This is a genomic window from Phocaeicola faecalis, assembly GCF_021730445.1.
Classification (GTDB): domain Bacteria; phylum Bacteroidota; class Bacteroidia; order Bacteroidales; family Bacteroidaceae; genus Phocaeicola; species Phocaeicola faecalis.
This window is the reverse complement of the sequence record NZ_JADNRM010000004.1, coordinates 115344-223099: the sequence shown is the minus strand read 5'-3', so window position 1 is coordinate 223099 and position 107756 is coordinate 115344. Positions and strand designations below refer to the sequence as shown.

The 107756-nt window shown below is 42.6% G+C and carries 93 protein-coding genes, 4 tRNA genes and 2 pseudogenes (1 of these 99 only partly in view); 51 read left to right on the top strand and 48 right to left on the bottom strand.

Going from position 1 to position 107756, the window contains the following annotated elements:
• A partial coding sequence (locus IR173_RS07350) for a hypothetical protein (protein WP_237039006.1) occupies positions 1-185 on the top strand: 185 nt, incomplete at its 5' end.
• Between the two features lie 679 nt (positions 186-864).
• On the opposite strand, the pseudogene IR173_RS07345 reads toward IR173_RS07350, so the two are convergent.
• The 8 genes and pseudogenes from IR173_RS07345 to IR173_RS07310 all read right to left on the bottom strand — a co-directional run.
• A pseudogene (locus IR173_RS07345) lies at positions 865-1071 on the bottom strand (hypothetical protein); the annotation flags it as partial.
• Positions 1072-1553: 482 nt separating this feature from the next.
• Positions 1554-1673 (bottom strand): annotated as a pseudogene (locus IR173_RS07340) (helix-turn-helix domain-containing protein); the annotation flags it as partial.
• 179 nt (positions 1674-1852) lie between these two features.
• Positions 1853-4510, bottom strand: a complete 2658-nt coding sequence (locus tag IR173_RS07335; RefSeq protein WP_237039005.1) for a DUF262 domain-containing protein — start codon at positions 4508-4510, stop codon at positions 1853-1855.
• A gap of 2 nt (positions 4511-4512) precedes the next feature.
• Positions 4513-6435 carry a DUF262 domain-containing protein gene (locus IR173_RS07330; RefSeq protein WP_237039004.1) on the bottom strand — a complete coding sequence of 641 codons (1923 nt, stop codon included), beginning with the start codon at positions 6433-6435 and terminating at the stop codon, positions 4513-4515.
• Between the two features lie 14 nt (positions 6436-6449).
• Positions 6450-6938 (bottom strand): 3'-5' exonuclease, encoded by a 489-nt coding sequence (locus IR173_RS07325; protein ID WP_237039003.1) that lies wholly within the window; start codon positions 6936-6938, stop codon positions 6450-6452.
• 2 nt (positions 6939-6940) lie between these two features.
• Entirely contained in the window at positions 6941-7846 is a 906-nt protein-coding gene (locus IR173_RS07320) for a helix-turn-helix transcriptional regulator (protein WP_237039002.1), read from the bottom strand.
• 98 nt (positions 7847-7944) lie between these two features.
• Positions 7945-8511, bottom strand: a complete 567-nt coding sequence (locus tag IR173_RS07315) for an RtcB family protein (RefSeq protein WP_237039001.1) — start codon at positions 8509-8511, stop codon at positions 7945-7947.
• A 150-nt stretch (positions 8512-8661) separates the two neighbouring features.
• Positions 8662-9528 carry a DnaB-like helicase C-terminal domain-containing protein gene (locus IR173_RS07310; RefSeq protein ID WP_237039000.1) on the bottom strand — a complete coding sequence of 289 codons (867 nt, stop codon included), beginning with the start codon at positions 9526-9528 and terminating at the stop codon, positions 8662-8664.
• A gap of 141 nt (positions 9529-9669) precedes the next feature.
• Here IR173_RS07310 and IR173_RS07305 point away from each other — a divergent pair, with 141 nt between their 5' ends.
• The 3 genes from IR173_RS07305 to eno all read left to right on the top strand — a co-directional run bounded on the left by IR173_RS07305 (position 9670) and on the right by eno (position 12286).
• Positions 9670-10263: a metallophosphatase domain-containing protein gene (locus tag IR173_RS07305; protein ID WP_237038999.1), complete on the top strand. Its 594-nt coding sequence runs from the start codon at positions 9670-9672 to the stop codon at positions 10261-10263.
• Between the two features lie 300 nt (positions 10264-10563).
• Positions 10564-10929 carry a fluoride efflux transporter CrcB gene (gene crcB / locus IR173_RS07300; protein WP_237038998.1) on the top strand — a complete coding sequence of 122 codons (366 nt, stop codon included), beginning with the start codon at positions 10564-10566 and terminating at the stop codon, positions 10927-10929.
• Between the two features lie 61 nt (positions 10930-10990).
• Positions 10991-12286: a phosphopyruvate hydratase gene (gene eno / locus IR173_RS07295; protein WP_237038997.1), complete on the top strand. Its 1296-nt coding sequence runs from the start codon at positions 10991-10993 to the stop codon at positions 12284-12286.
• Positions 12287-12482: 196 nt separating this feature from the next.
• Here eno and IR173_RS07290 read toward each other — a convergent pair whose 3' ends face one another.
• On the bottom strand, positions 12483-14897 hold the full coding sequence (locus IR173_RS07290) for a DEAD/DEAH box helicase (protein WP_237038996.1): 2415 nt from the start codon (positions 14895-14897) through the stop codon (positions 12483-12485).
• Between the two features lie 74 nt (positions 14898-14971).
• Positions 14972-15045: transfer RNA gene (locus IR173_RS07285), tRNA-Thr, on the bottom strand.
• A 273-nt stretch (positions 15046-15318) separates the two neighbouring features.
• Between IR173_RS07285 and IR173_RS07280 the strand changes: the two genes are divergently transcribed.
• The 6 genes from IR173_RS07280 to IR173_RS07255 are packed head-to-tail and all read left to right on the top strand — an operon-like array spanning position 15319 to position 19624.
• Positions 15319-15852, top strand: coding sequence for a DUF4199 domain-containing protein (locus IR173_RS07280; RefSeq protein ID WP_237038995.1), 534 nt, complete (start codon positions 15319-15321; stop codon positions 15850-15852).
• A gap of 3 nt (positions 15853-15855) precedes the next feature.
• Complete coding sequence (locus IR173_RS07275) at positions 15856-16809, top strand: glycosyltransferase family 2 protein (protein ID WP_237038994.1); 954 nt, start codon at positions 15856-15858, stop codon at positions 16807-16809.
• Positions 16810-16811: 2 nt separating this feature from the next.
• Positions 16812-17360, top strand: a complete 549-nt coding sequence (locus IR173_RS07270) for a DUF6452 family protein (protein ID WP_237038993.1) — start codon at positions 16812-16814, stop codon at positions 17358-17360.
• Positions 17314-18018 carry a DUF6048 family protein gene (locus IR173_RS07265; protein ID WP_237038992.1) on the top strand — a complete coding sequence of 235 codons (705 nt, stop codon included), beginning with the start codon at positions 17314-17316 and terminating at the stop codon, positions 18016-18018. The genes IR173_RS07270 and IR173_RS07265 overlap by 47 nt, the downstream gene beginning before the upstream one ends.
• 3 nt (positions 18019-18021) lie before the next feature.
• Positions 18022-18594, top strand: coding sequence for a manganese efflux pump MntP (locus IR173_RS07260; protein WP_237038991.1), 573 nt, complete (start codon positions 18022-18024; stop codon positions 18592-18594).
• A gap of 10 nt (positions 18595-18604) precedes the next feature.
• A complete protein-coding gene (locus tag IR173_RS07255) occupies positions 18605-19624 on the top strand; it encodes an FAD:protein FMN transferase (protein WP_237038990.1) in 1020 nt (339 codons plus the stop codon).
• Between the two features lie 106 nt (positions 19625-19730).
• On the opposite strand, the gene IR173_RS07250 is transcribed toward IR173_RS07255, so the two are convergent.
• Positions 19731-20333 carry a MarC family protein gene (locus tag IR173_RS07250; RefSeq protein WP_237038989.1) on the bottom strand — a complete coding sequence of 201 codons (603 nt, stop codon included), beginning with the start codon at positions 20331-20333 and terminating at the stop codon, positions 19731-19733.
• Between the two features lie 185 nt (positions 20334-20518).
• Here IR173_RS07250 and IR173_RS07245 point away from each other — a divergent pair, with 185 nt between their 5' ends.
• The 6 genes from IR173_RS07245 (at position 20519) to IR173_RS07220 (ending at position 26571) form a co-directional block, all read left to right on the top strand.
• Complete coding sequence (locus tag IR173_RS07245) at positions 20519-21187, top strand: Crp/Fnr family transcriptional regulator (protein ID WP_237038988.1); 669 nt, start codon at positions 20519-20521, stop codon at positions 21185-21187.
• Positions 21188-21401: 214 nt separating this feature from the next.
• Entirely contained in the window at positions 21402-23444 is a 2043-nt protein-coding gene (locus IR173_RS07240; RefSeq protein WP_237038987.1) for a M3 family metallopeptidase, read from the top strand.
• Between the two features lie 14 nt (positions 23445-23458).
• Positions 23459-23905: a DUF4847 family protein gene (locus tag IR173_RS07235; RefSeq protein WP_237038986.1), complete on the top strand. Its 447-nt coding sequence runs from the start codon at positions 23459-23461 to the stop codon at positions 23903-23905.
• Between the two features lie 5 nt (positions 23906-23910).
• Entirely contained in the window at positions 23911-24345 is a 435-nt protein-coding gene (locus IR173_RS07230) for a deoxycytidylate deaminase (RefSeq protein ID WP_237038985.1), read from the top strand.
• Positions 24346-24359: 14 nt separating this feature from the next.
• Positions 24360-26108, top strand: a complete 1749-nt coding sequence (locus IR173_RS07225) for a S41 family peptidase (protein WP_237038984.1) — start codon at positions 24360-24362, stop codon at positions 26106-26108.
• Positions 26011-26571 carry a 5-formyltetrahydrofolate cyclo-ligase gene (locus IR173_RS07220; protein ID WP_237038983.1) on the top strand — a complete coding sequence of 187 codons (561 nt, stop codon included), beginning with the start codon at positions 26011-26013 and terminating at the stop codon, positions 26569-26571. The genes IR173_RS07225 and IR173_RS07220 overlap by 98 nt, the downstream gene beginning before the upstream one ends.
• Here the strand turns inward: IR173_RS07220 and IR173_RS07215 are convergent, their stop codons facing one another.
• Together IR173_RS07215 and recF are read right to left on the bottom strand one after the other, a co-directional pair.
• A complete protein-coding gene (locus tag IR173_RS07215; protein WP_237038982.1) occupies positions 26572-26862 on the bottom strand; it encodes a DUF721 domain-containing protein in 291 nt (96 codons plus the stop codon). It lies immediately after the preceding gene.
• Positions 26859-27974: a DNA replication/repair protein RecF gene (gene recF, locus IR173_RS07210; RefSeq protein WP_237038981.1), complete on the bottom strand. Its 1116-nt coding sequence runs from the start codon at positions 27972-27974 to the stop codon at positions 26859-26861. The genes IR173_RS07215 and recF overlap by 4 nt, the downstream gene beginning before the upstream one ends.
• Positions 27975-28124: 150 nt before the next feature.
• On the opposite strand from recF, the gene IR173_RS07205 reads away from it, so the two are divergent.
• The 5 genes from IR173_RS07205 to IR173_RS07185 all read left to right on the top strand — a co-directional run bounded on the left by IR173_RS07205 (position 28125) and on the right by IR173_RS07185 (position 30542).
• Positions 28125-28802 carry a tetratricopeptide repeat protein gene (locus IR173_RS07205; protein WP_237038980.1) on the top strand — a complete coding sequence of 226 codons (678 nt, stop codon included), beginning with the start codon at positions 28125-28127 and terminating at the stop codon, positions 28800-28802.
• Positions 28803-28921: 119 nt separating this feature from the next.
• Positions 28922-29419 (top strand): 6,7-dimethyl-8-ribityllumazine synthase, encoded by a 498-nt coding sequence (ribH, locus tag IR173_RS07200; protein WP_237038979.1) that lies wholly within the window; start codon positions 28922-28924, stop codon positions 29417-29419.
• 110 nt (positions 29420-29529) lie between these two features.
• Positions 29530-29612, top strand: a tRNA-Tyr gene (locus IR173_RS07195).
• A 9-nt stretch (positions 29613-29621) separates the two neighbouring features.
• A tRNA-Gly gene (locus IR173_RS07190) sits at positions 29622-29694 on the top strand.
• Positions 29695-29837: 143 nt separating this feature from the next.
• Positions 29838-30542, top strand: coding sequence for a pirin family protein (locus tag IR173_RS07185; RefSeq protein WP_237038978.1), 705 nt, complete (start codon positions 29838-29840; stop codon positions 30540-30542).
• A 1-nt stretch (position 30543) separates the two neighbouring features.
• Here the strand turns inward: IR173_RS07185 and IR173_RS07180 are convergent, their stop codons facing one another.
• From IR173_RS07180 to IR173_RS07105, 16 genes are all read right to left on the bottom strand, one after another.
• Positions 30544-32286 carry a hypothetical protein gene (locus tag IR173_RS07180; protein ID WP_237038977.1) on the bottom strand — a complete coding sequence of 581 codons (1743 nt, stop codon included), beginning with the start codon at positions 32284-32286 and terminating at the stop codon, positions 30544-30546.
• Positions 32287-32305: 19 nt separating this feature from the next.
• A complete protein-coding gene (locus tag IR173_RS07175; RefSeq protein ID WP_237038976.1) occupies positions 32306-33505 on the bottom strand; it encodes a 6-bladed beta-propeller in 1200 nt (399 codons plus the stop codon).
• Between the two features lie 8 nt (positions 33506-33513).
• A complete protein-coding gene (locus tag IR173_RS07170) occupies positions 33514-34728 on the bottom strand; it encodes a 6-bladed beta-propeller (RefSeq protein WP_237038975.1) in 1215 nt (404 codons plus the stop codon).
• 320 nt (positions 34729-35048) lie between these two features.
• Positions 35049-35807 carry an exodeoxyribonuclease III gene (locus IR173_RS07165; protein ID WP_237038974.1) on the bottom strand — a complete coding sequence of 253 codons (759 nt, stop codon included), beginning with the start codon at positions 35805-35807 and terminating at the stop codon, positions 35049-35051.
• Positions 35808-35870: 63 nt separating this feature from the next.
• The gene (locus IR173_RS07160) at positions 35871-36317 is read right to left on the bottom strand and encodes a S24/S26 family peptidase (RefSeq protein ID WP_237038973.1); all 447 of its coding nucleotides are present in this window, start codon (positions 36315-36317) and stop codon (positions 35871-35873) included.
• Positions 36295-37179: a phosphoenolpyruvate carboxykinase (ATP) gene (locus IR173_RS07155; protein ID WP_237039010.1), complete on the bottom strand. Its 885-nt coding sequence runs from the start codon at positions 37177-37179 to the stop codon at positions 36295-36297. The genes IR173_RS07160 and IR173_RS07155 overlap by 23 nt, the downstream gene beginning before the upstream one ends.
• 8 nt (positions 37180-37187) lie before the next feature.
• Positions 37188-38810, bottom strand: coding sequence for an ABC transporter ATP-binding protein (locus tag IR173_RS07150; RefSeq protein ID WP_317207929.1), 1623 nt, complete (start codon positions 38808-38810; stop codon positions 37188-37190).
• Positions 38811-38813: 3 nt separating this feature from the next.
• The gene (locus tag IR173_RS07145; RefSeq protein ID WP_237038971.1) at positions 38814-39923 is read right to left on the bottom strand and encodes a nucleotidyltransferase domain-containing protein; all 1110 of its coding nucleotides are present in this window, start codon (positions 39921-39923) and stop codon (positions 38814-38816) included.
• A gap of 28 nt (positions 39924-39951) precedes the next feature.
• A complete protein-coding gene (locus IR173_RS07140) occupies positions 39952-40224 on the bottom strand; it encodes a PqqD family protein (protein WP_237038970.1) in 273 nt (90 codons plus the stop codon).
• A 103-nt stretch (positions 40225-40327) separates the two neighbouring features.
• On the bottom strand, positions 40328-43564 hold the full coding sequence (locus IR173_RS07135; RefSeq protein WP_237038969.1) for a fimbrillin family protein: 3237 nt from the start codon (positions 43562-43564) through the stop codon (positions 40328-40330).
• Between the two features lie 1363 nt (positions 43565-44927).
• The gene (locus IR173_RS07130) at positions 44928-46400 is read right to left on the bottom strand and encodes a S41 family peptidase (RefSeq protein ID WP_237038968.1); all 1473 of its coding nucleotides are present in this window, start codon (positions 46398-46400) and stop codon (positions 44928-44930) included.
• Between the two features lie 177 nt (positions 46401-46577).
• On the bottom strand, positions 46578-46940 hold the full coding sequence (gene secG, locus IR173_RS07125; protein ID WP_237038967.1) for a preprotein translocase subunit SecG: 363 nt from the start codon (positions 46938-46940) through the stop codon (positions 46578-46580).
• A gap of 5 nt (positions 46941-46945) precedes the next feature.
• Positions 46946-47680, bottom strand: a complete 735-nt coding sequence (locus IR173_RS07120) for a tetratricopeptide repeat protein (protein WP_237038966.1) — start codon at positions 47678-47680, stop codon at positions 46946-46948.
• Between the two features lie 14 nt (positions 47681-47694).
• Positions 47695-48222, bottom strand: coding sequence for an LptE family protein (locus IR173_RS07115; RefSeq protein WP_237038965.1), 528 nt, complete (start codon positions 48220-48222; stop codon positions 47695-47697).
• Positions 48209-49474: a sigma-54 interaction domain-containing protein gene (locus tag IR173_RS07110; protein ID WP_237038964.1), complete on the bottom strand. Its 1266-nt coding sequence runs from the start codon at positions 49472-49474 to the stop codon at positions 48209-48211. The genes IR173_RS07115 and IR173_RS07110 overlap by 14 nt, the downstream gene beginning before the upstream one ends.
• 165 nt (positions 49475-49639) lie before the next feature.
• The gene (locus IR173_RS07105) at positions 49640-50947 is read right to left on the bottom strand and encodes an inositol-3-phosphate synthase (RefSeq protein WP_237038963.1); all 1308 of its coding nucleotides are present in this window, start codon (positions 50945-50947) and stop codon (positions 49640-49642) included.
• Between the two features lie 133 nt (positions 50948-51080).
• On the opposite strand from IR173_RS07105, the gene IR173_RS07100 reads away from it, so the two are divergent.
• Positions 51081-51956, top strand: coding sequence for a PfkB family carbohydrate kinase (locus IR173_RS07100; RefSeq protein ID WP_237038962.1), 876 nt, complete (start codon positions 51081-51083; stop codon positions 51954-51956).
• Between the two features lie 9 nt (positions 51957-51965).
• Here the strand turns inward: IR173_RS07100 and IR173_RS07095 are convergent, their stop codons facing one another.
• Genes IR173_RS07095 through rlmN form a run of 9 tightly spaced genes read right to left on the bottom strand, consistent with a single transcriptional unit; the run spans position 51966 to position 60713 of the window.
• The gene (locus IR173_RS07095; protein WP_237038961.1) at positions 51966-53171 is read right to left on the bottom strand and encodes a sugar MFS transporter; all 1206 of its coding nucleotides are present in this window, start codon (positions 53169-53171) and stop codon (positions 51966-51968) included.
• Between the two features lie 5 nt (positions 53172-53176).
• Entirely contained in the window at positions 53177-53899 is a 723-nt protein-coding gene (locus IR173_RS07090; protein ID WP_237038960.1) for an HAD family hydrolase, read from the bottom strand.
• A 2-nt stretch (positions 53900-53901) separates the two neighbouring features.
• Positions 53902-54903 carry a lysylphosphatidylglycerol synthase transmembrane domain-containing protein gene (locus tag IR173_RS07085; RefSeq protein WP_237038959.1) on the bottom strand — a complete coding sequence of 334 codons (1002 nt, stop codon included), beginning with the start codon at positions 54901-54903 and terminating at the stop codon, positions 53902-53904.
• Complete coding sequence (locus IR173_RS07080; RefSeq protein WP_237038958.1) at positions 54903-55850, bottom strand: CDP-alcohol phosphatidyltransferase family protein; 948 nt, start codon at positions 55848-55850, stop codon at positions 54903-54905. The genes IR173_RS07085 and IR173_RS07080 overlap by 1 nt, the downstream gene beginning before the upstream one ends.
• A gap of 4 nt (positions 55851-55854) precedes the next feature.
• Positions 55855-56712, bottom strand: a complete 858-nt coding sequence (locus tag IR173_RS07075) for an ATP-grasp domain-containing protein (protein ID WP_237038957.1) — start codon at positions 56710-56712, stop codon at positions 55855-55857.
• Positions 56713-56735: 23 nt separating this feature from the next.
• Positions 56736-57443, bottom strand: coding sequence for a nucleotidyltransferase family protein (locus IR173_RS07070; protein ID WP_237038956.1), 708 nt, complete (start codon positions 57441-57443; stop codon positions 56736-56738).
• Between the two features lie 5 nt (positions 57444-57448).
• Entirely contained in the window at positions 57449-58549 is a 1101-nt protein-coding gene (pdxA, locus tag IR173_RS07065; protein ID WP_237038955.1) for a 4-hydroxythreonine-4-phosphate dehydrogenase PdxA, read from the bottom strand.
• A 25-nt stretch (positions 58550-58574) separates the two neighbouring features.
• Positions 58575-59639, bottom strand: coding sequence for a DUF4837 family protein (locus IR173_RS07060; RefSeq protein WP_237038954.1), 1065 nt, complete (start codon positions 59637-59639; stop codon positions 58575-58577).
• 27 nt (positions 59640-59666) lie between these two features.
• The gene (rlmN, locus tag IR173_RS07055; protein ID WP_237038953.1) at positions 59667-60713 is read right to left on the bottom strand and encodes a 23S rRNA (adenine(2503)-C(2))-methyltransferase RlmN; all 1047 of its coding nucleotides are present in this window, start codon (positions 60711-60713) and stop codon (positions 59667-59669) included.
• 84 nt (positions 60714-60797) lie between these two features.
• On the opposite strand from rlmN, the gene IR173_RS07050 reads away from it, so the two are divergent.
• The 7 genes from IR173_RS07050 to IR173_RS07020 all read left to right on the top strand — a co-directional run bounded on the left by IR173_RS07050 (position 60798) and on the right by IR173_RS07020 (position 69058).
• On the top strand, positions 60798-63290 hold the full coding sequence (locus tag IR173_RS07050) for a DUF4922 domain-containing protein (RefSeq protein ID WP_237038952.1): 2493 nt from the start codon (positions 60798-60800) through the stop codon (positions 63288-63290).
• Complete coding sequence (locus IR173_RS07045) at positions 63287-64603, top strand: SpoIID/LytB domain-containing protein (protein WP_237038951.1); 1317 nt, start codon at positions 63287-63289, stop codon at positions 64601-64603. The genes IR173_RS07050 and IR173_RS07045 overlap by 4 nt, the downstream gene beginning before the upstream one ends.
• Before the next feature lie 19 nt (positions 64604-64622).
• Positions 64623-65897, top strand: a complete 1275-nt coding sequence (locus tag IR173_RS07040) for an MFS transporter (protein ID WP_237038950.1) — start codon at positions 64623-64625, stop codon at positions 65895-65897.
• Between the two features lie 70 nt (positions 65898-65967).
• Positions 65968-66525: a DUF4251 domain-containing protein gene (locus tag IR173_RS07035; RefSeq protein ID WP_237038949.1), complete on the top strand. Its 558-nt coding sequence runs from the start codon at positions 65968-65970 to the stop codon at positions 66523-66525.
• A 153-nt stretch (positions 66526-66678) separates the two neighbouring features.
• Positions 66679-67518 (top strand): ATPase, encoded by an 840-nt coding sequence (locus tag IR173_RS07030; RefSeq protein ID WP_237038948.1) that lies wholly within the window; start codon positions 66679-66681, stop codon positions 67516-67518.
• Positions 67515-68330, top strand: coding sequence for an N-acetylmuramic acid 6-phosphate etherase (gene murQ, locus IR173_RS07025; RefSeq protein ID WP_237038947.1), 816 nt, complete (start codon positions 67515-67517; stop codon positions 68328-68330). Before IR173_RS07030 ends, murQ begins: the two co-directional genes overlap by 4 nt.
• A gap of 26 nt (positions 68331-68356) precedes the next feature.
• Positions 68357-69058 carry an SIMPL domain-containing protein gene (locus IR173_RS07020; protein WP_237038946.1) on the top strand — a complete coding sequence of 234 codons (702 nt, stop codon included), beginning with the start codon at positions 68357-68359 and terminating at the stop codon, positions 69056-69058.
• Between the two features lie 4 nt (positions 69059-69062).
• Here the strand turns inward: IR173_RS07020 and IR173_RS07015 are convergent, their stop codons facing one another.
• On the bottom strand, positions 69063-70739 hold the full coding sequence (locus IR173_RS07015; protein ID WP_237038945.1) for an ATP-binding response regulator: 1677 nt from the start codon (positions 70737-70739) through the stop codon (positions 69063-69065).
• A gap of 200 nt (positions 70740-70939) precedes the next feature.
• Here IR173_RS07015 and rpsA point away from each other — a divergent pair, with 200 nt between their 5' ends.
• From rpsA to IR173_RS06985, 6 genes are all read left to right on the top strand, one after another.
• Entirely contained in the window at positions 70940-72736 is a 1797-nt protein-coding gene (gene rpsA / locus IR173_RS07010; protein ID WP_237038944.1) for a 30S ribosomal protein S1, read from the top strand.
• A 250-nt stretch (positions 72737-72986) separates the two neighbouring features.
• The gene (locus IR173_RS07005) at positions 72987-73433 is read left to right on the top strand and encodes a cold-shock protein (RefSeq protein WP_237038943.1); all 447 of its coding nucleotides are present in this window, start codon (positions 72987-72989) and stop codon (positions 73431-73433) included.
• Positions 73434-73503: 70 nt separating this feature from the next.
• Complete coding sequence (locus IR173_RS07000; RefSeq protein ID WP_237038942.1) at positions 73504-74418, top strand: ribonuclease Z; 915 nt, start codon at positions 73504-73506, stop codon at positions 74416-74418.
• A 20-nt stretch (positions 74419-74438) separates the two neighbouring features.
• Positions 74439-74990 carry an RNA polymerase sigma factor gene (locus IR173_RS06995; protein WP_237038941.1) on the top strand — a complete coding sequence of 184 codons (552 nt, stop codon included), beginning with the start codon at positions 74439-74441 and terminating at the stop codon, positions 74988-74990.
• A gap of 47 nt (positions 74991-75037) precedes the next feature.
• The gene (locus IR173_RS06990; protein ID WP_237038940.1) at positions 75038-75412 is read left to right on the top strand and encodes a hypothetical protein; all 375 of its coding nucleotides are present in this window, start codon (positions 75038-75040) and stop codon (positions 75410-75412) included.
• 13 nt (positions 75413-75425) lie between these two features.
• Complete coding sequence (locus IR173_RS06985) at positions 75426-75881, top strand: hypothetical protein (protein WP_237038939.1); 456 nt, start codon at positions 75426-75428, stop codon at positions 75879-75881.
• An 83-nt stretch (positions 75882-75964) separates the two neighbouring features.
• Here the strand turns inward: IR173_RS06985 and IR173_RS06980 are convergent, their stop codons facing one another.
• Positions 75965-77119: an acyltransferase family protein gene (locus tag IR173_RS06980; RefSeq protein WP_177798233.1), complete on the bottom strand. Its 1155-nt coding sequence runs from the start codon at positions 77117-77119 to the stop codon at positions 75965-75967.
• A 1487-nt stretch (positions 77120-78606) separates the two neighbouring features.
• On the opposite strand from IR173_RS06980, the gene IR173_RS06975 reads away from it, so the two are divergent.
• The 8 genes from IR173_RS06975 to IR173_RS06940 all read left to right on the top strand — a co-directional run bounded on the left by IR173_RS06975 (position 78607) and on the right by IR173_RS06940 (position 87151).
• Positions 78607-79890, top strand: a complete 1284-nt coding sequence (locus IR173_RS06975) for a site-specific integrase (protein WP_004308773.1) — start codon at positions 78607-78609, stop codon at positions 79888-79890.
• A gap of 63 nt (positions 79891-79953) precedes the next feature.
• Positions 79954-81249, top strand: a complete 1296-nt coding sequence (locus IR173_RS06970; protein ID WP_032582750.1) for a PDDEXK nuclease domain-containing protein — start codon at positions 79954-79956, stop codon at positions 81247-81249.
• An 8-nt stretch (positions 81250-81257) separates the two neighbouring features.
• A complete protein-coding gene (locus IR173_RS06965; RefSeq protein WP_004308775.1) occupies positions 81258-82301 on the top strand; it encodes a hypothetical protein in 1044 nt (347 codons plus the stop codon).
• Positions 82302-82525: 224 nt separating this feature from the next.
• On the top strand, positions 82526-82834 hold the full coding sequence (locus tag IR173_RS06960; RefSeq protein WP_004308776.1) for a DUF3853 family protein: 309 nt from the start codon (positions 82526-82528) through the stop codon (positions 82832-82834).
• A 14-nt stretch (positions 82835-82848) separates the two neighbouring features.
• Complete coding sequence (locus IR173_RS06955) at positions 82849-83925, top strand: AAA family ATPase (protein ID WP_008766855.1); 1077 nt, start codon at positions 82849-82851, stop codon at positions 83923-83925.
• 212 nt (positions 83926-84137) lie between these two features.
• Positions 84138-85094: a toprim domain-containing protein gene (locus tag IR173_RS06950; protein ID WP_025077123.1), complete on the top strand. Its 957-nt coding sequence runs from the start codon at positions 84138-84140 to the stop codon at positions 85092-85094.
• 211 nt (positions 85095-85305) lie between these two features.
• Entirely contained in the window at positions 85306-86709 is a 1404-nt protein-coding gene (locus IR173_RS06945; RefSeq protein ID WP_004308779.1) for a hypothetical protein, read from the top strand.
• Positions 86710-86797: 88 nt separating this feature from the next.
• Positions 86798-87151 (top strand): nuclear transport factor 2 family protein, encoded by a 354-nt coding sequence (locus tag IR173_RS06940; protein WP_004308780.1) that lies wholly within the window; start codon positions 86798-86800, stop codon positions 87149-87151.
• A gap of 445 nt (positions 87152-87596) precedes the next feature.
• On the opposite strand, the gene lnu(AN2) is transcribed toward IR173_RS06940, so the two are convergent.
• The 3 genes from lnu(AN2) to IR173_RS06925 all read right to left on the bottom strand — a co-directional run bounded on the left by lnu(AN2) (position 87597) and on the right by IR173_RS06925 (position 89900).
• On the bottom strand, positions 87597-88109 hold the full coding sequence (lnu(AN2), locus tag IR173_RS06935; protein WP_009038171.1) for a lincosamide nucleotidyltransferase Lnu(AN2): 513 nt from the start codon (positions 88107-88109) through the stop codon (positions 87597-87599).
• Between the two features lie 24 nt (positions 88110-88133).
• Complete coding sequence (mef(En2), locus tag IR173_RS06930; RefSeq protein ID WP_005786079.1) at positions 88134-89339, bottom strand: macrolide efflux MFS transporter Mef(En2); 1206 nt, start codon at positions 89337-89339, stop codon at positions 88134-88136.
• A gap of 476 nt (positions 89340-89815) precedes the next feature.
• Positions 89816-89900, bottom strand: a tRNA-Ser gene (locus tag IR173_RS06925).
• A 154-nt stretch (positions 89901-90054) separates the two neighbouring features.
• Here IR173_RS06925 and IR173_RS06920 point away from each other — a divergent pair.
• From IR173_RS06920 to IR173_RS06890, 7 genes are all read left to right on the top strand, one after another.
• Positions 90055-92577, top strand: coding sequence for an endonuclease MutS2 (locus tag IR173_RS06920; RefSeq protein ID WP_237038938.1), 2523 nt, complete (start codon positions 90055-90057; stop codon positions 92575-92577).
• A 76-nt stretch (positions 92578-92653) separates the two neighbouring features.
• Positions 92654-93205, top strand: coding sequence for an RNA polymerase sigma-70 factor (locus IR173_RS06915; RefSeq protein ID WP_237038937.1), 552 nt, complete (start codon positions 92654-92656; stop codon positions 93203-93205).
• 229 nt (positions 93206-93434) lie between these two features.
• Positions 93435-94607, top strand: a complete 1173-nt coding sequence (locus IR173_RS06910; RefSeq protein WP_237038936.1) for a FecR family protein — start codon at positions 93435-93437, stop codon at positions 94605-94607.
• 16 nt (positions 94608-94623) lie between these two features.
• Positions 94624-98016: a TonB-dependent receptor gene (locus tag IR173_RS06905; protein ID WP_237038935.1), complete on the top strand. Its 3393-nt coding sequence runs from the start codon at positions 94624-94626 to the stop codon at positions 98014-98016.
• A gap of 19 nt (positions 98017-98035) precedes the next feature.
• A complete protein-coding gene (locus tag IR173_RS06900; RefSeq protein ID WP_237038934.1) occupies positions 98036-99502 on the top strand; it encodes a RagB/SusD family nutrient uptake outer membrane protein in 1467 nt (488 codons plus the stop codon).
• A 22-nt stretch (positions 99503-99524) separates the two neighbouring features.
• Complete coding sequence (locus IR173_RS06895) at positions 99525-100685, top strand: metallophosphoesterase (protein ID WP_237038933.1); 1161 nt, start codon at positions 99525-99527, stop codon at positions 100683-100685.
• Between the two features lie 125 nt (positions 100686-100810).
• A complete protein-coding gene (locus IR173_RS06890; RefSeq protein WP_237038932.1) occupies positions 100811-102019 on the top strand; it encodes an L-serine ammonia-lyase in 1209 nt (402 codons plus the stop codon).
• Between the two features lie 254 nt (positions 102020-102273).
• Here IR173_RS06890 and IR173_RS18060 read toward each other — a convergent pair whose 3' ends face one another.
• The 5 genes from IR173_RS18060 to IR173_RS06870 all read right to left on the bottom strand — a co-directional run bounded on the left by IR173_RS18060 (position 102274) and on the right by IR173_RS06870 (position 106264).
• A complete protein-coding gene (locus IR173_RS18060) occupies positions 102274-102399 on the bottom strand; it encodes a hypothetical protein (protein ID WP_262914276.1) in 126 nt (41 codons plus the stop codon).
• A gap of 29 nt (positions 102400-102428) precedes the next feature.
• On the bottom strand, positions 102429-102869 hold the full coding sequence (locus tag IR173_RS06885) for a PepSY-like domain-containing protein (RefSeq protein ID WP_237038931.1): 441 nt from the start codon (positions 102867-102869) through the stop codon (positions 102429-102431).
• A gap of 94 nt (positions 102870-102963) precedes the next feature.
• Positions 102964-103533, bottom strand: a complete 570-nt coding sequence (locus tag IR173_RS06880; RefSeq protein WP_237038930.1) for a DUF4738 domain-containing protein — start codon at positions 103531-103533, stop codon at positions 102964-102966.
• 210 nt (positions 103534-103743) lie between these two features.
• On the bottom strand, positions 103744-104430 hold the full coding sequence (locus IR173_RS06875; RefSeq protein WP_237038929.1) for a potassium channel family protein: 687 nt from the start codon (positions 104428-104430) through the stop codon (positions 103744-103746).
• A 4-nt stretch (positions 104431-104434) separates the two neighbouring features.
• Complete coding sequence (locus IR173_RS06870) at positions 104435-106264, bottom strand: TrkH family potassium uptake protein (protein ID WP_237038928.1); 1830 nt, start codon at positions 106262-106264, stop codon at positions 104435-104437.
• A gap of 206 nt (positions 106265-106470) precedes the next feature.
• Here IR173_RS06870 and IR173_RS06865 point away from each other — a divergent pair, with 206 nt between their 5' ends.
• Positions 106471-107756 carry the 5' portion of a TrpB-like pyridoxal phosphate-dependent enzyme gene (locus IR173_RS06865; RefSeq protein ID WP_237038927.1) on the top strand. Its footprint extends 79 nt past the window's final position, so the window shows 1286 of its 1365 coding nt (coding positions 1-1286); the start codon lies at positions 106471-106473; the stop codon falls past the right edge of the window.

Here is a 107756-nt window from a genome sequence, read left to right as displayed (position 1 = left end):
GTAGGGGCGAGGTTTGCTCGCCCGAAAACAGTTTGTTTTGTGTCTTCGGGCAGGCGAACCCTGCCCCTACAACTGACGATGGGATAGCCCGGTTTAGTTTTGACACACTACCATGCTGCAAAAAAGACCTTGATGCTTTCCAAAAAGACCTTGATGTTTTAAAAAAAACTCAAAGTCTTTTTTAAAAAGCTCGTTGTGTTTTCAGAAAAGCTCGGTATGTTTTTCATGTAGGGGCAGATTGCATCATCCCCTCATTAAGCCGATTATCCTTCTTTTCCGTTCATCCTTACATTTTAATCAAAACACTCACATAATCAGTCGGTTAAGAATGACAGCACATCCCCTCATCCTCCCTTCAGCCGCGCTTCCCGAGTCCCTTCACAAACTNTTACATTTTAATCAAAACACTCACATAATCAGTCGGTTAAGAATGACAGCACATCCCCTCATCCTCCCTTCAGCCGCGCTTCCCGAGTCCCTTCACAAACTGCCTTCAGCAATTCCCTTGTGTACTTTCTACACCTCTTTTCAGCCTGCCGTTTTCTGTAGGGGCAGACCCATGTGTCTGCCCGAGAACAGTTCACTTTAAGTTATTGGGGTCATTGGGCGGACCCATGTGTCCGCCCCTGCCGTAAAGTATTATCGAAAAAGTTCAAAAGCCGGAAGGAGTTTTACAAATGAAAGGAGGCTGAAAGGGCGGTGACGGAATGTCCATTCACTACCGGAAGCCCCATCAACAGGGCGTTTCAACGACTAATGAAAGGAGGAAGGAAGAGAAAGCTTTTCCGTTTGTAGAGCGAAATAACACAGTTGTTTTTTGTGGATTCAGTCATTGCACGGCAAGCCACTTTAGGTACTTTACGGTTACTGTTTATTTTCTTCACCCTCTTGCGGTGAATTAAGAGCAATTCCTGTCTTGGCATTCATCGGACTGATGACCGCCTTGCCTGTTTTTGCCTCCAATTCCATACGAGTGTTACGAGCTATTTCTCCACCCTCTTCCGCCACCTCCATGTATTCTTTAAAAGTCTCGGGATTTTTACTTTCCGAGATTTCTTTGGTGGAAAGTTCTTTAAAAGGTTCTGCTTTGGGCGATGGAATAGATTGAATGAGGCGGATAAGTTATTGTGTGTCAGCTACATCAGTCAGACGCATTTTGCTGTCAGCCGCAAGCATTTTCAAGAGGTTGTGTCAAAATGCTGGCACAACCTTTTTTTATGCGTAATAGGGTGTCAAAACAAAAATGACCCTTCCGAAAAGTTGCAGATTGTAACTACCAAATTTAAAAGAGCCGTATCAAACTCTGTTTCGAGTAATGATACGGCTCCTTCTCTTGCTTTTTAGGATGCTCAAGTTTCAGTTTAAAAGTTCTTCTTTGGTTTAATCCAGTTTTGACACACCCTCATAAAATATAATTATAGACGATTTAGGCTATAATTATAAAATATGCATCAAAGAGGCTATATCTGATAGAGTTGCTTTTAGTGCGTCAATCTATACTACAGATATAGGTTGTTCAACTAAAAGCAACTTATAATATCTTGGAAGGCCGTCTATTTCAACCTATACGCTTCCTTGTACCCTTTCATCAAGGTGCGTTCGATGTCGGATGTGCGGTACAGAATCTTTCCGCCCACCTGCGTGTATGGCAATATGCCATTGTTACGGTAGTTCAATCTCTGCATTCCATATTTGATAGAACAAATCATGATAACAGTTCAATCGTAAAAGGTATTCCTCCTATGATTGAACTGTTAGATTTATATACAATCAGGTATTTCCCTAAATTGCATTATTCTAATACTATTCAGTTTGATTTACAACAAAATAAAACCATCAATTTGCATATTGACTAAAAAGACAATATTACATTCAATTTTTTTAATTCAATTTCCACTAAACTGATTTCGATATTTTTATATAATAATCTCATATCATCAGATCCTGATGATTGTAAACCGATGTTATATAAATTATTCTCGCCTAACGATAATCTGACAATATCACCATTAGGCTTAGTGAAATCAACATGTGCGCCAAAATCATCTACAGTATGAGCAGGATCAGTAGATTTAACACCCTCTACCAATAGGCCTGTTTCATAACTAAGATAGGTGGTCAACAGTTCGTAACGATAGTATGTTCTGAACGTGTTAGATCGGAAATAATAGGTATGTCCGTTAGAATCGCTATAGACATAACGGCCATAAGTTCGAATATGTCCGAATAAGTTTAACAGTGATTGAGGGTCACTTATGTTCACAATATAATATTGCCAATCAGCTTTTTTATACTTGCTTTTATTTAAAGTGATTTCCCGTTTTAGTAAGTCTTCAAAAGAAAGAGAAATATTAGTCGGAAGCAACCATTTATCAATTAATGTTTTGAATAAAGAGCCATAATAACCGGTTGCAGAATCTTGCTTTCTCAAATACTGCTTCCAACTGTAGTCTCTGTTGTTGTTTAATCGCCCTAAGCTTCCAAGACCTCTGTTTAAGTTGTGACGATAGTCTTGATAGCAAAGCATAGCCTGAATTAGCAAGGCATCGATAGGTTTGTCTTCGGGTAAAGGGTTATGGAAGATTCTGTCGAGACACAGAATGTATGAATCGAACAAAGTCTTGTCATAAAATGTTCCATTATATGCCCATGATAGAGGTGCGATGATTTGTCCCCAAAGATAATAGTTGTTCTCTGCCTTTAGTATGCTGCTCTCCCAATCAATGGCAGCGACACCATTGGAACCATTGATTCTTAAATCAGCTTTAATGGATTCTTCATCAAGTCTTGCTTGTTCTTGACTATATGCATTATTTTTTATATGATAGAATATGAGTCTTAGAATATCCTGGCTATTGTTGGTTCTATAACTATTCTTGTATTTGTCCAACCAGTGGTCAATGGCTTTTATTGCAGCTTTCACATCTGCAAAATTATCCAATCCTGAGTTTTTGTTGTCCGAATTATATACATTCCGAATAAACCGCATCCAGTCAATGAAATTGTTTTTCTCTATGAGATTGGCCGCAATGTTTTTTGCCGGAACAATACGAAGATACCCAAACATGGCGTATACCATGACACGTGTATTATGCGTAGGACTGTCACTTGTGAATTCATCCAACAGGGTTAAGTCATTATTTTGATTGAGTTGTGGAAGCATATAAGATGCGTCACGCCAACCTGCTGAGTCTTTATAAATCAGGCTCTGAATATCGTTATATATACTCTGAAAATCCAAAACTGCAAATCCGGTATTGCCTATCGTGCGTTCGTGTCGGGCATATTCTATGTAACAATCAATTACATCATTCACATATTCTCTTTTTGAGATGGAGGCAACCAATCGAGCGGCATAGTCTATGGCATCATCGTTACGTTTAGGGGTACCTGTAATTTCGGTAGTGAAGAAACTCTTTCCTGCCATACGCACGAGAAGTCTTTCGAGTTTCCTTTCCACATCTCGCACAGTTTTAAGCTGCGGATTGTTTCCAATATTTGAATTGTTCCAGCAATAGTCTATCCAGTTTCCATCAATAGCCTCACGCCAAGAGTTTGCTAAGTTCATGGGTAATCCTTGTCGTTCCATTTCCTCTTCAAGCGAAGATTTGAGAATTTCAAAACATGTCAGAGCCTTGCCACGTGCGTTCATCTTCTCAAACAATTGGTCACCGTCACATACCAAATTATCAAGAAGCATAAATGTTATGTTGTCAAGATTGGCTTTTCGATTAATTCCGTCCTGATAATCCAATCCTCTTTCTTGTAGATACTTTACAGTAGACTCCAAGACTTTAATCATGGAATAAATATTCGGGTCATTATGCCAATCCCACTTAAAAGAGTCAATGGATTGCATATAATTAAAAAGGGAAGGAACTGGAATCAAAGGGAAACGCAACCTGTTACTAACGGGGTCGACAATTCCACTTGCGTTCTTTTCTGTCTTCCATCTTGATTTGTTTATTTTATTCTGCTCTTCAGTATTGGAAACTTCTTTTTGCCAACTTCTTATAATACAGCTGGCCTTTTGCCGAACCAGCCAATGGCAAAACTCCTCACTGGTATCTCTTGTTTCATAAATAAAGAGTGAGTGTTCGGTTGCTTCTGTGCGTAATTCTTCACCTCGGTTGAATAACCAATATAGAAGAAACAAGGTAGTAAGACGCTGTTGACCGTCAAGTGGCTCAAAAGCAATATTAGGGTACTTGCCTGCATCTTGCCAACCTTCAGATATGGTTTCCCCATTATTTATCATATAGCCATATATGAAATCGAAAGACAATGCTTTTCTGTAGCCATAAATGACATCAAGCATATCGTTGAGGAGGTTGTGCCTTTTACGCTCAATCATTTCCGTGTTGCGGCCCTCTGCATAATCCCGTTGAATTTTGGGTATGCGGACTGGAATCTCACGTACCTCTACCCCGCTCTGTACAATGCCATTGGGTAATGTAACAGTCCACGAATAAGTTCTGTGTAGAAGAGTATATAAATTGTATTTTGCCATGTTTAAAATATTTTGTTGATTGTCTCTTTTATAGCATTGGTGTATTCTATTTGGTCTTCGGGTCTCCATCTCATCATGCTGAAAGCAGAAACATTTCCCTGTGGGTTGGAATAATACTTGAGAAACATATATTTTGTACAGACAGGTATATATGCGCCCTCTTGATCGCTCCGTTTTAAAATGCGCAATTTTTTCGGAAATAAAGCGTTCTTATACTCTCTGTTTATAGATGAATTTAACAAAGTCAGATTTCCTATGGCATCCTTATTTGTCATTGATATTGAACTGTCCCCACATGCGTAGTAATTCTCAACTTTGGCCCTATATGGTTTGAACTTATTACCGACATCTTTGTTTTCTTTTTTAAACTCTTTGAGTAAATCGATACCCTCTATAATAAGGTCACGTGCCTCTATTGCGGCTTGAGTGATTTTTTTTGTGCTGTCAGTCTCCTTCCTGTCGATTAATAGACAAGACAATGCATGTTCTTTTATCCACTCTTCTTTTTCATCTACTTTCTCAATCGGATTGTCGGTTTGGGAGTTTACATGTTCCACATCATAGGAATTGTCTCGATAAAGGTTGAAAGGAAACTTTTGGCCGAACTTATCATTAGTCAAAACATTGAACAGAAGCAGTGTCTTACGTATCTTTATAAAACCGTCAGTATCTTGGTACGAGAAGTCATCAATGTCGTTTACATCAGCGTAACCAAGACATTCCTTAACGATGGATTTAAGTTCTTCTCCCTGAGATATTTTGCGGTAAATCTTCGAGAGTTCATAGTTGTTCTCCACAAGATAGCCTATGAAATTGTGTTTGTGGACGTCTTCGTGCCACTTGCACAAAGTGTCGAAGAATAGTTTTATCTCATTCCATAGCAACTCTATCTGTTGAGTATCAGGAGTTGTTGTCAGATTATGCATCTTATCGTAATAGTAACGATATGAATTTCTATTATTGCCGTCTTTGCAATCTTTGATAAAATCAAAGAGCAAATCCATGCGGTTGCTGTACTCCTTGTTTTTGGGCGAAAGCATCTTCCAAAATTCGTTGTCCTGAAACATTTTGCCCATCTCATCCCATTTTCTCACAAGGGTATCCGAAGTCATTAGTGAACTTCCTGAAGTAGGCGACAATTTGATACAGAGCAAAAACAAAGCCTTGATAAGTTCAGAATCTGTCAAGCCGATTTTCCCTCGATTAAGACGGTTGAAAACCTCTATATCGTGTATTCTGTCTCCATTGGGTACGGTGGCAGTGACAGGCTCAATATTATACCAAATAAATTTGGCTCGCAATGAGGGTGGTGTTGATGAACCGCGTGAAGCATCGGGATAGAACAAAAGTTCTTTGATTTTGTCTTGTAACGACGGATTACCGGACAGTTCTTGATCATACCACTTTTCGATTTTATCCTTAGCCTTTCGGACAAAATAGCTATCCAAATTATCGGTCGGTAATGGATAATCATAATTTGGAGATGTCGGAGTATATGTGATTTTTGCAAAATCAAGCTGCTTTCGGTTTTCATATTTCAGGGTGTAAAGTTTGAGTGGCGAATTAGTGTAAAGTTTTTCATTTATACACGTTAATACCAAAAGCATTGTTGTTAAGCGTTGTTGCCCATCCAGCACATCCCACACATATTCGCCGTCTACTTGTTTCGGTTTAACCATTAAGGGTTGAAGATAGTAGTTGGCTTTTCTTCCGACATTGGTCTTGGCAAAAGTTGTAAGGTCATCAAGAAGATCGTCAACTTGTTTAACATCATTGTCTTCCACTCCTTCCTCAGATGACTCCCACCTGTAACCACGTTGATATGAAGGTATTGTAAATATGAAACTACCAGTCAATAATTCACTGACAGGCATTTCGATAGGATTGGAGTAACCGATGATATTAGCAATATTCGTTAGGTCCATAATGATATATCTGTTTATAATAATTTCATTGCTATCCATGCACAAGCCTCTGCATCAGCAAGAGCATTGTGATGGTTTTCCATGTTGTAGCCACAAGCCGCTGCAGATAGGTGAAGTTGGTGACTTGGAACATCAAGACATCTACGTGATGCGGCAAGGGTACAATGGAACTCATAGTTAGGATATTCCAGTCCATATTCCTCAAATGCCGCTTTCAGGCAACTTTCATCAAAAGGTCGGTTGTGAGCCACGAGAGGAAGTCCTGCTATGCGATTTTCTATCTGTCCCCACACTTCCGGAAATATTGATTGTCCGTCCGTGTCTTGACGAGTAAGCCCGTGAACTCCAGTTGTCCAATATGTATAATAATTGGGAGACGGCTGGATAAGACTATAAAATTTATCGACAATGTAACCATCCCTGACAATCACTACACCGACACTGCATACACTGGAGCGTCGTCCATTGGCAGTTTCAAAATCTATTGCTGCAAAATCTTTCATGCTCAATCATTTTTGTATAAGTTATACATATCCGAAATCCACCCTTTCATTGTCTTTCGGAGAGAAACCGGTGAAACAACTTCTATCATTGCCCCCACGTGAAGCAGCCTCATGACAAAATCGTATGTAGGTACAAGATATAATTCAAAATCGGCATATTCACCATTGTCTTCCAACAGCTTTTGGCTGTGATGTAACGGCAGTGAATTAATATAAGGGATATGATCTTTATATGCCCTGATAACAATACGTTCCGGATTTATATTCATATTCGTAACAATCCCATAATATGAAGAGAAAAAATCAGATGCCGAAAAATCTTTTGGTAGTTTGAAAGTTCTATCTTCTACTTTTAAATCCTCTATACGGTCAAGTCCGTAAATTCTGATGTCATCGTATTGGACATTGTGTGCCAACACATACCAACGGTTTTCAAACAGTTTTACACAATACGGTTCGATGCAAAATGTGTAACTTTTTGTCTTGCCAAAAGCGCAATAGGTGATTGTTACCGTACGGTTTTCTTTCATTGCTTCAAGCAATGCGGCAAGATAATCACGGGCGGATGGAACCTGATTGACGAGAATCCTGTCTTTCAATGAAAGATTCTCTCCGATAAGGTTGCCGACAGCAAATGAATCAAGCATCCATTTTTTCAAATTATCTTCGTCAATATCCTCCGGATTTTCTATGTAATACAAATATCCCCCTGCCCGTTGACAAGAGATTATTATCCCGAACTGGCTGAAAATGGCATCTTTCCAACGATTGAATGTCGCACGGCTCAAAGGCCTGTAGTCACTCAAATCCTTGTTGCGCTCCCAGCGTTCCGAAATTTCTTCAAACGATATTTTCCCGGCTCGCCGGATAGTATCTATCAGCCAAGTGTATTTTTGCAGTTGAATCATTGTCGTAATATATTAACCAATACAAAGTTAACAAAAACTTATAACATATAATGATACATCCAATAAAATCATCACGACTATCTGGTTGTTGCTTTTTATCACATCGCTTTGAAATTGAAAATAGGACGAATAATATTGGCAATAATCACAGTTTCGCTAATATTGTTGATAATTTCCGAAGCCGGTTTGTAAACCATTGGAGATTCATCGCGAGTGGAATCTACAATGCTTTCGGAATAAATCCCATGCATAGACGTTTTGAAATCTTCCATAGAAATGACTTCGTATGCCTGACTGCGGCTCAATATACGTCCCGCACCGTGTGGGGCGGAACGATTCCAATCGGTATTGCCCTTACCTATGCACAACAGTGAACCGTCGCGCATATTGAGTGGGATGATGCACTGCTCGTCTTTGGCGGCAGAAATAGCACCTTTCCGTATGACATTATCATCCGATATGTAATTGTGGACTGATTCAAACTCATTTTCAAACTTTATATCCGGGAAGAATTTGAGTAACAGTATTGATATGAGTTTGCGGTTGAGAACTGCCCGTTGTTGGCAGATACGCATATCGTGAAGATATTGTTCACGAACTTCTCCCTCCACATAGCAAAGCTCGGCAGGAATAGAAGGCTCTGCCTTCAGTTGTTCCTTACGCATTTTCTTTATAACTTCTTGAAATTCAGATTTGCGTCCCATCGCTCCAATGCTTTCTGGTCGATATTATCTGTGAAAATTTTCACATCATACCCTTCTATTGTTTTCATAACCGAATTATTATATATTGATAGTAGTATTCATGAAGACCGCTTATTCGTATAGAGCTTCAAAACCTCTACATCCACAATCAAATTTCAAGCGGATGTCTCCTGTTTTTCCATTTCTATTCTTGGCAACAATAATTTCAGCAATGCCACGTAAGTCATTGCCATTTTCATCGGTATAAATGCGATAGTATTCAGGACGATGGATAAAGCAGACCACATCTGCATCCTGTTCAATAGTTTGGAATTCACCAAAATCATTCAACTGTGGCCGTTTTTCATTGATATCCCCACGATTTTCAATACCACGATTTAATTGACTGAACGCTACAATAGGGACATTCAAATTTTTAGCCAATGTTTTTAAGCCACGTACAATACAAGCTGCTGCTTCTTGTCTGTTTGAGTATGATAACCCAGAGCCACTCATCAGCTGAAGATAATCAACAACAATCAGTTTCACTTGAAAATCGCTTATCAGACGGATTGTCTTTTTATATAACTCTTGCATGGTCAATGCAGGTGTGTCGTCAAAGTAGATAGGTGCTATATCTATTTGTTTTTTAGCATCTTCAATCTGCAATAGTTCTTCTTTGCTTAAAGCGGAAGCGTCACCCTCTTGATAATCGTATGTTTTACCACATTCAACTCGACTTAGTATATTGCAGAATCTGTCGATAAGTTGTTTGGTGGAATATTCAAGAGAAAAAAAAGCGGTAGGTATCCTGTTTCTAATGGAGATGTTTCTGAGCATAGACATCCCAAAAGCGGTTTTCCCCATAGCAGGGCGACCACCAACAACAATCAAATCGCCATTATTCCAGCCACCGGTTATTTTATCCAATTCTGTAAACCCTGATTTTACACTTGATTTTTGAGTACAATTAAAACCATTTCTTCCAATACATTTCATAATTTTCTATCTTTACTTGGTTAATTTCCTGCAAAATTAGATGATAGCTGTCCCAATTTGTGATACAACACTGAGTTTTTCTCATGTTGTTACAATAATTGACACACCTGTATATTACCTTTGCGGGCGGATAATAAAAAAATGAAAATACTACATCTTTCTGATACTCATGGTTGCCATAGGCGGCAGACTGATTTTCCTGAAGCTGATATAGCTATTCATTCGGGCGATTTCACTATGAATGGAAGCAAACAAGAAGCTATCGATTTTTTGAATTGGTTTTGTGACCTTGATTATCCGCACAAGATTTTTATCTGTGGCAATCATGATGAATATCTGTATGGAGCAAGTATAGATGGATTGGATGCCAATGTCCACTATTTGTGTAACTCCGGTATTGAACTGTACGGTATCAGATTTTATGGAATTCCGATGTTTGTGGGTGATTGCATTACAGAACGGCAAAGCCTAAACCACTCACGAATTCCAATCGACACCGATGTGCTAATTACACATACACCTCCATTTGGTTTTTTGGATTTTGATGACAGCATCAATTATGGGTCGGAAAAATTACTTTCTCGTATATCGGTAGTTGCACCCCATTTGCATCTTTTCGGGCACATACATGCCCAGCATGGGATAAAGGTTCATAGTGGTACAACATTTTCCAATGGTGCTGTGATGAATGGTGACTATACAAATCTTGTATCCCCCAATCTTATAAAAATCTAATCTTAAAGAAATTTTCGTACCTTTGCAATCAGCTAATCATACCACTTCCATTTGATGCAAGATGAAGAAGATAACACGTTACAAATCCATTACCTATTTCCATAAGATGGATTTATATTTTTTTGAGAGACAGTGATATACCATTAAATAAAAGCATTGTTGCTAAATCATTACCTCACAATTGGGCATCTATCCCAAAGCCCTTATTCTAAGCCGATAAGAAAAACTTTCCATAATTACTGAGAAAATTTCTCTTCGAATGAATAATCCTTGCTATTTTTGCATCAAAATGTAGCAGTTATGAAATCATTATTATATATCTTTATCGGAGGAGGAACAGGAAGCGTACTTCGTTACTTACTGACCATTGCCATTCACCGCCAGACAGGGACGGCTTTCCCATGGGGGACTTTTGCCGTCAACTTTCTGGGGTGCATACTGATAGGCGTTTTTTATACGCTCGCCTCACGCATCCATGTCACCAATGAGTTACGCCTGTTGCTCACCATCGGACTTTGCGGCGGGTTCACCACTTTCTCTACTTTCGGCAATGAAAGCCTTCAATTATTAAAATCAGGTTTTTACCCGACCTTCTTTGCTTATGTGATTGGTAGCGTGGTTCTGGGAATTTTCGGAGTCATGCTCGGAGTTTGGATGAGTGAATAGAACAAAATCCTTTCCTTCTTTGTTATTACATAAAACCATCCAATTAAATTTTAGAATCAATATGAAAATAGCAAAGATTAAAGGAAGAGAGATTCTTGACTCACGTGGTAACCCCACTGTGGAAGTAGACGTGACATTAGAATCCGGTATTATGGGACGCGCATCTGTTCCGTCGGGTGCATCCACCGGTGAACATGAGGCTCTGGAATTACGCGACGGAGACAAGACCCGTTACGGAGGAAAGGGAGTTTTAAAAGCTGTAGACAACATCAATAATATCATAGCTCCGGCATTGACCGGTATGGAGTCACTAGACCAACGCGGCATTGACATGGCTATGTTGGCTTTAGACGGTACCCCCACTAAATCCAAACTCGGAGCCAATGCCATTCTGGGCGTATCACTGGCTGTGGCAAAGGCAGCGGCAAATTATCTGGACATACCTTTATATAGATATATAGGAGGAACAAACACTTATGTACTGCCCGTGCCCATGATGAATATCATCAACGGAGGTTCGCATTCCGATTCTCCCATCGCTTTTCAGGAATTTATGATTCGTCCTGTCGGTGCCAAGTCATTTCACGAGGCATTGCGCATGGGAGCAGAAGTGTTCCACGCGCTGAAAACCGTATTAAAGAAACGCGGGCTGAGCACTGCTGTAGGTGACGAGGGAGGATTCGCTCCTGTTCTGGATGGAACTGAAGATGCATTGAATTGCATTTTGGCAGCCATCGAAGCTGCCGGTTATGAACCTTTCAAACACATCACTATCGGTTTGGACTGCGCTTCATCAGAGTTCTACCATGACGGCATCTATGATTATACGAAATTTGAAGGAGCAAAAGGTGAAAAGCGTACCGCATCGGAACAGGTGGCGTATCTGGAGAAACTGTGCTGGGATTATCCTATCGATTCCATCGAAGACGGCATGGCAGAGAATGACTGGGAAGGCTGGCGTATGCTGACCGAACGCCTCGGAAATCGCTGTCAATTGGTAGGTGACGACCTGTTCGTAACGAATGTGAAGTTCCTGGAGAAAGGAATCAGCGAAGGTTGTGCCAATTCTATCCTGATTAAAGTAAACCAAATCGGTTCGCTGACCGAAACGTTGGATGCCATCGAAATGGCTCAACGCAATGGTTACACCACTGTCACCAGCCACCGTTCGGGTGAGACGGAAGATGCGACTATTGCCGACATCGCGGTAGCAACCAACAGCGGACAAATCAAGACCGGTTCATTAAGCCGTAGTGACCGTATGGCAAAATACAACCAGCTGCTCCGCATAGAAGAAGAATTGGGAAACCGTGCCGTTTACGGATATAAAAAGATTGCACATGACTTCAAAGTATAAGAAGGCATGTAAAGTCACCGCCTGACATATCATTTCGGAAGTGTGTCAAAACGTGGATAATGCTGTCGTTTCGTTCGTAGGGGCGAGGTTCGCTCGCCCGAAAACAGTTTGCTTTGTGTCTTCGGACAGGCAAACCCTGCCCCTACAGCTGACGATGGGATAGCCCGGTTTAGTTTTGACACACTACCTTTTAGTCCTATCCCAAGGGGCTATATTTCTTCTTCATCTCATCCACACTCATTCCCGTGAAATAGTCTTCTATAAACTCCCATCTGCGCTCATCATCCAAGGAAGTATTACCGAAAAACAATTGGAACAGCTCAATCTGCTCAAGGAATATCTTTTCATTGTTCTCAAGCACGAAATTTTTATAGGCTCCCGATGCCACTTCTCTTTCTATCACTTCGGGCATATTGACAGTTACCTCTACCGAAGGCACACCACCTTCGACAGTAAAATCGACCACATTGAGCATTGACAAAAGATTGAGAAGCATATTAAGGTCTGAAAAAGGCGTGATGTAGAACAACAACAAATCTCCTTTCACTCCTGTAATACGCTGAGAACAGAGCTTCTGATAGCGTGAAAGCAATAAATCAAAACCTCGGGTAACAGTAAAAATCAACTTGTCTTCATCCTTTTTCTTTGTACTGCTGATATAACTGACACTTCTTCCCTCCTCCACTCTCGATTCCAACAAAGAGGAAAGGAAACGTTTGGCCGAAGGAACATCCATATCGTATTCGGCAAAGATACTGCGCAAATCATCTTCTTCAAACTTACCCTTATTACCATATAGGCTGACAGTCAGTAAGTCTTTCAAGCGTTTCAACAGACCGGCCAGTTTTGTACTTATATCTCCCGCATCTTCTTTCAACAACACTTCATGTTTGCCGACAGCCGCCGCACGGACGCCCTCAAACAAATTGCCATTATATAAATCGCGTTTGAACTCCCGATAACCCATTTCCGAGAAACAACTCTCCCACAATGCTTCAAAAGATACCTTATAAATACCTTCCGCACCGACAACGGGAGTCATAAACTTTTTGTACGTTTCCTTGAAAGCAACATCCCCCGTCTTTTCCTGTACATATCCATCTGTAAAAAGCGTCCGGGAGTTTATCTCAACAGGATGTCTTCCAAAACGGCTGGATAAATCTTCCTCTATCCATAACAAGGCTGTTTTTATCACTTGCCCCAAATCCGATTCGTACTCCAACTTGTTCTGCTTGCGAGGCAGTTTCACTGCAAACTCAAAGTCCGACAAGGACACTTGCATCTCCCGGTTTTTTCCCTTCATTAAATAGATTTCCCAAAGCTTCTTCAAAATCATCCCCAACTGATTCTGTGTGATGGCTCCGGCAGAATGTAAACGCTTCATAAAATAGAAATCCCGTTCGTGAAAGTCGGTAGCCGCAACGCCTTTAATCTTCTTGTCACGCGCCGCACGTCCTATCTCCTGGATATAGTCGACAAATGTACTCGAAGGAGCCACATGATACACCCGGTCAATATCGCTAATATCAATACCCATACCGAATGCTTTTGTCGCAATAATCATGCGTTTGTCACCTTCCTTAAAGGCCTCGACAATCGCTGCCTTCTGAGCCTTGTCCTTCTTTCCGTAGTAAGAAGAAACCAATCGCCAGTTGGTAGACCGCACCCACATTTTAAGTCGGGTATCTATACTACCGGCAAAAGGATAATACATGATGGTTTTATGTTCTTCCAAAAAATCATCGGTACGTCCGATAATGACACGTTGTTTTGCCCTATCATAATTTTCGTCTTCCCCGATAGTAAGCAAGCGAATATCAAAGCCGATATTTTCGCGCTTCACCGTTCCCACAAACAGTCTGCAGGGGTCGATGCGCAAGGAACGGATGGTTTCAAAAACCATATCATTCCCCCCGCGAGGATTCCAGACGGCAGTTGCAGTCAGTGCAAAAACCGGGAAAGTATATCCTTGATTCTTTTTCAGATTCTCCAGATGACGTCCCAAAAACCAGTAATCCACACGGAATTCCTTACCCCATGTAGTTACCGTATGCGCCTCATCCACCACAATCAACCCAATCCGCCGGTCACCTATAAAATGTTTAATGTCATAAGCCAATAATAACTCAGGAGAAAGATAAAATAAATCAGTCTCCCCCTCGCGGACCTGACGGTATGCCTCATTCTTTTCTTCCGGCGAAAGATCGGAAGATGCATAAGACACTCTTTCATATCCCAAATCACGCAAATTTTCCACTTGATCGACAATCAAAGCCTTCAGCGGAGAAATCACTATCGTAAGCAACTGATAGGCTTGCCCCAGATAAATGGCTGGAAGCTGGAACAGTAAAGATTTACCGGCTCCCGTGGGCGCCGTCAACAAGAAATTGTAAACAGAGTCGTCTGTCTTCATTGATTTTTCAGACTCTTCAATAACCTCTTCTATCAACTGTCCTTGGGAGATTTTCAATTTACCTTTGCCGGAAGACAAATCATTATAGACTTCAAAATCACGGAAATCGGTATAACCATATATTTCCTTTAAAAGTTCTTTTACGGCCGGGCGACATTGCTGCGGTAAAGATGCAGTCGCAATATTTGTTTCCTTCATGAAGAAAAAATTAGCTGGATAATATATAAATAGAAAAAGGAATGAAGACCTGCTCCATTCCTTTTGTCTTTCTGAGCCTCTTGTCGGATTCGAACCAACGACCCCGAGATTACAAATCACGTGCTCTGGCCAACTGAGCTAAAGAGGCGGGGGTGGGTAAGCTTACTATATCGCGCCGCTACAACCAACTACCTTTGCTGCGATCAAGCCCTGGAGGATTCATCAGGAGCTGGCCGTATAGGACTTACCCATTTTTGTTTTGCGAGTGCAAAGGTAGATATATTTTTTAAAACTACAATACTCTCATGCACTTTTTTTTGATTTTAGCAGAAAAAATACATTTTTCACCCCTAAATATAGCATGTATTCCTAATAAAAGCCGTACTTTTGTGCACTTATTAATTTTGTGCACTTATTAATAATGACTGAACGTAAACCGACTCTTCAAGAATGCGCAATGCGCTATGGCACGGGCATGGGACTGCTTTGGTCCTTTAAGTTCATGCTTTTTCCTTTAGGATTGAGAATACCTTTCCTATTACTCCTGTTTATTGTCCTTACATTAGGCGTCCCTCTTTTGGGGTATATTTTTGCAAAAAAATACAGAAACCGTTATTGCAACAATGCTATCAGCTTTGGGAAGGCATTGTTGTTTACGATATTCATGTATATGTTTGCGTCCCTATTTGTAGCAGTAGTCCATTACATCTATTTCCGTTTCATCGATGGCGGTTTTGTTTTTGAATTCTATCAGAATATGATTAACCAATTCAAGACAACGGCCCAGACAGAGCTATTGCCTTCTATTGACCAATTGCAGGAAGCCTTTGATATGGTGGCGGCACTGTCTCCATTGCAAATCACTTTCCAATTGATATCAAATAATATATTTTACGGCATGCTGATAGCAATCCCTACGGCATTGCTGATTATGCGTAAACCGAAAAAACTATAAAACATGGATATATCTGTAGTTATTCCGTTATATAATGAAGAGGAATCGTTGCCGGAACTCTTTGCGTGGATTCAACGCGTGATGGACGCCAACCATTTCAGCTATGAAGTAATATTTGTAAATGACGGCAGCACAGACCGTTCTTGGGAGGTGATAGAAAATCTCCGCGCCCAATCGGATAAAGTGAAAGGAATCAAATTCCGCCGTAATTACGGCAAATCTCCTGCACTCTATTGCGGCTTCGAGAAGGCACAGGGCAATGTGGTCATCACAATGGATGCCGATTTACAAGACAGCCCGGACGAAATTCCCGAACTCTACAGAATGATTACCAAGGAGGGATATGATTTGGTATCGGGCTACAAGCAAAAACGCTACGATCCCTTGTCAAAGACCATCCCCACCAAACTTTTCAACGCTACAGCACGTGCCGTATCCGGCATCAGCAACCTGCATGACTTCAACTGCGGGCTCAAAGCCTATCGCCGGGATGTAATCAAGAACATCGAAGTATACGGTGAAATGCACCGCTATATCCCCTATTTGGCAAAAAATGCCGGTTTCTCTAAAATCGGAGAAAAAGTAGTCCACCATCAGGCACGTAAATTCGGAAAAACCAAATTTGGCGGTCTGAACCGTTTCTTCAACGGATATCTTGATTTAATCACCTTGTGGTTCCTGTCCAAGTTCGGTGTCAAACCGATGCACATGTTCGGCTTTTTAGGCTCACTGATGTTTATCTTCGGGTTTATCTCTGTGGTTATCATCGGCGCACATAAACTATACAACCTCACAAACGGCCTGCCTTATACCCTGATAACGGATTCACCCTATTTTTATCTGGCTTTGACGTTAATGATACTGGGAACACAATTATTCCTTGCCGGATTCATCGGTGAACTGATAGCACGCAACGCTCCCGAACGCAACAACTATAAAATAGAAGAAGAGTTTTGAGAATGAAGAAGTTACCAATTATCATATTATTGCTCCTGACCGCATCAGGATACTTCTGGCAGGGGTGCAGTGAAAGCGATTGTCCCCTGAGTACAACATCCCTTGCGCATTTCGACTTGCTGAGCAGTGACAGCCATTCGCCTGTCAAACTGACTTCAGAAGTCACCATTACAGGTACGACCGTGGCCGACGTAACGGTAAAAGACACATTGCCGGACGGAACCATAACAGACAAAGTTGTGAAAGACTCTGTCCTGACAGATACCCTCTACAACAAAGAAAGTGACTTGAGCAGTTTCAGCCTCCCACTCAGTTATACATCAAAAACCACCTATACGATACATTATAATGAAAAGCTGAAAGATGTGATTGAAATAACACATCGCAGTATTCCTTTTATCAGCGATATAGAATGCGGCGCCATGATGTTCTATCAGGTGGAAAATATCAATTATACAACAAACTCACTGGATTCTGTAGTGATTGTAAACCCGGATATCAACAATGAAGAAAAGAAGAACTTTAATATATACTATACTATTAGGGAGTAGCTTGCTGGTATACCCCTTACGCTCGACAGCCCAAGAGAAGAAGATGGCGATAACAGAAGAAAAAGCCACCGTACCTCTGTATCAGGGTACATATGTCGGCTTGGACGTATTTGGTCTGGGGAGTAAAATATTCGGCAGTGACTTTACCAGTGCCGAGGTGAGTGTGGAAGTAAACTTAAAAAACCGCTTTATCCCTATCGTGGAAATCGGCTACGGCCATACAGACACGACCGATGACGAAACCAATATTCATTATAAGGCTTCAGCACCTTATTTTCGTATCGGTATGAATTACAACATTCTTTTTAAAAAGCCTCATCTTCCCGGCTACGCATACGGAGGCATACGCTATGGCTTCACCTCTTTCACATACGATGTGGATGGTCCGGCAATGGTCGACCCAACTTGGGGAAACATCACCGTCCCATTTACCTACAATGGGGTGAAAAGCAATGTCGGCTGGGTAGAACTGGTAGGAGGACTTACGACCAAAGTATATAAGAATTTCTATATGGGACTTTCTGTGCGCTACCGAGTACGCACCAGCATGAAGAAGACAGAAAACACAGAACCCTGGTACATCCCCGGATTCGGCAAAAATAAAGCCAACCATTTTGCTATCGGAACATACAGTTTAATCTATAAATTACCTTTTTAGTGAATGAACGCACTAGAGATTTGGCTTTTGGCAATCAGTCTTGCTATGGATTGTTTCACAGTGTCCATAACAAGCGGAATCATCATGCGTCGCATCTGCCGGCGCACTTTTTTTGTAATGGCATTCTTTTTCGGACTTTTTCAGGCCGTTATGCCTCTTATAGGATGGTTCTGCGCCAGCCGGTTCAGCCATTTAATAAAAGACTATGACCACTGGATAGCTTTCGGGCTTTTGGCTTTTCTAGGAGGACGAATGATAAAAGAAGGGTTCAGCAACGACGATAAATGTTGTTTTGACCCCACCCGTCTGAGAGTGGTACTGGCATTAGCCGTAGCTACCAGCATCGATGCACTGGCTGTCGGCATCTCTTTTGCTTTCGTAGGCATGAATTCGTTCATGTCTATTCTTTCTCCAATAGCAATTATCGGCTTTGCCTCCTTCGTCCTGTCTTTGACAGGCAATCTGATAGGTGTGTTCTGTGGAAAGCGGTTTAACCTTCGGATGGAGTTATGGGGAGGCTTAATCCTGATAGCCATCGGCATAAAAATCTTAATAGAACATCTTTATTTCAACTAACTATAATATTATGAATAAGAAGAAACTAATCTGGCAGTTACCTTTCCTTGTGGTGCTGATTGTGGGAACGGTTGTTATTCTGAAAAAGCAACCTCCTTTCCGCACAGACGAAGGATTTATTTTCGGCACAGTCTATAAAATCACCTACCAAAGTGACAAAGATTTAAAGAAAGAAATCGAAGCTGAATTGAAAAAAGTAGATAATTCCTTGTCTCCTTTCAACCCCAATTCGGTCATTAGCCACATCAACCATAATGAAGAGGTGGTTCTTGACACACTATTCACCCATGTATTTAATCTGGCTCATAAAGTATCCGAAGAAACCGATGGAGCATTTGACATAACAGTGGCTCCCTTGACTAATGCTTGGGGATTTGGATTTAAGAAGTCCATCTCTTTAGACTCACTGACCGTGGATAGCCTTAAGCAGCTTATCGGCTACCAAAAGATAGAGTTACAGAACAATGAAAAAATAATAAAGGCCGATGAGCGTATAATGCTGGACTGCAGTGCTATTGCCAAAGGTTTCGGAGTGGATGTAGTGGCACGGCTGTTCAACAGTAAAGGTATTAAAAACTATATGATTGACATTGGCGGAGAGGTTATTGTGAACGGAAAGAATCCTAAAATGAACGCATGGAGAATAGGAATCAACAAACCAATAGATGATTCCCTGTCTGTCAATCAGGAGCTGCAGACAATTCTTGAAATAAGCAACGTAGGAATGGCAACATCAGGTAATTACCGCAACTTCTATTATAAAGGTGGAAAGAAATACTCCCATACCATCGACCCCCGCACAGGTTATCCGGTACAACACAGTATTCTTTCTTCCACTGTTATCGCCCGTGATTGTGCCACAGCCGATGCCTATGCCACTGCATTTATGGTAATGGGACTCGATGACGCAAAAGCTTTCTGTGCAAAACATCCCGAATTAGAAGCATATTTCATCTGCTCAGGAGAAAAAGGCGAATATGAGATATTCTTCACCGAAGGAATGAAAAAATACATAGTCCACGCTAAATAACTGTTGCAAGAAACTGTGTCAAAATGAAAAACGCAACAATATGACAGTTGCTTTGGTGTTTTGACACAGCCCTCTTACAATAAATACAGTGATAAGACAATTAACTCTATTTCAAATTTTGGAACTGCTCTATCAGGAGAGTCAAATTAGCGGTAAAAAGTCGGGCAGAGATAGCCAAAAGAATAATACCGAAGAATTTACGAATCACATAGATACCGCCTTTTCCCAAGAAACGTTCTATACGGTCGGTCAGTTTTAAAACCACATACACCCATGCCATATTCAACACCAACGCTATCACAATGTTAACCGGAGCATATTCGGAACGCAGCGAAAGCAAAGTCGTAAAAGCACCGGCACCGGCCAACAAAGGAAATACCAACGGCACCAGCGTAGCCTCTTTGATAGGGCCCTGATTCTTGAATATTTCGATATCCAATATCATCTCCAATGACATCAGAAAGATAACAAAAGCACCGGCCACTGCAAACGAAGCGATATCTACTTGAAACAGCTTCAACATCATATCACCGGCATAAAAAAAACCAAGCAACAAAGCGAATGAAATAAATGTCGCCTTGTTTGCATTCACATTTCTTCCTTTCTGCTTTAAATTCAATATAATAGGTATAGAACCGATAATATCTATTACAGCAAAAAGAACGATAAATGCACTTAAGAATTCCTGAAAGTCAAAAGAACCAAACATACTTACCTCCTTTTTTGGCTGCAAATATATTTATTTTTTATGCACCATACAAGCTTTTGCTCTAAAACATTAGTAGACTGTAAGAAACAATAAAAAAGATAAAACAAGATGCAACTCTAAATAATAAATCTCGTTTTATCGTTACCTTTGTGTGTTAAACTATAACTTAACGAAGATTAGAACTTATGGAAATTACAATGTACGATACACTATTACAACTCCCTTTGTTCCAAGGATTATGTAAGAACGACTTTACGAGCATCTTAGGCAAAGTAAAATTGCATTTCCGAAAATACAATGCAGACGAGATTATTGTAGAACAAGGGACACCATGCACTGAACTTATCTTTCTGTTAAACGGTGAAATCTCCTCTCAGATGGTCGATGAGCAAAAATCCTACTCTTTACACGAAACATTTGGAAGTCCTTTTGTATTGGAGCCCTATTCTCTGTTCGGCATGCATCCCAACTATACCGCCACGTACAGAGCGCGTACAGACTTGAACTTAGTCAGCATCGACAAAGCATTTGTTCTGTCCGAATTGAACAACTATGATATTTTCCGCCTCAATTACTTAAACATATTGAGCAATCGTGCCCAAGTAGCTTATGACAAATTATGGAACAGCCACATAGGAAGTCCCAAAGAAAAGATTATCAACTTCATCTTATTACGTTCTATGAGACCGGACGGCGAAAAACGGTTGAAAATAAAAATGGAAGATTTGGCCGGTTTGATTGACGAAACCCGTATCAATGTCTCAAAAGAACTGAATGATATGCAGGAAAAAGGCTTGGTGGAGTTAAGTAGAAAAGAAATCTTCATCCCTGCTATGGAGAAACTCTCTGAGTAAAGGCTGAAAAACCTTATACAGACAATTCATATTTGATACCTGTCACATCTTTTTTTTGATAGGTATCATTTTTTTGCACCTATCCCAAAAGGATTTCAGCCAATAAGTTTGTTAGTATATGGCACTCATTTAATATACTTTGTTAAATATGTAGATAGAATGCGGTGAATGAGACTTTTTTTTAGCAATTTTGTAAGTCAAATATAATAACGTTATGACAGAAACAAGAAACCCATTTTTAGAGCCCTATAATACACCTCATCATACCACCCCGTTCCACTTAATTAAAGTAGAACATTATGAACCGGCTATCCGGGAGGGAATGAAAGAACAGAACGAAGAAATTGACGCTATCGTCAATAATGTGGAAAATCCCGATTTCCAAAATACGATTGTGGCATTGGAAAGGTCAGGAGCATTGCTCGAAAGAGTAACCACTATCTTCGGCAACCTGCTGAGCGCTGAAACCAACGACGAAATGCAGGAACTGGCAGAAAAAATGATGCCTTTACTGGCAGAGCATAATAACAGTATCAGTCTGAACGAAAAACTCTTTGCACGCATCAAAGCTGTTTACGACCGGAAAGACCAATTGGCTTTGAACGGAGAAGACACTATGCTGCTGCAAAAGACCTATGACGGCTTTGTAAGAAGCGGAGCCAACCTGCAAGGAGAAGCAAAGGAGAAATACCGTCGGCTCAATACCGAATTAAGCGTACTCGCATTGCGCTTTTCGCAGAATCTGTTGAAAGAAACAAACAATTATGAGCTTTCTCTGACGACAAACCAACTGGAAGGCTTACCCGAAAGCATGCTCGAATCATATGCCCAAACAGCTAAAGAAAAAGGAAAAGAAGGCAATATCATCACTCTGGATGCACCCAGTTTCGTTCCTTTTATGAAATACTGCAAAGACCGTACACTGCGACAACAGCTTTACATGGCCTATAACACACAATGTACTCACGACAACGAGTACAATAACATGGAAATAATCAAGCAACTGGTTAATATCCGTATGGAATTGGTACAACTCCTCGGCTATTCCAATTACGCAGATTATGTACTGAAGAAGCGCATGGCAGAAACGGAAGAATCCGTTTACCAATTGTTGAATCAACTGCTGGAAGCCTACTCTCCCACCGCACACCAGGAAGTGAAAGAAGTGGAAGAACTGGCACATCGTCTGGAAGGCAACGATTTCCAATTGATGCCCTGGGACTGGGCCTATTATTCGGAAAAACTGAAGAATGAGAAGTTTAAGCTGAATGAAGAAGAACTACGCCCTTATTTTGAACTCAGTCAAGTAAAACAAGGCGTATTCGGGTTAGCTACCCGCTTGTATGGTATCACATTCAAAGAAAACAAGGAAATTCCAGTCTACCACCCGGATGTAGATGCTTATGAAGTTTTTGATGAAGACGGCAGCTTTTTAGCCGTACTCTACACCGATTTTCATCCTCGTGCCGGAAAACGTTCGGGGGCATGGATGACCAGCTATAAAGAGCAATGGATAGAAAACGGAGTCGACAGCCGCCCGCATATTTCCGTTACGATGAACTTTTCCAAACCATCGGCAGAAAAACCTGCACTACTCACTTTCTCGGAAGTGAATACTTTCCTGCATGAATTTGGCCATGCCCTGCACGGTATATTTGCCAACAGCACTTATGCCACGTTGAGCGGTACAAGTGTTTATTGGGATTTTGTGGAACTTCCTTCACAAATTATGGAAAACTTTGCCATCGAGAAAGAATTTCTCAATACATTTGCCAAGCATTACCAGACCGGTGAACAAATTCCGGCAGAACTTATTCAGAAAATAGTGAACGCATCGAATTTCAATGTTGCATACGCCTGCCTCCGTCAATTAAGTTTTGGACTGCTGGATATGGCATGGTACACCCGCAAAGAACCTTTTGACGGAGATGTGCGTACATACGAAAAGGAAGCATGGCAAAAAGCACAAGTCCTGCCTTCGGTTGCCGAAGCGTGTATGTCTGTGCAGTTCTCACACATCATGGCAGGAGGATATTCGGCCGGATATTACAGTTACAAATGGGCAGAAGTGCTGGATGCAGACGCTTTCTCCCTGTTTAAAGAAAAAGGTATCTTCAATAGGGAAGTAGCCGATTCTTTCCGCCGCAACATATTGTCTAAAGGAGGAACCGAGCATCCCATGACACTCTATAAACGCTTTCGCGGAAAAGAGCCCGGCATTGAGGCACTGCTGAAACGAAACGGAATTATCAACTAAAAACGAGAAAAGAAATGAAACTGAAATCAATTCTTTACCTATTGATAGCACTCCCATTATTGTGGAGTTGCAATAACGAAGATAACATAGAAGATATTTTTGCAAGCGGCACATGGAATCTGGTCAATTTCTATGGTGGAGGGATTGACGATGCCGGCACCCCCGAATTCACGCCCAAAGATGACAATGCCACACTGGAAGTTATCCAGAAGTTTACCATTGTCTTCAATAATGACAATACATTCAAGGCTTTGGCACAAAATATCACATTTGAAGGCATTTGGGAAGCAAACGGAAAGGATCGTTCCGTGAGCATCCATATCGAAGACCGACGTAACTCCACTAGCTTGAGCAACAAGTTTATGGACGCATTGGTAAATGCCCGCTTTTATAAAGGAGACAGCAATTTTCTGAGACTGGCTCCCGAAGATAAGAAAAGCTTTATCCAACTCAGACATTAATAACCATGGAAACTAACGACGAAAAACAACTGAAACTCGACAAACGATACATCCGCATGGCCGGCATCTGGGCAGAAAACTCTTATTGCACACGTCGGCGGGTGGGTGCATTAATCGTAAAAGATAAAATGATTATTTCGGATGGATACAATGGTACTCCGTCAGGTTTTGAAAATGTGTGCGAAGATGATAATGGAGTCACCAAGCCTTATGTGCTGCATGCCGAAGCCAACGCCATTACCAAGATTGCACGCTCCAACAACAGCAGCAACGGAGCCACCATGTATGTCACCGCCTCCCCCTGCATTGAATGTGCCAAACTCATCATTCAGGCAGGTATCAAACGAGTGGTTTACTCCGAAAAATACCGATTGGAAGACGGATTGGAACTATTGAAGCGAGCCAACATCGAAGTAATTTATATCGACCTCAACGAATAATAGTAAATAAAAATATGAGCAAAAACCGTACATCCCGTTTTATACCGGTTATCATCGCCGTAAGCATCGTAGCCGGAATATTGATTGGAACTTTTTATGCTAACCATTTTTCAGGCAATCGGTTAGGTATCATCAACACTTCTTCCAATAAACTAAACGCCTTGTTGCGCATCATTGACGACCAATATGTGGACACTGTGAAGATGAATGAATTGGTAGAAGACGCAATGCCTCAGATTTTAGGGGAACTCGACCCCCACTCTTCTTACATACCTGCCAAAGATTTGGAGGCTGTAAATTCTGACTTGAAGGGAAGCTTTAGTGGCATCGGTATTCAATTTACCATCCAGCAAGACACAATTCATATCAACAACGTCATTCAAGGCGGTCCATCCGAAAAGGTCGGCTTGATGGCAGGCGACCGCATCATTTCTGTCAACGACACAGCCTTTGTAGGCAAGATTGTAACCAACTACGAATCGATGAAACGTCTAAAAGGGCCTAAAGGCAGCGAAGTAAAACTGGGTGTTTATCGCCCCGGAGAGAAAGAACCGCTATATTTTACCATTATTCGCGGTGATATCCCTGTCAAGAGTGTGGATGCCGCCTATATGCTGAACGAGAAATTCGGTTATATCAAAATCAATAAATTCGGAGAAACAACATATCCCGAACTGCTGATTGCATTAGCAAAACTAAATCAAGACAACTGCAAAGGTGTGATTATCGACCTACGCGGAAATACCGGAGGCTACATGGGAGCCGCTATTCAAATGGTAAATGAGTTCCTGCCCAAAAATAACCTGATTGTTTACACCCAAGGGCGCAAATCTCCTCGTGAAAACTATCACTCCAACGGAACGGGAAGCAGTCAAAAGATGCCACTGATTGTACTTACCGACGAAGGCTCTGCCTCTGCCAGTGAAATTTTTGCCGGTGCCATTCAGGACAATGACCGCGGAACCATCATCGGACGCCGTTCTTTTGGCAAAGGACTGGTACAGCAACCTATTGATTTCAGCGACGGTTCGGCTATCCGCCTCACTATCGCACGATATTATACACCTTCAGGCCGTTGCATCCAGAAACCTTACGTCAAAGGAAACGATATGAACTATGAGATGGATCTCGTAAAACGCTACGAACACGGTGAATTCTTCTCGCAAGACAGTATCAAGCAAGACCATAGCACCATTTACTACACCGCCAACGGCCGTCCGGTCTACGGTGGAGGAGGTATCATGCCCGATATTTTTGTGCCGCAAGACACAACAGGAGTTACTTCCTATTATACAGCAGCGGTAAGCAGAAGTCTCACCATTCAATTCTCTTTCCAATACACAGACACTCATCGTGCAGAATTGCAGAAATATGACACGGAAGCAAGTATGCTTCAATACTTGAAGCGCCAGAATATATTGGAACAATTCGCCCGTTTTGCTGAAAGTAAAGGATTGAAACGTCGTAATATCCTGATGTATAAGTCACAAAGATTATTCGAAAAGAACCTATACGGTAATATTATTTATAATATGCTGGGTATGGAAGCCTATATCCAATACCTGAACCAAACCGACAAGACAGTACTTAAAGCATTGGAAGTATTGGAAAAGGAAGAATCTTTTCCAAAGGCTCCCGAAGGAACCGTAGAAACAAAAGTCAGCGATGAAGGAAATAAAAAAGAAACTGCGCAAGCAGATAGCACAGGAAAAAAGCCGTCACACCCCCACAGAGTTGACAGCGAATTCCATTGCTTTGCTTAACAAGTTGGAACAACATCCACTTTTCATTGCAGCAAAAACAATATTGCTTTATTACTCATTGGGTGATGAAGTACAGACACACGATTTTGTAGAGAAATGGTACCGGCAGAAGGACATCCTGCTGCCGGTAGTCAAAGGAGATATCCTGGAGCTTCGCCGTTATACAGGTCCGCAAGACCTGCAAACCGGCGAAGCCTATCATATAGAAGAACCTGTAGGCGAAGCATTTACCGATTACACTCAAATTGATTTTGCCATCATTCCGGGTGTTTCTTTTGACAGACACGGAAACAGATTGGGCAGAGGGAAAGGATATTATGACCGATTACTTCCCCAACTCCATTCTTATAATGTGGGTATTTGTTTTGATTTTCAGGTAAGTGACGAGATACCGACAGAATCATTTGACAAGCCCATGCACGAGGTATGGACGGAAAAAGGAAAGATTTCCCTTCAACGATAATCACCGGAAAATAATATTCACAATGACCTGCGCACCTACTTGATTGTTCAAATTCTTCACCAACAGGTCTCTTCCCATCATCAACTCCTGACGGAGCACGGAAGAAGTGAGGTGTACATAAAGAATCTGATTCTTGATATAAAGGTTACTTGTATAACCGGCTATGGCAGGCCCAACTACATCTTTCCATGCCTGCACCAGCCTATATTCATTCAAAGGAGATTCCAATCCATTCAGACGGAAAAACTTACGAATCATATCCCCTATCTGTTCCGCATCATTCCGCTTCATTCCGTTTCTCCTTTCCGTTCAGCAACATTGCCATTTTCCACTCCAAACACTTTATATTTTCCTTCGATGTTCTTCAGTATCTTGTCCAAATGCTCCCGATTGGTATCTGTTATAAAAATCTGTCCGAAATTATCGCCCGCTACCAGTTTCACAATCTGCTCCACACGCGAAGCATCCAGTTTATCGAATATGTCATCCAATAATAATAAAGGAGTTGTATTGCTGCCCGTCCGTTTCAGAAAATCGAATTGTGCCAGCTTCAAAGCAATAAGATAAGTCTTGTTTTGCCCCTGAGAGCCTTCCCGTTTTATTGGGAAATCTCCTAACTGCATGATAAGGTCATCTTTATGAATCCCCTTCAGCGAATACCCCATAATACGGTCACGCTGTCGGCTGCCTTTGATAATTTCCTGCAAATTTCCCTGTATGGCATGAGATTCATACGATAAATTCACCTTCTCCTTATCCTGAGATATATAAGAATAAAACGACTGAAAAGTAGGAATGAATTCGGCTATAAATTCACTGCGTTTTTTATACACCACCTCTCCGGTAGCAGCCATCATCTCCTCCCATACAGCAATCAGTTCCTCATCAGGCTCTGCCTCAGCTTTCAACAATGCATTACGCTGAGTCAACGCTTTGTTATAGCGTATCAGAGCATCCAAATATTCTTTATCATATTGTGAAATCACCACATCCATAAACCGGCGTCGCTCCTCACTCCCTCCGGCTATCAGCTCGGCATCCGCCGGCGAAACCATTACCAAAGGAATAAAACCAATATGATCGGACAATCGGGTGTATTCTTTCTTGTTACGCTTGAACTGCTTTTTCTGCCGACGCTTCAGACCACAATAAATCTCTTCCGGGTCGCCTCCGTCCGTTGCATAAAACCCCTGAATCACAAAGAAATCCTGATTATGCATCACATTCTGCGAATCAATAGGGTTCGTGGCACTTTTACAGAAAGACAGATAATAAACCGCATCCAGCAAATTCGTCTTTCCCATCCCATTCTGACCTATAAAACAGTTCATCTTAGGTGAGAAATCCAGTTCCACCTGCTCCAGATTCTTATAATTCAATATCGAAATACGCTTCAGTATCATAGACTTTCTGTTTGATTTGAGCCACAAAATTAGGGATAAAAACGGTAAAACCTAAAAAAATATGCCTGTAAATTTCATTAATACATATAAATGAACTACTTTTGCTGTCCGAAAACTATAGCAGAAAAATAATAAAAAGTAAATATAAAAATGGCAGAAAAAAAACACACTCAAGATCCTTTGGATATGGAAGAGGCTTTAAGCACCTCCGAAGCATTCATTATCAAGTACAAAAGTAAAATTCTGGGAGCTATCGCAGCAGTTGTAATTATCATTGCGGGCTTCATGGGTTACAAGCATTTCATCTCTGAACCGAATGAAATCAAAGCTTCAGCGGCTTTATTCAAAGGAGAACAATATTTTGGAGCCGACAATTTTGAAACTGCACTGAACGGTGACAGTATCGGTTACAAAGGTTTTCTGAAAGTAGCTGACGAATTCAGCGGAACAGCAGCCGGTAATCTGGCAAATGCATACGCAGGTGTGTGCTATGCACAATTAGGCAAATATGAAGAAGCTGTGAAATACCTGAATAAGTTTAGCGCTGACGACCAACTGGTAAGTCCGGCATTGCTCGGAACAATGGGCAACTGCTATGCTCAGGCAGGACAATTGGACAAAGCTGCCGCCACTCTGATGAAGGCAGCCGACAAAGCAGACAGTCAGGCATTGAGCCCTATCTATTTGATTCAGGCAGGACAGATTTATGAAAAGTTGGGTAAGAACAGCGAAGCTGTGAATGCTTACACTTTGATTAAAAACAAGTACTTCAATTCTTATCAGTCAATGGATATTGATAAGTATATTGAACGTGCATCTATCAAATAAGAAAAAGGATACTTTTTAATCATATCATAGGCACGGATTACACGGACACACACGGTTTTTTTTTTAGAACAGACCGTGAAATCCGCGAAATCCGTGCCTTATTAATTCATATATAAACTATGGCAACAGCGTATCATAATTTATCAGACTACGATTTTAATTCTGTACCCAACGCAGAAAATATGCGTTTTGGTATCGTAGTATCCGAATGGAACAGCAATATTACCGGCCCTCTTTTAGAAGGTGCTGTCAATACTTTAAAGAAACACGGAGCGAAAGACGAAAACATTCTGGTGCAGACAGTCCCCGGAAGTTTCGAACTAACCTATGGCTCCGCACAAATGATTAAAAGCGGCAAAGTAGATGCAGTCATAGCAATAGGCTGCGTTGTGCGCGGAGATACTCCTCACTTCGACTATGTATGTGCCGGCACTACTCAAGGTATAGCTCACCTGAATGCAACAACTGACATACCCGTCATCTATGGACTAATTACAACCAATACCATGCAACAAGCAGAAGATCGTGCAGGTGGTAAATTGGGTAATAAAGGAGATGAAGGAGCCATTACAGCTATTAAAATGGTCGACTTTAAACGAAAATTGCAGGAATTTTGAAAAAAAGTTCTGCAATCATTTGCATATTCAAAAATAAGTCGTACCTTTGCATCGCAATTGAGAAACAAACCTCCTCAATGAGAGAATTAAGGAGTTCTTAATAAGCGAATGGGCAAATACCAGAGTGGCCAAATGGGGCAGACTGTAAATCTGCTGTCTTTCGACTTCGGTGGTTCGAATCCATCTTTGCCCACAAAAAATTGCGGAAGTAGCTCAGTTGATAGAGCATTAGCCTTCCAAGCTGAGGGTCGCGGGTTTGAGCCCCGTCTTCCGCTCTTAGAAAAGAGATGAGTTTTACTCATCTCTTTTTTTGTTATCCCCTCTCCCCTCCCTGACAGCCCGACCATCATGAAAACTTTTCAATGCCTGGTTTTGTTATATACATATCAATAACTTTATAAACAAAGAAAGGATAAGTATGAAAACGATTATTGATAGAGCTACCTCAAGAGGATATTTTAACCACGGCTGGTTAAAGACATACCATACATTTAGCTTTGCAAACTATTACAATCCAAGACGAATTCATTTTGGTGCCTTACGGGTATTAAACGACGACTGGATTTCTCCGGGAGAAGGTTTTGATATGCATCCCCACAAAAATATGGAAGTGGTCTCCATCCCGCTAAAAGGTTATCTGAAACATGGAGACAGTGTAGAGAATCAAAGTGTCATCACCCCCGGAGAAATCCAAGTGATGAGCACAGGAAAAGGTATCTATCATAGCGAATATAACGGCAGTAATGAGGAAGAACTTGAATTGCTGCAAATTTGGATAATCCCCAACAAAGAAGAAACAGAACCGGAATATCATAATTACAATATCCTCCCATTGATGAAACACAATGAATTGGCGACCTTCATCTCGCCTAACGGAAATACTCCGGCACATTTGCTGCAAGATGCCTGGTTTTCGATGGGGACACTGAGTGCCGGCCATAAAGTGGATTATCATTTGCACAAACCGCATACAGGCGTCTATTTCTTCATCATAGAAGGAAATGTAGATATAGCCGACGAAAACCTAACCCGACGTGACGGTATCGGTGTGTGGGATACTGAAAGCATTACCATTAAAGCCAATGAGGAATCACAAGTACTGGCTATGGAGGTGGCTTTATAAACTATTTATTTGTGGCACATTCATCCATCCGATTGATTTGCGCCACAAATTCTTCTTTGCTACCTTGTTCCAACCCCATCTTTCTGCATATACGATAGACCACACGGTCGACCGAACGAGATTGAACGCCCAACAAATCGGCAATATCATCAAATCCGAGTCCCAGTACGAACAGAAAACAGATATCCTTTTCATTGTTTGTGAGCGAAGGATAAAACGCTTCAAGACGCTCCGCCCACCGATTATGGGATACATTCAACCAATGTTCCAACTTGGCACGGTCTTCGGCAGGGTTATAACGGGGATTCTTTTTTGATACAATCTGCAAATAAGTCTGAGTGGCTTCCACTGTCTCAACAGGGAGCGAAATGTGTTTCGAACGAAACGTCACTTCCAGTTGGCGGATACGCAATTCCTTATTTCTTTTCTCAGCCTCAAGCACCTGCATCTGCTCCTGCAAATGCTTTGCTTCTCCCTGATTCTCTTCTATCCGTTCCTGAAGCGCATCAATCTGTTCCTGAAGACTAGAAGCATCCTTTTTATAATTACGCAGAATATCCAGTTTTTGATGGCGGAAAAACTTCCAGCTTCCCCACAGCAATAAGGCCAACGTACAAACAGAAGCTATCGTTATCAGTATCGTTATCGTCCAGCGGCTGCGATAATCATTACTCTGTCTCAGTACTGCCGAATAATCATATTTCTTTTCTATCTCCAATAATTCGGCACGGCTCCCCGACGTAAACAGCAACTCCAGTTCATTAATATAATGCTGCATATAGAGGGCTGCTTCACGCTCAAATCCCTTTGTTTGCATCTCTCTGTACATATCTTTATATACCGATGCTCTTAACTTAGGACGGGAAGATTTCAGAACTTCAGCACGCAGGCTGTCCACCGTTGCATCTTTACCCAACTTTTTATACACTTCAGCCAATTCGATATCGTATCCACGCCGCGCCTCAGCCGTAGAAGTACGTTCCTGCGCCTGCTTCAGCAAAGAGACAGCCTCATTCCAGTTCTTCTTATCCTTTTCTACCAGCGCCAAGCGATAGTATATCTTTTCCTGAGTGCTGAAATCCATCCGGTTTACTATATCAAAGAATTTATCCTGAACCAATTTCACCTCTTCATTATACCGGGGCGTACCTTGCCCCAAATAAAGCGGAATAAAAGCCGAGCTGCCCCCCATGGCTTTCCATGAGGGGACAGACAGGTTCAAATCCAATGCTTTTTTATAATAGCCAACAGATTGTTCGTAATGTGCATATCGCCCATTGATATGTCCCAATGCCGTATACACCAGAAAATGAATCCGTAAATCTTTTGCAGACTTCACCGCCTCTTCCGCCTGTTTATAAGCATATATGGCGGCATTATCCTTTCCCAGATTCTCCAGCACATATCCTTTATAAAGAAATGCGGATGCCTTCTCATCGGAAGTGCCATGAGACGAATAATATTCCACAGCGATGTCAATCAACGAATCAGAAGATATTTTCTGTCCGCACCTGTGCATGGCTTGTGTCATGAGCAAGGCATAAAGACTATATTCTTCTTTAGAAAGTTTTTCCGGCGAGGGAATTGTTTTCAATACCTGAAGAGCCGAATCGGGTGCATTCCACAAATAATACTTTCCCCATGACAGTTGAGGAGTATGTTTCTCCCTACTGCAAGCTCCATTGAAACACCCAATAATGACTACCCAGGCAGACAACAATATGAATGGACGTATTTTTATCATATTACAAAAATATCACTTTTTAGGCTTTCCGCAATTTATATACAATAAAAACAGGGTTACTATCGTCATTTACCTCTTTCAACTCAGGCGGAACAGTTATATTGCACTTCTCTTTATACAGATGCAACTCATAGGCAGTGAGCAGTTGCACCAGACAATCACCCTGCGTACGTCCCCATACCGGAAAATCCTGATAGCTCTTGGTTCCGAGCATTCCGTAAAGCAAATTAGCATCTCCCAATGCCCGGATATCTCCCGGCTGCACACACTTCTCTGCCAATACCTGCCCTGTCTTCTTATGGACAGAAGCCACATAATGTCCTGCATTATATTTGCAACGGAAATAATAATTGGAAGGAGTTTCAAACATATCAAATACAAAGATATCATGGTCCTCGCCAAACTTTTTCTTCAGCGAAGTAAAATCGGTAGCATCCAATGAACGTATCACCTCCTTATCCGAGTTACCTGTCCTTAACACGCACGCTGGAAGAATGTCATCCGCAGCCACTCTAAAGACGGTATCATTGCAGCCACTCTTAAACAAGACAGATTCTTCCACATCAGAATAAGCCATTGCCAATGCAATGGTGAACCCGGCTTTTTCACGGGGTACCAAAGGAGACGAGAAGTCATTCTTCATGACAATAGTATCTGCCTTTTCCGAAAAAACTCCCAATCCGTAACTACCACTTTCGAAAGGCATGTAAGGAAAGGCCACCGAAGCAAAACGATTCTTGCCCACCATACGCTGATAAGCAATCATGTAGTCATGATTCAAATTCTGAACAAACTCGCCATCCAAAGTGTAGACCATAATCTTATTGGAACAGAACAAATAAAGACGATTGTTTTTTTCGTCTGCCTGCATGCCTGCCAGGAAATCACTAAATTCGCCCGGCCCCTGTCCGAAGGGAATCAATGTCTTGATAAAATGCCCCTTCCGGTCAAACTGCACGATACGCTGTTCCTTAACAGGAGAAACATAGATATAATTACTTGTCACGGCATATTCGGACACTCCGTCTAGCAAAGAAGCCGGATCTGCCGTTGTTTCCAACGGAATGTATTCCACACTTTCTATCTCATCTTGCAAGGCAAGCATTGACGGATGATCCATACCGCTTCTCAAATCTACCGAAAGTAACTCTTGAGGAGTTTGTTCCGAACTGCAAGAAGCCATAAAAGGCAATAAACAAAGATACTTTAGTAATTTCATAGCACAAATTAATTTTTAAATGTATATACAATAACCATCGGATTATCATCAACACCCAACTGCAAGGCAGCGGGTTTATCTTTCAGATATCCTTTGTCTTTCAATTTCTCCAACGTCACAGCATTAATGACTTGCACACGGATTCTGTCTTTATAAATATAGCTCGGACAGAAAGGCACTCCCCCATCCAAATCATTTTCCATTCCCATCACATTGCCATCACTAAACCCGAAAGACATCTCCATAAAATCTTGCTTGACGGGCCGGGATAAGAATTCTCCGGTGTTCTTATCCAAACGCTGGAAAAAGCACTTCTCCGGCTTGGACAAGACAATAGTCCGGAAATAGAAATAACGTGAAGTTTCAAAAAAGGTGAACAACTCTATAGTAGATAATGTGTTTGTATTGTCTTTAGCCATTTCATTGATATTCGCAATCTTCTCATTATAGTCGGCACCATTCTTTTTATCATAAATGCAAGCGGGAAAAATACCTGTTTCCGTCACCCTAAACACAGTATCATTACAGAGCGTATAAGCCAAGGCAGAGTTTTGAAAAGGAACAAACTGTATATCCTGCATATAACAGGCATCTGCCGGAACACTGGCAGGGAAAGGCGCTTTGACTGCCATCATCTGATTATCCTTATCTTTAAGGGCAACCAGCCAAGGCGATTGCCAGATAGGAGTAATCGGGGCTCCCGCCAATGCAGACGAGCCGTTATTCAATACATAACGATTTCCTACAGCTTCTTCCGTTGTAGTATCAGTACGCAAAAACTCACCCTCATAAGAATAAACGAATGCCGGCATTCGCCTGCTGTTCAAGAAGACTTCTTTCTTATTCACATCCAACGAGATATTCTCTATCGTCCAAGGAGCATATTCGCCGGGGCCGTTCCCCATCCTGCCTATCTGACAGACAAACTTTCCCTGTCTGGTAAATTTAAAAATCTGGTCCGTCTTCCCATTTTGAATAAAGATGAAATCATCATCCATCACCAAATAGGTCACATTACTGATTAGACAAGAGTCTGTTGTTTCCAAAGGAATATATTCTATTCCCACTACATCCTCCTTCATAGAGAAAGGAGTGTCTTTTGTCATGGCTGAACGTACATCCGCCACCCAAACCTCATCTTTTTTAGAAGAGAACGATTGACATGCTCCCAACGTCAATAAAGCTAGAAGAGCCACCATCAATACCTTTACTTTGTTTTTCATAATCGTATTTTATTTAATTTCCGAAGCAAAGGTATAGAAGAAGAATACATTTCGAGCTATAAAATCAGGAGAGTTTTGCGACTAAATAAGTCTCTGATTTTCTACCAATTACGATTGTTATGAAAGATTTTGTGCGACAATTAAAAGCTCTTTTTTGAAGTGTTTTTCTGGACACGACGAGCTATGTATAAATAAGATTCACATTATAGCCCCCCATCTTAAGGCAAGTTCTAAATTTCATAGCCGTCAATGCAACCGGCACAGTATAGATAATACATCACCGTAGGGGCACAATGCATTGCTCCCTACGGCCAAGGCATTTACAGTTCGATTGTCAGTTCCACCGGACAGTGGTCCGAACCGAGTATATCCGTATGGATTGCCGCACCCTTCAATTTATCATTCAATGAAGAGGAAGTGACAAAATAATCAATACGCCAACCCGCATTCTTCTCTCTCGCCTTGAAACGATAAGACCACCATGAATAAATATCCTCCTGCTCCGGATAGAAATAACGGAACGTATCCGTAAATCCCGATTCCAGCAAAGTAGTAAATTTAGCACGCTCTTCATCTGTAAATCCGGCATTCTTACGATTGGTTTTCGGATTCTTCAGGTCAATCTCACGATGTGCCACATTGAGGTCACCACAAACGATGACAGGTTTCTTTTCCTCCAATTTCTTTAAATACGCACGGAAGTCATCTTCCCACTTCATGCGATACTCCAATCGGCGCAACCCATCCTGAGAATTAGGCGTATAAACCGTCACCAAAAAGAAGGAGTCCAGTTCAAGAGTAATCACACGTCCTTCGTGATCGTGCTCGTCAATGCCTATCCCATAAGTCACCGAAAGAGGATTTAGACGGGAAAAAACAGCAGTGCCCGAATACCCTTTCTTCTCTGCATAGTTCCAATAAGAGTGGTATCCTTCAAATTGAGCATCCAACTGTCCTTCCTGCATCTTTGTCTCCTGCAGACAGAAGAAATCAGCATCCAGCCGACGAAAGGCATCGGCAAAACCTTTATCGTAACAGGCACGCAGACCGTTTACATTCCATGATATGAGTTTCAACATAATTCTGTATTATTTGGGGCATTAAAACTTTTAGGAGCAAATATAAGTACAAAAGCATATTTATCAAAACAGAATACGATGAAAAATACATAAACCTACTTTCCTGAAAACTCCCAAGCTTCGCCATAAACGGCTCAAGATACGCCAACGCAAAGAAGAAACCGATATGACACGTCCTGAACCTCGATAAACCAGCCTCAATACCCCGATGATATCTGCAGCTGTACATTCCTCATAGAAAGTGCAAACACCATCTCCCTGCATAATAAACCGACCCTTTTCCATCCCGACAATCCGGTGAAGTAGACACCGTCCGCGATAACGAAACAAAACCACATCCATAGGTTTCAAAGATTCTGCCTTACATGGATAAACCGCCACTTCATCCTTCCCTTCGCGTAATAACGGAAACATAGAGCTGCCTTTCATCCGAAAACGTACACTCTTCCCATTATGAATATCATCCTCTACAAGAGAGAAAAAACAATCATTTGGCAACTGCTTCATCATTCTCTGCAAATAAAGTACGACAAGACAACTTCACAGCCTCTTCATCCGGCAAACAGGCCAAATGATAAAAAGGAACCTTGGAAACGATTTCCCCTAATGTGGTACTGATACCTTCATAAAGTCTCCTATCATAAGCAAACTCCGGAGGAGAAGAAGGATGAAGAGCTGCATAGGACTGCAATATCCCTAATCTGACCATTCGATTGGAAGTTTCCTGTGATAGTCTCACACAACCAGCCAATTCATATCGTTCTGCTTTATAACAAGGCGTTTTCCCACTCCATGGACTACCATAAACCCATATTCCGGTATGTTCAACATGCACCACCGGACTGTCGTCGTTCAGCAATACGGCTCCTGTCCGATACTCCTGCCACAAACGAGTATGAGTGCTCTTTCCTGTACCACTTTCCCCCAAAAAGAGCACAGCCTTTTGATGATATACGATACAACTGCTATGTATAGCTACCGTATCCGACATTGCCGTCTGTATCCCATAACCCATCCACAAGGCAAACCGCACTAAGCGAGCTGACCAGTTGCCGCACAAATAACAAACATTTACTTCATTATCAGTCCACAGAAAAAGACTTTTTTCCTTTACCGGAGATAATCTTAATAAATAACCGTCCGAGGTACATCCGAAGATTCCTTCCACTCCTTCATGAGCAAACACATATTGCCGTTCACAAAAATCGGGAATATTCCCTGACTTTCCTTCCATAACAAAGAATTCCGGTACATGACCATCCCCCTCGGCAACCTCAAAAGGAGCAAACCCCGTCATTCGCTCCAAGACAGAACACAGGCTACTGCCCGATACTTTAAAACAGTGACCGCCTACCTTATATATATGATGCATTTTTCTTTTCATTTTAAAGTTATTATACGATTACAAAAAGCTAACGAACTCTCACGATGGGCTATTGATAAAACCGTCAGTTCCCGATAATCATTCCTGAGCCCGCATATCATCTCATTTATCTCGCGTTCGGTTGCCGTATCCAACGCTGAAGTCGCCTCATCCAACAACAATACATCCGCCTCCTTATAAAGCGCACGTGCGATTCCTACCCTTTGCTTCTGTCCCCCCGACAAACGTGCCCCGCCTTCACCAAGCAGCGTATCCATTCCCTGCGGCAACTCATCCACCCATTCATCCAGCCTCACCTGCCGCAATATCCGTTTCACTTTCTCCTTGCTGATATCACAACATCCCAATGCAACATTCTCAGCCAGCGTCCCGTCAAGAATAAAAACGCCCTGCGGCACATACCCTATCCGGCGATGCCACAACTCCCTGTTCTCTGCAGAAAGGAGAACACCGTCTATCCGTATCTCCCCTCCGTCAGGCTTCAAGAACCCCAATAAAAGATTGAACAAAGTGGACTTGCCTATACCGCTTGGACCTCGAATACCAATATACTCCCCTTTCCGAATCGTACAATCAAACTCCTTCAAGACTCTCTTTCCCTCCGGATAACTATACGAAAGATTGGATATTGCAATCTCTTTTTCAAACGATAATCCGGCTGTCTGTTTTTCTTCGAAAGCTGAACATAAATCTTCTATTCCCGCTTTTATAATCCGCAGACAAAAAACGGAATTCTGTATCTGAGTCCATGCAGAAAGCGATTCACGCAAAGCCGGCAATAAACGAAAGGCACCTACGGCAAAGATTCCCACCAGCGCTTTCACATTTCCTGTTCCATACAATGCAAGCAGTGTGAGTCCTATAACGACTGATAATTCTGAAAGGCAAAGCGGCAGATGGTACACCGTCTCCAGCTTCAAACGGCAAAAGGAAATCGCATCCAAACCCTTCAGAAAAGAACGTTGCAAAGAAGGAAAAGCATGATTCACTTCCAGCTCGGCATATCCTTTATAAGCTTCGGTTACAATACGTGTCTGTTCGCGCCGTGCCACCAACTCTTTTTCACCATAATACCTTATCCGCTTTTTGATTCCGAATATATACATCAACATAAAAGGGAAAAAAGCAATATATAACATCAGCACCGTCATCGGCGCATAGGCCAACAGTACCGTAGTTATCAATAAAACAAGCAATACATCAGCCGTCATATTCAGCAACGGAGACAACAAATTCATACTGAAAGTATAGCACACATAATTTACCTCATATCCCAAACGGGTGCTGCCAAGCCGACAGACAAACAACAATCCGCGATGATAATAAGAAGAAAAAAGAGACAGACTTAATCGTTTATACAAAGACAATAAAAAATAGTTTTGAAAACGGGACAATCCCATGACCAGCACACTTTTAAATAAAACAAACCCGACAGCCAACAGGCAAAACAATAGTGCTTCACCCTTTTCTTCCTTCTCTTCCATCAAAAAAAGAAGTACCGGTATTAAAGCTGCAAGCCCGGCAAAATCCAGCAATGCCCTGAAAAACACGGCTAGTATTACCCTCATCCCCATTCTTCGCTCCGAGGGCAATAATAAATGATAGATTTCTTTCAACATAAACTATGATACACTCCGGCGGAATATGGATTGTGGAAAACGTACATGTTGGATAACAGATATCCAAAGCCACTTTACCAAAGATACACGCATCACACTATCACACAAACGATGAATATGTAACATCCGTTTCAGTTTATAAACCAATATTCCCCATTTCCCGGTAACCGGTACATTGATGCTATAAGTGGGATGAAGCATTTCCTTTAATAAATTCTCCACCAGTTCTTCTCCTCTTTCCATAACAAGAACATCCGTACCCAAGTAGCGGTTGCACAAGTGTGTAAGTGCATAAATCATATCCAGGAAACGTTCATCCGTCACTCCTTCAGGTATTTTCAGTCCCTGCCTCTTCAACAGGCATGCCCAATCACATAAGTGATGCATGGCAAAACCAAGCGCATAATGCTGTGCCGAATGAAAAGCAAGGAAAACAGTATTGAAATCCGGCGAGGGAGTCAGCACCTCATACTTGCCGTCAAGCACTGTCAGCCGGGGACGGAGAAGCTTCCGCAACAAAGCATCCATTGAAACAGCCGTACGGTATATTTCCGTATTCAGAAATTTTTTATGATTCTCTATCGGAATACCTTTATAATAAAACATACTGTGCTTTTGCGAATGCGAAAAATCCACTTCTATCCCCTGCTCTCTCATCAACTTGTCGACAAGACTGTTAGCTTCTCTATCGCTCAGGTCGGAAGAATCTGCAGAATAAGTAAAGATGTCAATATCACCTCCCTCACGGTGAGAAGGAATAGGATAATTATCAGCAAAACCCACTCCTTTCAGTTGCACGGCAGTGATGCCGTGTGTGGCATAGAATGTCGATAAATCGGATATAACCCGACAATAGTACCGATACCTCTTTTCACACCTCTCTACCGCCAGCCACCAATTCAACTTTAAGGATTTGGATGGTTGTAACTCGGCTGGAAGAGTAATCAAGCCATCCCAGGCAAGTGCCATTACACCCTGTTGGACGGACAAGCGGTAACATTCCCCCCAAGCTTCGGGAGTGATGCCGGCAAAGACTGTTGCATCTGCATGAGTACCATGCAAGGCAGAACGCAACAAGGCAAAAAGCATCTGTTCCGTAATATTCAATTTCATGTTAGATAAACCTTAGCATATACATATTTTAATCATCCGATATGATGCCACATTTCCTCAAGGCATCCACCCAAACCGTTGCATCCTCCTGTGCCGTTTCTTCCGAAACAGGATAATGCTCCATTAATATTTCCGCAGCATCTTCTGTCAAAAAGTCTTTGCCCGAAAGCTCATTCCAAAGCAGTCGTGCCGAAGCATTGAGGGAGATGATGCGGGTGAGGTCGGCTTCGGGCGTACCTTGATTGACTATGATAGTTTCTCCGGCTATATCGCGGAGCTTGAATTTTGTATTGATTCGCATAATAATTTCATACTTTAAGAAAAAGAAAGTCGTCCCACCGAACCATAACGGACGAAACGGCTTTCTTTTGATGAATATTACAAACTTTTTTATTGAACAATTATCAGTTCTCTGTTTCTTGCTTTACGTTGCTATCGACCTTCTGTCCGTTCACGGTAATATTGGTAGTACCATATTCCACAGCCGGATTATAAGTTGAAGTGAAAGAGCAAGCATCATCATAAGTGAGCGTTACACCTTTGTCCGTTGCTGCATTCGCACAAACATGCATAGCCGGGAATGAAGAAGCATGAGTACCCTCTACGGTTACTGTAACACCCATCATAGCAACCGTGGTAGGATATTGATAAGCAGAGCTCAAATAATTGCCGATTGTTATACCTGCAAATGCTGCTTGGTTACCTTCGCTCCATTGTTTCATGTGATTATTATCACCGTGACTGCTCTCAAGCTCAGCTTTCAGCGTAAATGAAGAATTCTTAATCGTATAAGTTCCTCCACGCAAAAAAGCTGCCTGATGATTTCCTGAGAATGTGCAATTATCAATATTCACCTCCGACGGAATATTTATTAAGAGAGCTGTTTCAGTAGCTACAAAGTGAGAATTTTCCAGCACTATCTTTGTACTACCTACCACTGGATTCGTATGAGCATTAGTATTAATTGCATAGTATCCACTCGTTATAGTGGAGTTTTTAACTATGATAGAAGTACTTTGAATATTTTTGTCATTCAATATACCTACAGCATCTGCAGCCGTTGCTTTATAAACTATATCATCCAATTCCAATTTAGCATTATTTGCCGTAAGAGCTATTCCCCTTTCATTATCTGTGATATTTCCATCAGTCAATTTAAGACTACCTCCCCTCACCAAGATGAATGTTCTGCCTTCAAGCTTATCATCAATGGTCAATGTTTTCTTATTAAGATTAATATTCACTACTTGAGATGCAAGTACAATAAAGGGAGAAACAGTACAGTCTTTGTCCAATACAAAATTGAGATTAGCATCATCTGTCAAATAAATCAATGTTCTTTCAATTGATTCTAAAGCACTTATATCAGAGAATGTACCACCTTTAATAAAAGCAGTACAATTCTTGCTATATACTTGCCCTTCAAAGAGACCATCTTTAATTTCCAAAGATTTAGTTCCGGTCTCATTTTGCAAATCCTTTTCATACAAAGCATAAGGACCTGTCAGTGTTCCTCCATTAATAAGCACTTTAAGGTCTTTATCGGTAACATGCTGTGAGACGGCAATTGCCACACCGGTCATAGTCGTACCATCGCCATTGGCCTTCTCATCAAATGTAGTTGCTGTACTCTTTATAACACCCGCATTGACTGTCAATGTACCCGAACGCATTTCTATACCGGTCGGTGCACTGACAGTACCGCCATTAACTGTCAATAATCCGTCTTGCGGATAATAAATGGCTGTACCTTCTTCAGCATTCGCAGCCGTAATTGTTCCACCATTGATAACCACTTCGGTTTCGTGACGATCACCATTACCGCAGATACCGTAATAACTACCCTTAAGCGTACCACCGTTTACTGTCAGTTTTGCCACATCACCACTGGCACCATCATCGCCGTCAGTCAACTTCAGTGCTGTATAAACACTTTCCGCCCCATTATAATCAATGCTACCTTTACCGTTACTGCTGTCATTAACAGTCAGGTGAGCACCACGACGTACAAGAACCACCGCATCCTTAGTCTTCAACACTTGTTCCAAACCTGTACTTTTAGCCTTTATGCTATGGCCATTCAAATCAAGAACCAATGCCCCCTCAACCATCAACGGTCGGAAAAGAGTGACATCCTGTTCCAAAATAAAATTGCCGCCAGTTTTGGCAACCGCTTCCATTTCCGCTACTGCCGCATCGACTACTTCAAAGTTCGCATTGCCAGATAAATCAGGATATCCCTCATCCGATTCCACAAAGACTTTCACTACATTGGTATTCTCCGAATGTCGTTCTATGTTAGTGATTGTTGCACCCTTTTTCAGTCTCACATTCCCTTTCTTCACAATCAACTTAGTGATTGTTACTCCTGCATCAACGACAAGTGTGTTTTCGGCTGTAGCAGCTGTCGCCTCCTTGATGGTAGTACTTCCTCCGTTTGAAGATAATGTGACAGTCGTATTCGGCATATTGACATTTACCACCGGAGCCTCTCCAGCACTCTCTATTTCCGGCAGGGCAATCGTCATGTCTTTCACAGATGATGAAGTTCCGCTACCGCTACTTGCTTTATCTTCAAAGTCTATTTTAGCTCCCGATGCCACATTTTGGAAAGCAATACTTATAGGAGTCTCAGATGATTGTGCAGCAGGCACTTCTATCGTATTACTATCGCCTGAAACCTCACCCGATACAGTTACTGCAGTATTCTTCTCTAAAGCCGTGGCAACCTCAGACACAGAAGATACAGTCTTGGCTTCGCCACCGGTAATCGTTCCGCTAGCAATAGACAATTTCTTCAAATCTCTGCGAGCTATGCTATAATTGCCGCCAAAGACATTTGCCAATTCTTCCGTACCATTCAATATCTTCACACGTACATTGGTATAACTACCTGTCGGCACAGGAATATAAAATGTACCGGAAGTATTTTCAACATTGTTACTAAAAGCAATACTGACAGTCTTTTCCGAATCATCTGTAGCATTTGTGGCTTCCAATTCAGGTGCATCACCAGACAATGTTACCGTATACTTACCGGCTATCTTTTGGTCTGCCGTGAAAGTCAGTTTTAGATTATCCCCCATGGGCAATTTGGCGAACTTAATGCAAAACACACCTCCCAAATGCTTCAATGCTACATTACTGTTCTCAATCTTTCCCCACATGGCAGGATTATAACTATTGCCTTTACCTTTTGTTTCCGTTTGATAATCAGCGTCCACCTTCGTATAGCTGTACTCTTTCGGGAAATTGTAAGTAAGCGTTGTAGTACCACCTTCAGCAGTTGAAATAGAGTGTCCGTCATTATAAGGATAAGCTGCATAACCGGCTATAGTTCCCGTCATATTCCCACTAAAGGAAGCCGTGGCTTGACCGGCTCCGCCTTCAGCCAGAGTAAGGGCTGTAAAACCGGTGGTATAACCGTTTCCGTCTTGCATGGTTACACCCAAACGGTCGCCTTCCGACCAATAAAATACACCTTTATCATCAAATCCTGCACGTGCCATGCCGGAAGCATTGCTTTCCATGGTGGCTCTTAACATTCCATTCGTGACCTTTGTGCCAAAGTCGTCTTCGTTGCTACAGCCAGCCAGCAAAGCAGTCGCCACAGCCAAACTTATTAAATATCTAACTTTCATGATTCGCTTTTTGTTTTCATACATTATTCCTAACACTACAAATGGAGTGTGGCAAAACTCAATCGGTCTATCCAATCGTCAGCTGTAGGGGCAGGGTTTGCCTGCCCGAATACACAAAACAAACTGTTTTCGGGCGAGCGAACCTCGCCCCTACGAACTAAACGACAGCATTATCCACGTTTTGACACCACCCCCTCATAAATTTCTTCAGTCAGTCCAATTACCGTTTTCGCCACCACCACTGGTTGCAAATCCTTTTTCCACTTCCACTTCAATGATTTCCACTTTCGGAGCTTCATACGTTTCAATGCTATTTTCTTTCATAATCTTCGTACAATAAAATTTAAATATGATTTTCTAGTTGATATATCAGACATTATACGCCCCAATTACACATTGCGACACTTGGCAAAAATAAATAGTAATTGCTGCCTGAGGGCGGAAGATTCCTGGTGGACCGGTGGTATATATCTCACCGCTGTAGTCCCCCGACGTGAAATGGAATGCGAAGAACGGCATTCGCGTGTGTTTTTGTTTTTTCATACGCCTGCATTGTTTTAGTTGCCTAAAAACGGTTAACTCTTGTCATGTCTTCCCTCTTTGCATGACAATTAATAAAAAAGCGTGAGGGCTGTATCTTGTTTATCCTATCATCGGGCCTTCGCAATGCCTTTCACCTGGATAAACAACAGCCACCCACGCCGTTTGATATATAGATGCCACACCAATGGCAGGTATATAACACAGACGTGAGCGTTGTTGTTATCATCTTCAGGTGAAATCAAAGTTGCGAAGTTTGATGATAGAAGATAATTTCAATAACGCTTCTTAATAAATACATAAATCCCCTTACGCATAAGAGAATATTCGGCACAAATATAATATATTCTTAATTAGGAAGAAAGTTTCTTATATACTTTTTTGCTTTTATTATGTACTTTCTTTCTACAGGTGAGGTCTTTTTCTTCACCCAAGATAGTTTCAACAAAACTGCTTTCACACAAAACGAGACTCAACACACTGATTTACAATAGTGTTCTGTGAAAGGAAACAATAAAGATTTGTATCTACCAACATATAACAATAGTCACGGTAGGCATTTTTTATAGAAATGACCCACCAACACTACTTACTTTTCAGAAAATAATAAATCTGGTGTCCAAAAACAATTTTCACGTCCTTGTCTTTATCATTCCACCCAGGTGAAACGCTCATGCCACCCGGGTGAAATCCTCGTCTCAGCCGGGTGAAACGAGGATGTCACCCGACTGAAACGACAACCGGAAAAGCATCCGACAGCCAGTTCATGCTTATCGGCAGACGTCAGTTCAGAAACAACTCTTACGTGATTACATTTCCGTATCTACTTTCTCTCTATCCTATCTATTAAAGTATTGTCTATACGCTTACCATACAACGGATTAGCATTCATGAGAGTCAATTCATACGGAAGCAGAGACGCGCTGCGAGACACGGAACGGTCTGTCTTACCTGCTGCCCTATCGAGTGCAACTTTCAACAAAGTTTCATTCTCATCACCCAACTGCCAACCGTCAAGCGGAGCGTCTGCTACCGCAACATCCGGCTGTAAGCCATCAGGCATGCAAGGGTTCTTGCCATCCCTATCGGCATATCGGTTAATCATTACATACAATCCCCAGTTCTTGATGACCTCCGGAAACTTCGAATAAATATTTTCAGGGCCAAGCAACGCTCCCGTACAATATTTGCCATGAGACTGACTTCCAATCAGTTCCACTGTCATATAAGGCATTAATCCGATAAGTATAGATTCGGAAGCCGATGCTGTGCCCGAACCGATAAGCCCGTAAATCTTGGTGATGCCCACATTGGCCCCTTCTACATTAATAGTTTTGGAACCATTGGTGACAATGGTACTGAAATAAGTATTCAAGTCTTCTCCCTTTTTCTTGTAATAGTCCATTAAATCCTTATTCCATATCTCCGTTTCATATATGGCCTTGCTCTTCACCGCATCTTCCGGTGCAAGCATAAATGCCAATACCTTTTCCGTAAAGACATAACCTCCGCCATTATAACGCAAATCCAGAATAAGTTCACTGATGCCTTCTTCTTTAAACTGACGACAAATCTCCACCAGTTTCTCTGCCGAATCCAAATCGAAACTGCTATATGCCAAATAGCCGACCTTCTTGCCTCCGACATCGAATGTTTTATGTACAAGTATCGGATTTTCGTACATTTTAACGGCATCAAGCGTTATTTTTGTTCCGCTCAGCCCAATGCCATTGCCTTTCTGCTCACCCATACCCAGAGTGATATTCGAACTATAAAGAGCTTCCTGATAATTGTCCTTCGTAATCTCTTTTCCATTCAGCTGCATAATGACATCCCCGCGCTTCATACCTGCTTTGTAGGCCGGGCTGTTCTCATAGACAAACGTCACGATGAAGAAATAACTGTCTAAGTTGGAAAACTTTCCAAGCATCAGATTATATCCGTAAGTAGTGGAAACTCCATCCATATTATCCACGAGACTTGCCATATCGTCCGTCATCATCGTCCACTTGTCCACCTCCTTATTGTTTTCCTTAAACCGTATCTCTTTTATGGTGCCAATCGGATCTTCATTTACATTCGGATCGAGTTTCTGCATCCCTACGGCTATTTCATCTTTCCACAAATAATAGGTATCCAGCGCATCATAAGCAAACTGGTTGGCATAATAAATTTCATCGGTTGTCACCCTGCCGTCACCGCCGCCTTGACCACCGCCATTGTCATCCTCTTTAGAGCATCCGCTCATTATGCATAAAACGCATAAAAAGAGAGAAAGGGAATAGATTTTTTTCATATATGATATTTTTTAGACATACTCCATACCGCGTATGGATATATTCGTTTTCGCAAAAATACAATAATCTTTTTAAAATCATTCGATGAAGGTAAAAGAGTTTAAAAAAAAGCGGTTTGCCTCCTGAAAGAAGCAAACCGCTTACCCTTATGATTAAGGAAAATACTGTCTAAAAAATTACTGTGCAGAATCAGCCGGAGCAGTTTCTGTTGCAGCGCCGTCAGTCTGAGGAGCAGCAAAGCCTGAAGGTGCGTTCAACGGATTAGTAGCGCCTTCTTTTACAGCTTGTTCCATGATTACAGAAGATTCTGCATGAGTTGTAGGAACGAAATAAGCAGTAAGCACACTGCATGCCACCATGAAAGCAGCCAATCCCCATGTCAATTTCTCAATAAAATCCGTAGTCTTGCGAACACCCATAATCTGATTAGAAGAAGCAAAACTAGAAGCCAAGCCACCTCCTTTTGAATTCTGAATCAATACAACGAAACACATCAAAAGAGCTGCAAGCACAATTAATCCAATAAGTAATAAATACATTTTCTTTATTTTGATTTAGTGTTAATAATCAATTTCTCCAAAAATCTTATTTGGTCTGCAAAGTAAGCGTTTTTTTTTGGATATTTCAAATTTAATTTTTTAATAATTTCAAGAGCCTTTGAATATCTTTGTTGTTTAACGTATATTTTTGCCAATGTCTCGGTAAAATAACTCTCATCTTCCGTTTCCGGCTCTTTTTCTTCCACTTCCGATTCATCGGTCACCTCTTGTGAAGATAGAAGGGGTTCGTCTGTATTGCTTTCCAAAAAATTGTCTATCAAATCCTGTCCTTTCAATGGCGGAATTTCGGCAACCGGAACTTTCTCTTCCGTTTCTGTCAATAGATAAGATGTATAGTCCGCCGTTATGTCCATCGGCAGTTGGGTGACATCTCTCTGTTCTTCCTCCGGCTGCCCGGCCAGAAATGCATCTATCAATGAGAGTGTACGGTCAAGCCCCAATAAATCGGAAGTCTTTGCTTCTCCTTCCGAGAGCATAATGGTAAACCGCTCGCCTTCAATCAAATAAAACAGCACTTTACGGTCGGCTATATACAAGGCCGCTTTCCTCAGCTCTTCTCCAAACGTAATGTCATGGAGCAAAAACAGATTTTTCAGATAGAGCAGTCTCACGGTCTGAAAATAAGGATAACGGGCAAGCAAGGTACGAAGCTCGTAAAGGGTATCCCGATTCAAAAACTCGGGATGTGCAATCCATTCATATAAGCGCTGTTGTGTCATGTCGAAGATAGGTATTACCAGTTGGCCACCGTCATATTAAATATCTGGTCCACAATATCTTTAATCATCTGATTTACCAATTCATCCTGTACGGACGAAAGCTGCTGAGTGGATTTATACTCACGGCTGGCCGAGAATTGCTGATTGGTAAAGTTATTCTTCGGGTTAGACTTATCGACAAAGTTCACTCTGACTGTCATACGGAGTTCCACCATATTTGAATAACCGTCGGAGCCGATACCTTTATTTACAGCATCATAGTTTGTGATTTCTCCCGAAAGTTGCAAATCGCCTCCACGTTTCACCTGTATCAGACGCGTTTGCTGCAAATAAACATCTTGCAGCGCAGTGTTGAACATATTCTCCATCGGACCCCAAACAAAGCCGACAGAACGGTTGGGGAAATTCTCGAAAGAGATTGTTTTAGTCTTCGCATAGTCAATGGACGCGCCATTAAATTTATAAGAAACCGAGCAAGCCGTGAGTATACCTGTCAGTACAATCAGGCAGCCCATCCATTTCATGTTCTTAATCCAAGCCATATTCTTTTATTTTTCTATATAGTGTGCGTTCTGAAATATTCAGGTCTTTCGCCGCATTTTTCCGTTTTCCGTGATGACGCTCCAAGGCTTTCCGTATCATTTCTTTTTCCACTTCATCCAGTGACAGTGTTTCTTCCACATATTCCTCCGTGTCCTGAATATCGTCGTCCACCGGCATCTGCTTGGCTGCAGAGATGTTGATGGTAGGGACAGGAACGGGAGCCGGTGTTGCCGGAACCAGATTGCGTGAGGGTTCCTGGTAATAAGATACCGCAGTTGTCGTTGCCGGAGCTACGGTTGCTGCCGTTCCGCGTTCGGCCATCAGGGTATTGACCAACTTCTTGAGCTCGGTCACATCGCGACGCATATCAAACAATACTTGATATAAAATCTCGCGTTCACTGCCGAATGTTTTATCTCCCGGCTTTATACCGAACAGCATAGGCAAACGCGACTCCTGCTGTTGTGCAGGAAGATAATTCTGTAAAATAACGGGGGTGATGTCACGGTTTGTTTCGATAATGGATATTTGCTCCGTGATATTCTTCAACTGGCGGACATTGCCCGGCCACGGATAAGCCAACAGCATTGCTTTCGCATCTTCTGTCAACTGAATGGCAGGCATACGATATTTCTCGGCAAAATCCGAAGCGAATTTGCGGAAAAGCAAAGCGATGTCTTCCGCACGTTCTCTCAAGGGCGGTATCTTGATGGGGACAGTATTCAGACGATAATACAAGTCTTCGCGGAAACGTCCTTCGGAAATGGCTTCTGTCAGGTTGACATTTGTGGCGGCAACGATGCGCACATCTGTTTTTTGCACTTTCGACGAACCTACTTTAATATATTCTCCGCTTTCGAGCACACGCAACAAACGGGCCTGGGTGGACAAAGGCAATTCACCGACTTCATCCAAAAAGATTGTACCCCCATCGGCCTCTGCAAAATAACCTTTACGGTCACTGATAGCGCCGGTAAAAGCTCCCTTCTCATGACCGAAGAGTTCTGAATCTATGGTTCCTTCAGGAATCGCTCCACAGTTTACGGCTATATATTGTCCATGTTTACGGCGACTGAATTGATGGATTATCTGCGGAAAGCTCTCTTTTCCGACACCGCTTTCACCGGTTATCAATACTGACAAGTCGGTAGGTGCCACCTGAATAGCCACATCTATGGCACGATTCAGTCCTTCTGCATTTCCGATAATACCGAACCTGAGCTTCACATTTTGTATTTCTGACCTAACCATATTTCTCATATTAATATGACAAAATTACAAATTCCCCGGCAGACAACAAGTAATTCTGGCAGAAAAATAAAAAACAGGCGCGGATTTCACGGATTAATACGGTCTTTAATAAAGAGAAACCGTATATCCGCGTAAACCGCACCTGTTAAACAATGAAGATAATGGTTAGTCTATTTCCTGATCTGCTTCATAACCACCCATTTCGCGAATAGCATTCTTCAGAATAGCATACTGCTGGAAGAGGTGATTGACAGGAATTTCGTTTTCTGTATAGTCGTGCATCGGGCTCTTCAAGAAGAAGCTCAAGAAACGCTGGATGCCGAAACGTCCTGCACGTGCAGCCAAGTCGCTCAACAATACCAAGTCCAGACACAGAGGTGCAGCAAGGATTGAATCACGGCAAAGGAAGTTAATCTTAATCTGCATGGGATAGCCCATCCATCCGAAGATGTCGATGTTGTCCCAACCTTCCTTACTGTCGTTGCGGGGAGGATAGTAATTGATACGTACTTTGTGATAATAATCTGTGTACAGGTCAGGCTGTTCTTCAGGTACCAAAATTGATTCCAGTGTAGACAACTTGCTGACTTCTTTTGTGCGGAAATTAGCCGGTTCATCCAAAACCAAACCGTCACGGTTACCCAAAATATTAGTTGAGAACCAACCTTCCAAACCTAAACAGCGAGTTCCGATAATCGGAGCAAAACCTGATTTTACTAATGTCTGACCGGTCTTGAAATCTTTACCGGCGATAGGCATCTTAGTCTTTTCTGCCAATTCCCACATAGCGGGGATATCGACTGTAGTATTGGGAGCACCCATAATGAAAGGAGCACCTTCCGACAGAGCTGCATAAGCATAGCACATAGACGGAGCGATGTGTTCTTTATCGTCAGCCTTCATAGCTTCTTCCAAAGCAGCCAATGTTCCATGTATCTTTTCCTCAACCGGAACATAGATTTCTGTAGAAGCAGCCCAAAGAACCACAATACGGTCACAATTATTCGCAGTTTTGAAATTACGGATATCTTCGCGCAGTTGTTCCATCATGTCCCAACGGTTCTTGCAATCTTTCACATTGTCTCCATCCAGACGGCTGGCATAGTTGTGGTCGAAAGCAGCTTTCATCGGAACAATTTTTTCCAACTCATCCTTTACAGGATTAATGTCTTTCTCTTGCAAAACTTCAGCATTGACTGCTGATTCATAAGCATTAGCCGGATAAACATCCCATGCACCGAATACGATGTCATTCAGGTTTGCTAATGGAACGATTTCGCCATAATGCAAATACTTTTTATTTTCTCCACGGCCAACACGCATCTTATCATATTGAGTCATAGAGCCGACAGGTTTTGCCAAGCCCTTACGAGCCATCAGAACTCCCGTCATAAAAGTTGAAGTAACAGCGCCCAATCCTACACAAAGAACGCCCAATTTACCGGTAGCCGGTTTTACATTCATTTTTTCCATTCTAATTTCCTTGTTAAATTGCATCTCATAGTAGAGATTAAGATAATTGTGACAAAGTTACACCTTCTTTTGAAAACTACCATGCTTTTCTCAGTTTTTTTGTACCTTTGCAACCGTTAAACATTTAATAGGTATGAATGATATTTGTTGTATAGGGCATATAACACTGGATAAAATTGTAACACCAAAGCAAACGACTTATATGCCGGGAGGTACTTCTTACTACTTTTCTCACGGAATCAGCCACTTAAAAGACACCAAGCATTATAAACTGGTTACTGCACTCGCCCCTACCGAGTTTAAATCTGTGGAGGATATTCGCGCCAAGGGGATTGAAGTAAAAGTTATTCCGAGCCGTCGCACTGTGTATTTCGAGAATACATACGGAGCGAATCAGGACAACCGCACCCAACGTGTTTTGGCTAAAGCCGACCCTTTCACCGTGGAGCAATTGGAGAATGTGGAAGCGAATATTTTTCATCTGGGAAGTTTGCTCTCCGATGACTTTCCCCTTGATGTAATCAAATATCTGTCAGGAAAAGGTACGCTGTCTGTCGATGCTCAGGGATACCTTCGCGAAGTAAGAGGTGAAAAGGTGTATCCGGTGGACTGGACAGAAAAAACAGAGGCACTGAAATATATTGATATCTTGAAAGTGAATGAACACGAAATGGAAGTGCTCACCGGATACAAGGAAGTGAAGCAGGCCGCGTTTCAACTTGCCGAATGGGGAGTGAAAGAAGTCTTGATTACTCTCGGAAGTCTGGGCTCGGTCATCTTTGCCGAAGGACATTTTTTCCGGATTCCGGCTTATCCGCCTAAAGATATAGTGGATGCCACCGGATGTGGAGATACTTATGTCACCGGATATTTGTATATGAGGAACAAAGGGGCTTCGTATGAGGAAGCAGGATGTTTCGCCGCTGCAATGTCTACACTGAAGCTTGAAGCATCCGGTCCTTTCAACGGTACGGAAGAGGATGTGTGGAATGTCATTCACAAAAAATAACAGAAGCCTTTATTGTTCTATGGATTCATGTTCTGCCCGCAAGGAATAAAACAAGACTACACAGAATGCTACAAAAGGTACGATAAATGACAAAGACATAGTACTGTTGTCTGCCACATATCCCATCAACACCGGACCGATAGCCCCTCCTATCGGAGACATCATCAGATAAGAAGAAGCACGCTTGGTGTGGTTTCCCAGCCCTTTTAAAGATATAGCGAAGATGGTGGGGAACATAATGGCCTCAAATGCATAAATCAAGAACAAAGCGACCAATGATATACGACCCAAATTGCATACTACGAGCAATGTGGCAAACACCGTTCCGACAGCACAACATAACAGCACACGTTCGGCACGGATAAATCTCATTATCCAGCTACCGATAAAGCGTCCGCACATGAACAGCCCCAGTCCTCCGAAAGAAAGCAGCACCGATGCATCACGAGCATTCATCCATCCGTCATCTACTACATAATTTATAAAGAAACTGTTGATTGAAATCTCTGCCACCTCATAGCAGAGCAAGGCAAATACCCCGAATACAAAGAGTTTATGCGACCATAATCCTTGTTTGCCACTGTCTTCCGCACCTGCTTCATCCGTATGCACAATCTCCGGAAGTTTAATTCGGGAAAACACCAAAGCCACCCCCAGCACCACGATGCCCATCAACATATAAGGGAACGAAATGTGCGAAGAGCCTTCGTCGGAGAACAATAACAAACCACCGACCAATGGCCCGCAAATACAGCCTAATCCGTTAAACGATTGCGCCAAATTCAATCGACTGGCAGCCGTTTCCTTGTCTCCCAGCTCCGTCATATAAGGGTTTGCCGCTGTTTCAAGAAACACTAATCCACACGCTATCACAAACAAAGAGAGCAGGAAAAACTCAAAAGACATCCAGTATTCTCCGGGAATAAACATCAATGAACCGATGCCATATAGCAACAGCCCCAAAACCACTCCGCGCCGATAGCCATACTTTGTGATGAAAAGTCCTGCCGGAATAGCCATCACAAAATATCCCAGATAAAACAAGACCTGTACCATGGCCGAATGAGTACGGGTAATGTCCAGCACCTCTTGGAAATGTTTATTCAGCACATCAAGAATGGCATGCGCAAATCCCCATAAAAAGAACAAAGAGGTAACCAAAACAAAAGGAACTAAATAGTTCCTTTTGACCAATGCATATCTTTGCTTTTCCATATTCCTTATAATAATGCCGGCAGGCCTGCCAAATTTGTAAGAATCACATCAGGTACGGATTCATCTGTCACTTCTCCTCCCCATCCTTCGCCTTTCAACCAGGCAACCAGACAACCGACTTGCTTTGCCGGGACAACATCTTTCGAGAAAGAATCTCCGACAACCAGCACTTTGCCGGCCTCATATCCCATTGCCTCCACTCCCAAACGATAAATGGCCGGATCGGGCTTGCGCACTCCTACCACCGACGACTCAATAATATCATCGAAGAAGGTGTACAGTCCAAAGTCTTTAAGGATGGTTTGGATGTTTCCATAGAAATTGGATACAAGCACCAGTCTATACTTTTTGGAAAGCGCTTCCACCACAGGACGAGTCACCTTCAGCACCTCCAGCACATATTCATAACAGCCGTCCGCCACCTGCTTTGCATAAGTTTGCAACATCCTTTCGTCCAGCGGCAGTTTTCCCTGTTCAGCCAGATACTCCACCTGCAACTTGGTCTTGATAGAGAGAACATCATGAAAATTATGTTGCGGCCGAACAAAAGGATATTTAGCCAAAGCCCTTTCAGCAAACACATAAGCCTCCCGAAAACTTTCCTTGTCTACCGGCACATGGTATTCCGTATATTTACTCCACAAAACCTCTGCCCAATGACGGCTGTTGGTATCTATCGTGCCGCCATAATCAAATATAACTCCTTTGATATCTTTCAACATATTCATACTTATTTATTTGCAGGCGTACCATTACCAACTTTCATCAGCAACACACCTATTACAATCCAAATCAATTCTCGCACACGGGTAATCAATCCGGTATAAACGCCAAATGCACCCGGAATGGCTAGTCCGCCTACCGCCAACGCAAATCCCCCCTCACGTGCTCCCAACTGCATGGGAGAAAAGAAGAACATGTTGGCAAACAGAGAAGTAAACGCCATAATCAGAATACATGCGGGAAAGCAGACGTCCGTCGTCAGGATATTCAAAATGAAATACACTTCCAGGCATCCCAAGATACGCGCCATAAATTCCAGCCCCAATGAAGCATAAAAAGTGGACTTACGCTGTTTATGCAACTCCGCAATCTGGCTGTCCACACGTTCCAATGTCTCTCTTTTGTTTTCCGAAAACCGTTTCGCCCATCCTTTTATAAAAGGAATATGCTGCAACAACTTCAAAGTGCGCACCGCCATTCCGTTTCTATACCCTTTCATAAAAAAGTAAATGGCAAGCAGACAAAGAAAACCAACCACAGAAAGAACCGTCCCCATTGCAAAATCTACCGGACGAAGCGCCAAATACAAAAAGATGGAGAAGAACCAGAAACAAAAATGCGAAAAAATATGCATCATCACATATAGGATGACCGACGAAGTGGCTTTACTTGCACCCACATAAGGTGTCAGTTCCATAATGCGATAAGGCTCTCCGCCCATCAAGCCGACCGGAGTGGCATAATTCAAGGCAAAACCAGAAACGGTCAGTTTATATACTTTCCAAAACGGAATAGGCGTTCCCTTCTTCCCATCCCGAATAATAATGTACCAAGAAAGAGTATTGAATAAATAAATAATAACCCATAACCCTACGACAGCCGGCAACCAAATTCCGGCCCTGCGAAGATTAGCCAACAACTCGTCATACTCCATATCAAAAGTACAGAGCATCACAACAATGGCAACGATTCCGAATATCAGGAATATATTTCTATATTTACTTTTCACTATGCTGCGTATTTATGGTAAAAACGAGCGCTGACAGCCTCGTGGCAATGGCGCATATATACGAACAATGAGGTCATCACTACAATCTCGAACACAAAATAAAGCCACGGTTCGCCTATCAGCAAACTAATATACAATGCAATGGCACGTGTATTGAAAGTCAGTATATTGGTATATTTCATTAACGGCTTGCTGGCAGCACGGAATTCATCGCGCAGTTCTTGTGGAATATTATCGCCATACTTCGCCTTCACCAGCGCATAGAATTGCTGAAAATTAGGAGTCATCCCCTCCTGCTGACGAGTATAGTTTCCATAGAAATAAAGGAATATTTTCCACCAGAAGTTTCCCTTCCATGGCAAGCTGTGGAATATTTCGCGCTGCTGCTTAAAGTTGTCCAGCTCACTACCGCTTTTCCCTTTCAGGAAATAAAGATGAATATTGCGATAATAATCCGCCAGCGTACATTGTTTACTGTGACAAATCGTACCCGAAAGCAAAGCCAGAATCCAGATAAACACTCCCCAATGCATTCCGCCACCGATATTGAAAGGCATCGGCTGATTCATCAGTCTGAGACAGATAGCTACATAAATGGTAAAGAACCAAATGTCACCCGCAAATCCGTCCAGCATACGTCCCCACTGGGTTTTCTGTCCTGTGAGTCGGGCCAACTGTCCGTCAGCGCTATCATAATGATTTGCCCACATCAACAACAAAATACCGATAATAGTGTGTTTCATATCGGGGTAATAGAACATCACCCCCGCACCTACACCCAAAATAATAGATAAGATAGTCACTACATTGGGGTGCACTTTCAGCTTTTTAAAGAATAAGGCCCATGCATAGCCAATAGGCCGATTAAAATAAATATCCAAGAACTCCTCCGTGTCCATTGATTTGAAAGAAGCCTCTATTCCTTTCTTCTCACTCTCTTTACTCATGTCTCTATTTTTTCATTTGCTTTTTCTTTGCCCGGTTATAGATGCATGCTGCAATCTTTCCGCCTGCTTCCTCACGGCAACGGGCAAAACTGGGCCAGTCATTAAAATCAATTATCTTAAGTTCGCCCTCGGCAGATACCACACAATCACCTCCGTAAATGGGGACATTCAGTACCTCGGCCGCCATATCGCTATATTTCTTAAGTTCTTCTTCGTTGAAGGGAATCCCTTTGGCCACGCCATTGATTTTCTCCAAACCGAATTTGCTGTGCGAACAAGGAGAAGGATAGAACCAATAAAAGAAGTCCGTTCCCTGAACACCATAAAATTTAATCAAATCACCCTGAAGATGCTCGTTTATCACAGCTATCGGTATATGCCGGCTACGGAAATCAGCCAAAACCCGTTCGGCCTCTTCTTTGCCGGTGACATAACATACATCTTCCTTTACCATAGCATGAGAATCACCGCGTTTTATCCAACACGGATAACAGTCTTCCTCAAACTGCTGTTCCGTAGATATGATGAAACTCCGCGGATGGGGGACACCGTGCTTTATCAAAAGTTCCGTCATGGGTCTGCGTACGCAATTATCGATTCCATAAGCCGAATTTACAACCAAAGCCCCTTCATCTTCCAAAGATTTCAGGCGGGCAATTGTCGCCCTGTCACGAGCCATGTCAAATATCACATCCGCTTTTATTCCGCAAGCTACAAATTCTTTCTCCGCATAGAGCTCTACCTTACATCCCAACAGCCTCAACTCATCCGCCACCTTATTAAAAATGGCGGCATCATTGTCTACATGATTAGGAGAATACTCATTACCACGGCTTACCCCTATTATTGAAAATTCATCCATTCCTTTATGTTAGTGCTTTAAGTTTATTCTTTTCCGGCCAAAAAAGCCTCCGCCTTCACGATATCGCCGGCATGGTCCACGTCCAAGATTTTCTTAAAAGGATAGGCTTTCAGTTTCAGGCCGTCCGCGACCAGTTGTCTTTGGAAATTACGCATACGTGACATTCCTTTGTCCATACATGCGTGTAAAGTTCTGATAGCAGCCGGTGTCAGACAATAAATGCCTCCCGAAATATAACGACACCCGGGAATTGCCGCATCATGGAATCCCGTTATGTTCAAAGCTTCATCGGTAGAGATATAAAGTGGCTTTTCATCGTCAATATAATCTGTAACTGCCATATATCCGTCGTTATCAGCTTGCTTGAACGCTTCAATAAATGTGGCAAACTCTTCTTCACGGAAAATCGTATCTACGGTAGTCAGACAGAACTTGTCATCCTGCAAACAAGAACTCAACTCATAAAAGCTGTGCATAGAACTGGGAGTGGTCTTCACTATCACTTCCAAAGGCACTTCCGTTTCTTGTTGCAACTTAGCAAGATGCTCCTTAGTCAACGGACTCTCATTATTAATAATAACGACCACCTTATCAGCCCCATTACGGATAAAAATCCGTATCAGACGGTCAATCATAGCCACTCCATTGAGTTGCACTAAAGGTTTGGGTAAAGCAACCCCTTCTTGTGAAAGACGGGATCCTTCACCCGCTGATATAATTGCGAACTTCATTTCTCTTAATCTTCTTCGTCTATAGTATCCAACTTCAACTTATCACTGTCATCACGTCTTTCATAATATTGCTTGCGCAACGGATGCGCATGAATCGCTTTCTCAACGATACGATTGCGAAATACATCCATCGCTACATAAATGGCCTGACGGAATGAATCTTCCAAAGCAATACCCTGACCGGCAATATCATAAGCTGTTCCATGCGCCGGAGATGTGCGTACAATGGGCAGTCCTGCGGTATAATTCACACCTTCGTCCATGGCCAATGCTTTGAACGGTGCCAAGCCCTGATCATGATACATAGCCAGGATACCGTCAAAATGGGTATAATTACCCGATCCCATAAATCCGTCAGCAGGGTAAGGTCCGAAACATTGCACCCCTTTGGCAACCATCTCTTTGATGGCCGGAATAATAATTTCATTTTCCTCTGTACCTATCAGTCCATTGTCTCCCGCATGAGGATTCAGTGAAAAGACTGCAATACGTGGACTGTCAATTCCGAAGTCTTCTTTCAAAGAACGATGGAAGATGGCAAGTTTCTCCATAATCAGTTCTTTCGTAATATCTTTGGCTATCTCACGAACCGGCACATGCCCTGTCACCAACGCCACACGGAAATCATTCTTCAGTAAAATCATTAAAGCCTTCTGTCCTTCCCCCACACGCTCCTCGATATATTCGGTATGTCCGGGAAAATGGAATGTCTCCGACTGAATCGTATTTTTATTGATAGGAGCAGTAACCAATACATCTATCAGACCGTCTCTATAATCCTGCAAAGCTCTTTCCAAGGCATCCAAAGCAGCCTTTCCCGCCTCTGTTGTAGGTTTTGAGAGTTCAACCTTCAGTTCGTCTTCCGTGCAGTTCAGAATACTCAGTCTATCCGGCATAGCATCATCAGCCGAGTTGATGATGCTAAAGTTTGCCTGAATATCCATTGCTTTACGATGATAAGCCGCAACCTTTGGAGAGCCATAAATAATAGGTGTACAAAGTTCCAGCATAGTCGGATCCGAGAAAGTCTTCAGAATGACTTCGTATCCCACTCCGTTGATATCCCCGTGAGTAATACCAACTCTTATCTTGTTATTATCTTCCATTTAGTTATTATTAATCTGTTCTATTTTATTCTGCCTTTGCAGTTGAATCCACCTTTTCTTCAGGAATATCGGCATTGACCACCACTTCGTCCAACAGCGTTTCATTCGGCAATCTCAACGTATAGAGCGAAGCCTCCATCTGGCGCATCAGGTTACGTTTCATCTTATCGGGAGAATAGATAAATGCTTCAGCCACAATCACACGTCCGTTGGCGCGGTCTACACGAGCATGAGAAACGAACGGGCCACCCATCATGTCGCCTTCCATTTCCCATAATCCGCGTGCCTCCTGAGCATATTCGCCTTTTACCATAATATTCTTGACATCGACAAACATAGAGTCGGTAGCCATATACATACCTTCACGTTCACCCGGGATATTAGCTTTCATTACCGAATCGCGTTTATGCACAAAGAACTCTTTAGTAAAGGTATTCTTGTCAGTATAAGGATAAGAATATATGACGAAGTTCATATCGGCGGAAGCACGGTTGGTAGAAGCCCACAAGAAATTTTCACCGGTCTTATAATTCGACAATTCCTGAGGAATCCAAACATCACAATCAAACATACTACCCACTTTGGCAGAAACGGCATCGTTATGTTTTTCTTTCAGCAGATTAATCTGGCGATTGATCTCAGATTTCACAAAGAAGTCGATAATCACCTGACTGTTCTTTTCCACAAAGTCTGCAAACTCCTGTTCGTTAGGGGCCTGAATAGTCATAATCATTTGCGGTGCAGCATATACGTCACGCGAGAATTTTATCTTAGGCTGCGTATAGATATCCTGAATATCGACAAGAATGATATTACGGAAAATCTTCATGACACGATCAAAGTGTTCGGGAGCGATATTTGAAATACGGAACGAGCGTTCTGCTTGAGGTAGTCCGGGAACATTCGTATCCAGCACATCAAATAATGCACGTCCTGCAGGACGGTCCCACACTGCCTTATTTACTACCACCAACACTTCATAAGGTCTTCCGCTGGAAGTCGGAGTAAACAAGTTTTTCTGTCCTTTCTTACAAGAAGCCAGCACCAGCACCACCAGTACCAAACTCAAATAGAATGCGATTCGTTTCATAATTCTTATGGTATTATATTTAGTAATCTATAGTGTAACGCCTTTCTCTTTCTGTTGTTTGGCTGTCGACAACATTCCGCAGGCTGCAAATATGTCCTCCCCTCTTGATGCACGAATGGTAGCGAAAGCCCCATGTTGTGTCAAATAATCACGGAACGCCACCATTGTTTCCATGTCCGTTCCTTCCAAATCAACATTCGGGATAGCATGGAAACGGATTAAATTGATGCGGCAGTCGATGCCACGCAGCAATTTAACGATTTCTTTGGCATATACCAAAGAATCGTTCACATCTTTAAATACAATATATTCAAAAGACAACCGTCTCTGTTTACTGAAATCATAATTACGCAATATATCTACAATTTCGGTAATAGAGAAAGCTCTTTCAGCAGGCATCAATTCTTTTCTCTGCGACGGGAAAGGAGTATGCATACTGATAGCCAGATGGCAGTCACTCTCATTCAGGAAACGTTCCAATCCCTTTCTCAATCCAACAGAAGATACGGTTATTCTTTTCGGGCTCCAACGATAGCCATAATCAGAGGTAAGTATTTCGAGCACCTTCAGCACTTCGTCCAAGTTGTCAAAAGGTTCTCCCATCCCCATAAACACAAGATTGGTCAGCGTATCGCGTTCCGGTATGGAATATATCTGGTTCAGAATCTGGTTGGCAGTCAGGTTAGCCGTAAAACCTTGTTTCCCAGTCATGCAGAACTTACAATTCATCTTGCATCCCACTTGTGAGGAAACACACAGAGTAGCCCGGTCTTCATCCGGTATATACACAGCCTCTACAAAATTTCCGGCCGCCGTGCGAAACAGATACTTTACCGTCCCGTCTACCGAGCGCATGGCTTCCACCGGTGCGGAGGCCCCGACTTCATACCCATCTTTCAACATCTCACGATGCTTCAGTGACAAGTTAGTCATTTCGTCTATCGAAGCGACTTTCTTCTCATACAACCAAGATGCAATCTGCTTTGCAGCAAATTTAGGCATTCCCAGATTCTGCGTTATGTGCTGAATCTCATTTAAAGTCCTGCCAAGTAATACCGTTTTTGGAGTTTCCATTATATTTAAAAGACAATTAGCGTACAAAGGTAGAGAAAAAATAATATATATTACCTATCTTTGCGCCGAGAAATACATTTAAAGATGAGAAAAACAATTAATTGTTTTATTCCATACGAAGAAAACACAGCAATAGGCAAAGCTGTTACAGCTTTGAAAGACAGTAGTGTCGTCAACAAAATCTATTTATTGAGAGTCACCGAAGAGCCGGCTTTATCCCTTCCCTCAGGATGTGAAATATTAACCATTGATTCTTTGAACAGCAGTGATACGATTAAGAAGATTGCTCAAAAGGCAAACACTCCTTTCACGTTATTGTATACCAAAACATCTCCGTTCGAGTTAGGTTATATGGCATTGGAACGCATCGTCAGTTTCCTGCAAGACCATGAAACCGGCATGGTTTATACCGACCATTACGAATGGAAAGAAGGAGAAAAGAAAAAGCATCCCGCCATTGATTACCAACTGGGCAGTGTACGCGATGATTTCGACTTTGGCTCTTTGCTGGCATTCAGAAGCGAATATCTTATCGGGGCAGCCGACTCTATGGAGAACGGCTGCGAGACCTACCAATATGCCGGACTTTATGCTACTCGTTTATTCATAGCCGAAATGGGAAAGATTACCCATATCAATGAATATTTATACACCGAAGTGGAACAGGATAACCGCTTGTCGGGCGAAAAGCAGTTTGATTACGTCAACCCGCGCAACCGTGAAGTACAGATTGAGATGGAACAGGCCTTCACCCGATACCTGAAAAGAACAGGTGCCTATTTGCCACCTAATTTCAAAAAGGTAAACTTCCATACAGAAGTGTTTGCCAATGAAGCGTCCGTCATCATTCCCGTCAGAAACAGGGTTCGCACCATAGACGACGCCATCCGTTCCGCCCTCGGACAGAAGACAGAATTCCCCTTCAATATTATCATCACAGACAATCACTCCACAGACGGTACATCGGAAGTAATTGCCCGCTATAAAGACAATCCGCAAGTTATACATCTGCAACCCGAACGCACCGATTTGGGAATAGGCGGTTGCTGGAACCTCGCCATCCATCATCCCCAGTGTGGCCGTTTCGCCATACAACTGGACAGTGACGACCTCTATAGCAGTCCGCAGACATTGCAAACCATTGTAGACACCTTTTATAAAGAACAATGCGCCATGGTGATAGGCACGTACCGAATGACGGACTTCAACCTGAACACCATTGCTCCGGGTATCATAGACCATAAAGAATGGAGCATAAGCAACGGCCACAACAATGCCCTGCGCATCAACGGCCTGGGTGCTCCCCGTGCTTTCTTCACTCCCCTTTTAAGAGAAATCGGAGTCCCCAATGTCAGTTACGGAGAAGACTACGCATTAGGGCTGGCCTTTTCACGCACCTATAAGATAGGTCGCATTTACGAAGAATTATACCTTTGCCGCCGTTGGGAAGGGAACTCGGATGCCGCACTCAACATTGAGCAAGTCAATGCCAATAACCATTACAAAGACAGCCTCCGCACACACGAAATCAATATCCGCAAGAGCTATAGCACGCAGTACAAGAATAACAACAGGAACGAAAGAAAAATACAGAACAAACGTTTCATAAAAGAACAATTTGCCGACTGGAAGCTGGCCGGTGACAATCTTACCTCCCTAAAAAATGTGCTCGTCAAACAGGAAACGGTTTGCGGCATCCCGTTTACCGTGCAGCACAACCCCGCACGCATGGTTTCCACCGGAGCCAAGGTAGACCCCCAAAGCATATCCGACCGCCCTTGTTTTCTTTGTGAAAAGAATCAGCCGGAAGAACAGCGTACTCGCTGCATCGGATATCACTTCAATCTGTGTGTGAATCCCTATCCGATATTACCATACCACATCACCATTCCACATACAGAGCATCACGAACAAGTATTGCCTTTGGATTTTTGCGAATCCATCAATCTAATTTTCAGTGAACTGCCCTCCGAATATGCTTTATTCTACAATGGAGCGCTTTGCGGAGCTTCCGCCCCCGATCATTTGCATTTTCAGGGAGTGCCAATGGAAAATATCCCCTTGGTTAATTTCTACCGTCAGCCGGACACCGAAAAGACATTACTCTTATCAAACAATAAAGTAACAGTAGATGAAACGCACAAAAAGCTTCTAATCAATTCATCCTACTTGTATTATATCAATCATTACGCCTGTCCCCTGTTCAGCATAGAGCAATACCACGACGGAAAGAAGGACGAATCACTGTTCGAAAATATAATGAAAGCATTGCCGTGCAGCAATACCGAACCAGAAGCGAAAGTAAACATACTGGCATGGCAAGAAGATGAAAAACAAACCATCCTCATTATTCCGCGCAGCAAGCACCGCCCCGAATGTTATAGCGCCAAAGCCGGCAAACAAATGCTTGTCAGTCCGGGAACCCTTGATATGGCAGGCATCATTGTCACTCCACGCAAAGAAGATTTTGAAAAAATATCGGCTGCAGACATCCGACAAATCCTGCAAGAAGTCGGACTGGCACGCGAAGATGCACAGGAAATAATTAAAAAGTATCGAAAACAAAACAGACTATGAAAGAGCCCGAAATAAATGTAGGAATAGTAAATGCACAAGAAATTCATTTTTCACTGAACGGCAGTTTTTTTGCCAAAGGCGAGATTGTATGCGGCGAACAAAGTGTTTCTTTCAGTGAAGGAGGTATCCTATGGAACGGAAATCTATATCGTGAACTGACCTTCACCCCACAAGACGAGCGCACTTCATTCTCCCTCTACGATGTGACCATCGGAATCAACTTCCACTGGGAGCGTCAGGAAACCCAGAGCTTTATGGGGACATTGAAACTGGTAGTAGATGAAGGCAAAATAACAGCTATCAATATTCTTCCGGTAGAAGACTATCTGATAAGCGTCATTTCATCGGAAATGAGTGCCACCTCTTCATTGGAGTTTTTGAAAGCACACGCAGTTGTTTCGCGCAGCTGGCTTTTTGCCCAGATGGAGAAACGCAAAGCCATGTGCAACAAGAATGAAGGATTCTTTTCTTTTGTGAAGACCGAAAACGAATACATCCGTTGGTATGACCGCGAAGACCACACCATCTTTGATGTATGTGCCGACGACCATTGCCAGCGTTATCAGGGAATCACCAAGGCATCCAATGCAACAGTTGCCGAAGCCATCCGCGCCACACGCGGTCAACTGCTCATGTACGGTCAGGGCATTTGCGACGCCCGTTTTTCCAAATGCTGTGGAGGAGCAACCGAAGAGTTCGGTTATTGTTGGGAGGACAAAGACTACCCCTACCTGTCCGCCATCAGAGATGACGGAAAAGAAACTCCGCAACCGCTTCCCGACTTAACCAAGGAAGTTGAAGCCGAACGGTGGATACGCACCTCCCCTCAGGGCTTCTGCAACACACACGACAAGAAAGTCATCTCGCAGATACTGAACAACTACGACCGCGAAACGACAGACTTCTATCGTTGGAAAGTGCGCTACACCCAAGAGGAGCTGGTCGAACTCATCCGTCAGAACACAAAAACCGATTACGGCAACATCATCGATTTAATTCCCATCCAACGGGGAAAATCAGGACGCATCTGCAAATTAAAAATCGTAGGCACACTGAAAACCCTCACCATCGGTAAAGAACTGGAAATTCGCCGCACCCTTTCCTCCTCCCATTTATTCAGTTCGGCTTTTGTCATTGACAAAGGAGAATTGAAAAACGGTGTACCGGAATGGTTCCTGCTGACAGGCGCCGGCTGGGGGCACGGAGTAGGCTTATGCCAAATCGGTGCCGCCGTTATGGGAGAACAAGGTTATACATACGACAAGATTCTGCTGCACTATTATAAAGGAGCAGACATCCGCCGTTTCTATTAATCCAATCTTATAGGTAATAATGAAAAAGACATCACCGTGGGCATGGATACCCACCCTTTACTTTGCGCAAGGATTGCCATACGTCGCAGTGACCATTATCTCGCTTGTCATGTATAAAAGGCTGGGTATCAGCAATACCGAACTGGCCTTCTATACCGGCTGGCTCAACCTGCCCTGGGTCATCAAGCCACTGTGGAGTCCGTTCATCGACCTCATCAAGACCAAACGCCGGTGGATTGTCACCATGCAGATGCTTATCGGTGCGGGGCTGGCCGGTATTGCCTTCACCATCCCCACCGACCATTTTTTTCAATTGACACTCGCTCTGTTCTGGTTGCTCGCCTTCAGTTCCGCCACACACGACATTGCTGCCGACGGATTCTATATGCTGGCACTCGACTCTCACGAACAAGCACTGTTTGTAGGCATCCGCAGCACTTTTTACCGCATCGCCACTATTGCCGGGCAAGGGCTGCTTATCATGTTGGCAGGCCGGCTGGAGACAGTGACAGGCAACATTCCCTACTCCTGGTCTATCACTTTCTTTCTGCTTGCTGGAATATTCCTCGCCGTGTGGCTTTACCATCGTTTCATTCTCCCCCATCCGGCTGCCGACCATCCGGCAAAAGAAGTATCCGCTTCTGGGCTGATGAAAGAATTCTTTACCACCTTTACCACCTTTTTCCAAAAGAAGCACGCCGCCGTTGCTATCGCATTCATGTTGCTATACCGACTTCCCGAAGCACAATTAGCCAAAATGGGAATTCCTTTCTTACTCGATCCTGTTGAAAAAGGAGGCTTGGGACTTACCACCGAAGAAGTAGGATTCGTGCAAGGAACAGTCGGTATCATAGGACTGACGTTAGGAGGTATTCTGGGAGGTATTGCCGTAGCCCAAGGGGGTCTTAAACGCTGGCTTTGGCCGATGGTATGGGCTATCTCATTACCTGATTTTGTTTATGTATACCTCAGCCATGTACAGCCGGACTCCTTGTTGCTTGTCAATATTTGTATTTTCATTGAACAGTTTGGATACGGTTTCGGATTCACGGCCTATATGCTCTACCTCATTTACTTTGCCAACGGCGAACACAAGACGGCACACTATGCCATCTGTACCGCTTTTATGGCACTTGGCATGATGATTCCGGGAATGGCTGCCGGATGGTTGCAAGAACACCTGGGATACAACCACTTCTTTATTTGGATTATGATATGTTGCGTTGCCACATTCGGAGTCACGGCACTGCTGAAGATTAACCCCGAATTTGGAAAGAAAACCTTAAAAAGTTAATGTTAAATTCAACAATACAAGCCATTGCATTGTTTCCTTTTCAGACGATAACATATAAAACAGAAGGTATATGAAAAAAATTATTTTATTGGTATTAGTTGTATTGTTTGGCTGTGTAGGATACTCACAAGCGCAAACATCTGAAAAAAAGCTGAGTCGTCAAGAACGAAAGGAAGCCAAAAGAGCCATGGAGCAGGCATTGTTTGAAGAAGCCAAACAAGCCATAGAAGACAAAGCCTTCACCCTAGAGGCAGATCAGGTTATTTTTAAACGGGGCAGAACAGCATTTGTCTCTTCAAATACAAACTTTGTGACTGTCAATGGTGAGAGAGCTTCCGTACAGGTAGCTTTCAATATTCCTGCAAGCGGTCCTAATGGTTTGGGCGGAGTAACTGTGGATGGCAATGTATCTGGTTATAAAGTGACCACAGACAAAAAAGGTCATGTCCGACTGGCAATGAATATCACAGGTGTAGGCATTTCTGCCCAAGTCAATATAACACTGACCAACGGCAGCAACAATGCGACAGTGGATATCCTTCCTAATTTTCACTCCAACAGACTTACCTTGTCAGGCACTCTGTTGCCATTGGATAAATCAAGCGTATTCAAAGGAAGGTCTTATTGACAGACAGGCCGCTTCAATAAAGTTTTTCATTGCAAGTAATGCTTGTCCTTATTGAGGATATTTCAACCGGTCAGGAACCTGTGACTGATAAAGATGCATTTTTTCAATTATTATTCATATCTTTGCATATACTATAACCATTTATCAGTAACCATGATTGTAATAGCAGACAGTGGTTCCACCAAAACCGATTGGTGCATAGGCAACAACCTAACAGATTACCGGATAGTTCAGACTCCCGGCATCAATCCGTTTTATCTTTCCACCAAAGAAATAATCCGGCAAATAACAGAAACCCTTCTCTCACAGTTGACGGAAAAAGACACCGTCACCGAACTCTATTTCTATGGTGCCGGTTGCACTCCCGAAAAGGCATGCATTGTAGCAGATGCTCTCACCGAATGTTTTCCACACGCTCATATTGCGGTAGAGAGTGACTTGTCGGGAGCCGCCCGCGCCTTGTGCGGACACAAGAAAGGCATTGCCTGTATACTGGGAACGGGATCGAATTCCTGCGAGTACGACGGTGAAAGAATTGTTTCCAATGTTTCTCCACTAGGGTATATATTGGGGGACGAAGGAAGCGGAGCTGTGCTGGGTAAACGACTGGTGGGTGACTGCCTCAAAAAACAACTCCCCCCCGACTTGTGCGAACTGCTGCTCAAAGAATATGAGCTGACTCCTGCCCTTATCTTGGACAAAGTATACCGGCAGCCGCTTGCCAACCGTTTTCTGGCAAGTCTCACTCCTTTCTTATCCGCACACCGACAGAGAACTGAGATTCATGCGTTACTACTTTCCTGCTTCACCGATTTCTTCGAAAGGAATGTGATGCTGTATGAATATACCGATTGCCCCGTTCACTTTATCGGCTCCATCGCATGGCACTTCCGGACAGAGGTAAAAGAAGCAGCCGATGCATTGGGCATTCAAGTCGGCAAGATAGTGAAGAGTCCGATGGAAGGATTGATAAATTATTATTTCGGAATATGAGTTTTATTAAAATAACCGAGCAACCGTCTTTGCACGAAGACCTCGAACAGTTATCCGTGCGAAGCCTATTGGAAGGTATCAATGAGGAAGACCAAAAAGTAGCCTTAGCTGTGCGCTCCTGTATTCCCCAAATAGAAAGACTGGTAACTGGCATCGTGGAACGGATGCAGCAAGACGGACGGGTGTTTTATATCGGAGCCGGAACCAGCGGACGCTTGGGAGTATTGGATGCCTCGGAGATTCCACCGACTTTCGGTATGCCCGATACTTATATAATAGGTATAATAGCCGGAGGCGAAACGGCTCTGCGGCATCCGGTGGAGAATGCGGAAGACGATATGCTGAAGGGATGGGAAGAATTACAGACTTTCCACATCAATGACAAAGATACCGTGGTAGGCATTGCCGCTTCGGGAACAACGCCTTATGTCATCGGCGCATTGCAACAGGCACGGAAACGGGGCATACTGACGGCAGGAATCAGCAGCAATCCCGATTCTCCCCTTTCACACGCAGTGGATATTCCCATCGAAATGATTGTAGGTCCGGAGTTTGTGACCGGCAGCTCGCGTATGAAAAGCGGCACAGGACAGAAAATGATTCTCAATATGATTAGCACTTCCGTAATGATAAAATTAGGAAGGGTAAAAGGAAACCGAATGGTCAATATGCAACTGAGCAACCAAAAACTGGTAGACCGGGGGGTAAGGATGATTATGGAAGAACTGCGACTGGACGAAGGAAAAGCAAAACAATTGTTACAGAAATGTGGTTCAGTAAAAAAGGTCTTTGACATTTATAATAAGAAATAAATTGTATAACTAAAAACGATTAAAACATGAAAAGCTGGAAACTGGAAGCCATTATCTTAGCAGTAGGTATGCTGGTAATGGGCTATTTTATTAAAGCCGGACTGGATGCTTTCTCCAGTAAAGACCGGGTAGTAACTGTTAAAGGACTGGCAGAAATGGAAGTGCCTGCCAACAAGGTCACTTGGCCTCTGATGTATAAGGAAATGGGAAATGACCTGCCTACCTTATATAATAAGATAAACAATACGAATCAGGCCATCGTCACTTTCCTCAAACAGAAAGGCATCACCGAACAAGAAATCAGCATCAATGCTCCCGAACTGATAGACCTGCAGGCCGACCGCTATAACAGTAACCCGATTCAGTTCCGCTACAATATTACAACCGTCATCACTGTTACGTCTGACAAAGTGGAACTTGTGCGCAACTTGATAAAAGAACAGAGCGAGCTTCTGAAACAGGGTATCGCTATCACCGGAGGAGACTACCGCTACAATGTGCAATATGACTACACCGGACTCAACACTGTGAAACCCCAAATGATAGAAGAAGCAACAAAGAACGCCCGCGCCGCCGCCATCAAGTTTGCCAAAGACTCGGACAGCGAACTGGGAAAGATAAAAAGAGCCTATCAAGGACAATTCAGCATCGAAGACCGCGATGCAAACACTCCTTATATCAAACGAATACGCGTGGTGACCACCATTGACTATTCACTCGAAGATTAAAAGGTCAGACACCCATTTTATGGAGCATTCTGAAGAGTTCATCTTTGTTCAGGGGCTTTGACAAATAACCGTTGAAGCCTCTGGACATTACTTTTCTTCTGTCTTCGTCATACGCAAAAGCCGTTACTGCCACAATGGGGATGTCGGATGATAGCTGGCGAATGGCATCCGTCGCCTGATAACCGTCCACCACAGGCATACCTATATCCATCAAAATAATAGCCGGGTTACATTCCAGATATTTGGCAATGGCCTCTTCACCGTTCACGGCACGTATCAGGTCATACTGCTTTTCCAGATATATCTTATAGAGCAAATAATTGTCATCCATGTCTTCGGCTATCAGGATGGTGCGGCGAACAGCACCCTCACCGTATGCAGCTTCATCAACCCCGACTGATTCCGAATCATCTTCCGTCCGTTGCAAGGGTAAGAAGTCGAAAGGTTTTACAGGCAGAGTAAACCAGAATGTGGAACCTTTGCCATATTCCGAAAAGACCCCTATCTCACCACCCAGTTTCTTGATAATGGTCTGGCTAATAGACAATCCCAGCCCTGTGCCTTGCTTTTTGGCATCCAGTTTCATGAAACGCTCAAAGACTTTATCCACGTTCTCAGCCGGGATACCAGTCCCCGTGTCCTGCACATAGAAGTAAATGTCATCCTCACGCACCTTATATCCTAAGGTGATAGTGCCTTCTTTGGTATACTTGAATGCATTCGACAGAAAATTGGAAAGCACCTGTGACACCCGGTTCTTTTCGGTATGGATAAAGCACACCGGCAGGCAGGGCTCAAACACAATGCGCACCGGACTGTCCGCTTCTTCCAGCCGCAATCTGAAGATTCCTTCCAGTTCACGCATTATTTGATTAACATCTGTATCGGAATAGATAAACTCCAGTGTCCCCGCCTCTATCTTTGACATATCCAGAATATCATTGACCAACTGCAACAGCATATTCGTATTACCTTTGATAATCTCGACATAAGAATTACGTTCGGCCTCGGAAGCATTAGCCAATAGTCCTGCAAAACCGACTATCGCATTCAGCGGAGTCCGGATTTCATGGCTCATATTGGCAAGGAAGGCTGTCTTCTGCTCACCTGCCACTTCCGCCACTTGCCTGGCTACTTCCAGCTCTTCCTGTATCTTCTTCAAGCGGGTAATGTCACGCACGGTCAACAATACCTTTTCATCTCCGTCCAGCAACATATATGCACCCGAAACGCTCACTATACAATCCACATAATTACCGGTATCATTCGACAAATAAAGCCTCATCGGGGCTTCCAATTGGGAAAAGCCGTTTTTTTCGCGAAAGCACTTTTCGATGGAAGCACGCACCGGGCAATATTTGCAGTTCTCGTGAGTGCCGCACGCACCTGAATCCAATGCATTCTTGCAACGGAGCAACTCACCCACCCTATGAAAGACGCCGTCGTCCGCCTCGTCGTTCAAACTATAATAATTGGTTTTCTCTACCAGAAAATTACGATTGGCCAATACGATGTACGCATCAATATTACGCAAGATGGCATCCGAAAAATCCTTGTTTAAACTAAGTTCGCTCTCTTTGACAACAACTTCTTTACTCAGATTTTTTGTTTTCTTCGTTTCTAGCCACCACTTTATTACAAAAAATAAAGCAACAACCGTTAATAGTATAGATGGTAGCATTTGCTAAATAGGTTTATGTTGTCACAAAGATATGAACATAATTTAATAACGACTCATAATTAGATAATTAAATATTCAATTTTAAAGAAAAAGCCTCAAATTTATTTGTGATTCAGTAATTTATTGTATCTTTGCGCCCGAAATTAGATAATCAATATAATGTCTAACGTAATTAACTGAGAATTTTAACAATTTTATTAATGGAAAATTTAAAAAACATCGCTCCTGTTGAAGACTTCAACTGGGAAGCTTACGAAAACGGCGAAGCCATTACAGGCATTAGCCACGAAGCTCTTGAACAAGCTTATGACAGTACACTGAACAAAGTAAATGACCGCGAGGTTGTAGACGGTACTGTTATCGCAATGAACAAACGCGAAGTAGTTGTTAACATCGGCTACAAATCAGACGGTATCATTCCTTTGAATGAGTTCCGTTACAATCCTGAACTGAAAGTAGGTGATACTGTAGAAGTATACATTGAAAACCAGGAAGACAAAAAAGGACAGTTGATTCTGTCACACAAGAAAGCACGTGCAACTCGCTCTTGGGATCGTGTTAACGCTGCTCTTGAAAACGAAGAAATTATTAAAGGCTTTATCAAGTGCCGCACTAAGGGTGGTATGATTGTTGACGTATTCGGTATCGAAGCATTCTTGCCGGGTTCTCAAATTGATGTTAAGCCTATCCGTGACTACGATGTATTTGTAGGTAAGACAATGGAATTCAAAGTGGTTAAAATCAACCAGGAATTCAAAAACGTTGTTGTTTCTCACAAAGCTCTTATCGAAGCTGAACTTGAACAGCAGAAGAAAGAAATCATCGGTAAACTTGAAAAAGGACAGGTACTCGAAGGTACTGTTAAAAATATCACTTCTTACGGTGTATTCATCGACCTTGGCGGCGTAGACGGTTTGATTCACATCACTGACTTGTCTTGGGGCCGTGTAAGCGATCCGAAGGAAGTTGTAGAACTCGACCAGAAGTTGAACGTTGTTATCCTTGATTTCGATGACGAAAAGAAACGTATCGCTCTTGGTTTGAAACAACTGACTCCGCACCCATGGGATGCTTTGGACGCTAACTTGCAGGTAGGTGACAAGGTGAAAGGTAAAGTAGTCGTTATGGCTGACTACGGTGCATTCATCGAAATCGCTCCGGGCGTAGAAGGTTTGATTCACGTATCTGAAATGTCTTGGTCACAGCACTTGCGTTCTGCTCAGGACTTCATGAAGGTGGGTGACGAAGTAGAAGCTGTTATCCTGACTCTTGACCGTGACGAACGTAAGATGTCTTTGGGTATCAAACAGCTGAAACAAGATCCATGGGAAACTATCGAAGATAAGTATCCTGTAGGTTCCAAGCACACTGCAAAAGTTCGTAACTTCACTAACTTCGGTGTATTCGTAGAAATCGAAGAAGGTGTAGACGGATTAATCCACATCTCTGACCTGTCTTGGACTAAGAAAGTGAAACATCCTTCTGAATTCACTCAGATTGGTGCAGACATCGAAGTTCAGGTATTGGAAATCGACAAAGAAAACCGTCGTTTGAGCCTTGGTCACAAACAGTTGGAAGAAAATCCTTGGGATGTATTCGAAACTGTATTTACTGTAGGTTCTGTACACGAAGGTACTATCATCGAAATGCTGGATAAGGGTGCTGTAGTAGCTCTTCCTTACGGTGTAGAAGGTTTCGCAACTCCGAAGCACTTAGTAAAAGAAGACGGCTCTCAGGCTCAGTTGGATGAAAAACTGTCATTCAAAGTGATTGAATTCAACAAAGACGCCAAGAGAATCATCCTTTCTCACAGCCGTATCTTCGAAGATGCTGCTAAAGCAGAAGAAAGAGCTGAAAAGAAAGCTGCTTCTAACGCAAAGAAAGCCACTAAGAGAGAAGAAACTCCTGCTATTCAGAACCAGGCTGCTTCTACAACTCTGGGCGATATCGACGCCTTGGCTGCTTTAAAAGAACAGTTGGAGAACAAAAAGAAGTAATCAGATTACTTTAAAATAACACAGAAAAGGATGTACCATCAATCGGTACATCCTTTTTTTATGCCATTATTCCTTAAAAAGAAAGCTCTTTTATGGAATATCCGATAAAAAACCGTACCTTTATGAAGTAATAAAATTTCGAGTTAGTATTTCACAACGACTTCTCCCCGTCTTCTTATTACCTATTTATTAATTCAATGCAGTATTCATATATATAATACTGCATATATACTAATTTAAAAAGATTCAAATGGCGAAACCAATTTCATTTACCAAAAGAGATTTAGAAAAGAAAAAACAAGAAAAACGTTTAGCAAAACAACAAAAGAAAGAAGAAAGGAAGAATAGCGGTACATCATCTTTCGAAGATATGATAGCATACGTAGACGAGAACGGTGTAATAACCGACACCCCTCCCACTCCAAACGAAAAGCCTCAGGAAATAGATATCACTACTATCGAAGTTTCCACTCCACGCAAAACGGATGAACCTGTGATAACCGAATATGAAGGAAGAGTAGAGTTCTTCAACACTTCCAAAGGATATGGCTTTATCAAGAACCTGAAAAATGCAGAGAAGTATTTTTTCCATGTAAGCGGACTGCAAGACGAAGTAACGGACGGAAATTTGGTAACTTTCAAACTGGAACGCGGGCCACGAGGTATGAATGCTGTAGAAATCAAACGCAAAAAATAACTCGGACGGCTGCATACGTTTTTACAACCTTTTTATATTTTTCATCCAAAAAGATAGTATCTTTGCGGCGATGGAAAAATTTGAAGTACATATATTAGGCTGTGGTTCGGCATTGCCGACAACAAGACATTTTGCCTCTTCGCAAGTCGTGAATATCCGTGAAAAGTTATTCATGATAGATTGCGGAGAAGGAGCACAGCTACAGTTACGCCGTTCTAAATTAAAATTTACGCGTCTTAACCATATATTTATATCTCATCTGCACGGTGACCATTGCTTCGGGCTGATGGGACTTATTTCTACGTTCGGACTGGTGGGGCGCACGGCTACGCTGCACATACATTGCCATGCCGACCTCGAACGGATACTCATGCCCCAACTGGAATACTTCTGCAAAGGAATGGCATACAATGTGGAATTCCATCCGATTAACCCCACAAAAGCCGAAGTCGTTTATGAAGACCGTTCCGTGACGGTCAGCAGTATCCCGTTGCGTCACCGCATTCCCACCTGCGGATTCCTTTTTGCGGAGAAACCGACCCCCAACCATATCATCAGAGATATGATTGATTTTTATAAAGTACCCGTGTTTGAACTCAACCGCATCAAAAACGGAGAAGATTATGTGTTGCCGGACGGTAGTGTTGTCCCCAACAACCGCCTGACCACCCCACCGGCGCCTCCCCACAGCTATGCCTATTGTTCGGACACTATTTTCCATCGCCCTGTCATAGAACAAATAAAAGGAGTGGATTTACTTTTTCACGAAGCAACCTTTGCACAATGTGATGCCCAACGCGCCAAAGAAACATTCCACACCACCGCCATGCAAGCCGGTGAAATGGCCCGCGACGCAGGTGTAAAGCAGTTACTCATCGGACATTTTTCGGCCCGTTATGAAGACGAAAACATTCTATTACAGGAAGCAAAAGGTGTATTTCCTAATACACTGCTTGCCAAAGAGAACCTGAAGGTCACACTATAAAGAAAACACAAAACCGGTTCATGGATACCTATAATGAAAAAGAAATAATAGCATTATTGCAAGATCCCAAGCGACAACGGGAAGCATTCGAATGCATCGTGAAACAGTATAGCGAGCAACTGTACTGGCAAATCCGCCGTATGGTGCTTTCGCACGATGATGCCAATGACCTGTTGCAGAATACATTTATCAAAGCCTGGATAAATATCGACTACTTCCGTGCCGAAGCTAAAATGTCTACATGGCTCTATCGTATCGCCTTGAATGAATGCCTTACCTTCCTAAACAAACAACGCGCAATCAACCAATTGTCCATCGATGAAGCCGACGCCGAAATGGTGAATAAACTGGAAGGAGACAGTTACTTCAGTGGAGACGAAACCCAGAGACTGTTCCAAAAAGCACTGCATACACTTCCCGACAAGCAACGGATGGTCTTCAACCTAAAATACTTTCAGGAAATGAAATATGAAGAGATTTCCGAGATATTGGGAACAAGTGTGGGAGCCCTGAAAGCCTCCTATCACCACGCAGTGAAAAAAATAGAGAGTTTTTTAAAAGAATGCCTTTAAACCTTTTCAAATAAAAAGCATCTAAAAAACAGAAAGGAGAGTGAACTATGAAAGAAGAAGATGAATTGCTGAGGAAGTGCGGAACCAAGAATCCGTTTACAGTACCCGAAGGTTATTTCGAAAACTTCTCTAAAGAACTAATGGATAAACTGCCGGAAAAGGAAATACCCCTTTCCGAACCTGTCATCACCACATGGCAACGTGTGAAACCATGGATATATATGACAGCCATGTTCTGCGGATTAATGTTGAGCGTCAGAGTTTTTGTCGGACGCCCCAAACAAGATACACCTATATTTACAGCAGCAGAAGCGGCCGAGTTCTCTGACGAATATGTAGAAACCATCATGGAACATTCGATGATGGATGATTACACACTTTATCAATATCTGACAGAGGCCGATACTGAAACATACAATTAAATTTTTAGTCGAAATGATACAAAGACTGACTACCCTACTATTTATTCTATGCCTCACCCTATCTGTGCAGGCACAAAAGAAGCCGGGATTCTCTAAAGAGGAATTTAGAGCCAAACAAGAGGCATACCTCACCCAAAAGGCAGAACTGACACCGGAAGAAGCCGGCAAGTTCTTCCCGATTTACTTTGAGTTACAGGATCGTAAAAAAGCCATCAATGACAAAGCCTGGCAAAAAGCGCGTAAAGGGAAAAGCCCTAACACCACGGATGCCGAATATGAAGAAATTGTGGATGGAATCGCTCATGCACGTCTGGAATCAGACAAGCTGGATATCGAATATTTAAACCGCTTCAAGAAGATTCTCTCCCCTCAAAAGCTATTCAAACTGCAACGGGCCGAGGTCAAGTTTCATCGTGATTTGCTGAAAATCATGCATCAGCCCAATAAACCTGATGCCCATAAAAAATAGAAAGGCAACCCTATTATAAAGAATAGAAAATGTGTCAAAAGTAAGTTCCGGAAAACCGGCTTTACTTTTGACACATCATTTTTTTATTTCTTAGTCAGGTATTTCTTGCTCAGCCATTTTCTTATCGGTTCGTCATACAGTTTAAGACAAGCGTAAGCCAGTAACACATTCCATGCACATACACACACAGCTACCTCCCAAGTTTCGCCCAATGTAAAATATTCATTCTTGATGAGCCAAGCATAAAACAGATACATAAACGGATAGTGAATGATATAAAGCGGGAAGGAAATATCACCCAGAAATTTACAGATACGAGTAGACGTTTTATCTGTCGTGCTGCCCGATGCACCCAACCATACCAACGCCGGGAAAACAACGATAATGCAGAACATCTCGAACACACCGTTCATGAGTATCGGCTCCGCACCTTCTACAAAAGGAATATGAAATAAAATCAGCAACACAATCGAACATATCCAGAACGCTCCTCTAATCTTCAGCGGTTTGAAACAACGTGACAAAAGCATACCCATAGAGAAAGGGAACAACATACGCAGTAATCCGCCTACAAAATTGACTCCATCCAGTGTCCAACCTACACCGATACTTCCATAACCGGCAGCATCAGAACAAGCAAATGTTGTCAATGCGATACCCAATATCACGACCATCACCGTCAATGCCTTGGTAGAAAACTTATGGATGAATAATGCGTAGAAGATATTACCGATATACTCGAAAAACAAAGACCACGCCGGACCATTAAGCGGAAACATCTCACCATTTCCACGCACCTCATATCCTGCACCGGGAACGGCAGGAATAAAGAACATGGCACACAAAAGAGCCAGCATCACCAAAGAGGTAGCCACATGGCTGCCGTCCCACTGCACACTGCCCTGAATAAAAAAGGTGATTGCCCCCAGTACAGCCCCCAACACCACCATAGGATGCAGACGCACCAAGCGCCGCTTGAAGAAATTCTTCACTGTAAGTGTCTTTCCCCAACGGTCGTCATACGCATAGCCAATAACGAATCCCGATAGAATAAAGAAAAAATCCACGGCCAGATAACCATGATTGATTGTCTCTATAGAGGTTCCTCCGGCAAAAGCATAACCTTCGAACACATGATACCATACTACTAATAAAGCCGCAACACCTCTTAACCCATCCAATAGGTCGTAATGAGGCTTAGAGTCTGCAAATGACGCAGAAGAAGAAATTTTTTGCATAATAAAACCAAATGTTAAATAAGTATTTTCTAATTAAAGGTTGTTTTTCATGTTGCAAAGCTACGCATTTTTAAGACTAAAAAAATTGTTCTGCGACAAAAACAAGGAGTATCATAATCAAGTCCGGCCACTGAAGGCTCAGAAAAATCGAATAAGACAGAGCCTGACATATATACGTGCAGGCTTATGCGTACGTACGTGTAGCCCGATACGTATATATGTATAGGCTTATGCGTATATACATGTAGGCTGATGCCACCGTATGTGCAAAAAGACCTTTATGTTTTCGAAAAAGACCTTTATGTTTTCGAAAAAGACCTTTATGTTTTCGAAAAACATCAGCACCTTTTTAAAAAAGCTCGGTATGTTTTTCATGTAGGGGCAGATGGAATGATTCCCTCATTAAGCCGGTCATTCCTTCTTTTCCGTTCATCCTTACATTTTAACTAAAACATTCAGATAATCAACCCGTTAAGAATGACAGGACATCCCCTCATCCTCGTTTCAGCTGCGCTTCCAAGTCCCTTCAACATCTGCCTTCAGCATTTGTCATCGCCAGAAGAAGTTTTACAAATGAAAGGAGGCTGAAAGGGTGGTGATGGGATATCCCTTCACTACCGAATCCCCCATCAACAGGACGTTTCAACGGTTAATGAAACGAGAAAAGGAAAAACTGTTTTCCGCTTGTAGAGCGAAAAACACAGTTGTTTTTTATGGATTCAGCATTGTATGACAAGTCATTTATGGGAAAAGCCGTATCAACCATTTATAAAATGAATATACTTGGCAGCTCGTTTGTTTTAAGCCTGTAGGGTTCAAAGAAAAAATCCTATTCAAGGGAGCATGGAAAGGAGTTCAAAACGGACACTCAACGGCAACCATAGAGAGAAATCCGCAACAGGCTGAAAAATTTCGTTTGACTAATAACAAGCAAGAAGTAAAAAACGCGGTTAAAATGAAAATACCTAAAAAACCATAATTATGGCATTGGACATATTCCGGTTCAAGAAAACCCATCAAACGAAAGTACCCTTTATTATGTAGTAAACAATATAAATGATAGGCCAAAGCTATAAATCTTACATAAAACAAAAACACCCAGCTTTACATTATTTGGGATGTAAAACTGGATGTTTATTTTGTAACTTGCTGATTTTCTAGCATTTACAGCGGAGAGACAGGCTCTCGAACTTATACTTTCACAGAATATCATAAAACTGCAAACGACTGATAATCAAGTGTAAATTACAATATAGAGTAAAAGTAAATGTTTCTAAATGTCTTTTGCTATCTCAATAATTGGGTGTATATTTGNGCGGAGAGACAGGCTCTCGAACTTATACTTTCACAGAATATCATAAAACTGCAAACGACTGATAATCAAGTGTAAATTACAATATAGAGTAAAAGTAAATGTTTCTAAATGTCTTTTGCTATCTCAATAATTGGGTGTATATTTGGGTGTAGAATTTCAAACGCACCCAATTATGAATATCAAGCGCAACATCATTTTTGCATTGGAGAGCCGGAAAAAGAACGGTGTGCCAATCGTAGAGAACGTACCCATCCGTATGCGTGTCATCTTTGCCAGCCAACGCATCGAGTTTACAACGGGCTACCGGATTGACGTAGCCAAATGGGATGCAGATAAGCAGCGGGTAAAGAACGGATGTACCAACAAGCTAAAGCAAAGTGCAGCCGAAATCAATACGGACTTGCTGAAATACTATGCCGAAATCCAGAATATTTTCAAGGAATTTGAGGTGCAGGAGGTCATGCCAACGACCCAACAGTTGAAGGAAGCTTTCAACATGAGAATGAAAGACACCAGCGAAGAACAGCCGGAAGAAGCCCCTGTCAGCTTTTGGGAGGTGTTCGATGAGTTTGTAAAAGAGTGCGGTAACCAGAATAACTGGACGGCATCCACCTATGAAAAATTTGCAGCAGTGAGGAACCACCTCAAAGAGTTCAAGGAGGATGCAACGTTCAACTATTTCAACGAGTTTGGATTGAACGAATACGTCAACTTCCTGCGTGACACCAAGGATATGAGAAACAGCACCATCGGCAAGCAAATGGGATTCCTCAAATGGTTCCTGCGCTGGAGCTTCAAGAAAGGACATCATCAGAACATTGCATACGATACGTTCAAACCGAAACTGAAAACCACCTCGAAAAAAGTAATCTTCCTGACTTGGGATGAACTGAACAAGCTGAAAGACTACCAGATACCCAAGGATAAGCAATACCTGGAACGTGTGCGTGATGTTTTCCTGTTCTGCTGCTTTACGAGTTTGCGGTATTCGGATGTTCGCAATCTGAAAAGAAGCGATGTGAAGTCCGACCACATCGAAATAACCACAGTCAAGACTGCCGACAGCCTGACGATTGAACTGAACAAATACAGCAAAGCCATACTGGACAAATACAAGGACATCCATTTCGAGAATTACATGGCTCTGCCCGTCATCAGCAACCAGAAGATGAACGATTACCTGAAAGAGCTGGGCGAACTGGCAGAAATCAACGAGCCTGTACGGGAAACCTACTACAAGGGAAATGAACGTATTGATGAAGTCACACCCAAATACGCTTTGCTCAGTACCCATGCAGGAAGAAGGACATTCATCTGCAATGCGCTGGCTCTCGGAATCCCGGCACAGGTGGTCATGAAATGGACGGGACACAGCGACTACAAAGCTATGAAACCCTACATTGACATAGCGGATGATATTAAGGCAAATGCCATGAACAAGTTTAATCAACTATAAAAGTATCAAACAGTTTCATAGATAGTTACCAATGACTATATTTGTAGAAATTATCATCACAATATGAGCAACAAGGAATCCAACATAGAGAAAACGAATTTTGATGCATTCATACAAGCGGTCGGTTCGGAAATAGAACAGGCACAAGTAAGGCTGATTGTTGCAGCCAATGCACAAATGCTGTTCCATTACTGGAAGATAGGCAATTACATCCTTTATCACCAGCAGCTGCACGGATGGGGAAGCAAAATCATCAAGCAGTTGGCAAAGGCTATCCGACTGCATTACCCTGAAAAGAAAGGCTATTCGGAACGTAACCTTACCTATATGTGCCAGTTTGCAAAAGCATATCCTTTAAGAGCGTTGCAAAGTTTCATAGAAACAGATGCAAGCCTGTCTGTCCCAACCATACAGAGTGTGACCAATGAAGTATTAAAACTGAATGACAAGCAATTTACGCAGGAACTTACTGCGCAAATGCAATCGATTGATTGTCAATCATTAGCAATTACGCAGGAAGTTCCTGCGCAATTTGAAGATGTGGGAAAAACCGTGTCTGCCATTTACAGGATGGGAATCAGGGAAATAGAAGAAGTTTTCTTGACCTCTCCTATAGCCAAAATAAACTGGACAAGCCAAATGACTATACTTGACAGTTCGCTACCTTTAGGTCTAAGCTACTGGTACATGAAGCAGTCTGTGGAAATGGGATGGAGCAGCAATGTATTGAAAATGCAAATTGACAGTGATTTGTATAGCCGACAAATCAGCAACAACAAGGTAAACAATTTCACGACCACACTTCCGGCTCCACAAAGCGACCTTGCCAATTACCTACTCAAAGACCCGTACATCTTTGATTTGGCAGGAGCCAAAGAAAAAGCAGACGAAAGGGATATTGAAGAACAGCTGGTGAAACACGTTACCCGCTACCTGTTGGAAATGGGCAACGGTTTTGCCTTCGTTGCCCGGCAGAAGCACTTCCAAGTCGGAAACAGCGATTTCTTTGCCGACCTGATTCTATATTCCATTCCGTTGCACGCATATATCGTGGTAGAATTAAAGGCTACCCCATTCAAACCGGAGTATGCAGGACAACTGAACTTCTACATCAATGTGGTGGATGATAAACTGAGGGGAGAGAATGACAACAAGACTATCGGGTTGTTGCTATGCAAGGGAAAAGACGAAGTTGTGGCACAATACGCATTGACAGGCTATGACCAGCCCATCGGCATCAGCGATTACCAATTGAGCAAAGCGATTCCCGAGAAACTGAAATCAGCGTTGCCCAGCGTGGAAGAAGTGGAAGAAGAACTGGCCTCTTTCCTTGACAAAGACAATAACACTCAAAAATAGTTGCGTCCATGAAAGATGTAATTACAACGCTGATTCCCCGATACGGAGAATTGAACAGAATATATAAAGACTGGTTTGATAATAAAGGTTTCTCTTTTGAAAAGCAGAAATTCATTACCAAGTTCTATCTGGACTACAATGATGTAACGGTTCTTGAAACAGCCATTCTTGAACTGGTGTTTCATCTTCCACAGGAGCAATACACACTGATTCTGAATAGCCTGAAAAAGGAAGTATGCGAAAACATAAGTTATTACAAGAAAGGATGTATGCCGGATGAACAGACCGTTTACAATATCTGCTTCCGAGTTTCAGAAATCTATAAAGAAGCCATAGAAGAACAGCAATACAAGACGACCAAGCTCCATGCTCCGCTAAACGAAGCATACCACCGATACGATTCCATAGGTTATCGGGAACACACTGCAGAGGATGAAAAGCGTGCGGAAATGGAATATGAACGGTGCAAAGATGAATACGAGGAGAAAAAAAACAAGCTGACCGAACTCTACGATCTGCAAAAACAGACCAGAGAGAAAGCCCTGCAATATGCAAAAAGCCGTTTCAATGAAATCTATCGGCTGGGCTGCCACCTCAAAGAGACATTGGCGAAATATGTATTTGATGAAACAAACGAGCCGGAAGAGCCAGCCGAACAAGAACCAAATGCCCCCAACATACAGGAAGAAGTGCTGGGAACGAAACAGACTGAGTATTTCAATATGGAACTGCTTTCGCTCATTCATGTAACCTGCGTGGGAGAACAGTTCGAGAATATTTCCGAACATGATTTCTATACCTGCATGAACCTGCTACCAAGCGACACCAAACCCCAAATCAGACCGAGAGAAAAAATACGTACCTGCTATCTGATATTCCTGATGAGCGAAAAACTGCCCAAACAGGACAGGGAGAATTGGAAGAGGAATATCCTGAAAATATTGGATATTGAGGAAAGCTACTACAAGTCAAAGTACAAAGAGCCTGTTTCCGATTTCCCCAGTGACAGCAACCGGAAATTTGCCAAAGAAATGGATGGTATATTCCGATAATCTGTGATATGCCCTGACATTTTACGAAACAACCACTTTTACCACTCAAATTAAATTTTTGAGTGGTATTTTTATTATCTGATATTCAGATAAATAACAAGATATTCCATTTATATCAACCACATCCTTACCACTTACAACCCTACCTAATTTTGCATCGTTCGAGAACAGAGATAACAGCCAGTGCGCAGGGCTGATTGTTAAACGACTAAATAGATTGAACGATGAAAAATCTTCAAGAATTATTATCAAAACCCGTCTGGCAGATGACAGGTGAAGAGTTCATATTCCTAAGTAAGCACGCTTCCCGTCAAACGGAAACGCAGCCACAGCCCATTACAGACACAGAAAGAAAATATGTGTACGGAATACTGGGCATAGCCAAACTGTTCGGGTGCAGCCTACCCACCGCCAACCGTATCAAGAAAAGCGGAAAGATTGACAAGGCAATCACTCAGATAGGACGTAAGATTATCGTGGATGTTGAGCTTGCCCTTGAACTGGCTGGAAAGAAAACAGGAGGACGGAAATAACGGGAGGCATGGCTATGGACTATATGAAAGAGACTAAGGAAATATCGGCTGAAGAAGCCATAATCCTTTGGCAAGCCTCACGTTTGAGCCTGTCGAAAAGTTATGAGAAAGCACCTGAAATCCTTAAAGTACATGATTCTGTCATTGGGACATTGGGTAATTTCAGCGCATCCATCGGCAAAGCCAAAAGTAAAAAAACGTTCAATGTATCGGCTATCGTAGCCGCTGCATTGAAGAACGGCACAGTGCTGCGGTATGTGGCTGAACTGCCTGAAGATAAGCGGAAAGTGCTTTATGTTGATACAGAGCAAAGCCCTTACCATTGTCTGAAAGTCATGACGCGCATTTTGCGAATGGCTGGTTTGCCAGATGATAGGGACAATGAGAATCTTGAATTTCTTGCCTTAAGAAAATACACGCCTGAGCAGCGTATCAGGATTGTGGAACAGGCTATTTACAATACACCCGAAATCGGTCTTGTAATTATAGACGGCATACGGGATATGGTGTATGACATCAACAGCCCCAGTGAATCAACACGCATCATATCCAAGCTGATGCAGTGGACGGACGACAGGCAGATACATATCCATACGATACTGCATCAGAACAAAGGGGATGAGAACGCAAGAGGGCACATTGGTACGGAGTTGAACAACAAGGCGGAAACCGTATTGCAGGTAGAAAAGGACAAGGGCAACGGTGACATCAGCCATGTTTCAGCCATTCACATCCGGGCAATGGACTTTGAGCCTTTCGCATTCCGTATCAACGACAAAGCCCTTCCCGAACTCATTGAGGGATACAAACCTGAAACAAAGAAGCCGGGAAGACCCGAAGAAGAGAAGTTCGACCCTTACAGGCATATCACCGAGCAGCAGCACCGTATCGCATTGGAAGCCGTTTTCGGGCTGAAAGAGGAATACGGCTACAAGGAACTGGAAGATGCCTTAATCAAGACCTATATGTCAGTGGGTGTAAAGCTGAACCATAAAAAGGCGGTATCGCTCATCACCATGCTCCGCAACAAACGGATGATAGTGCAGGAGACAGGCAGAAAATACACATTCATGCCTGACTTCCACTATTAGCCCATTTCCCTGCAATCACTTCACTTTATTCTCGGGGTGTATATATTAGGAATATAGTGAAGTGCTTGGGGAATGGGACTAAATCACTTCACTTTATTACCGTATCCTATATATACGAGAATTTAGTGAAGTGATTATAGACCGTACTTCCTAAAAAGGTACGGGCAAAAAGAAAAATAAACCAATTCACCAACTACTAAAACAATCATTTTATGGATATACAGACAGCCAAGCAAATCAGAATAGCGGATTATCTGCATAGTTTAGGATATTCTCCCGTCAAGCAACAAGGTGTCAATCTGTGGTATAAATCACCGTTAAGGGAAGAAGCCGAAGCCTCGTTCAAGGTAAATACCGAACGTGAACAATGGTATGACTTCGGTTTGGGTAAAGGTGGTGGTATCATAGAACTGGCTGCACACCTGTACGCTACCGACCATGTACCTTACATCTTGAAACGGATAGCAGAGCAGACACCGCACGTGCGCCCGGTATCTTTCTCTTTTGGAAAGCAAAACTCTTCCGAGCCGAGCTTCCAACAGTTGGAGATTGTTCCGCTGTCATCTACTGCCCTGCTTGCCTACTTACAAGGTAGAGGAATTAACATAAAACTGGCGAAAAGAGAATGTAGTGAAGCACGTTTCACTCACAACGGCAAGCGGTACTTTGCCATCGCCTTTCCCAATGGTTCGTGTGGATATGAAATCCGCAACCGCTATTTCAAGGGCTGCATCGCCCCAAAGGAAATCTCCCACATCAGGCAGTCGGGAAAAGCGAGGAATACCTGTTATGTGTTCGAGGGATTTATGGACTACCTCTCCTTTTTGACATTGAGACAAGAGAGCTGCCCAAATTATCCGGAATTGGACGGGCAGGACTACATTGTATTGAACTCCGTATCGAATGTAAACAAGGCTCTCTATCCGTTGGGCAATTACGAACGCATCCACTGCTTTTTCGACAACGACCATGCAGGACTGGAAGCACTCCGGCAAATCCGCATGGAATACGGCAGAGAGCGGTACCTCCGGGACGCTTCGCAGATTTACAGAGGATGCAAGGACTTGAACGAATACTTACAGAAACAGATTGAAAGAAAAAGGCAGCTCCAGTCCGCCAAAGGGGTGCGCAGCCAATCACCGGAAAAGAAGAACGGCTTCCAGTTATAGCCCACTATAACTACACGCTTCGCTTTCGTAGTTGTGGGCTCTCCCGAGGGGATTAGGGCTTTGCCCTAATGACCCACTCAGGGCGTTTCACCCCTGAGAACCCCGAGCAAAGAGTGACCCTCTCTTTGCAATCTCCGCTTATGGGTTACCCCTAAGAACCCCTCTGCGAAAGCGAGCAAAGTAAATCAATTGTAAACAAAGGAAAGAAGCTATGGCAACAAAATCAAGCATACATATCAAGCCTTGCAACATCGCATCGAGCGAGGCACACAACCGAAGGACTGCCGAGTATATGCGTAATATCGGGGAGTCCAGAATCTATGTCGTTCCCGAACTTTCCACCGATAACGAACAGTGGATAAATCCCGACTTCGGCACTCCCGAACTGCGAACTCATTATGACAATATCAAGCAAATGGTCAAGGAAAAGACCGGACGTGCCATGCAGGAAAAGGAAAGGGAACGCAAGGGAAAGAATGGAAAGATTATCAAGGTGGCGGGATGCTCACCCATCCGTGAAGGAGTATTGCTTATCAGACCGGACACCACACTGGCTGATGTACGCAAATTCGGTGAAGAGTGCCAAAGACGCTGGGGCATCACTCCGCTACAGATTTTCCTGCATAAAGACGAAGGGCATTGGCTGAACGGTCAGCCGGAAGCAGAAGACAAGGAGAGCTTCCAAGTCGGTAACAGATGGTTCAAACCAAATTATCATGCTCATGTCGTATTCGACTGGATGAACCATGAAACTGGAAAGAGCCGAAAGCTCAATGACGAGGATATGGCAACCATGCAGACCCTTGCTTCCGATATTCTCCTGATGGAACGTGGACAGGCAAAAGCTGTCACAGGTAAAGAGCATCTGGAACGAAATGATTTCATCATTGAGAAGCAGAAAGCCGAACTGCAACGTATAGAGGAAACCAAGCGACACAAGGAACAACAAGTAAGCCTTGCCGAACAGGAACTCAAACAGGTAAAAGCAGAGATACGCACGGACAAACTAAAGAAAACAGCCACCAATGCTGCTACCGCCATAGCAAGCGGTGTAGGTTCTCTTTTCGGAAGCGGTAAGCTGAAAGAACTGGAACATCACATCGAGCAGCTACATCAGGAAATTACCAAACGGGACAAAGCTACTGATGAATTAAAAATTCAGATACAACAAATACAGGAACAGCATAGCAGACAAATTCGTAATCTTCAAAGAATACATAATCAAGAACTTGAAGCCAAAGACAAGGAAATATCACGATTGAGCACCTTGCTTGAAAAAGCCCACAAATGGTTTCCCATGTTCAAAGAGATGTTGAGAATGGAAAAATTATGCGCTGTTATCGGGTTTACCAAAGACATGATAGAAAACCTCTTGACAAAGAAAGAATCCATACAATGTAGTGGCAAAATTTATTCCGAAGAACACAGGTGGAAATTTGACATCAAGAATGATATTTTTAGGGTTGAGAAACATCCGATGGATAGTGGTAAGCTTATGCTGACCATAAACCGACAACCCATAGTACAATGGTTTAAGGAACAATGGGAAAAGTTACAGCAGAATCTACGTAACTCGGTGCAGAGAGAGCAAAAATCCAGAGGATTTAGAATATAGAATAGCCTATTATTAATAAAATCAAGTATCTATGCATCCAAACAGATTGTTTTTATTACAGAATCAAAATCCTAAGAATTTATAAAAAATGAAGCCTAAAGAAGTTTTGGAAAAATGGATAGATTGCTTTAACAAAGCAGATGCTTATCATATAGCAGAGCTGTATGCTACTAATGCAGTAAATCATCAAGTCGCAAACGAACCAATAATAGGTAAAGAATCAATCTACAAAATGTTTGTGAATGAATTTGCCACTGCTAAAATGGTTTGTATGGTGGAAAATATTTTTGAAGATGGCGAATGGGCTATCATGGAATGGAAAGACTCTCTTGGACTTCGTGGATGCGGATTTTTTCATGTAAAAGATAACAAAATCGTCTTTCAAAGAGGGTATTGGGATAAACTTTCATTCTTGAAGCAACACAATCTTCCAATTGAATAAGTACTATCAGAATACGGACTGGGAAATTGAAATACCCAGTCCGAGTTATATAATGAATTTTACTTGTTAAACTATTTAAAGTCAGTTGGATAACAAACCATACCTTTCACATTCTCAGTAGCTCCAGGTATTAATTCAGCCACCATGCAATATTCATGAGAGACTTCGAAAGGAAATTCAATTCCTAAATCGATAGCCTTGCGATAGCCAAATCGAGGATAATACTCTTTATGCCCCAATACGACTGCTGTGCCGTAACCCAAAAGTGCTGCCCTCTGATGGGCTTACTGAATCAACATCCTCCCCAATTCCCTTACGCTGGAATTCCGGCAAGACTGCCAATGGAGCTACACTCAGGGATGTGACAGACTGGGTGTCACTGTCTATCTTTACTTCTGTAAGTAAGATATACCAGACAATTTGTTTTTCTGTCATTTTCTTGTTCTTATCTAATTGTTAGGCTCATTGTTGTTATACATTGTTTAATTATAGATAAATCGTGAATATCCTTCTCTCTTAAATCGTAGCCCGAATGGAATACTTGTTGCCCTTTTGCAGAAATGCAAGGGATGCTTCTGCCTTCAAAGACTGCTGTTCCAAAATAGTCCGGTTGAAATTCATACCAGCCTCCATCCAAGTCGGCTTGTTTGGAAGTGCCGTCCGCATTCAAGACAAAAGGATGGATATCAATATAGCCTAATTCTTTGCTATACAGTTCCATACGGGTGGGCAACCAATTTGTTTCAATTTGATATCCTCTCTCCTGCAAAAGATCAAGGAGTTGGTCTGTATAATTGGCATCAAAATCAATGTCAATATCTCTATGCAAGCGGGTTTGCTGTCCGTACAAGACATCCACTCCCCAGCCTCCATCCAACCAAAACTGCATGTCCAGGCTTTCCAACAAGTCCAAAACTTGAAATAACTCTGTAATCGTAGTGTGTTCTTTCTTTGTCATATAATAATTCTTTAATAAATAATACTATGCGTAATTATCCAACTGCTTGATTGAAGAAATAAAATTTGCACCCACTCCAATCAGAAAGATAACCCATCCGCTGATCATAAAGACGGATGTGATACCCCATGCTTCCACCCAATATCCTGAAGCTACGATACCCAGCATTGATGGAAAGGTACTCAAACTAAAGATGAGAGAAAAAGTCCGTCCAAGCATGTCCGAAGCCAAGTTCTGCTGAATAATAGCGATGAAAAGCGCATGGTAAATGGAATAGGCTATGCCTCCTGTAAATGTTAGGCAAACAAAACCTATAAATGCGCTTGATGGTAAATAACTGGCGCTAATCAGATACAATCCCAATATCACATAAGCCGTATGCATCACTAATGTTTGCTTGCTTTTCAAAGCCTTACAGGCAAGTACTAAACCGCCCAACAATGCCCCTGAGCCCCAACCCATTTCCACAACTCCCATTTGCAAAATGTTTCCGTTGAAATGCAGAAGCGTCATAAAAGGAAATAACGTAAAAACAGGCATAAGGACAAAAGTCACCAGCGTAAAGCATACGAATAAAGGCAAAATGCCCATTGTACGCCGCAAGGTATGCCAACATTCCGTCAGTTCTTTTTTGAAATCTGGAAGAACTTTCGTTTTTTGAAGAGAAGGAATCTGGACACAAAGTAAGGTCAGACAAGCAGCAACAGCTCCGATCACATCTATGAGCAGAATATACTGTATGGGAAGCCAAACAACGAGGCTTGCCCCTACAACGGGAGCTATCACCTCACTGAAGGATTGAATGGAATGGTACAAACCTGATACCCTGACAAGATGGTGCTTGGGAACCAGTAGAGGGATGCTTGCCTGTAAAGCAGGTGCATGAAACGTACTGCCTATTGAACGACAAGCAGTCAATAGATAAAAAAAAGAAAGGTCTTTATAACCCTTGGTTATCACAATAAAAAGACATAGGGTACAGAACGCGATGAACAAGTCCGAATAAAACATCGTTTTCTTTCGATTCCATCTGTCAACATAGACCCCGGCAAACAAGCCTAATACAAATTGTGGTAAAAATCCAGCTAAAATAGCCAGAGATAAAGCTGTCGGGGATTTAAATTCGTTGCTAATCCAAAAAATAATGGAGAAGCCAACAATCGTACTTGTTAAAATAGATATGAGTTGGCCTATTCCTATCACGGCCAAAGTTGATTTCCAATGATTCATTGTGCTAATATTTCATGCGTTTATAGATAAGTACTTTCGTACATTAAGCAAAACGAAATTCTATCCACACAAAAAACTTGTATTATAATCCACTCCTGACGTTGGAATACAATAACAAATACTTTCAGGACGATGTAAAGTCCTGAAAAATCAAACTGAATGGATAGATAAATATTAGTCTTTTCTCATCGGATTCTTTTAATATCGCTACTCTTTTATTATGTAGTGGTTGTATTATCTTAAATAAAACAAAAACACCCGACTTTACATTCTTGGGTGTAAAACTGGGTGTTTGTTTTGCAATTTGCTGATTTTCAGCGTTTGTTGCGGAGAGACAGGNGATTCTTTTAATATCGCTACTCTTTTATTATGTAGTGGTTGTATTATCTTAAATAAAACAAAAACACCCGACTTTACATTCTTGGGTGTAAAACTGGGTGTTTGTTTTGCAATTTGCTGATTTTCAGCGTTTGTTGCGGAGAGACAGGGATTCGAACCCCGGGTACCTCGCAGTACAACGGTTTTCAAGACCGCCGCAATCGACCACTCTGCCACCTCTCCAAAACTCCTTTGAGAAGTACTTTCTTCCTGAAAGCGGTGCAAAGGTACGCTTTTATTTTAAAACTGCAAATACTTGGGCACTTTTTTTGCTAGAAAAATTTCAAATCGTATTTTTGCAGTCAAATAACTAACGTAAGCAAGAAAGAACTTAAACATGATATACCCTCAGAACTTTGAGCAGAAAATAGGATTCGATTCTATCCGCCATTTATTAAAAGGAAAATGTCTTAGCACCTTGGGAGAAGAACGCGTAGACGAAATGGCTTTCTCTGAAAAATATGAAGAGATAAACGAACTACTGGAACAGGTTATAGAATTTATCCGCATCATTCAAGAAGAGGAGGAATTCCCCGACCAATATTTCTTTGATGTGCGTCCGTCACTGAAACGTATCCGTGTAGAGGGTATGTATCTGGATGAACAGGAGCTATTTGACTTGCGCCGTTCGCTGGAAACAATACGGGACATCGTACGTTTTCTGACTCGTACTCTCGAAGATGAGGAAGTGGAGGAAGGAACCTCCCCCTACCCTGCTCTAAGAAGGCTGGCAGGAGACATTATCGTGTTTCCACAACTTATCACACGCATCAATAATATCCTTGACAAGTTCGGAAAGATTAAAGACAATGCCTCCAATGAATTGTTACGCATACGCCGCGAATTGGCGTCTACCACAGGAAGCATCTCACGCAGTCTGAATGCCATTTTGCGAAATGCCCAATCCGAAGGGTATGTAGACAAGGACGTCACACCCACCATGCGCGACGGCCGATTGGTTATCCCTGTCGCTCCCGGTCTGAAAAGAAAAATCAAAGGTATTGTACACGATGAGTCGTCTACAGGAAAAACCGTATTTATCGAACCGGCAGAGGTGGTGGAGGCCAATAACCGCATCCGTGAACTGGAAGGTGAAGAACGCCGCGAAATTATCCGTATCCTCACAGATTTCTCAATAACGGTGCGTCCTCAAGTTCCTGCCATTTTACAGTCATACGAGTTCTTGGCCGAAATCGACTTTATCCGTGCCAAAGCACAGTTTGCCATACAGACCAATGCCATAAAACCTTCATTGGAAAACAAACAGGTTTTAGATTGGAGAACAGCCATACACCCTTTGCTCCAGCTCTCGTTGGCAAAACATAATAAAAAAGTAGTACCGCTTGACATTGAGCTGAACCATGAACAACGGATTCTTATTATCTCCGGGCCTAATGCAGGGGGTAAGTCTGTCTGCCTGAAAACGGTGGGCTTGCTACAATATATGGTACAATGCGGAATGCCTGTTCCCATGCATGAACGCAGCCACATCGGAATCTTCAGCAATATCTTTATAGATATAGGTGACGAGCAATCCATCGAAGATGACTTGAGTACTTACTCTTCCCATCTTACCAATATGAAGATTATGATGAAAAGCTGCAACGAACGGAGCCTCATCCTTATCGACGAATTCGGAGGCGGAACAGAGCCTCAGATTGGCGGTGCCATAGCCGAAGCCGTATTGAAGCGTTTCAACGAGAAAGGCACATTCGGCGTTATCACTACCCACTATCAGAACTTGAAGCATTTTGCCGAAGATCATGAAGGGGTGGTAAACGGGGCCATGCTTTATGACCGCCATCTGATGCAAGCACTTTTCCAACTTCAAATAGGAAATCCGGGGAGTTCATTTGCTGTAGAAATCGCACGCAAAATAGGATTGCCTGAAGAAGTAATAGCGGAAGCATCGGAAATAGTAGGTAGTGAATATATCAATGCCGATAAATATCTGCAAGATATCGTGCGCGACAAACGTTACTGGGAGACTAAACGCCAGAACATCCGCAAACGTGAAAAGCAAATGGAGGAAACCATCAGTAAATATGAGGCAGAAATTCAAGAACTGGAAAAAAGCCGGAAAGACATCTTGCGAAAAGCCAAAGAAGATGCCGAACGCCTGCTTCAAGAATCGAACGCACGTATAGAAAATACAATTCGCACTATTAAAGAGGCTCAGGCTGAAAAAGAAAAGACGCGACTGGCACGCCAAGAATTGTCTGAATTTAAAGAGACAATAGAAGATATCGAAAAGGCAGACAAAGAAGACAAAATAGCCCGAAAAATGGAGAAACTGCGTGAAAAGCAGGAAAGAAAGAAAGACAAGAAAAACAAAGACCAGTCTCAGAATACAACTGCCGCCCCCCCCAGCGTACCCAAAGTGCAACCGATAGAAATCGGTACATCAGTTAAATTGAAAGGGCAATCGGGTATCGGGGAAGTACTGGACATAAACGGCAAAAACGCGACAGTCATGTTTGGCATGATAAAAACGACTGTAAAAATAGAGAGGTTGGAACGAAGCGATATCTCTCTATCCGTTGCACAAAAGCCGATTGCCAAAAGCACATTTGTAAGTAGTGAGACACAAGACCGTGTATATGAAAAGAAACTAAACTTTAAGCAAGATATCGATGTGCGAGGTATGCGTGGAGATGAAGCGATTCAGGCAGTCACTTATTTCATTGACGATGCCATCCTGCTGGGAATAAGTCGTGTGCGTATATTGCATGGAACGGGAACCGGCATTCTGCGCACGTTGATTCGTAAGTATTTGGCAACAGTTTCGGGGGTAGCTCATTATCAGGACGAACATGTCCAGTTTGGAGGGGCAGGTATTACGGTTGTCGACCTAGAATAATATTTTTTAGTAATAATGGGATGTTTCCAACTAATTTTATATATATTCGCAGCAAAATAGAGAATATTAAAAGCTGGTGATTGCAGAAACTTCCCATACTCTCATTAGCATTAAGCTAGACGAACAAGAGTTCCATAATATTTTTGATAAATATTATGTGACTCTTTGTCTGTTTGCGAATCAATACACCGAAAGTGACGAAGCGTCTGCCGATATTGTTCAAGATTCTTTTGCCAAGTTATGGCAAATCAGAGAAGATTTCTTCTATTTACATCAGATTAAAGCTTTTCTCTATACAGCAGTTCGCAACAAAGCTTTGAATGAATTGGAACATTCCAAGATAGTACATGAATACGCACAAAAAGTCATCGAGAGGAAAAAAGATTCCTTTTTTCATGACGCGGTAGTGGAAGAAGAGACCTACCGGATTGTGACAGAAGCCATTGACAAACTGCCCGACCAAATGAAAGCCATTATGAAATTGGCTTTGGAAGGAAAAAAGAATGCTGAAATAGCTGAAAAACTTCATATATCCGCAGAAACTGTCCATACTTTAAAAAAAATCGCTTATAAAAAGCTCCGCGAATTCTTAAAAGAGTATTATTATCTTCTCTTCTTCTTAATATAACATCGTTCACTCCCGGTAGTTTCATTGCAGAGCAAAAAAGCTTTGTGGCAAAGCATACGTGGATTATTTCAAAGCACATGCCGATTAAAACAGATTTTCTCATTGATACATTCTTTATTTTTGAAAAAGAAACAGGAAAGAGTATATTTTAAAAAAAGTTCGTTTTTAATTCACCCTATTTCTTAATTGACCTGTATTATTATAAAAGACAGTAAAAACAGGTAAATATATGATAAAACAAGATTTCCATATTGCTAATCTGATAGCCCGACATTTATCCGGTGAAATTACCCCTAAAGAAACCGAACAGTTAAACAGTTGGAGAAACGAAAGTATCTCTCACGAAAACCTCTTCAAAAAAATATGCAAAGAAGAGAATTATAGGAAACACATCGAAAAGAGCCATTCATTCAACACAGAAACAGGATGGTCGGAAGTAAAGAAACAAATCAAGAAAGACAACCAAAACAAGCATTTTATAAACGTGCTGGGTTATGCGGCCGCCATTTTATTACCTATCCTATTTATCGGTATTTCAATAAGATACAGTTCGCACAGCCATGGAGACCAGCAGACTTTAATGGCTCATCATCCCATTTTACCTGGACAGGCAAAAGCTATTCTGACGCTGGACAACGGACAAACTATCAATCTGAACAAAGAAGCAGGTACCGAATTACAAAAACTGGAAGGTACAAGTATTGTAGTCGATTCCACCACTTTAAATTATCAGACAGCACAGAGTGCCCTTCCCAAAACAAGACCTATATATAATAAGGTAGAAATTCCACGAGGAGGTGAATATGCACTTGTTTTGAGTGACGGCACCAAAGTGCACCTGAACTCCATGAGCAGTCTGCGATTTCCGGTAACTTTTGCCAATGAGAAAAGAGAGGTCGAACTGGAAGGAGAAGCCTATTTTGAAGTAAGCAAAAATGGCTTGCCGTTTATAGTCAGCACTCATGGAATGCAAATCGAAGTATTGGGAACAACTTTCAACGTATCGGCTTATCCGAATGAAGAGTGCCAAACGACATTAGTAAACGGTTCTGTAAAAATCAATGCAGGCCAAGGAGAAAGCCTTATACTGAAACCATCCCAACAGGCCTCCATTGCTCCAGGCAGCAATGACATACAGGTAAAGACCGTCGATACTTCCTTTTATACTTCATGGATAAAAGGTAAAATCAACTTTAAAGACCAACGCTTGGAAGATATCATGAAGATACTGTCGCGCTGGTATGACATGAAGGTGGTCTATGCAAACGCTGATATAAAAAATATACGCTTCGGCTGCAATATCGACCGTTATGAGGATATTGCTCCATTCGTCAACCTACTGGAAAAGACTGAAAAAGTACACGTCAAGATTAAAGATAAAACAATAACATTCTATAACTAACTTAAAAGTAATTACTATGGACAAGAGAGACAATTACACTAAGCATGGGAAAAGTAGTAAACGTCTGTGGATTACGTTTCTATTTTTCTGTATCATCGCTACCGGTTTCATGCAAGCATCCAACAAAATGTTTGCACAAACCACTGTCACAGCAACATTCAAGAATGCTACTCTGACCGAAGTACTTTGGGAAATCCAAAGACAAACCGACTTTACATTCGTTTATAGTACTCAAGATGTAAAACAGGTTAAAGTCCAAAACCTAAATGTAAACAATGAGAGGATTGCCAACGTATTGGATAAATGCCTTCAAAATAGCGGACTTACTTATGCTGTGCATGACGGAGTGATTGCTATCAAACCGGCAAGCGAAGCTAAAGAAAACGCTGCTCCGCAACAAAAGAAAACCATCACCGGAACAATCATAGATGAGTCCGGCTCTCCCGTTATCGGTGCTAATATCCTAGTCAAAGGAACTACAAACGGTACCACCACCGATTTCAACGGTCATTTCTCATTAGAGGTAAACCAAGTTCCGGCTACGTTGATTATTTCTTATATCGGATATACCCGCCAGGAAATCAAAGCTGTAGCAGACAAGCCACTGAAAATTTCGCTGGTACCGGACAATAATATGATAGATGAAGTGGTTGTTACCGGTTACGGTACGTTCAAAAAATCGGCCTATGCCGGTTCAGCATCCAATGTCAAAGCAGACAAAATGAAAGATATTCCTACCGTATCTTTTATGGATATGCTGCAAGGCAATGCACCGGGCGTACAATTCAGTTCTTCATCCGGCCAACCGGGTGCTTCCGCATCATTAAAAATTCGCGGTATGGGTTCATTCAATGCCAGCAACTCACCTTTGTACGTCATTGACGGCATACCCGTACAGTCAGGTTCCATCAACTCCATCACGTCAGATGCCGGACTGGATGCCATGGCTACTATCAATAGCTCGGATATCGAAAATATCACTATCATCAAAGATGCCGCTGCTGCTTCATTATACGGCTCACGTGCCGCTAATGGTGTCGTTTTAATCACGACCAAGAAAGGAAAAAGCGGCAAACCGCAAATTTCTTTAAAAGCAGACTGGGGCTCTTCTGACTTTGCCATGGATTATCGTCCGGTGATGAACGGTGAACAACGCCGTGAATACATCTATAATGGTCTCAGCCTCAACCAATATAGAAAATTGGCCAAAAAGAACAAAGACGGTTCTATGAGCGAAGAAGAGATGTGGAAGCAGGCAAACGAATATGCAGATGGTAAGATAGACAAATATGCTCCCATCCCCTGGTGCGGTTTTGAAGATTGGGATAAATATATGTTCAAGAAAGGTAATCACCAAAATTATGAATTATCTTTATCCGGCGGTACAGATAAACTGAAATACTATTCTTCTTTAGCATATATGAAGCAACAAGGTATCGTTCAAAACTCCGGTATTGAACGCATGACAGGACGTGTAAATGTAGACTTTCAGGCTACTGACAAACTTAAAGTGGGTGGCAACATGATGTTTACCAGCCTTACTCAGGATGTATATAGCGAAGGAACAAGTTACACTGCTCCATTCTATGCCGCACGCAGCAAAGTAACTCCATCCGACCCTGTCTATAATGAAGACGGAACTTATAATCAGGATTTATTATCTAACAAAAGACGTAATCCGGTATTGGCAGCAGAATATAACTACCAACGCGAATATGTGAAACGTACATTCAATACCATTTTTGCAGAGTATGAATTTATCAAAGACCTGAAACTGAAATCAACATTCAGTTATGACTACAGTGTCAGTAAAGGTAAAGATTGGAAAGATCCCCGCACATCGGACGGAGAAAAGAACAATGGCGGTATGGAAAAAAAATACAGTGAATACAGCCGTATGATATGGGGTAACCAACTGAGTTATCGCAAAACCATTGCCGACAACCATCACTTGGATGCATTGGTAGCCTATGAAATAGATTCAAAAGAAAGTGACGGACTATCAGGATATGTCACCAACTTCCTGACTCCCTCTAAAAATGAAATTTCCAACGGACAAACTCAAGAATCCATCAGCGGTTCCAGCAGTAAGACCCGCATGGTTTCATACGTAAGCCGTTTGAATTATGATTATAAGAACAAATACTATATCGGCGGAAGCTATCGTATGGATGGCAGTTCACGCCTGCACAGAGACAATCGTTGGGGTAGCTTCTGGTCGGTTTCCGGTGCATGGAGAATGATGGAAGAAGAGTTTATGAAACCTGCCAACGATTGGCTGACCGACCTGAAACTGCGCGTATCTTACGGTGTAAACGGAACATTACCGTCAGACTATTTCGGTTATATGGGCTTAAGCAGTATCAGTGGCGGTTACATGGAACAGCCCGCCATTGCCCCCTCACAAATAGAAAACAGGAACTTGGAATGGGAAACCAACTATAACCTCAATATCGGCCTTGACTTCTCATTATGGAACCGTATCAATTTTACACTCGAATACTATACCAGAACCACAAAGAACCTGCTGATGGACTGCCCGGTTTCCATGACTACAGGATTCAGCTCTTACTTGATGAATATCGGTGAAGTAAAGAACAAGGGATTTGAATTTGAAATCAACTCAACGAATATCAAGACAAAAAATTTCACATGGAACACCTCGTTCAATATCTCACACAATCAAAACAAGATTGTAAAACTAGACGGTGAACAGACCCAGATTATCAGTGGTACTCAAATCCATAAAATCGGCAGTTCATACCGCACATTTTATATGATTCAATTTGCAGGTATCAACCCCGAAACAGGTGCACCGCAATTCTATACCAACGAACAGGATGCCAATGGCAACTACATCAAAGAGATAACAGAAGACCCAAGCAAAGCAAAATCAATAGCTTTGGATAAGCAGGCAGAGCCGAAAGTGACCGGCGGACTGTCAAACACATTACGTTACAAATGGTTTGACCTGAGCTTCATGTTCTCTTACCAGTTCGGTGCATACTCTTACGATACATGGGCACAAAAAACCGAACACGGAGGTTCTGAACTACTATTGAATATTCCGACCTATTACCTGGACAACTGGAAAGAACCGGGCGACGTTAGCAAATACGAAGTCTTCATCGAATCTCCATCTGTCAAGATGAAATCCGTGACAACAGACCGCCGTCTGCACAGCACCGACTTTATCCGATTAAAGACTTTAACTTTCGGTATCACAGTGCCTCAGAGTTGGACGCGCAAACTTGGAATCGACAACCTCCGTTTCTACGCCTCAGCAAACAATCTGTGGACATGGGCTGCCTATGATTATTACGATCCGGAAGCAGTCAGCGGTGGTACCGCCGGTTGGGGAACTCCTCCTTTGAAGACTGTCACTTTTGGTCTTAACATGAATTTCTAACCCTAAAAAAGAATGTAAAATGAAAACTATAAAATACTTATTTTTGGGAGCTCTATTAAGTCTCACCACAGCTTGCGGCAATGATTGGCTGGATTTGGAACCAACGACCAAAGTACCGTCAGATACCGCCATTGAGAATCTGACCGGAATGGAAGCCAGCCTTAACGGTATATACGACCTCATGCGTAATGCATATTATTATTCGGGACGCATGATGTATTATGGAGATGTAACGGGAGATGACGCCCAAGCCATTGAAACAGGCAAACGAACCAGTAGCTATTATTTCCTGAACTATACAAAAGACAATGGACCGTCTACCCATTGGTCTTATGCATACAAGATTATTCAAGATTGCAATATCATTCTAGGCAGCTGCGATAAACTGGAAATCAATGAAGATGATGAAGACGACTTCAACGACCTGAAAGGACAAGCTTTGGCATTACGCGGCATGGCATTATTCGACCTCACCCGTTTCTTTGGCTATCCGTATGCCAAAGACAACGGTGCATCTTTAGGCGTGCCCATCGTCAAAGAGATTTCCGACACAGAAAGCAAACCTTCACGTAGCACTGTTGCCGAATGTTACGAAGCCATAATCAATGACCTGAAAGATGCTTCCGAACTGTTGAGTGGCAGTTTCAATAAAGGTAAAATAAACAAATGGGCAACACTGGCACTGCTGAGCCGAGCCTATCTGTATATGGAAGACAACACCAATGCACTCGCCACCGCCGAAGCAGCTATCAAAGGGGCAGAAGGCAAAAAGTATGCCTTGTGGACAAACGAAGAATATCCCAACGCATGGGAAAAAGAATACGAAAAATCAGCTCCCGGCGAATATCTGTTCGAGCTGGTCAACCTCACCGTGGATGGAGTGGGAAAAGAAAACATCTCCTATCTGACTTGGGAGGACGGTTATGATGACTATTGTCTGACTTCCTCCTTCTATGAAGTGATGAAAGAAGACCCCGACGATATCCGTAACACAGCATACGTAATCGGTAAAAAAGCCAAACGAGCTTATATCAACAAGTTCCTTCCCCAAGGTGACAAAGCAAGAGAAGACGCCAGCATTCATGTATTACGCCTTTCCGAAGTCTATTTGATTGCAGCCGAAGCAGCTGTCAAACTAAACAATAACGACAAGGCAGTGAAATATCTGGATGCCATTGTAAACCGTGCCAATCCCGAAAAGACGGTAAAAGGAAAGACCATCACATTGGACGATGTCTTGCTGGAACGCCGTAAGGAACTCTTTGGTGAAGGACACCGCATGTTTGACGCCATCCGTAACCACAAACGTATTGAACGCACGGAAGCCACCAAGACATTCCCTGAAATAGCAGATACCAAACACATTTCCATGCTGGAGGAGAGTATGTCATTCGACTGGAGTTACTACCGCGTTGTATTGCCGATTCCTAAAGCGGAAATCAATGCCAATCCCAATATTCTGCAAAACCCCGGTTATGGCGATTAATCATTAAAACAAATATATGCTTATGACAAGAAAAGCCAGCTTAATCAACTACTTTCTTCTTGCATTCACCCTAACCTTTCTCAGTTCCGGCCTCACGGCCGGAACTCTTGGTTTAGACGGCAAAAAAAAGGATAAAGAGAAAAAAGAAGAACTATCGGCCGACGGACCTTACGTGCTCTATCAGCCTGATGGGAAAATCCGTGTAATCAGCATCGATGTAAAAGGAAAAATCACCGACAACACCTATCCAACCTTACCCAAAGACTTCACCCTGCACGTGACAGACCACAAAGGCAATTATCCTTTCGATGTAAAACTTCATCCGATAAAACGTCCCGACTGGCAATATGCGCAACCGGCAAAGGTATTCGTCATGTCCGACCCCCATGGAAGATTGGATTGTGTCATCAGCCTGTTACGCGGAAACGGCATTATCGACAAAAACTATAAATGGAGTTTCGGCAACAATCACCTGATAATCATCGGCGATATATTTGACCGTGGAAAAGACGTTCCCCAAATCTTTTGGCTTTTTTACAAGCTGGAAGATGAAGCTGCCCAAGCAGGCGGGCACGTATCTTTCATGCTGGGCAACCATGAACCGATGGTGCTTGCCAACGACCTGCGCTACACCAAAGGAAAGTATAAACTGCTAGCCGAGAAATTGGGCGTCGAATATCCCCGCTTATTCGCTCCCGACACCGAACTGGGTAGATGGATCGGTACGCGTAACACCATGCAAATCATTGGCAATGACCTCTATGTGCATGCCGGTCTTGGAAAACAGTTCTATGACCATAACCTGAACATTCCTACGGTAAATGAAGAAATAAGCAAAGCCCTCTTTATGAATAAAAAAGAACGTAAAGCTCTTTCCCCCCTCACTGCCTTTCTATACGGCAACGACGGCCCAATCTGGTATCGGGGACTTGTGCGGAAAGACGCCAAATATCATCCCATGCCACAAGACTCTTTACAGATGGTAATGGAGCCTTACAAAGCACGGCATATCATTGTGGGACACACCATCTTCAAAGACATCTCCACATTTTATAATGGTAAAGTTATCGGCGTAAACGTAGACAATAAAGAAAACCGCAAGAAAAAACGCGGACGCGCCATACTGATAACTAATGGCACTTACTACGTAGTAGGAGATAAAGGAATCCAACGGAAGCTTTAAAGGTCTCTGTCACAAACAAGAGGAAACGTCAAAAAGTCCTCTTGTTTTTTTATTCTCTTCTTGCTCCTTTTTCTCCTTTAATTTTATATCTTTGTTTCCGAAAATATTAACCTTTATAAAACAAAATGAAATCAATCCGAGAACTCTATCGCATAGGTACCGGTCCTTCCAGCAGTCACACGATGGGACCGCGCAAGGCTGCTGAAATATTTCTGGAGAGACATCCCGAAGCAAAAGCCTTTCAAGTAACATTATATGGAAGTCTTGCAGCCACCGGCAAAGGCCACATGACCGATGTAGCCATCCTCGATACATTGCAACCGCATGCACCTGTCGAACTGATATGGAAAGCACACATCTTCTTCCCTTTCCATCCCAATGGTATGACATTCAAGTCATTGAACGAAAATGGAAAAGTCACAGACGAATGGACTGTGTTCAGCGTGGGAGGCGGCGCACTGGCAGAGGAAGGACACGACAAAGGTTCCACTCCCGACATATACAACATGAGCCGAATGAGTGAAATCCTGTATTGGTGCGAACATACCGGTCGCAATTATTGGGAATATGTTCAGCAATGTGAAGACGAAGATATTTGGGACTATCTGGCTGAAGTATGGAAAACCATGAAAGAATCCATCGAGCGCGGATTGGACCAAGAAGGCGTATTGCCCGGCCCGCTGAACTTACGCAGAAAAGCTTCCACCTACTATATCAAAGCCAAAGGCTACAAAGATAATTTGCGCTCACGCGGACTGGTTTTCTCGTATGCACTGGCTGTGAGCGAAGAAAACGCTTCAGGCGGAAAGATAGTGACTGCCCCCACCTGCGGTTCCTGCGGCGTGGTTCCGGCAGTGCTTTATCACTTGCAGAAAAGCCGCGACTTCAGCGACACCCGTATTCTGAGAGCACTTGCCACAGCAGGATTAATAGGAAATATTGTAAAGCATAATGCATCTATTTCGGGAGCCGAAGCAGGCTGTCAGGCGGAAGTGGGAGTCGCATGCTCCATGGCATCTGCCGCTGCCAGCCAATTGTTTGGCGGAAGTCCCGCACAAATAGAATATGCTGCCGAAATGGGATTGGAGCACCACTTAGGTATGACTTGTGACCCTGTGTGCGGATTGGTACAGATTCCGTGTATCGAGCGCAATGCTTATGCTGCCGCACGTGCACTGGATGCCAATATTTATTCGGCATTTACCGACGGCAACCACCGCGTCTCGTTCGACAAAGTGGTAGAAGTGATGAAACAGACAGGACACGACCTTCCTTCTCTTTATAAAGAAACCAGCGAAGGCGGTCTGGCAAAAGACTATAAACAGATGGAATAATACTAATAATGGGCGGATGAATTATCCGCCCATTATTAGTATTATTCCTGTTCCTCTCCCCACAAGTCCACATCACTTGGCGCTTTCCATACCGCCCATGCAATGCATCCGCCTATCAGGACAAGAAACAATATTATACATAGCCATATCATACTCTAATTTTATTTATCTGTTATAATCGAAGCAAAGTTATATAAAATTTCCTAACCATATCAATAATCGTTTGGAATAAATATGATTGGCACGCAATATACTCAGCTCTCCTTTTGGGCTATTGCAATCCATGAATGGCGTACTGCACAAGAGGCCGGCGTGTAATGCCGTCTCACCAAACGTACTTTTCCCGATTGCCTCTTCTCGAAAATTCCAATTCTATTCATCGTTTTTTATAATAAAGAGTTGAAGACAATCAGTCACTTAGTTTCAGGAATCCGCCAAACTGATCAAAGTCCACTTCCAGCCCATTCTCTAGGGTAAGTTCATAGCCTTTGCGGTCACGCTCTATCTTGACAATCTTATGGCCGCCATAATTTTTCTGCATATATTTGGCTATCGTATTAGGAATAAATGTGGCAGGTACGGACTTGTTCTTACAGTCAATTTCAAGCCACTCTCCTTTTGAGTTGAACTCCAGCTCGATGCCATCGGACATCTTCACGTCATAAGAGGTGGAAAGAAAGATATCTTTCTCAATCTTGATATACTCCACTTTTGCTTGCGGAAAATGCTTGCCAATCATCTCACGGGCAGCAACGGGCAGTTTATTCACGTCACGGGTCACTTTGTCACCGGCCTGGCTGAACTGTACAAAACACAACAGCAGGGCAAATAAGGCAAAAATCTTTTTCATAATCTTACTCATTTTTTAGTTTGCAATGTAACTCACACAACAACCTAATACATGAAAAGATTGAATGCCTTCTTTTTATTTCCTTATTTTAGAATTAATTAAGGCTGTCACTTTGCAGTGGCGGCAAGTCTCCCATGTCTTCATCTCTCTCCATGCTCATCTTGCCGTCGGGAGTAATAGTAATGGAGAAAGGGATATATAAATCGGTCATTGGAATACTGACACTGGCAGCCAAAATGATATTCTTGGAATTCGAAGTTTTTTCATCGTCAAACACCATTCCTTCGAGGATGGAATGCGCCAGATAACGTTCGGGAATGAGGGAAGCAAAATTTTGCTTGGTAAAAGTCTTTGAGAAGAGAGTTGTCCCGTTTTCGCGGGTAATTTTAAGCACAATGCGATTGTCAGCAAAAATGCCGGCATCACTCTTTACGCTCTTCAGGGAGTCGCTGGGCGAACGGTCAATGAACAGCCGATACTTCTTCCCCTTGCAAACAATATCCTGATTAATGCGCGAAACCTGCATGCGCTGCACGCCTGTCACACGGTCTACGCTGTCTATCTGAAATATATGTTGGTCTGAATCGCCCGAAGCATCTTTCTTGCTTCCGCAACCGGTTGCCATGCATAGCACAACGGCAAATATGAAATATAGTTGTTTCATTTTACTCTCACTTTTGTGATGGCAAAGTAACAAAAAGGAACGGACACAAGCAAATAAACGTCCATAAAAAGCGAAAACCGGGCAATATCACATTGGCCGGCCTTCAGAGAAAACTAAAAACTAAACTAAATTATTATATTGGTTAGACTTCAAGAAAAGGGAAAGGTTTAATGGAAGAAGAAAAAAAATCAAAAAAAGTTTTCCCCTCCGTTATAATGCTTTCCAAAAATCCATAAAGTCTTTATATTTTCCATAACATACCAGCCGGTCTTCTTCTTCCAACTGATAATCTTCCTCAAATTTATTTTCCACTGCATGCTCCATAACAGAAATGCCCAGACTATTGACCACCTGCTTCCCTTTTATCAGGGCGATAATCTTGATATTAAACTCTTTTTCCAGTGACAAATCGCTCACTTTATATCCCACGAAAGAGTCGGGCAACTTGAATTTCATCACATAATGTTCTTCATCTATCTCGAACGACTCCACATTGACATGCAAGTCCAACAACTGCACCAGACTGCGCGCCGCCTCCTCTTCGGGCGTAAGAATACTATCAAGATTGAAAGCTTCCAGCACCGTTTTATGCACTTCGTCCACCGCACGCGCATAGATATGCTTCACTCCGTTCTTCTTCAGCAACGCCACCACACGAATGGAAGCGCCGAAATTCTCACCTATGGCAACAATCACCACATCTACATCTTTCAGCGGCAACACCGAAAGTGACTGCTCGTCGGTAGCATCGATAATGAAGGAAGTGGCTATCTTGTCTTTCAGCACATCCACCCGGCGCTCGTTGGTATCCACGCCTATCACTTCGTGTCCCAGTGCAGAAAGTTCTTCTGCCAACACACTGCCGTAATTCCCCAAACCTATGATAATGTATTTCATATCGTTAGTTGATTATAATGTTATCACTCGGATATCTATATTTGGTTATTTTCTTCTGTTTGATAATGCTTGACATCAAGGTGAGCACACCCACACGGCCCACAAACATCAGAACAATGATTATCAACTTGCTGTCGCTTCCCAGTGTGGGAGTCAAGTCGAGACTCGAACCGACCGTGCTCAATGCCGATGTACACTCAAATACCAATGCCATGACAGAGGCCTGCGGCTCCAACAGACTCAGCGTAAATATGCCTGCAAAAACAATGAGCAGATAAAGAATGAGCGTGGCATTGGAACGGCGGATGGAGTCGTGGGACAACTCACGGTTGAATATCGTGACTTTATCCGCCCCTATCAGGATGGCACGCAGATTGAGCATCACCACGGCAAATACATTCACTTTCACACCGCCCGCCGTAGACTGTGTGCCGCCGCCAATCATCATCAGTATCACCATCAGCAACAAAGTCTGCATACTGAAGGTAGTCATCCCCACACTGGAGAATCCCGCGGTGCGGGGACAAGTGGCATTGAAAAATCCCTGTACCCATTTATCCGTAGCCGACATTCCGGCAAAAGCATTGTTCCACTCAAGCGCAACGATGGCCACCGTTCCCACTATCAGCAAAATAGCGGTCATAATAAGCACGATTCGGGTATTCAGATTATAAAGGTGTATCTTGCGCAGCGTGCGTTTGTTTCCTTTGATGTAACGATGGTAAATACGTTTCGCTTCATAGGCAACCGTTTCATACAGATTCACCAATATAGGAAAACCGATACCACCGAGGATGATAAGGAAGGAAATGGTTATATAAATCGTATTATGACCGTGCATCACCATTTCATTTCCCAAATTGCCCGGCAACGTAGAGAACCCCGCATTACAAAAGGCGGAAATGGAATGGAAGACGGAAAAGGCAAGCTCTTCCCTGACAGTCATATCCATCGTGCCGTGTATATTGAGAAAGATAATACCCATGCCGGCAGCTTCTATCACCAGCGTAAACCCCAATATATATAATAAGGTGGAAAGCAGGGAACTGAGAGATTGCGAGCTGACCATATCGCGCACCACCAACTGATTGTAAAGAGACGTGTTCCCCATAAAAAACATGGCGAAGAAACTGGTCAGCGTCATCACTCCCAATCCGCCTATCTGGATAAGCATAATGATAATAAAGAGTCCTTCGGGAGTAAAAGTAGAAGAGACGTCTACCGAAACCAACCCCGTGACACAGGTGGCACTTGTGGCCGTAAACAGTGCATCAATAAAGGATATGCCGTGATAAGTGGCACGCGGAAGCATCAGCAGGGCAGCCCCGATGAGTATAAATATCAAGAAACTGGATGCAAAAATCAGTGAAGGATTGGTACGCCTGCCCAGCAACCTGACAATTCCGTTGGAGAGTTGCAGCAAAGAGAGCAGCGTAAGCAGCACCACATGGTAGAGCCTGCTGTTGAAAAAAGCCCAAAAGGTATGAATGCCGCCCTGTACCTCCGGTTCATGAAACACCACCGGGACGAGAGTAAAGTAAAGCATAACGCTCAACAGCCATGCCAGTCCCCGATATTTGCGTCGGGTGTCGGAGTAATTCAACAACAGATGCAAGGTAGTATCCGTCAAAAAGACAATCCATACGATATGATACAGACGGTTGATGACTTCTATCTCCTGAAACGAAATAAGAAAACCGTGCTCATACACCAGTGTCATGATGAGAAGGGCGGACATCACATACGTAATGACATCCATCCATTTCAGCAACTGTTCAATATATGGCCTTACCAGCTTCTTGCGATAAATGAAAAGTTTGTGTAAACGCTCCATGTCGATTTATCTTGTATCTACAAATAATTCACTCCGTTTTAATCTCGAAAGCAAACTTAATCAAAATTTCAATATCTCTTTTAACTATAACAACAAATAACTTCTTGTTTTTCTTTCGGCAACAAAATAAAAAAAGAAGCCGTTTTATTAGTAAGCAATTCTTTTTTTACGTAATTTTGACCCCAAAACTATTAATTTGAAATGCTATGAGTACAAAACAGAAACGTTTTATCTTGCCAGAGGACGAAATTCCTAAATACTGGTACAATATACAGGCTGACATGAAAACCAAACCCATGCCGCCTCTGAATCCCAAAACCAAAGAAGCCCTGAAGCCCGAAGACCTCTACCCCATCTTTGCCAAAGAGCTTTGCCGACAGGAACTGAACCAAACCGATGCGTGGATTGAAATTCCCGAAGCCGTACGCGAAATGTACAAATACTATCGCAGTACACCGCTGGTACGCGCCTATGGACTGGAACAGGCTTTGGGCACTCCCGCACATATCTATTTTAAAAATGAAAGCGTGAGTCCCATCGGTTCGCACAAACTGAACTCAGCACTTGCACAAGCCTATTATTGTAAAGAAGAAGGTATCACCAACGTCACCACCGAAACCGGTGCAGGCCAATGGGGAGCCGCACTCTCTTATGCCGCTAAAGTGTTCGGACTGGAAGCAGCCGTCTATCAGGTGAAAATCAGCTACAACCAGAAGCCTTACCGCCGCAGTATCATGCAGACATTCGGTGCCACCGTTACCGCTTCGCCTTCCATGTCTACCCGCGCCGGTAAAGATATCATTACCCGCAACCCTAATTATCAAGGTTCACTGGGGACAGCCATTTCCGAAGCTATCGAACTGGCCATGAGCACTCCCAACTGTAAATATACACTCGGCTCTGTGCTGAGCCACGTGACGCTACATCAAACCGTCATCGGTCTGGAAGCTGAAAAGCAGATGGAAATGGCAGGCGAATACCCCGACATGATTATCGGATGTTTCGGCGGCGGTTCCAACTTTGGCGGTATCTGTTTCCCATTTATGCGCCACACCATCCTCGAAGGAAAGAAAACCCGATATATTGCTGCAGAACCGGCTTCATGTCCGAAATTGACCCGCGGTAAATTCCAATATGACTATGGCGACGAAGCCGGATATACTCCTTTATTGCCAATGTTTACACTAGGGCACAACTTTGCTCCGGCCAACATCCATGCCGGCGGTCTCCGCTATCATGGTGCAGGTGTCATCGTATCGCAGTTATTGAAAGACAATCTGATGGAAGCGGTAGATATTCAGCAGCTAGAGTCTTTCCGGGCAGGCTGTCTGTTTGCACAGGCCGAAGGTATTATTCCGGCACCGGAATCTTGTCACGCCATTGCCGCTGCAGTGCGCGAAGCCGAAAAATGCAAAGAAACAGGCGAAGAAAAAGTCATCCTGTTCAATCTTTCGGGCCACGGTCTGATTGACATGGCTTCATACGACCAATA

What these genes read in the sequence shown, in the direction of transcription:
- IR173_RS07215 (WP_237038982.1), bottom strand. Translation starts at nt 26,862, where the DNA reads ATGAAGCGGAATGATGCGGAACAGATAGGGGATATGATTCGTAAGTTT.
- IR173_RS07265 (WP_237038992.1), top strand. Translation starts at nt 17,314, where the DNA reads ATGAAGAAAAGAAGAACTTTAATATATACTATACTATTAGGGAGTAGC.
- IR173_RS06990 (WP_237038940.1), top strand. Translation starts at nt 75,038, where the DNA reads ATGAAAGAAGAAGATGAATTGCTGAGGAAGTGCGGAACCAAGAATCCG.
- IR173_RS07180 (WP_237038977.1), bottom strand. Translation starts at nt 32,286, where the DNA reads ATGATAAAAATACGTCCATTCATATTGTTGTCTGCCTGGGTAGTCATT.
- IR173_RS06910 (WP_237038936.1), top strand. Translation starts at nt 93,435, where the DNA reads ATGATAAAACAAGATTTCCATATTGCTAATCTGATAGCCCGACATTTA.
- IR173_RS06885 (WP_237038931.1), bottom strand. Translation starts at nt 102,869, where the DNA reads ATGAAAAAGATTTTTGCCTTATTTGCCCTGCTGTTGTGTTTTGTACAG.
- IR173_RS07005 (WP_237038943.1), top strand. Translation starts at nt 72,987, where the DNA reads ATGGCGAAACCAATTTCATTTACCAAAAGAGATTTAGAAAAGAAAAAA.
- IR173_RS07120 (WP_237038966.1), bottom strand. Translation starts at nt 47,680, where the DNA reads ATGACACAACAGCGCTTATATGAATGGATTGCACATCCCGAGTTTTTG.
- IR173_RS07155 (WP_237039010.1), bottom strand. Translation starts at nt 37,179, where the DNA reads ATGCATCATATATATAAGGTAGGCGGTCACTGTTTTAAAGTATCGGGC.
- IR173_RS07175 (WP_237038976.1), bottom strand. Translation starts at nt 33,505, where the DNA reads ATGAAATTACTAAAGTATCTTTGTTTATTGCCTTTTATGGCTTCTTGC.
- recF (WP_237038981.1), bottom strand. Translation starts at nt 27,974, where the DNA reads ATGATACTGAAGCGTATTTCGATATTGAATTATAAGAATCTGGAGCAG.
- IR173_RS06920 (WP_237038938.1), top strand. Translation starts at nt 90,055, where the DNA reads ATGATATACCCTCAGAACTTTGAGCAGAAAATAGGATTCGATTCTATC.
- IR173_RS07220 (WP_237038983.1), top strand. Translation starts at nt 26,011, where the DNA reads ATGAAGGAAATAAAAAAGAAACTGCGCAAGCAGATAGCACAGGAAAAA.
- IR173_RS07020 (WP_237038946.1), top strand. Translation starts at nt 68,357, where the DNA reads ATGAAAAGCTGGAAACTGGAAGCCATTATCTTAGCAGTAGGTATGCTG.
- IR173_RS07115 (WP_237038965.1), bottom strand. Translation starts at nt 48,222, where the DNA reads ATGGCTTGGATTAAGAACATGAAATGGATGGGCTGCCTGATTGTACTG.
- IR173_RS06900 (WP_237038934.1), top strand. Translation starts at nt 98,036, where the DNA reads ATGAAAACTATAAAATACTTATTTTTGGGAGCTCTATTAAGTCTCACC.
- IR173_RS07105 (WP_237038963.1), bottom strand. Translation starts at nt 50,947, where the DNA reads ATGGAAAAAATGAATGTAAAACCGGCTACCGGTAAATTGGGCGTTCTT.
- IR173_RS07045 (WP_237038951.1), top strand. Translation starts at nt 63,287, where the DNA reads ATGAAAGAGCCCGAAATAAATGTAGGAATAGTAAATGCACAAGAAATT.
- IR173_RS07255 (WP_237038990.1), top strand. Translation starts at nt 18,605, where the DNA reads ATGAATAAGAAGAAACTAATCTGGCAGTTACCTTTCCTTGTGGTGCTG.
- IR173_RS07270 (WP_237038993.1), top strand. Translation starts at nt 16,812, where the DNA reads ATGAAGAAGTTACCAATTATCATATTATTGCTCCTGACCGCATCAGGA.
- IR173_RS06895 (WP_237038933.1), top strand. Translation starts at nt 99,525, where the DNA reads ATGACAAGAAAAGCCAGCTTAATCAACTACTTTCTTCTTGCATTCACC.
- IR173_RS06905 (WP_237038935.1), top strand. Translation starts at nt 94,624, where the DNA reads ATGGACAAGAGAGACAATTACACTAAGCATGGGAAAAGTAGTAAACGT.
- IR173_RS07320 (WP_237039002.1), bottom strand. Translation starts at nt 7,846, where the DNA reads ATGATTCAACTGCAAAAATACACTTGGCTGATAGATACTATCCGGCGA.
- IR173_RS06985 (WP_237038939.1), top strand. Translation starts at nt 75,426, where the DNA reads ATGATACAAAGACTGACTACCCTACTATTTATTCTATGCCTCACCCTA.
- IR173_RS07075 (WP_237038957.1), bottom strand. Translation starts at nt 56,712, where the DNA reads ATGGATGAATTTTCAATAATAGGGGTAAGCCGTGGTAATGAGTATTCT.
- IR173_RS07225 (WP_237038984.1), top strand. Translation starts at nt 24,360, where the DNA reads ATGAGCAAAAACCGTACATCCCGTTTTATACCGGTTATCATCGCCGTA.
- IR173_RS07050 (WP_237038952.1), top strand. Translation starts at nt 60,798, where the DNA reads ATGAGAAAAACAATTAATTGTTTTATTCCATACGAAGAAAACACAGCA.
- IR173_RS07170 (WP_237038975.1), bottom strand. Translation starts at nt 34,728, where the DNA reads ATGAAAAACAAAGTAAAGGTATTGATGGTGGCTCTTCTAGCTTTATTG.
- rlmN (WP_237038953.1), bottom strand. Translation starts at nt 60,713, where the DNA reads ATGGAAACTCCAAAAACGGTATTACTTGGCAGGACTTTAAATGAGATT.
- IR173_RS07090 (WP_237038960.1), bottom strand. Translation starts at nt 53,899, where the DNA reads ATGAATATGTTGAAAGATATCAAAGGAGTTATATTTGATTATGGCGGC.
- IR173_RS07275 (WP_237038994.1), top strand. Translation starts at nt 15,856, where the DNA reads ATGGATATATCTGTAGTTATTCCGTTATATAATGAAGAGGAATCGTTG.
- IR173_RS07290 (WP_237038996.1), bottom strand. Translation starts at nt 14,897, where the DNA reads ATGAAGGAAACAAATATTGCGACTGCATCTTTACCGCAGCAATGTCGC.
- IR173_RS06890 (WP_237038932.1), top strand. Translation starts at nt 100,811, where the DNA reads ATGAAATCAATCCGAGAACTCTATCGCATAGGTACCGGTCCTTCCAGC.
- IR173_RS06945 (WP_004308779.1), top strand. Translation starts at nt 85,306, where the DNA reads ATGGCAACAAAATCAAGCATACATATCAAGCCTTGCAACATCGCATCG.
- IR173_RS07150 (WP_317207929.1), bottom strand. Translation starts at nt 38,810, where the DNA reads ATGTTGAAAGAAATCTATCATTTATTATTGCCCTCGGAGCGAAGAATG.
- IR173_RS07080 (WP_237038958.1), bottom strand. Translation starts at nt 55,850, where the DNA reads ATGAGTAAAGAGAGTGAGAAGAAAGGAATAGAGGCTTCTTTCAAATCA.
- IR173_RS07095 (WP_237038961.1), bottom strand. Translation starts at nt 53,171, where the DNA reads ATGGAAAAGCAAAGATATGCATTGGTCAAAAGGAACTATTTAGTTCCT.
- IR173_RS07035 (WP_237038949.1), top strand. Translation starts at nt 65,968, where the DNA reads ATGAAAAAAATTATTTTATTGGTATTAGTTGTATTGTTTGGCTGTGTA.
- eno (WP_237038997.1), top strand. Translation starts at nt 10,991, where the DNA reads ATGAAAATAGCAAAGATTAAAGGAAGAGAGATTCTTGACTCACGTGGT.
- IR173_RS07230 (WP_237038985.1), top strand. Translation starts at nt 23,911, where the DNA reads ATGGAAACTAACGACGAAAAACAACTGAAACTCGACAAACGATACATC.
- IR173_RS07280 (WP_237038995.1), top strand. Translation starts at nt 15,319, where the DNA reads ATGACTGAACGTAAACCGACTCTTCAAGAATGCGCAATGCGCTATGGC.
- IR173_RS07325 (WP_237039003.1), bottom strand. Translation starts at nt 6,938, where the DNA reads ATGAAAGATTTTGCAGCAATAGATTTTGAAACTGCCAATGGACGACGC.
- IR173_RS18060 (WP_262914276.1), bottom strand. Translation starts at nt 102,399, where the DNA reads ATGAATAGAATTGGAATTTTCGAGAAGAGGCAATCGGGAAAAGTACGT.
- IR173_RS07160 (WP_237038973.1), bottom strand. Translation starts at nt 36,317, where the DNA reads ATGATGAAGCAGTTGCCAAATGATTGTTTTTTCTCTCTTGTAGAGGAT.
- IR173_RS06940 (WP_004308780.1), top strand. Translation starts at nt 86,798, where the DNA reads ATGAAGCCTAAAGAAGTTTTGGAAAAATGGATAGATTGCTTTAACAAA.
- IR173_RS07070 (WP_237038956.1), bottom strand. Translation starts at nt 57,443, where the DNA reads ATGAAGTTCGCAATTATATCAGCGGGTGAAGGATCCCGTCTTTCACAA.
- IR173_RS07185 (WP_237038978.1), top strand. Translation starts at nt 29,838, where the DNA reads ATGAAAACGATTATTGATAGAGCTACCTCAAGAGGATATTTTAACCAC.
- IR173_RS07240 (WP_237038987.1), top strand. Translation starts at nt 21,402, where the DNA reads ATGACAGAAACAAGAAACCCATTTTTAGAGCCCTATAATACACCTCAT.
- IR173_RS06960 (WP_004308776.1), top strand. Translation starts at nt 82,526, where the DNA reads ATGAAAAATCTTCAAGAATTATTATCAAAACCCGTCTGGCAGATGACA.
- rpsA (WP_237038944.1), top strand. Translation starts at nt 70,940, where the DNA reads ATGGAAAATTTAAAAAACATCGCTCCTGTTGAAGACTTCAACTGGGAA.
- IR173_RS07040 (WP_237038950.1), top strand. Translation starts at nt 64,623, where the DNA reads ATGAAAAAGACATCACCGTGGGCATGGATACCCACCCTTTACTTTGCG.
- IR173_RS07305 (WP_237038999.1), top strand. Translation starts at nt 9,670, where the DNA reads ATGAAAATACTACATCTTTCTGATACTCATGGTTGCCATAGGCGGCAG.
- IR173_RS07310 (WP_237039000.1), bottom strand. Translation starts at nt 9,528, where the DNA reads ATGAAATGTATTGGAAGAAATGGTTTTAATTGTACTCAAAAATCAAGT.
- IR173_RS07245 (WP_237038988.1), top strand. Translation starts at nt 20,519, where the DNA reads ATGGAAATTACAATGTACGATACACTATTACAACTCCCTTTGTTCCAA.
- IR173_RS07315 (WP_237039001.1), bottom strand. Translation starts at nt 8,511, where the DNA reads ATGCGTAAGGAACAACTGAAGGCAGAGCCTTCTATTCCTGCCGAGCTT.
- IR173_RS07015 (WP_237038945.1), bottom strand. Translation starts at nt 70,739, where the DNA reads ATGCTACCATCTATACTATTAACGGTTGTTGCTTTATTTTTTGTAATA.
- secG (WP_237038967.1), bottom strand. Translation starts at nt 46,940, where the DNA reads ATGTATTTATTACTTATTGGATTAATTGTGCTTGCAGCTCTTTTGATG.
- IR173_RS07000 (WP_237038942.1), top strand. Translation starts at nt 73,504, where the DNA reads ATGGAAAAATTTGAAGTACATATATTAGGCTGTGGTTCGGCATTGCCG.
- IR173_RS06975 (WP_004308773.1), top strand. Translation starts at nt 78,607, where the DNA reads ATGAATATCAAGCGCAACATCATTTTTGCATTGGAGAGCCGGAAAAAG.
- IR173_RS07145 (WP_237038971.1), bottom strand. Translation starts at nt 39,923, where the DNA reads ATGAAATTGAATATTACGGAACAGATGCTTTTTGCCTTGTTGCGTTCT.
- IR173_RS07235 (WP_237038986.1), top strand. Translation starts at nt 23,459, where the DNA reads ATGAAACTGAAATCAATTCTTTACCTATTGATAGCACTCCCATTATTG.
- IR173_RS06995 (WP_237038941.1), top strand. Translation starts at nt 74,439, where the DNA reads ATGGATACCTATAATGAAAAAGAAATAATAGCATTATTGCAAGATCCC.
- murQ (WP_237038947.1), top strand. Translation starts at nt 67,515, where the DNA reads ATGAGTTTTATTAAAATAACCGAGCAACCGTCTTTGCACGAAGACCTC.
- IR173_RS07330 (WP_237039004.1), bottom strand. Translation starts at nt 6,435, where the DNA reads ATGGACCTAACGAATATTGCTAATATCATCGGTTACTCCAATCCTATC.
- IR173_RS07165 (WP_237038974.1), bottom strand. Translation starts at nt 35,807, where the DNA reads ATGTTGAAACTCATATCATGGAATGTAAACGGTCTGCGTGCCTGTTAC.
- IR173_RS06875 (WP_237038929.1), bottom strand. Translation starts at nt 104,430, where the DNA reads ATGAAATACATTATCATAGGTTTGGGGAATTACGGCAGTGTGTTGGCA.
- IR173_RS07110 (WP_237038964.1), bottom strand. Translation starts at nt 49,474, where the DNA reads ATGGTTAGGTCAGAAATACAAAATGTGAAGCTCAGGTTCGGTATTATC.
- IR173_RS07060 (WP_237038954.1), bottom strand. Translation starts at nt 59,639, where the DNA reads ATGAAACGAATCGCATTCTATTTGAGTTTGGTACTGGTGGTGCTGGTG.
- IR173_RS06870 (WP_237038928.1), bottom strand. Translation starts at nt 106,264, where the DNA reads ATGGAGCGTTTACACAAACTTTTCATTTATCGCAAGAAGCTGGTAAGG.
- IR173_RS06880 (WP_237038930.1), bottom strand. Translation starts at nt 103,533, where the DNA reads ATGAAACAACTATATTTCATATTTGCCGTTGTGCTATGCATGGCAACC.
- IR173_RS07140 (WP_237038970.1), bottom strand. Translation starts at nt 40,224, where the DNA reads ATGCGAATCAATACAAAATTCAAGCTCCGCGATATAGCCGGAGAAACT.
- IR173_RS07030 (WP_237038948.1), top strand. Translation starts at nt 66,679, where the DNA reads ATGATTGTAATAGCAGACAGTGGTTCCACCAAAACCGATTGGTGCATA.
- IR173_RS07335 (WP_237039005.1), bottom strand. Translation starts at nt 4,510, where the DNA reads ATGGCAAAATACAATTTATATACTCTTCTACACAGAACTTATTCGTGG.
- IR173_RS06970 (WP_032582750.1), top strand. Translation starts at nt 79,954, where the DNA reads ATGAGCAACAAGGAATCCAACATAGAGAAAACGAATTTTGATGCATTC.
- IR173_RS07260 (WP_237038991.1), top strand. Translation starts at nt 18,022, where the DNA reads ATGAACGCACTAGAGATTTGGCTTTTGGCAATCAGTCTTGCTATGGAT.
- IR173_RS07250 (WP_237038989.1), bottom strand. Translation starts at nt 20,333, where the DNA reads ATGTTTGGTTCTTTTGACTTTCAGGAATTCTTAAGTGCATTTATCGTT.
- IR173_RS07130 (WP_237038968.1), bottom strand. Translation starts at nt 46,400, where the DNA reads ATGAAAAAAATCTATTCCCTTTCTCTCTTTTTATGCGTTTTATGCATA.
- IR173_RS06980 (WP_177798233.1), bottom strand. Translation starts at nt 77,119, where the DNA reads ATGCAAAAAATTTCTTCTTCTGCGTCATTTGCAGACTCTAAGCCTCAT.
- IR173_RS06950 (WP_025077123.1), top strand. Translation starts at nt 84,138, where the DNA reads ATGGATATACAGACAGCCAAGCAAATCAGAATAGCGGATTATCTGCAT.
- IR173_RS06965 (WP_004308775.1), top strand. Translation starts at nt 81,258, where the DNA reads ATGAAAGATGTAATTACAACGCTGATTCCCCGATACGGAGAATTGAAC.
- IR173_RS06955 (WP_008766855.1), top strand. Translation starts at nt 82,849, where the DNA reads ATGGACTATATGAAAGAGACTAAGGAAATATCGGCTGAAGAAGCCATA.
- IR173_RS07100 (WP_237038962.1), top strand. Translation starts at nt 51,081, where the DNA reads ATGAATGATATTTGTTGTATAGGGCATATAACACTGGATAAAATTGTA.
- ribH (WP_237038979.1), top strand. Translation starts at nt 28,922, where the DNA reads ATGGCAACAGCGTATCATAATTTATCAGACTACGATTTTAATTCTGTA.
- crcB (WP_237038998.1), top strand. Translation starts at nt 10,564, where the DNA reads ATGAAATCATTATTATATATCTTTATCGGAGGAGGAACAGGAAGCGTA.
- IR173_RS07205 (WP_237038980.1), top strand. Translation starts at nt 28,125, where the DNA reads ATGGCAGAAAAAAAACACACTCAAGATCCTTTGGATATGGAAGAGGCT.
- IR173_RS07135 (WP_237038969.1), bottom strand. Translation starts at nt 43,564, where the DNA reads ATGAAAGTTAGATATTTAATAAGTTTGGCTGTGGCGACTGCTTTGCTG.
- pdxA (WP_237038955.1), bottom strand. Translation starts at nt 58,549, where the DNA reads ATGGAAGATAATAACAAGATAAGAGTTGGTATTACTCACGGGGATATC.